General features: G+C 38.5%; 92 protein-coding genes and 1 other annotated feature (2 of these 93 running past the window's edge). Of the genes, 53 read left to right on the plus strand and 39 right to left on the minus strand.

Going from position 1 to position 115,343, the window contains the following annotated elements; genetic code table 11:
- A protein-coding gene (locus tag HV560_RS05700) for a ShlB/FhaC/HecB family hemolysin secretion/activation protein (RefSeq protein WP_176812362.1) crosses the window boundary here: on the minus strand, window positions 1-531 show its 5' end (the start). 1,227 nt of this gene lie to the left of the window's left edge; the window shows 531 of its 1,758 coding nt (coding positions 1-531); the start codon lies at window positions 529-531; its stop codon lies off the left edge, out of view.
- A gap of 243 nt (window positions 532-774) precedes the next feature.
- Here HV560_RS05700 and rep point away from each other — a divergent pair, with 243 nt between their 5' ends.
- The 4 genes from rep to HV560_RS05720 all read left to right on the plus strand — a co-directional run bounded on the left by rep (window position 775) and on the right by HV560_RS05720 (window position 5,544).
- Complete coding sequence (rep, locus tag HV560_RS05705; protein ID WP_176812363.1) at window positions 775-2,793, plus strand: DNA helicase Rep; 2,019 nt, start codon at window positions 775-777, stop codon at window positions 2,791-2,793.
- 170 nt (window positions 2,794-2,963) lie between these two features.
- Window positions 2,964-3,602 carry a nitroreductase family protein gene (locus HV560_RS05710; protein WP_176812364.1) on the plus strand — a complete coding sequence of 213 codons (639 nt, stop codon included), beginning with the start codon at window positions 2,964-2,966 and terminating at the stop codon, window positions 3,600-3,602.
- A gap of 236 nt (window positions 3,603-3,838) precedes the next feature.
- Window positions 3,839-5,209, plus strand: coding sequence for a glutathione-disulfide reductase (gene gorA / locus HV560_RS05715; protein ID WP_176812365.1), 1,371 nt, complete (start codon window positions 3,839-3,841; stop codon window positions 5,207-5,209).
- Between the two features lie 8 nt (window positions 5,210-5,217).
- Window positions 5,218-5,544 (plus strand): hypothetical protein, encoded by a 327-nt coding sequence (locus HV560_RS05720; protein WP_176812366.1) that lies wholly within the window; start codon window positions 5,218-5,220, stop codon window positions 5,542-5,544.
- 30 nt (window positions 5,545-5,574) lie between these two features.
- Here the strand turns inward: HV560_RS05720 and fdhE are convergent, their stop codons facing one another.
- The 4 genes from fdhE to fdnG all read right to left on the minus strand — a co-directional run bounded on the left by fdhE (window position 5,575) and on the right by fdnG (window position 11,198).
- Window positions 5,575-6,492, minus strand: a complete 918-nt coding sequence (fdhE, locus tag HV560_RS05725; protein ID WP_176812367.1) for a formate dehydrogenase accessory protein FdhE — start codon at window positions 6,490-6,492, stop codon at window positions 5,575-5,577.
- A gap of 65 nt (window positions 6,493-6,557) precedes the next feature.
- A complete protein-coding gene (locus HV560_RS05730) occupies window positions 6,558-7,223 on the minus strand; it encodes a formate dehydrogenase subunit gamma (RefSeq protein ID WP_176808076.1) in 666 nt (221 codons plus the stop codon).
- Window positions 7,216-8,127: a formate dehydrogenase subunit beta gene (fdxH, locus tag HV560_RS05735; protein WP_159629317.1), complete on the minus strand. Its 912-nt coding sequence runs from the start codon at window positions 8,125-8,127 to the stop codon at window positions 7,216-7,218. Before fdxH ends, HV560_RS05730 begins: the two co-directional genes overlap by 8 nt.
- Window positions 8,128-8,129: 2 nt before the next feature.
- Complete coding sequence (gene fdnG / locus HV560_RS05740; protein WP_176812368.1) at window positions 8,130-11,198, minus strand: formate dehydrogenase-N subunit alpha; 3,069 nt, start codon at window positions 11,196-11,198, stop codon at window positions 8,130-8,132.
- A 237-nt stretch (window positions 11,199-11,435) separates the two neighbouring features.
- On the opposite strand from fdnG, the gene fdhD reads away from it, so the two are divergent.
- Both fdhD and HV560_RS05750 read left to right on the plus strand, forming a co-directional pair.
- Window positions 11,436-12,248 carry a formate dehydrogenase accessory sulfurtransferase FdhD gene (fdhD, locus tag HV560_RS05745; RefSeq protein ID WP_176808078.1) on the plus strand — a complete coding sequence of 271 codons (813 nt, stop codon included), beginning with the start codon at window positions 11,436-11,438 and terminating at the stop codon, window positions 12,246-12,248.
- Between the two features lie 2 nt (window positions 12,249-12,250).
- Complete coding sequence (locus HV560_RS05750; protein ID WP_176812369.1) at window positions 12,251-13,180, plus strand: AEC family transporter; 930 nt, start codon at window positions 12,251-12,253, stop codon at window positions 13,178-13,180.
- Between the two features lie 67 nt (window positions 13,181-13,247).
- Here the strand turns inward: HV560_RS05750 and HV560_RS05755 are convergent, their stop codons facing one another.
- Entirely contained in the window at window positions 13,248-13,757 is a 510-nt protein-coding gene (locus HV560_RS05755) for a peptidylprolyl isomerase (protein ID WP_176809748.1), read from the minus strand.
- Window positions 13,758-13,912: 155 nt separating this feature from the next.
- Between HV560_RS05755 and cysS the strand changes: the two genes are divergently transcribed.
- The 5 genes from cysS (at window position 13,913) to HV560_RS05780 (ending at window position 18,972) form a co-directional block, all read left to right on the plus strand.
- On the plus strand, window positions 13,913-15,292 hold the full coding sequence (gene cysS, locus HV560_RS05760) for a cysteine--tRNA ligase (protein ID WP_176808081.1): 1,380 nt from the start codon (window positions 13,913-13,915) through the stop codon (window positions 15,290-15,292).
- A gap of 230 nt (window positions 15,293-15,522) precedes the next feature.
- The gene (metN, locus tag HV560_RS05765; protein WP_159629323.1) at window positions 15,523-16,557 is read left to right on the plus strand and encodes a methionine ABC transporter ATP-binding protein MetN; all 1,035 of its coding nucleotides are present in this window, start codon (window positions 15,523-15,525) and stop codon (window positions 16,555-16,557) included.
- Entirely contained in the window at window positions 16,547-17,224 is a 678-nt protein-coding gene (locus HV560_RS05770) for a methionine ABC transporter permease (protein WP_159629325.1), read from the plus strand. Before metN ends, HV560_RS05770 begins: the two co-directional genes overlap by 11 nt.
- A gap of 23 nt (window positions 17,225-17,247) precedes the next feature.
- A complete protein-coding gene (locus HV560_RS05775) occupies window positions 17,248-18,069 on the plus strand; it encodes a MetQ/NlpA family lipoprotein (protein ID WP_176808082.1) in 822 nt (273 codons plus the stop codon).
- Between the two features lie 78 nt (window positions 18,070-18,147).
- On the plus strand, window positions 18,148-18,972 hold the full coding sequence (locus HV560_RS05780; RefSeq protein ID WP_176809751.1) for a MetQ/NlpA family ABC transporter substrate-binding protein: 825 nt from the start codon (window positions 18,148-18,150) through the stop codon (window positions 18,970-18,972).
- A 230-nt stretch (window positions 18,973-19,202) separates the two neighbouring features.
- Here HV560_RS05780 and HV560_RS05785 read toward each other — a convergent pair whose 3' ends face one another.
- The 11 genes from HV560_RS05785 to malP form a co-directional block, all read right to left on the minus strand.
- Window positions 19,203-19,736: a lipoprotein HlpB gene (locus tag HV560_RS05785; protein WP_176809752.1), complete on the minus strand. Its 534-nt coding sequence runs from the start codon at window positions 19,734-19,736 to the stop codon at window positions 19,203-19,205.
- Window positions 19,737-19,869: 133 nt separating this feature from the next.
- On the minus strand, window positions 19,870-21,054 hold the full coding sequence (locus tag HV560_RS05790; protein WP_176812370.1) for an FAD-dependent monooxygenase: 1,185 nt from the start codon (window positions 21,052-21,054) through the stop codon (window positions 19,870-19,872).
- 89 nt (window positions 21,055-21,143) lie between these two features.
- Window positions 21,144-22,010, minus strand: coding sequence for an RNase adapter RapZ (rapZ, locus tag HV560_RS05795; protein WP_176812371.1), 867 nt, complete (start codon window positions 22,008-22,010; stop codon window positions 21,144-21,146).
- Between the two features lie 12 nt (window positions 22,011-22,022).
- The gene (locus HV560_RS05800; protein ID WP_176812372.1) at window positions 22,023-22,553 is read right to left on the minus strand and encodes a PTS sugar transporter subunit IIA; all 531 of its coding nucleotides are present in this window, start codon (window positions 22,551-22,553) and stop codon (window positions 22,023-22,025) included.
- Window positions 22,554-22,595: 42 nt separating this feature from the next.
- Window positions 22,596-23,321 (minus strand): LPS export ABC transporter ATP-binding protein, encoded by a 726-nt coding sequence (lptB, locus tag HV560_RS05805; RefSeq protein ID WP_176808087.1) that lies wholly within the window; start codon window positions 23,319-23,321, stop codon window positions 22,596-22,598.
- Between the two features lie 10 nt (window positions 23,322-23,331).
- Complete coding sequence (lptA, locus tag HV560_RS05810; protein ID WP_176812373.1) at window positions 23,332-23,838, minus strand: lipopolysaccharide transport periplasmic protein LptA; 507 nt, start codon at window positions 23,836-23,838, stop codon at window positions 23,332-23,334.
- A 24-nt stretch (window positions 23,839-23,862) separates the two neighbouring features.
- Complete coding sequence (gene lptC / locus HV560_RS05815) at window positions 23,863-24,447, minus strand: LPS export ABC transporter periplasmic protein LptC (protein ID WP_176808088.1); 585 nt, start codon at window positions 24,445-24,447, stop codon at window positions 23,863-23,865.
- A gap of 144 nt (window positions 24,448-24,591) precedes the next feature.
- Entirely contained in the window at window positions 24,592-25,395 is an 804-nt protein-coding gene (xthA, locus tag HV560_RS05820; RefSeq protein ID WP_176812374.1) for an exodeoxyribonuclease III, read from the minus strand.
- A 94-nt stretch (window positions 25,396-25,489) separates the two neighbouring features.
- Complete coding sequence (locus HV560_RS05825; protein ID WP_176809755.1) at window positions 25,490-26,866, minus strand: Na+/H+ antiporter family protein; 1,377 nt, start codon at window positions 26,864-26,866, stop codon at window positions 25,490-25,492.
- 56 nt (window positions 26,867-26,922) lie between these two features.
- Window positions 26,923-27,064: a sequence feature (His leader region), on the minus strand.
- 245 nt (window positions 27,065-27,309) lie between these two features.
- Window positions 27,310-29,388, minus strand: a complete 2,079-nt coding sequence (gene malQ / locus HV560_RS05830) for a 4-alpha-glucanotransferase (protein ID WP_176812375.1) — start codon at window positions 29,386-29,388, stop codon at window positions 27,310-27,312.
- A gap of 70 nt (window positions 29,389-29,458) precedes the next feature.
- Window positions 29,459-31,828: a maltodextrin phosphorylase gene (gene malP / locus HV560_RS05835; RefSeq protein ID WP_176809757.1), complete on the minus strand. Its 2,370-nt coding sequence runs from the start codon at window positions 31,826-31,828 to the stop codon at window positions 29,459-29,461.
- A 167-nt stretch (window positions 31,829-31,995) separates the two neighbouring features.
- Between malP and malT the strand changes: the two genes are divergently transcribed.
- A complete protein-coding gene (gene malT, locus HV560_RS05840) occupies window positions 31,996-34,722 on the plus strand; it encodes an HTH-type transcriptional regulator MalT (RefSeq protein WP_176808093.1) in 2,727 nt (908 codons plus the stop codon).
- Between the two features lie 104 nt (window positions 34,723-34,826).
- Here malT and malG read toward each other — a convergent pair whose 3' ends face one another.
- From malG to malE, 3 genes are all read right to left on the minus strand, one after another.
- Complete coding sequence (gene malG / locus HV560_RS05845) at window positions 34,827-35,717, minus strand: maltose ABC transporter permease MalG (RefSeq protein WP_176808094.1); 891 nt, start codon at window positions 35,715-35,717, stop codon at window positions 34,827-34,829.
- Window positions 35,718-35,771: 54 nt separating this feature from the next.
- The gene (gene malF, locus HV560_RS05850) at window positions 35,772-37,310 is read right to left on the minus strand and encodes a maltose ABC transporter permease MalF (RefSeq protein WP_176809759.1); all 1,539 of its coding nucleotides are present in this window, start codon (window positions 37,308-37,310) and stop codon (window positions 35,772-35,774) included.
- Between the two features lie 88 nt (window positions 37,311-37,398).
- Complete coding sequence (gene malE, locus HV560_RS05855) at window positions 37,399-38,586, minus strand: maltose/maltodextrin ABC transporter substrate-binding protein MalE (RefSeq protein WP_176808096.1); 1,188 nt, start codon at window positions 38,584-38,586, stop codon at window positions 37,399-37,401.
- Window positions 38,587-38,954: 368 nt separating this feature from the next.
- Here malE and malK point away from each other — a divergent pair, with 368 nt between their 5' ends.
- From malK to malM, 3 genes are all read left to right on the plus strand, one after another.
- Complete coding sequence (gene malK / locus HV560_RS05860) at window positions 38,955-40,073, plus strand: maltose/maltodextrin ABC transporter ATP-binding protein MalK (RefSeq protein ID WP_176808097.1); 1,119 nt, start codon at window positions 38,955-38,957, stop codon at window positions 40,071-40,073.
- 84 nt (window positions 40,074-40,157) lie between these two features.
- A complete protein-coding gene (locus HV560_RS05865) occupies window positions 40,158-41,429 on the plus strand; it encodes a maltoporin (protein WP_176808098.1) in 1,272 nt (423 codons plus the stop codon).
- Between the two features lie 82 nt (window positions 41,430-41,511).
- Window positions 41,512-42,411, plus strand: coding sequence for a maltose operon protein MalM (gene malM, locus HV560_RS05870; RefSeq protein ID WP_176812376.1), 900 nt, complete (start codon window positions 41,512-41,514; stop codon window positions 42,409-42,411).
- Between the two features lie 142 nt (window positions 42,412-42,553).
- On the opposite strand, the gene ttcA is transcribed toward malM, so the two are convergent.
- Complete coding sequence (ttcA, locus tag HV560_RS05875; RefSeq protein ID WP_176808100.1) at window positions 42,554-43,495, minus strand: tRNA 2-thiocytidine(32) synthetase TtcA; 942 nt, start codon at window positions 43,493-43,495, stop codon at window positions 42,554-42,556.
- A 59-nt stretch (window positions 43,496-43,554) separates the two neighbouring features.
- A complete protein-coding gene (gene ubiG / locus HV560_RS05880; protein ID WP_176808101.1) occupies window positions 43,555-44,280 on the minus strand; it encodes a bifunctional 2-polyprenyl-6-hydroxyphenol methylase/3-demethylubiquinol 3-O-methyltransferase UbiG in 726 nt (241 codons plus the stop codon).
- A gap of 64 nt (window positions 44,281-44,344) precedes the next feature.
- Here ubiG and HV560_RS05885 point away from each other — a divergent pair, with 64 nt between their 5' ends.
- The 10 genes from HV560_RS05885 (at window position 44,345) to ppnN (ending at window position 60,465) form a co-directional block, all read left to right on the plus strand.
- Window positions 44,345-44,725: a pyrimidine dimer DNA glycosylase/endonuclease V gene (locus HV560_RS05885; RefSeq protein WP_176808102.1), complete on the plus strand. Its 381-nt coding sequence runs from the start codon at window positions 44,345-44,347 to the stop codon at window positions 44,723-44,725.
- A gap of 90 nt (window positions 44,726-44,815) precedes the next feature.
- Window positions 44,816-47,518, plus strand: coding sequence for a DNA topoisomerase (ATP-hydrolyzing) subunit A (gyrA, locus tag HV560_RS05890; RefSeq protein ID WP_176812377.1), 2,703 nt, complete (start codon window positions 44,816-44,818; stop codon window positions 47,516-47,518).
- A gap of 112 nt (window positions 47,519-47,630) precedes the next feature.
- Window positions 47,631-49,202 (plus strand): type I restriction-modification system subunit M, encoded by a 1,572-nt coding sequence (locus tag HV560_RS05895; protein ID WP_176812378.1) that lies wholly within the window; start codon window positions 47,631-47,633, stop codon window positions 49,200-49,202.
- Window positions 49,203-49,206: 4 nt separating this feature from the next.
- Window positions 49,207-50,772: a Fic family protein gene (locus tag HV560_RS05900; RefSeq protein WP_176812379.1), complete on the plus strand. Its 1,566-nt coding sequence runs from the start codon at window positions 49,207-49,209 to the stop codon at window positions 50,770-50,772.
- Window positions 50,773-50,898: 126 nt separating this feature from the next.
- Window positions 50,899-52,101 carry a restriction endonuclease subunit S gene (locus tag HV560_RS05905; RefSeq protein ID WP_176812380.1) on the plus strand — a complete coding sequence of 401 codons (1,203 nt, stop codon included), beginning with the start codon at window positions 50,899-50,901 and terminating at the stop codon, window positions 52,099-52,101.
- A gap of 15 nt (window positions 52,102-52,116) precedes the next feature.
- Window positions 52,117-53,211, plus strand: coding sequence for an ATP-binding protein (locus tag HV560_RS05910; protein WP_176812381.1), 1,095 nt, complete (start codon window positions 52,117-52,119; stop codon window positions 53,209-53,211).
- Window positions 53,201-56,263: a type I restriction endonuclease subunit R gene (locus tag HV560_RS05915; RefSeq protein WP_176812382.1), complete on the plus strand. Its 3,063-nt coding sequence runs from the start codon at window positions 53,201-53,203 to the stop codon at window positions 56,261-56,263. The genes HV560_RS05910 and HV560_RS05915 overlap by 11 nt, the downstream gene beginning before the upstream one ends.
- Before the next feature lie 90 nt (window positions 56,264-56,353).
- The gene (locus HV560_RS05920) at window positions 56,354-58,285 is read left to right on the plus strand and encodes an ABC transporter ATP-binding protein (RefSeq protein WP_176812383.1); all 1,932 of its coding nucleotides are present in this window, start codon (window positions 56,354-56,356) and stop codon (window positions 58,283-58,285) included.
- Window positions 58,286-59,050, plus strand: coding sequence for a tRNA cyclic N6-threonylcarbamoyladenosine(37) synthase TcdA (tcdA, locus tag HV560_RS05925; protein WP_176809769.1), 765 nt, complete (start codon window positions 58,286-58,288; stop codon window positions 59,048-59,050).
- A 47-nt stretch (window positions 59,051-59,097) separates the two neighbouring features.
- Window positions 59,098-60,465: a nucleotide 5'-monophosphate nucleosidase PpnN gene (gene ppnN / locus HV560_RS05930; RefSeq protein ID WP_176812384.1), complete on the plus strand. Its 1,368-nt coding sequence runs from the start codon at window positions 59,098-59,100 to the stop codon at window positions 60,463-60,465.
- Window positions 60,466-60,620: 155 nt separating this feature from the next.
- Here the strand turns inward: ppnN and pepA are convergent, their stop codons facing one another.
- On the minus strand, window positions 60,621-62,117 hold the full coding sequence (gene pepA / locus HV560_RS05935; RefSeq protein WP_176809771.1) for a leucyl aminopeptidase: 1,497 nt from the start codon (window positions 62,115-62,117) through the stop codon (window positions 60,621-60,623).
- Window positions 62,118-62,438: 321 nt separating this feature from the next.
- Here pepA and lptF point away from each other — a divergent pair, with 321 nt between their 5' ends.
- From lptF to dnaE, 3 genes are all read left to right on the plus strand, one after another.
- Window positions 62,439-63,536, plus strand: a complete 1,098-nt coding sequence (gene lptF / locus HV560_RS05940) for an LPS export ABC transporter permease LptF (protein WP_176808113.1) — start codon at window positions 62,439-62,441, stop codon at window positions 63,534-63,536.
- Window positions 63,537-63,546: 10 nt separating this feature from the next.
- Window positions 63,547-64,644 carry an LPS export ABC transporter permease LptG gene (gene lptG / locus HV560_RS05945; RefSeq protein ID WP_176812385.1) on the plus strand — a complete coding sequence of 366 codons (1,098 nt, stop codon included), beginning with the start codon at window positions 63,547-63,549 and terminating at the stop codon, window positions 64,642-64,644.
- Window positions 64,645-64,732: 88 nt separating this feature from the next.
- On the plus strand, window positions 64,733-68,209 hold the full coding sequence (dnaE, locus tag HV560_RS05950) for a DNA polymerase III subunit alpha (RefSeq protein ID WP_176812386.1): 3,477 nt from the start codon (window positions 64,733-64,735) through the stop codon (window positions 68,207-68,209).
- A gap of 37 nt (window positions 68,210-68,246) precedes the next feature.
- On the opposite strand, the gene HV560_RS05955 is transcribed toward dnaE, so the two are convergent.
- Window positions 68,247-68,618: a cytochrome b562 gene (locus tag HV560_RS05955; RefSeq protein WP_159629393.1), complete on the minus strand. Its 372-nt coding sequence runs from the start codon at window positions 68,616-68,618 to the stop codon at window positions 68,247-68,249.
- A gap of 128 nt (window positions 68,619-68,746) precedes the next feature.
- On the opposite strand from HV560_RS05955, the gene trhP reads away from it, so the two are divergent.
- The 6 genes from trhP (at window position 68,747) to HV560_RS05985 (ending at window position 74,219) form a co-directional block, all read left to right on the plus strand.
- Window positions 68,747-70,126 (plus strand): prephenate-dependent tRNA uridine(34) hydroxylase TrhP, encoded by a 1,380-nt coding sequence (gene trhP / locus HV560_RS05960; protein ID WP_176810379.1) that lies wholly within the window; start codon window positions 68,747-68,749, stop codon window positions 70,124-70,126.
- A 118-nt stretch (window positions 70,127-70,244) separates the two neighbouring features.
- A complete protein-coding gene (gene waaA / locus HV560_RS05965; protein ID WP_176808116.1) occupies window positions 70,245-71,528 on the plus strand; it encodes a lipid IV(A) 3-deoxy-D-manno-octulosonic acid transferase in 1,284 nt (427 codons plus the stop codon).
- 9 nt (window positions 71,529-71,537) lie between these two features.
- Window positions 71,538-72,035, plus strand: coding sequence for a pantetheine-phosphate adenylyltransferase (gene coaD / locus HV560_RS05970; protein ID WP_176808117.1), 498 nt, complete (start codon window positions 71,538-71,540; stop codon window positions 72,033-72,035).
- Entirely contained in the window at window positions 72,032-72,586 is a 555-nt protein-coding gene (orn, locus tag HV560_RS05975) for an oligoribonuclease (RefSeq protein WP_176808118.1), read from the plus strand. The genes coaD and orn overlap by 4 nt, the downstream gene beginning before the upstream one ends.
- Window positions 72,586-73,068: a tRNA (adenosine(37)-N6)-threonylcarbamoyltransferase complex ATPase subunit type 1 TsaE gene (gene tsaE / locus HV560_RS05980; RefSeq protein ID WP_176809773.1), complete on the plus strand. Its 483-nt coding sequence runs from the start codon at window positions 72,586-72,588 to the stop codon at window positions 73,066-73,068. Before orn ends, tsaE begins: the two co-directional genes overlap by 1 nt.
- A 29-nt stretch (window positions 73,069-73,097) precedes the next feature.
- The gene (locus tag HV560_RS05985) at window positions 73,098-74,219 is read left to right on the plus strand and encodes an N-acetylmuramoyl-L-alanine amidase (protein ID WP_176812387.1); all 1,122 of its coding nucleotides are present in this window, start codon (window positions 73,098-73,100) and stop codon (window positions 74,217-74,219) included.
- Window positions 74,220-74,261: 42 nt separating this feature from the next.
- Here the strand turns inward: HV560_RS05985 and HV560_RS05990 are convergent, their stop codons facing one another.
- The 3 genes from HV560_RS05990 to HV560_RS06000 all read right to left on the minus strand — a co-directional run bounded on the left by HV560_RS05990 (window position 74,262) and on the right by HV560_RS06000 (window position 77,897).
- A complete protein-coding gene (locus tag HV560_RS05990; RefSeq protein ID WP_176812388.1) occupies window positions 74,262-75,485 on the minus strand; it encodes a DUF711 family protein in 1,224 nt (407 codons plus the stop codon).
- Between the two features lie 93 nt (window positions 75,486-75,578).
- Complete coding sequence (locus tag HV560_RS05995; protein WP_159629405.1) at window positions 75,579-76,991, minus strand: basic amino acid/polyamine antiporter; 1,413 nt, start codon at window positions 76,989-76,991, stop codon at window positions 75,579-75,581.
- Window positions 76,992-77,000: 9 nt separating this feature from the next.
- The gene (locus HV560_RS06000) at window positions 77,001-77,897 is read right to left on the minus strand and encodes a homocysteine S-methyltransferase family protein (protein WP_176808121.1); all 897 of its coding nucleotides are present in this window, start codon (window positions 77,895-77,897) and stop codon (window positions 77,001-77,003) included.
- A 248-nt stretch (window positions 77,898-78,145) separates the two neighbouring features.
- Between HV560_RS06000 and HV560_RS06005 the strand changes: the two genes are divergently transcribed.
- Genes HV560_RS06005 through HV560_RS06020 form a run of 4 tightly spaced genes read left to right on the plus strand, consistent with a single transcriptional unit; the run spans window position 78,146 to window position 84,469 of the window.
- A complete protein-coding gene (locus tag HV560_RS06005; RefSeq protein ID WP_176812389.1) occupies window positions 78,146-79,207 on the plus strand; it encodes an HlyD family secretion protein in 1,062 nt (353 codons plus the stop codon).
- 3 nt (window positions 79,208-79,210) lie between these two features.
- Window positions 79,211-81,946 (plus strand): ribosome-associated ATPase/putative transporter RbbA, encoded by a 2,736-nt coding sequence (rbbA, locus tag HV560_RS06010; RefSeq protein WP_420371388.1) that lies wholly within the window; start codon window positions 79,211-79,213, stop codon window positions 81,944-81,946.
- Window positions 81,947-83,071, plus strand: a complete 1,125-nt coding sequence (locus tag HV560_RS06015) for an ABC transporter permease (protein ID WP_176812391.1) — start codon at window positions 81,947-81,949, stop codon at window positions 83,069-83,071.
- Window positions 83,072-83,074: 3 nt separating this feature from the next.
- Window positions 83,075-84,469, plus strand: a complete 1,395-nt coding sequence (locus HV560_RS06020) for an efflux transporter outer membrane subunit (RefSeq protein WP_176812392.1) — start codon at window positions 83,075-83,077, stop codon at window positions 84,467-84,469.
- A 101-nt stretch (window positions 84,470-84,570) separates the two neighbouring features.
- On the opposite strand, the gene adhE is transcribed toward HV560_RS06020, so the two are convergent.
- Window positions 84,571-87,180 carry a bifunctional acetaldehyde-CoA/alcohol dehydrogenase gene (gene adhE, locus HV560_RS06025; RefSeq protein ID WP_176809781.1) on the minus strand — a complete coding sequence of 870 codons (2,610 nt, stop codon included), beginning with the start codon at window positions 87,178-87,180 and terminating at the stop codon, window positions 84,571-84,573.
- 286 nt (window positions 87,181-87,466) lie between these two features.
- Between adhE and hemC the strand changes: the two genes are divergently transcribed.
- From hemC to HV560_RS06045, 4 genes are read left to right on the plus strand one after another with little or no spacing between them, the layout of a single operon-like run.
- Window positions 87,467-88,405: a hydroxymethylbilane synthase gene (gene hemC / locus HV560_RS06030; protein WP_176808127.1), complete on the plus strand. Its 939-nt coding sequence runs from the start codon at window positions 87,467-87,469 to the stop codon at window positions 88,403-88,405.
- Between the two features lies 1 nt (window position 88,406).
- Window positions 88,407-89,171 carry a uroporphyrinogen-III synthase gene (locus HV560_RS06035; protein ID WP_159629415.1) on the plus strand — a complete coding sequence of 255 codons (765 nt, stop codon included), beginning with the start codon at window positions 88,407-88,409 and terminating at the stop codon, window positions 89,169-89,171.
- 15 nt (window positions 89,172-89,186) lie between these two features.
- Complete coding sequence (locus HV560_RS06040; protein WP_176812393.1) at window positions 89,187-90,569, plus strand: uroporphyrinogen-III C-methyltransferase; 1,383 nt, start codon at window positions 89,187-89,189, stop codon at window positions 90,567-90,569.
- A 24-nt stretch (window positions 90,570-90,593) separates the two neighbouring features.
- Window positions 90,594-91,859 (plus strand): heme biosynthesis HemY N-terminal domain-containing protein, encoded by a 1,266-nt coding sequence (locus HV560_RS06045; protein WP_176812394.1) that lies wholly within the window; start codon window positions 90,594-90,596, stop codon window positions 91,857-91,859.
- Between the two features lie 155 nt (window positions 91,860-92,014).
- On the opposite strand, the gene HV560_RS06050 is transcribed toward HV560_RS06045, so the two are convergent.
- Together HV560_RS06050 and rpsO are read right to left on the minus strand one after the other, a co-directional pair.
- Complete coding sequence (locus HV560_RS06050; protein WP_176809784.1) at window positions 92,015-92,875, minus strand: DUF808 domain-containing protein; 861 nt, start codon at window positions 92,873-92,875, stop codon at window positions 92,015-92,017.
- 76 nt (window positions 92,876-92,951) lie between these two features.
- On the minus strand, window positions 92,952-93,221 hold the full coding sequence (gene rpsO / locus HV560_RS06055) for a 30S ribosomal protein S15 (protein ID WP_159629423.1): 270 nt from the start codon (window positions 93,219-93,221) through the stop codon (window positions 92,952-92,954).
- A 181-nt stretch (window positions 93,222-93,402) separates the two neighbouring features.
- Here rpsO and HV560_RS06060 point away from each other — a divergent pair, with 181 nt between their 5' ends.
- From HV560_RS06060 to apbC, 4 genes are all read left to right on the plus strand, one after another.
- Window positions 93,403-95,274 (plus strand): SurA N-terminal domain-containing protein, encoded by a 1,872-nt coding sequence (locus HV560_RS06060; protein WP_176812395.1) that lies wholly within the window; start codon window positions 93,403-93,405, stop codon window positions 95,272-95,274.
- Window positions 95,275-95,390: 116 nt separating this feature from the next.
- Window positions 95,391-96,041, plus strand: coding sequence for a YchE family NAAT transporter (locus tag HV560_RS06065; protein ID WP_176812396.1), 651 nt, complete (start codon window positions 95,391-95,393; stop codon window positions 96,039-96,041).
- A gap of 20 nt (window positions 96,042-96,061) precedes the next feature.
- On the plus strand, window positions 96,062-97,600 hold the full coding sequence (locus tag HV560_RS06070) for a peptide ABC transporter substrate-binding protein (RefSeq protein ID WP_176812397.1): 1,539 nt from the start codon (window positions 96,062-96,064) through the stop codon (window positions 97,598-97,600).
- 12 nt (window positions 97,601-97,612) lie between these two features.
- A complete protein-coding gene (apbC, locus tag HV560_RS06075; RefSeq protein ID WP_176809787.1) occupies window positions 97,613-98,710 on the plus strand; it encodes an iron-sulfur cluster carrier protein ApbC in 1,098 nt (365 codons plus the stop codon).
- A 63-nt stretch (window positions 98,711-98,773) separates the two neighbouring features.
- Here the strand turns inward: apbC and HV560_RS06080 are convergent, their stop codons facing one another.
- On the minus strand, window positions 98,774-99,484 hold the full coding sequence (locus HV560_RS06080; protein ID WP_176812398.1) for a 3-deoxy-D-manno-octulosonic acid kinase: 711 nt from the start codon (window positions 99,482-99,484) through the stop codon (window positions 98,774-98,776).
- 99 nt (window positions 99,485-99,583) lie between these two features.
- Here HV560_RS06080 and folE point away from each other — a divergent pair, with 99 nt between their 5' ends.
- A complete protein-coding gene (folE, locus tag HV560_RS06085; RefSeq protein ID WP_176808135.1) occupies window positions 99,584-100,273 on the plus strand; it encodes a GTP cyclohydrolase I FolE in 690 nt (229 codons plus the stop codon).
- 72 nt (window positions 100,274-100,345) lie between these two features.
- On the plus strand, window positions 100,346-101,131 hold the full coding sequence (gene truA / locus HV560_RS06090) for a tRNA pseudouridine(38-40) synthase TruA (protein WP_176812399.1): 786 nt from the start codon (window positions 100,346-100,348) through the stop codon (window positions 101,129-101,131).
- 52 nt (window positions 101,132-101,183) lie between these two features.
- Here truA and HV560_RS06095 read toward each other — a convergent pair whose 3' ends face one another.
- The 3 genes from HV560_RS06095 to HV560_RS06105 form a co-directional block, all read right to left on the minus strand.
- Window positions 101,184-103,337: a heavy metal translocating P-type ATPase gene (locus HV560_RS06095; protein ID WP_176812400.1), complete on the minus strand. Its 2,154-nt coding sequence runs from the start codon at window positions 103,335-103,337 to the stop codon at window positions 101,184-101,186.
- Between the two features lie 121 nt (window positions 103,338-103,458).
- Complete coding sequence (locus tag HV560_RS06100; protein ID WP_176809002.1) at window positions 103,459-103,659, minus strand: heavy-metal-associated domain-containing protein; 201 nt, start codon at window positions 103,657-103,659, stop codon at window positions 103,459-103,461.
- The gene (locus HV560_RS06105; RefSeq protein WP_176809792.1) at window positions 103,659-104,126 is read right to left on the minus strand and encodes a DUF411 domain-containing protein; all 468 of its coding nucleotides are present in this window, start codon (window positions 104,124-104,126) and stop codon (window positions 103,659-103,661) included. Before HV560_RS06105 ends, HV560_RS06100 begins: the two co-directional genes overlap by 1 nt.
- A gap of 86 nt (window positions 104,127-104,212) precedes the next feature.
- On the opposite strand from HV560_RS06105, the gene HV560_RS06110 reads away from it, so the two are divergent.
- Window positions 104,213-104,602, plus strand: a complete 390-nt coding sequence (locus HV560_RS06110) for a Cu(I)-responsive transcriptional regulator (protein ID WP_176808139.1) — start codon at window positions 104,213-104,215, stop codon at window positions 104,600-104,602.
- A gap of 214 nt (window positions 104,603-104,816) precedes the next feature.
- Here HV560_RS06110 and HV560_RS06115 read toward each other — a convergent pair whose 3' ends face one another.
- Genes HV560_RS06115 through HV560_RS06125 form a run of 3 tightly spaced genes read right to left on the minus strand, consistent with a single transcriptional unit; the run spans window position 104,817 to window position 107,246 of the window.
- On the minus strand, window positions 104,817-105,980 hold the full coding sequence (locus tag HV560_RS06115; RefSeq protein WP_176812401.1) for an HNH endonuclease family protein: 1,164 nt from the start codon (window positions 105,978-105,980) through the stop codon (window positions 104,817-104,819).
- On the minus strand, window positions 105,977-107,119 hold the full coding sequence (locus tag HV560_RS06120; protein WP_176812402.1) for an adenine-specific methyltransferase EcoRI family protein: 1,143 nt from the start codon (window positions 107,117-107,119) through the stop codon (window positions 105,977-105,979). Before HV560_RS06120 ends, HV560_RS06115 begins: the two co-directional genes overlap by 4 nt.
- On the minus strand, window positions 107,109-107,246 hold the full coding sequence (locus HV560_RS06125) for a hypothetical protein (RefSeq protein ID WP_176812403.1): 138 nt from the start codon (window positions 107,244-107,246) through the stop codon (window positions 107,109-107,111). Before HV560_RS06125 ends, HV560_RS06120 begins: the two co-directional genes overlap by 11 nt.
- Window positions 107,247-107,412: 166 nt before the next feature.
- On the opposite strand from HV560_RS06125, the gene parE reads away from it, so the two are divergent.
- Window positions 107,413-109,326 (plus strand): DNA topoisomerase IV subunit B, encoded by a 1,914-nt coding sequence (gene parE, locus HV560_RS06130; protein WP_176809794.1) that lies wholly within the window; start codon window positions 107,413-107,415, stop codon window positions 109,324-109,326.
- Between the two features lie 70 nt (window positions 109,327-109,396).
- Here parE and plsY read toward each other — a convergent pair whose 3' ends face one another.
- Window positions 109,397-110,002: a glycerol-3-phosphate 1-O-acyltransferase PlsY gene (gene plsY / locus HV560_RS06135; RefSeq protein ID WP_176812404.1), complete on the minus strand. Its 606-nt coding sequence runs from the start codon at window positions 110,000-110,002 to the stop codon at window positions 109,397-109,399.
- Window positions 110,003-110,071: 69 nt separating this feature from the next.
- Between plsY and folB the strand changes: the two genes are divergently transcribed.
- Both folB and cdd read left to right on the plus strand, forming a co-directional pair.
- Entirely contained in the window at window positions 110,072-110,428 is a 357-nt protein-coding gene (gene folB, locus HV560_RS06140) for a dihydroneopterin aldolase (RefSeq protein WP_176808144.1), read from the plus strand.
- Window positions 110,429-110,516: 88 nt separating this feature from the next.
- The gene (gene cdd, locus HV560_RS06145) at window positions 110,517-111,416 is read left to right on the plus strand and encodes a cytidine deaminase (protein ID WP_176808145.1); all 900 of its coding nucleotides are present in this window, start codon (window positions 110,517-110,519) and stop codon (window positions 111,414-111,416) included.
- 135 nt (window positions 111,417-111,551) lie between these two features.
- On the opposite strand, the gene clpB is transcribed toward cdd, so the two are convergent.
- Window positions 111,552-114,119, minus strand: coding sequence for an ATP-dependent chaperone ClpB (gene clpB / locus HV560_RS06150; RefSeq protein ID WP_176812405.1), 2,568 nt, complete (start codon window positions 114,117-114,119; stop codon window positions 111,552-111,554).
- A gap of 272 nt (window positions 114,120-114,391) precedes the next feature.
- Between clpB and ilvD the strand changes: the two genes are divergently transcribed.
- Window positions 114,392-115,343, plus strand: the 5' portion of a protein-coding gene (gene ilvD / locus HV560_RS06155; RefSeq protein ID WP_176812406.1) for a dihydroxy-acid dehydratase. It continues 896 nt past the right edge of the window; the window shows 952 of its 1,848 coding nt (coding positions 1-952); the start codon lies at window positions 114,392-114,394; its stop codon lies beyond the right edge, outside the window.

The raw sequence follows: 115,343 nt of genomic DNA on the forward strand, positions 1-115,343 counted from the left end.
CGGAACATTCCCACTATCTACCACGATGATGTTGCGAACGTTACCTAAAATGACGGTTAAATGGAGTTTACCCCCACGCAAATCTTGTTCTTCAGTAACAACTCGTGTCGTCACATAGCCTTTCTCAATAATATTGTTTTGCACCTGCTTCATTAAAATACCCAAACCGTCACCACCAAAACAGTGTGGCAACCTTAGGTTTAAATCATTCACTGCTTTATCAAATGCCCATTGAAATTGGCTTTGTGAAGAGGTTGAGCCGTAATCGGTAAGTGAAATTTGGTGAATAAGGTAACAAGGGGATTCGTGATGAGGAAGGGATAGTGTTTGATGAGTAGACGTATCTAATCTCACCTCCACTGAGCGCTGAATTTGTTTTTGTTGGGCTTGGTGATGTTGTTGCTGGCGTAATTTTTCGGCAGCATCGAATTGGTTTAACTGAGGTAAGTTTTGAGGTTGGTTTGCAACAGAAAAAGTTGACGCTACGGAAAGCACCACTATTGTACAAAGATTTTTGTAGAACGCATCCATACAGTGAATTTTTATATTGTATTTAATTTAAATATTAATTATAAACGTCTAAGAGCACATTATCAAATAGTTACATATTGAATTAGTCAAACAAAAAGATAAGAAAATGTAGCAGAAACATAGAATTGAGTCTTTGTACAGCTGCTAAATAATGTTGCTACTTTTTACAAATTTCATAAGAAATTCGACCGCTTGTTTTCTTTTCGTTAAAATAGCCGTCAAAATTACTTTTCAATCGGTCTAATGAAACTCAATTCTCAACAACAGCAAGCGGTGGAGTACACCAGTGGCGCTTGTCTTGTGCTAGCGGGGGCTGGCTCGGGCAAAACTCGGGTGATTATTAACAAAATCGCTCATTTAATTGCACATTGTGGCTATTTGCCCAAACAGATTGCAGCAGTCACATTTACCAACAAGGCAGCTCGTGAAATGCGGGAGCGGGTGGCTCACTCCATCGGGAAGGAAAACAGCAAAGGGCTGACGATTTCGACTTTTCACACGCTCGGTTTTGATATTTTAAAGCGTGAATACAAGTTACTCGGTTTTAAATCGGGTATGACGTTGTTTGATGAACACGATCAAATCGCGTTGCTTAAACATTTATTGCCCGAAAATGTGACGGAAGATAAAGATTTACTCAAAGCGTTAATTTCTTCTATTTCAAATTGGAAAAATGATTTGCTTTCGCCTGAAATGGTCATCGCTCAAGTTCGTGATGAGCGTGGGCGGGTGTTTTCGCATTTTTATCAACGCTATCAAAATCAGTTGAAGGCTTATAATGCCTTAGATTTTGATGACTTGATTATGCTGCCAGTGTTGTTGTTTCGTCAATTCCCAGAGGCGAAAGAACGCTGGCAAAACAAAATTCGCTATTTGTTGGTCGATGAATATCAAGACACTAACACGAGCCAATATGAGTTAATTAAATTGATTGTGGGTAATGAGCCAAATTTCACCGTAGTGGGCGATGATGATCAATCTATTTATTCGTGGCGTGGGGCGAAGCCTGAAAATATGCAACGCCTGCGTGAGGATTTTGATTTAAAAGTGCTCAAACTGGAGCAAAATTACCGCTCTAGCCAACGAATTTTACATTGTGCCAATATTTTAATTGATAACAATGAGCATTTATTTAGCAAACGTCTGTTTTCTGAGTTAGGAGAGGGCGAAAAACTGAGTGTGATTGAGGCAAAAAATGAGGAGCACGAGGCGGAACGGATTGTTGGAGAGTTGATTGCTCACCGTTTTTCTCGCAAAACTAAATATAAAGATTATGCGATTTTGTATCGGGGCAATCATCAATCCCGTTTATTGGAAAAATTGTTAATGCAAAACCGCATTCCGTACAAAATTTCGGGAGGAACGTCGTTTTTTGCTCGGGCAGAAATCAAAGATATGATGGCGTATTTGCGTTTGTTGGTGAATCAAGATGACGATGCAGCATTTTTACGCATTGTGAATACACCAAAGCGTGAAATTGGGGCAGCAACGTTGGAAAAATTGGGGACGCTTGCCAATGAAAAACAGGTAAGCTTGTTTGAAGCGATTTTCGATTTTGAACTCATTCAACGTTTAACGCCGAAGCCTTACCAAGCCTTGCAAGATTTTGCAAGTTGGATTGTGGAAATTGCTGACCAAGCGAAACGCTCTTCTCCCATTGAGGCAGTAAAAGATCTGCTAGAAAAAATGCAATATGAAGCCTATTTGTATGAAATGGCAACAAACCCGAAAGTGGCGGAAATGCAGAGCCGTAATGTTCAAACTTTATTTGAATGGGTGCAGGGAATGTTAGAGGGAGATGAAATTGAAGAGCCTATGAATTTGGTGCAGGTGGTGAATCGATTAACTTTACGAGATAGGCTAGAGCGAGGCGAGGACGAGGAAGATGCCGATCAGGTGCAATTAATGACGCTCCACGCTTCTAAAGGATTAGAATTTCCATACGTTTTTTTAATCGGAATGGAGGAGGGCATTTTACCGCACCAAACCAGCCTTGATGAAGATAATATAGAAGAAGAACGTCGTTTGGCTTATGTAGGTATTACTCGAGCTCAGCAAATGCTGACCTTTTCATTTTGTAAAGAACGTCGCCAATATGGAGAAATTATCAAACCAGAGCCAAGCCGTTTTTTAATGGAATTACCGCAAGACGATTTAGTTTGGGAAAGTAATAAACCAAGACTGACAGAAGAGCAAAAAGAGGCAAAATCTTCAGCCAATATTGCGAATTTAATGGCGATGTTGAAAGCAAATAAGAAATAAGCACAAGCGGTTAAATTTTGAAAGTTTTTTGCACATTTTCATTAACATTTGACCGCTTGTATGTGAGATAATTTGACTTATCTCAATAAATCTGCGGAATACCTATGTTCAATTATTACATTGTGGATTTTGACGTTATAGACTAAAAGGGTCTATATAGGAGAAACAAGATGGAATTAAAAACGGTTATTGAGCAACGCAAAACTATTAAAGCGTTTAATCCGACAGTGAAAATTAGCCGTGAGAAGCTGCAAGAAATGTTAATGTTAGCACAGCTTGCGCCTTCTAAGGCAAATTTGCAGCCTTGGCGATTTGTGGTAGTTGATGATGAAGCACTCAAAAAAGAGCTATCTACTCAGGTTGCATTTAACGGCCCGCCGTGTGAAACCGCTTCCGTTGTCGTTGTGGTCTTGGCAGATTTACACTATGAAAAATTATTAGACGATCTTGTTGATCAGTCGATAGAAAAAGGTTGCTTGCATCAAGATTTCCGTGATCGGAAAATTGATTTTTTACTAGGGCTTCATCAACAATTAACGGAATTGGATATTCGCGATCAAGTTTTAATTGATAGCAGTTTAAGTGCGATGCAACTTATGCTAATTGCCAAAGATAAAGGATACGATACTCATGCAATCGGAGTGTTTAACCGCAGTGCAGTAGTTAATTTACTTGATATTGACAATAATCGTTATTTACCTGTAATGTTGTTAGCCATCGGGAGGGCTGCAAATCCACCATTACTAAGCTGTCGTTTGGGGTTAGAATATACAGTGTCTTGGAATAATGGGAGAGGATTTAAAAAGTAATACATATCTTACGGTGGCCAAATTTCTTTATTTTTTGCCAAAAACTGTTAGAATTTGACCGCTTTTATGACGATATTTTAGATGTAAAGTATTAAAACTTTAAATCGAATTCTTGGCAAAATGATGTTTTCTAGTCACTGGCTGACGTAATTTGATTACAAAATACATTTTGAGTGAAAGCGATTATCATAAAATTGCTTTATAATTTTAAACTTGATTGATAAGAGGAAGAGAATATGGCTAAGCATTATGATTATCTTGCGATTGGCGGTGGCAGCGGTGGCATTGCTTCTATTAACCGTGCCGCAAGTTATGGCAAGAAATGTGCAATTATTGAAGCAAAACATTTAGGCGGAACCTGTGTGAATGTGGGGTGTGTACCGAAAAAGGTGATGTTCTATGGTGCTCAGATTGCAGAAGCTATTCAGCATTATGCGCCTGATTATGGTTTTGATATTTCTGTTAATCACTTTGACTATGGCAAATTGGTAGAAAACAGACAGGCTTATATTAAGCGTATTCATACTTCTTATCATAATGTACTCAGTAAAAATAATGTGGATATATTAAATGGTTTTGCTCGTTTTACAGATGCAAAAACTGTGGAGGTCAGCTATGAAGATGGCTCGAAAGAAGTAGTCACTGCAGATCATATTTTAATTGCAACAGGCGGTCGCCCAGCTCTTCCTGATTTAGACGGTGCAGAATATGGTATTACTTCAGATGGCGTATTTGCGTTAAATACGTTACCAAAATCGGTTGCAATTGTTGGTGCTGGCTATATTGCAGTAGAATTATCTGGCGTTTTTAATAGCTTAGGCGTACAAACGCATTTGTTTGTGCGTAAAGATAGCCCAATGCGTCAGCAAGATCCATTAATTATTGAAACCTTGGTAGACGTGTTAGCTGAAGATGGCATTGAGCTTCATACTCAAGCCGTGCCGAAAAAAGTAGTGAAAAATCAAGATGGTTCCCTGACTTTAACACTAGAAGATGGGCGTGAAACAACAATTGAAACTTTAGTTTGGGCAATTGGACGAGAACCCGCTACTGATGCGATTAATTTAGATGTAGCTGGTGTTGAAACCAATGAGCGTGGTTTTATAAAAGTAGATAAATTCCAAAATACTAACGTGCCAAATATATATGCGGTTGGCGATATTATTGAAGGCGGCATTGAATTAACGCCCGTGGCAGTGGCAGCAGGCCGCCGATTATCAGAGCGTTTATTCAACAATAAACCCAATGAGCATTTAGACTATAACTTAGTGCCAACCGTCGTATTTAGTCATCCGCCAATTGGGGCGATTGGTTTAACGGAGCCTCAAGCTATTAAGCAATATGGGGAAGAGAATGTAAAAGTCTATAAATCTTCTTTTACCGCAATGTACACTGCAGTTACTCAATATCGCCAGCCTTGTCGAATGAAATTGGTATGCATCGGTAAAGAAGAAAAAATCGTTGGGTTACACGGTATTGGCTTTGGTGTTGATGAGATGATTCAAGGGTTTGCGGTTGCGATTAAGATGGGGGCAACAAAGGCTGATTTTGACAATACTATTGCAATTCACCCAACTGGTTCGGAAGAATTTGTTACAATGCGATAATTAAAAATATGAAGGTATCACTTAATTTAGTTGCTTTATGTTTGTTGACGGTTGGAGAAGCTTATGCTCAGACGCATAATAAAGTCAATATAAGTGAACCAATACAACAAGAAAATAAACCGAGATTTAAAATTTCTGAACGTAGAATACTAATACCAACTAAAGAAGAGCAGGTGAGTAGTTTTTCGATGGAGGAATTGCGTGTAGGTATTCAGCGAATTCTTGATAAAGCAGAGATACAATATTATAAATCTCAATGCCGATATGCTTTTATGTCTGACAGAGAGGTAATTGAACACCGTTGTGAAACTAAAAAAATTGCGATGCCAGACTAAAAACGGAGCCTATGCTCCGTTTTATTATGCTTATTCGCCTTGAAATAAGAATGGATTTACTCCACTTCTTGATAAGCCTTTTTGCTCCATTTCAGAATCTAAAAATAGGCTGGCTAAATCGTCAGCGACAGCTTCAACGTTAAAGTCTTTATCTTGATAAAGCACTTTTAAGTAAGAGTGGCAATCTCCGCAGCTTTCTGCTTTAACTGCCGCCTCTACGCTATTTAGGCTCCAATAATCTAATTTACCCGTTTCATCACAATTGGTGCATTTTGAACGCACAATATGCCATTCACTTTCGCATAAAGAACAGTGTAAATAACGCAACCCTTGTACTTCACCGAAATGAATAACACTGCTAACAGGTGCGGAATTGCATACAGGGCAAAAATGTTTATGACCAACCTCAGCTCTTGTATTGCGAGGTAGCTGTTGTGCTAGTTGTACCCAATATAGCGAAAGAGCCGCCCAGATAAATACAGCTTTATCTGCAGGCACCAGTTCATAATGCTCATTTAGAAGATTATCTGCTAAGTTTTCTAATTCAGAAATTGAGGCTTTTTCCAACCATTCTAATGTTGGTAGAATGGTATCGTTAGCGTAAGATTTGAATTTTTGAATAATCGCGAAGAGCAACTCTCTCCATTCGTCGCTACGTTGAAAATTTTTGCTGTTTAGCGGTTTATCGCCTTGTGTTAATTCTACACAAGCGGTTATTTTTTCAGAATGATTTGCAATGGGTCTGCTAGTGAATAATTCAAGTTGAATATCTACTAAATGGGCGGTAAATTCCATATAGTCGCTAAACGGATTTTCTTTAGCTAATTCTCGTAAACGCTTTGCACGGCGGGAATAGAGATTTTTAGGGTTAGCAAAGAGTAATTCGGGTTGTTGAAATGAATTTGCAACTTGTTGAATTTCATTTTGTTGTAAAATTTTGATACTCATAACGATCCTAAGTCATAAAATAAAAGTGCGGAATTCTCCGCACTTTGTGTGATTATTAGACAGTGTTATTTTTTAACGTGTTTGTCGATTTCCGGTAATATTTCTTCACGATACCATCTTGGGTGATGTTTTTTCGCCCAGCGAACAGTTACCCAACCTTCAACCATACCTCTGATTGAGCCTTTTACCCAGAATGCCATATAGATATGTACTAGAATGCCAGTAAATAACATAAATGCCATTGTAGAGTGAAGTAAAATCGCAATTCTAATCACAGGAATGGAAAAATATTCTGAGAAGAATTGTCTCCACATAATAATCCCTGTAATTAAGAGAGTAAACATAGCAATAATCAGCGTCCAGAATAGTAATTTCTGACCTAGATTATATTTGCCGTTATCTGCAACAGCGTGTTCGTTACCTTTTAACACCTCAACAATGCCTTTTGCCCAGCGAATATCGTTTTTCTCAGGAATATTATGATGCCAGTACATTAATGCAACAATGCTAAATGCAATAAACATAATGATCCCCGTGAAGGGGTGTACCGCACGAGCAATTTGTGGCGTGCCTAAGATCTCTGTTAGCCAGGCAAAATCAGGGAAGAAGAATGCTACACCAGTAAACATCGTCATAAAGAATGAGATCACGAGAAACCAGTGACTAACACGAGCTAACGGCTTATGACGAACGATTTTAGTATCATTCGTAACGATGTATGGCTTACTCATCTCTATCTCCTTCTCTAATATTATGGTGATGATCTTCCACATCTTCTTCAACGTTTGGACCAACGGTTACATAGTGTGCTACTTCCGCTAATGCTAAGCCACCTAATGCAACAGCTGCAACTGGTTTTAAGATGTCTTTCCATAAAGTGATGGTTGAGTCAATTTTCGGATCCTTCGGTAATCCAGAGTAAAGTTCTGGCTTGTCTGCGTGATGTAAAACATACATAACGTGTGTTCCACCGACACCTTCTGGATCATAAAGCCCTGCATTTTCATAACCACGTGCTTTAAGATCTGCAATACGTTGTTCGGCGTAGAACTTCATTTGTTCTTTGCTACCGAAGCGAATTGCGCCTGTTGGGCAAGTTTTCACACAAGCGGGCTCTTGACCTACAGTGACACGATCCACACATAATGTGCATTTGTAAACACGATTATCTTCTGGATTCATGCGTGGGATATTAAATGGACAACCCGCGATACAGTAACCACAGCCTATACATTTATCAGATTGGAAGTCCACAATACCATTAGCGTATTGAATAATTGCACCTGGAGATGGGCAAGCTTTTAAACAGCCTGGCTCAGTACAGTGCATACAACCATCTTTACGAATGAGCCACTCTAAGCGGTCATTTTCTTCAACTTCGTTGAATTTCATCACCGTCCACGCTTTTGCATTCAGATCAGCTGGATTATCATACACACCGACACAAGCAGCATTGACATCAGAGCGGATATCATTCCATTCTGAGCAACCTACCTGACAGGCTTTGCAACCAATACAGGTAGTGACATCAATTAATTTCGCCACTTCCACCTGGTGGGAACGAGCCTGCGGTGCTGGTGTTAAACCAGAAGTTGCGGAGATCTTAATAATGTTTTGAGATTGAACTACACCCATTTTTAGCCTCCAATTCTCTCAATGTTTAACAACATACACTTCGATTCTGGCGTATTAGAACTAGGATCGCCCGAGCGTACTGTTAGGTTATTAGCAAAATAACCTTTTTTCGCTCCAGTAGTTGCTGCAAATCCCCAGTGAATCGGAATACCGATCGTATGAATTGGCTTGCCGTCAGACACTAATGAGCGAATACGTTTAGTCACTACTGCAACCGCTTTAATTTCGCCACGTTTAGACCAAACACGGACTTTATCACCATTTTTAATGCCTTTTTCTTCAGCTAATTTCTCGCTGATTTCAACAAATTGCTCTGGTTGAGCAATCACGTTGAGAAGCACATTTTTCGTCCAATAGTGGAAATGTTCGGTTAAACGATAAGTGGTACCAACGTATGGGAATTCATCACTTGTACCTAAATCCTCTTTATCCGTTGGTAAAATACGAGCAACAGGGCTGTAAATTACATTAGGATGTAATGGGTTAGTGCCGATTGGTGTTTCTAATGGCTCATAATGTTCTGGGAATGGGCCATCAATCATACGCTCACGCACGAATAAACCAGATACTCCCTCTGGTTGCATAGTAAATGGCATTGTTGGAGAGTTTGGAGGTGCAGTACCGAAGTCAGCAACATCAATATAGTTCCAGTTTTTACCATTCCATTTCACTAATTGACGTTTTGGGTTCCACGGCTTACCGCTTAAATCTGCTGAAGCACGGTTATAAAGAATACGACGGTTTGCAGGCCATGAAAATGCCCAGCCTAAGGTGTTACCCAAACCAGATGGATCTGAATTATCACGATTAGCCATTTGGTTACCTCTTTGAGTCCATTGACCAGTATAGATCCAACACCCACCAGAGGTTGTACCATCATCACGCATTTGACCAAAGCTTGAAAGTAATTCGCCTTGTTTAACAAGAATATTGCCATTAGCATCTTTAACATCAGCTAAGGCATAACCGTTATTTTCTTTTGCAATTTCCTCTGCTTTCGGCTCTAACGGATTTGCGTAGTTCCAGGTCATCGCTTCGAGTGGTTCTAGCGGTGCTTTACCACCTTCTTTATGATAGAGGTGGATTAACTCCGCTCGAATTTCAGACAAGATATCAACATCTGGTTTTGCTTCGTGTGGAGCATCAGCCGCTTTCCAGTGCCACTGTAGCCAACGACCTGAGTTTGCAATAGAACCATCTTCTTCTGCGAAGCAAGTTGTTGGTAAACGGAATACTTCAGTTTGGATTTCTGCAGAATTTACATTATTGAACTCGCCGTGGTTTTTCCAGAATTCAGACGTATCGGTAATAAGCGGGTCAAAAATGACTAAATATTTCAAATTACTTAACGCTTTGATAATTTTCTGTGAGTTCGGGTAAGAGGCAACAGGGTTCATACCTTGACAGAAGTAACCATTGATTTTGCCTTCATACATTTGCTCAATGAAACGGAAGTGGTCGATGCCCCCTTTTTGTAACTTCGGCAGATAGTGGAAACCAAACTCGTTTTCAGCGGTTGCGTTATCGCCATAGAATGATTTCATCATACTGATGAAGAATTTCGGTGCATTTACCCAATAGTTGACCTGGTCTGCTCCCATTGCTTTCGGTGTAATACGTGTTAAGAATGCTTCTAATGAAACATCGGTTTCGCTAGGCAGTGGTAAGTAAGCTGGAAGCCGTGCTGGGAATAAACCTAAATCAGTAATACCTTGCACGTTTGAGTGACCACGTAATGCGTTTACGCCACCACCCGACACACCGATGTTACCGCACAATAGCTGGATCATCGCCATAGAACGGATATTTTGCGAACCAACGGTATGTTGTGTCCAACCTAACGCATAAAGGAAAGTAGCTGCTTTATCTGGAGCAGAGGTTTTCGCAATTTCTTCACAGAAAATCAAGAAATCTTTTTGTGGTGTGCCTGTAATACGCTCAACCATTTCTGGCGTATAGCGAGAAACGTGTTCACGTAGCATATTCAGTACGCAACGAGGATCTTGAAGGCTCATATCTCTTAACGGATTGCCTTCTTCATCCATTTGGTAAGTCCAAGTAGATCTATCTTTATAGGTACGCGTAGCTTCATCATAGCCAGTAAATAGACCGTCTTCGAATTTGAAGCCTTCGTGTATTAAGAAAGTTGCATTGGTATAGTGTTTAACATATTCGTGTTGAATTTTATCGTTTTTTAACAAATAGTTTATCGCACCTAGTAGGAACGTAATATCCGTACCTGAACGTAATGGCATATAGATATCAGCCACCGCAGCACTTCGGTTAAAGCGTGGATCTACCACCATTAACTTAGCACCATTTTGTTTTTTCGCTTCAATTGCCCAGCGGAAACCTACAGGGTGAGCTTCAGCGGCGTTACCGCCCATAACAATAACGAGATCAGAGTTTTTAATATCAACCCAGTGGTTGGTCATCGCACCGCGACCAAATGATGGAGCAAGACTTGCTACCGTTGGTCCGTGTCAGATACTCGCTTGGTTATCGGTAAATACCATACCGAGAGAGCGAACCCATTTTTGGGTTAATAAACCAGTTTCGTTACTACAGGCAGAACCTGCTAAGAAGCCAGCGGTTAACCAGTGATTAACTGGTGTACCTTCTATATTTTTTTCAATAAAGTTAGCATCACGGTCGTCTTTAATGTGGCGAGAAATACGTTCAATAGCCTCATGCCAAGAAATTCGTTTCCATTCGCTTGAGCCAGGCTCTCGCACCTCAGGATAATGTACACGGCGGTCACTATTTACATAGTCTAACGCGCCTGCTCCTTTAGGACATAATGCACCACGGCTAACAGGATGGTCAGGATCGCCTTCAATATGGAAAAGTTTCCCTTTACTATTCATTGCTTGTCCGCCTAAAGAATACATTAGCATTCCGCAGCCTACAGCACAGTAAGTACAGGTTTGGCGAGTTTCTTTCGCTCTTAAGAGCTTATATTCGCGAGGGGCTGCTAATGCTGCTGTTGGTGCAAAACCTAACATTGCAGCAGAAGTGCTTGCCATTCCACCTGCACAGACCTTAAAGAACTTACGTCTTGAGATCTGCATAATCACTCCAAATCATATAAATGGTAAATAAAAGTAAATGTGATCAAAAAATTGATTTAATAAATCTCTCGAAGAGGTGTATTATTTTCCTGCTAATGAAGGAAAATGAACATACTCTTTTTGGGTAAAAAATAGGCTAAACACCAAAGAAATTTGTTTTAAACCAAATTTAAGCCGCATAATGATACAACTTTTTAACAAAATAAACTACTTTTAAGCATACAAGAGATAAATATTGTGAATAAGATCACAAAAATAGAGGTTAAAAAATTATTATTCTTAACAACTGGGCTGGAAAAGCAATATTGTGAGGATAATTTGATTTCAGAAGTACCCGTTGCGCTAGTTTATAATGGGATTTCGCATACAGTTATGATGGCAACGCCTTCAGATTTAGACGACTTTGCGTTAGGTTTTTCTTTGGCAGAGGGAATTTTGAATGCCCCACAAGAGCTATATGGGCTAGATATTATTGAGCAAGAACAGGGAATAGAAATTCAGCTCGAAATTTCTACGCGTCAATTCGTAGAATTAAAAGAGAAACGCCGTTCAATGGCTGGGCGAACAGGCTGCGGAATTTGTGGTGTTGAGCAATTAGAGCAAGTCCATCAAAGTTGCAAAATTGTTAAAAAAAATAACCGCTTGCAGGGCGTTAATCCGCTAATTTTAGCATATTGTTTAGCACAACTAGAAAATGCTCAATCTTTATCAAAGGAGACGGGAGCAAGCCACGCGGCCGCCTTTTTCAGTATTGATGGAACATTGTTGGCTATTCGTGAAGATGTTGGGCGGCACGTTGCCTTAGATAAGTTGATTGGCTGGTATGCTAAAGCAGGTTTCCCTAATGGTTTTGTCTTTGTGACCAGTCGAGCGAGTTTTGAAATGGTGCAAAAATGTTTGGCAGTGGGGATTGAAATGTTATGTGCGATTTCTGCTACTACAGAAATGGCGACTAAAATGGCTCGTGATAATCAATTCACTTTATTAGCTTTTGCTCGCAAGGGGAAAGCCACAATTTATTCAGGCGCGGAGAGATTGTTTCTTAAATAGTTATGGACATAGCAATTTTATTGGCAGACAAAATTTTACAGCTTACCTTAATGGTATTGCTAGGCTATGCGATTGTAAAAACGAAACTGTTAACCTCAGAGCAAAGTTATCCTATTTCAATTATTGGGTTATATATTATTAGCCCAGCAATGCTGATAACTGCATTTCAAGTTGATTACACCTCTGAAACGCTTAACGGATTATACCTTGCGTTTTTTCTCTCAATTATCTTCAGTGCTTTGTTGATTTTCTTAGGCTGGCTACTCAAGAAAACGGCAAAATTAGATAATATTGAACAAGCTACGTCTATTTATTCCAATTCTGGCAACTTGATTATTCCGATAGTCACTTCTCTTTTAGGAAATGAATGGGTTATTTATTCTACAGCATTTATTGTGGTGCAGACCGTACTTTTTTGGTCGCATTTGCGGACATTAATATGTGGAAAGGGAACGGTGCCGTTGCGAAAAGTCATCTTCAACATCAATATTATTGCTATTGTTGTTGGGTTAATGTTATTTCTATTACATATCAAATTACCAACAACGATTGCCAGTACCTTATCCAGTTTAGGTTATATGATAGGGCCTTTATCTATGCTTGTAGCAGGAATGCTCATTGCGGCGGTTCCATTTAAAGAAATTATTACCGATAAGCGGATTTATCTAGTCACTTTCCTGCGTTTACTTTTTATTCCTTTGATTTTATTGCTTGTGATTAAATGGTGTGGCTTTGAAAATTGGGTTATCAATGGTGACATTATTGTGATGATTACTTTCCTCGCTACAATTAGCCCCTCAGCGGCAACAGTAACCCAAATGGCGGTTGTTTACGGGCAAGATGCCAAAAAAGCGAGTGCGATTTATGGCGTAACGACATTATTGTGTGTATTTACAATGCCATTTATTATCTGGCTTTATCTAATTATTTAAGTGTTAAGTGGCAAGCGGTGAGATTTTTGCAAAATTTTGTAAAAATCTCACCGCTTGTGTTACTACATTAAGCGACAGTGACTGATTCAATCACCACATCTTCAACGGGAACATCTTGGTGGAAACCTTTGTTACCTGTTTTTACGCCCTTGATTTTATCAACCACGTCCATTCCTTCAACCACTTCGCCAAAGACTGCATAACCCCATTCTTGTACTACACTCTTGCCGAACATCTCTTTTGAGCGATAATCTAAGAAAGTGTTATCTGCCACATTGATGAAAAATTGTGAGGAAGCCGAGTGCGGATCAGACGTGCGAGCCATTGCCAACGTGCCACGTTTATTGCTTAAACCGTTGTTCGCCTCATTTTGGATTGGTGCTTTGGTTGGTTTTTCGGTCATTCCAACCGTCATACCGCCGCCTTGAATCATAAAACCGTCAATCACACGGTGGAAAATTGTGCCGTTGTAGAAGCCTTCTTTGCAGTAATCTTCAAAGTTTTTTGCCGTGATGGGCGCTTTTTCAACGTTCAATTCGATTTTGATGTCACCCAAATTGGTGTGTAATGTAATCATTCGATGTTCCTTATAAATAAAAATGGAATGAAAAATAAATTTCGCTCGCTATTATTAAAAAGTTTAAACGAAATTGCAAAAAAATCTCAAAATCAGACCGCTTATTCGCTATACTTAGCCCTATTTTTACCGAATCTTTTAATCAGAGGACACTTATGCTCAAAATTTATAACACCCTAAAACGTGAAAAAGAAGAATTTAAGCCGATCAACCCGAATCAAGTGGGAATGTACGTTTGTGGTGTGACGGTTTATGATCTTTGTCATTTTGGGCACGGTCGTACTTTTGTGTCGTTTGATGTGATTGCACGCTATTTACGTTATTTGGGCTACAATTTGCGTTATATCCGCAACATTACGGATGTGGACGATAAAATCATCAAGCGTGCGTTAGAAAATAATGAAACTTGCGATGAATTGGTGGAGCGAATGATTGCTGAAATGCATAAGGATTTTGATGCGTTGAACATTCTCCGCCCAGATGTGGAACCTCGTGCAACAAAGCATATTCCTGAAATTATCGCAATGGTGGAAAAACTCATCAAAAACGGACACGCTTATGTGGCAACCGATGGCGATGTGATGTTTGATGTGGAATCTTTCCAAAAATATGGTGCGTTATCTCGCCAAAACTTAGCACAGCTACAAGCAGGGGCAAGGGTAGAAATCAAATCGGTGAAGAAAAATCCGATGGATTTCGTGCTTTGGAAAATGTCGAAACAGAACGAACCAAGCTGGGAAAGCCCGTGGGGCAATGGTCGCCCAGGCTGGCACATTGAATGTTCGGCAATGAATAGCAAAGAGCTAGGCGAACATTTCGATATTCACGGCGGCGGTTCAGACTTAATGTTCCCACATCACGAAAATGAAATTGCCCAATCTTGCTGTGCCCACGGTGGTGATTATGTAAACTATTGGCTACACACCGGAATGCTCACGATTGATAAAGAGAAAATGTCGAAATCGCTCGGCAACTTCTTCAGCATTCGCCATATGTTAGGTTTGTACGATGCGGAGTCGCTGCGTTATTTCTTCCTTACCGCACATTATCGCTCGCTACTTGATTACAGCATTGATAACTTAGATTTGGCTCGCTCCGCTCTTGAACGTTTATACACCGCTTTGCGTGGTTGTGATGTATCGGGGGAAGCGATTGGCGGCGAGCAATATGTGGACGCGTTCAAAACCGCAATGGATGATGATTTCAACACCCCAGGTGCATTAGCGGTATTATTTGAAATCGCCCGTGAGCTCAACAAAATCAAAACCGAAGATATGGTAAAGGCGAACGGTTTAGCCGTTCGTTTAAAAGAGTTGGCAGGCGTGTTAGGCTTGCTTGAGCAAGACCCAGAGGCTTTCTTAAAAGGCGATGCGAACGATGACGAAACCGCCGAAATTGAAGCCTTAATTCACCAACGTAATGAAGCCAAAGCCGCTAAAAACTGGGCGGTGGCAGATGAAGTACGTGATAAACTCAAAGCAATGAATATTGTGCTGGAAGACACCTCGAATGGCACGATTTGGCGGAAGGCTTAATTTTAAAGTGTTACAAGCGGCTGTTTTTTGCAAAAAAATGGCAAATTTCGACCGCTTGTTTGTTTAGATGAAAACCAATCATACAGAATCGTAATTTATTTCAAGTGCAAGCGCTTATTTTATGCGTTATGCTTATTCGGAATAAAAAAATTAGGTTTGTTAATTGACATAGCATTCTAGACGTCTAAAATAGGTCGAAATAGAACGATTAATCAAAATTGGATATAAAAATGATTCAGCTGAAAAATATCAGCAAGCAATTTGAGGTGAAAGGTAAAAAAATTACTGCTCTTGATAATGTGAACCTTGATGTTCCCAAAGGCACAATTTACGGTGTAATTGGGGCATCAGGTGCGGGGAAGAGCACCTTAATTCGTTGCGTAAATTTATTAGAACGTCCAACAATCGGGCAAGTGATTGTAGATGGGCAAGATTTAACCGCAATGTCGGATAAAGAGCTGATTTCCGCTCGTCGCAACATTGCGATGATTTTCCAGCATTTTAATTTGCTCTCTTCACAAACCGTGTTTGAAAATGTGGCGTTATCGTTACGTTTAAGCAATACGCCAAAAGAGCAAGTGGAAAGGAAAGTCAATGAATTATTAGAGTTGGTTGGGTTAATGGATCGTAAAGACGTTTATCCCGCTAATCTTTCAGGTGGTCAGAAGCAGCGTGTGGCGATTGCTCGTGCTTTGGCAAGCGATCCGCAGGTGTTATTGTGTGATGAGGCAACCAGTGCGTTAGACCCTGCTACCACCCAATCTATTTTGCAATTACTACGAGATATTAATAAACGCCTTGGCTTGACGATTTTATTAATCACGCACGAAATGGAAGTGGTAAAACGTATTTGCGACCGTGTGGCGGTAATTGATAAGGGGCAGTTAATTGAATCAGGTTCGGTGAGTGAGATTTTCTCGAATCCGAGAACGGCGTTGGCTCAAAAATTTATTCAATCAACGTTTCATTTTGATTTGCCACAAGAATATAGAGAGCAGCTTTTAAGTTCACCAACAGAGCATAGTCAGCCGATTATTAAATTTGAATTTACAGGGCGTTCAGTTGATGCTCCGCTGCTTTCGATAGCATCGAAAAAATTTGGTATTGATTTCAGTATTTTGATGTCGCAAATTGATTATGCAGGTGGCGTAAAATTTGGTTTTGTGATTGCAGAAGTCAGCGGTAACTCAGATTCTATTGCGGAAGCGAAGTTTTATTTAATGGATAATAATGTAAAAGTTGAGGTGTTAGGCTATGTGGGATAATTTTATGGCTGAATTAACGCCTCAAATGTGGAGCTTAGTTTGGGCTTCTACCTTTGAAACCATTTATATGGGCTTTGTAGCAACGGCATTGTCAGTAATTATTGGTTTGCCAATTGGTTTTTTAGCCTTTTTAACAGGTAGGGGTGAGATTTTAGAAAACCCAAGATTGCATCAAATTTTAGATGTGGTGATTAATATTGGGCGTTCTATTCCGTTTATTATTTTGTTGATTATTTTACTGCCATTTACTCGTTTAATTGTAGGAACAACACTTGGCACAACGGCAGCGATTGTTCCGTTAAGTGCGTCTGCAATTCCGTTTTTTGCAAGACTAACGTCTAATGCGTTATTAGAAATTCCGTCAGGTTTAACAGAGGCTGCAAAATCAATGGGGGCAACGAATTGGCAAGTAGTCACTAAATTTTATTTACCTGAATCCTTACCGATTTTAATCAATGGCATTACATTAACTTTGGTGGCATTAATTGGTTATTCGGCAATGGCGGGGGCTGTTGGTGGTGGTGGCTTAGGTAACTTAGCAATTAGTTATGGCGAACACCGTAATATGGTCTATGTGAAATGGATTGCCACGATTATTATTGTAGCAATTGTAATGATAAGCCAGAAATTAGGTGACCATTTAGCGAAACGTTACGATCATCGTTAATTTATTATAAAAGAGGATTTTTTATGAAGTTGAAAAACATATTAGGTATCGCTTTAGTTTCAGCACTGGCACTAACTGCCTGCAAAGAAGAGAAAAAAACAGAGTCAGTTGCAGCAGAGCCTGCAAAAATTAAAGTGGGCGTAATGTCTGGTCCTGAGCATACTGTTGCAGAGCGTGCTGCACAAATCGCAAAAGAAAAATACGGTTTAGAAGTAGAGTTTGTATTATTTAACGACTACGCATTACCAAACACCGCAGTAAGCAAAGGTGATTTAGATGCAAACGCAATGCAGCATAAACCCTATTTAGATAAAGACAGCCAATCAAAAGGTCTAAACAACTTAGTGATTGTAGGCAACACTTTTGTTTATCCATTAGCGGGTTACTCTAAAAAAATCAAAAATGTGTCTGAATTAGCAAATGATGCTGTGATTGCCGTACCAAACGATCCATCAAACTTAGCTCGTGCGTTAATTTTATTAGAAAAACAAGGATTAATTAAATTAAAAGATAACACTAACTTGTTCTCAACCTCGTTAGACATTATCGAAAATCCGAAAAACCTAAAAATTAAAGAAGTAGATACTTCTATTGCGGCTAAAGCGTTAGATGACGTAGATTTAGCTGTAGTAAACAATACTTACGCTGGTCAAGTTGGCTTAAATACGCAAGATCACGGTGTGTTTGTAGAAGATAAAGAATCTCCATATGTGAATATCATTGTGGCTCGTGAAGATAATAAAGATTCAACAAATGTACAAAATTTTATTAAATCTTATCAAACTGAAGAAGTGTACCAAGAAGCTCAAAAACATTTCAAAGATGGTGTAGTAAAAGGTTGGTAATCTAATTTTTATTAGTAGCGATTAGTCTAAGCTAATCGCTTTTTATATCTTTAAACCCTTACATAAGAAGGAAGCAGAATGAACTTTAAAAAACTATTAGGCGTGGCATTAGTGTCAGCATTAGCGTTAAGTGCTTGTAAAGAAGAGAAAGCCTCTACGGTAGTGAATGAACCAGCAAAACAAGCTCCATTAAAAGTGGGTGTAATGACTGGTCCTGAAGCACAAATGACAGAAGTTGCAGTGAAAATTGCAAAAGAAAAATATGGCTTAGATGTAGAATTAGTGCAATTTACTGAATATACACAGCCAAATGCAGCGTTACACGCTAAAGATTTAGATGCAAACGCATTCCAGACTGTACCATATTTAGAGCAAGAGTCGAAAGATCGTGGTTATAAGTTAGCGATTATCGGTAATACTTTAGTTTGGCCAATTGCAGCATACTCAAAGAAAATCAAAAACATTTCTGAGCTGCAAGATGGTGCAACAGTTGCAATTCCTAACAATGCAAGTAATACTGCACGTGCTTTATTATTACTTCAAGCTCACGGTTTATTGAAATTAAAAGATCCAAAAAATGTGTTTGCAACAGAAAATGATATTGTTGAAAATCCGAAAAACATTAAAATCGTACAAGCCGATACTTCACTCTTAACTCGTATGTTAGATGATGTAGAATTAGCGATAATCAACAATACTTATGCAGGCCAAGCAGGTTTAAGTCCAGATAAAGATGGTATTATTGTAGAATCTAAAGATTCTCCGTATGTAAATTTAGTCGTTAGTCGTGAAGACAATAAAGATGATCCTCGTTTACAAACTTTCGTAAAATCATTCCAAACTGAAGAAGTATTCCAAGAAGCGTTAAAATTATTTAACGGCGGTGTTGTTAAAGGTTGGTAATTTAGATATTTGAAATAAGGCGTAGTAAAACTATGCCTTATTTTTTTATCTTTTATACTATTTTGTGTTGGAGTGTTACTTTAATTCGGTATGGATTTGGTAGTAATCGCTTTGTAAGCGGTCAAAAAAATTGCAAATAATGCAAATGCCTGATTTAGAAAGCGTATTAAACTTTCTTCAGTTCATAAAAAAAGCTAGAGAACACTCTAGCTTTTGTACTTATTGCTAACTTATTTAGCTGTAAATCTTTTTTCTAGCTCTACATTTAATTTTTGCAGCTCGTTACCTGCTTCAATTAAGGTTTGGGTTTTTTGTTCTGCTGCTTGTTTTGCCGCTTCATCATTTGGATTAGAAATCACTTTTACTTGTTCGTTAATTACTTCACTTGAAAGCGTTAAAACAGATTTAGTTTTCTCTTTGAACTGTTTAAGTTGGGCATCAGAGACTTCAACTTTTTCTAAGCTCTTGATAGTATCTTCCACTTTCTTGTTAAATTCATTTAACCCTTCTTGCATTTGTTTAGGATCTTGCGTTGCTAATTTTTGTTGTAATTCAGCTTGTGCAGATTTCATCGTGTTATCTTGTTCAGCATTCCAAGCAATTAATTTTTGGTAATCTGCTTTTGCAGCTTCACTTGGTGTTGCTACTTGAGTTGTTTCAGTCGTCGATGTAGTTACTGATGCTGAATTTTGTGAAGGTTTATCACAAGCAGCTAAAAATAAAGCCACTAAGGCAGTTGCACTGATTTTAGTAAATTTGTTCATTAAAAATTCCTCAAAAAGATGAAAATAAAGCCACCAAAGGGTGGGGCTTGTTCGTTATTGTACCAACTAATAGTCAGCTAGTCTCAATATTAGTTCATAAAAGATGATCTTTATGTTATTTGAATATCATTTCTTATAGATAAATGGCTTGCTGAATTAATAATTTTTTGGCAAAAGGAAGCTGGTTAGTTATGTTTAAGCCAATCCCTCTTATTAATTTTTTCAAAGGATGATCACCATTGAATAGCTGTTTTAATCCTTCCATTGTGGCTAATAATTTAGCTGCTTGAGCTTTACGTTCCCGTTCAAATTGACGTAAGTGGTGATATTCACCTATATCTTTGCCGCTAGCGAGATGTTTTTTGATTTCATTGGCTAAAGTGCTTGCGTCTGCAAAACCTAAATTTACGCCAAGACCCGCCAAAGGGTGAATGGTATGGGCGGCATCTCCAATTAACGCAATGCGAGGCTGAGCAAAATTGCGGGCAAAGCGTGCAGTAAGCGGGTAAATTTCACGTAAACTTTGCACTTCGACTAAACCAAGTCGGTTATCGAATGCAATGCTCAGTGCTTTATTAAATGCGTGCTCGTTACAATTTTTTAACTCATCTGCTTTTGTAGGCGGTAACGCCCATACAATAGAACAAAGATTTTCATCAGCCATTGGTAAGAAAGCTAAAATACTGTCTTGTGCAAAAATTTGGCGAGCAACTTTGTTATGTTTTTCAGTCGTTTTCACATTGCAAACTAAGGCAGTATGTTGATAATCTTTGCTCGTTAATGGGATATGAGTTTGATTACGTACCCAAGAATTTGCCCCATCAGCCCCTACTACTAATTTAGTCGAAAGCATTTCCCCGTTATCGAGTGTTAGAAATGCCCCGTTTTCGCTGACCCCTAAGGTTTGAGGAGAGGCGACAATATATTCAACATTAGCTTGTTTAGAAACTTCCTGCCAGAGTGTGTGCTTAATAACAGCATTTTCGATAATAAAACCAAGTTGAGACAAGCCTAATTGCTTAATTTCTTCATCGTTATTGTTGAAATGAATATTGGCAAAGCTATCTTTTTCCCATACCGACATTTCTGTATAAGGCGATAGGCGATGAGTTGGAATTTGTTGGAAAGCACCAACGTGTTCTAATATTTTTTGGCTTGATGCATTGATTGCACTGACACGGTGGTAAATCGTATCCGAATAAAATTTAGGCGTGTTTCGCTCTATAATTTTGATCTGGCAGTTTGCGTCTTTTAAAAGTCCTGCGAGGGTAAGCCCTACCATTCCACCGCCAATAATAACAATATCTGTAGATTTCATATAATTGCGTTTTAAAATGTACAAGCGGTCAAATTTTCTTTAAAAATTGCAATTTATGGAATAAATTTAACCGCTTGTATCCTATTAATTTAATTAGAGGATTTTTTGTGATGTTTTTCCAAACTTTTATGACGAAGTTGTATATTTTTGCCCTTCGCTCGGAAGTATTTTGCCAGTTGCTCAGCAATAAAGACAGAGCGATGTTTTCCACCAGTGCAACCAATCGCAATAGTAAGATAGCTACGGTTATTTTTTTCTAACATCGGTAGCCACATTTCTAAATAATTGCGTGTTTGATAGATGAAATTATGTACATCAGTTTGGCGTTCTAAAAAATCAATCACGGGTTGTTCTAAGCCTGTCATTGGGCGGAGTTCTGGATGCCAATGTGGATTTGGCAAAAATCGAACATCAAACACATAATCGGCATCAGTAGGCAAGCCGTATTTAAAGCCAAATGATTGGAAAATAATTTTTAGCTCTTTGTCGCTAGAACCTTGCAATAAATAACGAAGATTTTCTGCTAGTTCGTGTGAAGAAAGGTTACTTGTATCAATAATATAGTTTGCATTTTGCACCAATGGAACGAGCAATTTCCGTTCCAAATCAATAGCACTTTCTAATGATAGATCATCTTGTGTGGAAAGTGGGTGAATTCGACGAGAATCGCTATAACGGCGTATGAGCGTATTACGTTCACAATCCAAGAAGATAAGCTTAGTGTTTAAAGGTGCTAACTGAGTGAGTAATTCTTCAATCGCATTAGGGGTATTCGGCAGATTGCGAATATCTAAGCTGATAACAGCAGAACGCTTTTCTTGGGTGAGGTAATCAGTTAAAGTTGGAATTAACGCTAAAGGAATATTATCAACACAGTAATAACCTACATCTTCTAATGCTCTTAATGCAACTGATTTACCCGAGCCAGAATGCCCACTTATAATGATTAACTCCATATTGCCTCAATGTTATTCTTCATTTTTTGAGTGATTATCAGCATACATTAAAATTTGCCAAATATCTTCTGCTGATTCTGCTGCTCGGAGCTGTTTTAGTAAGGGTTTATCGGTTAATTGCTTAGCAATTTGCGGTAAACAGTTTTTGTATTGTTCGCAGCTATTTTCGGGAAACATAATGGCATAGATTAAGTCAATGTCTTTATGGTCTTGAGCAACATAATCAATCGCTTCTTCCAATTGTAAAAAAACCGCAATCGGTTTATCTAAAACTAAGGTTTTACAAGCGGGTAATTTTGCGTGAGGAAGTGCAACACCTTGATTTAATCCTGTTGAGCCTAGCTTTTCACGTTTAAATAAGTTAGAAAAGCAGCTGATAGGGCATATTGTTTCAACCTGCTCTTCAGATTGCTGTGAGCATTGGGATTGATTAATATGTTGTGCCACTATTTTTCCAATCAATTCTAATGCTCGTTTTTTACTGGAAACCAGCACACCGTGACGAATATTCTCAGGGCTTAAAAATTCAGTTAATTTTGTCATAATTTTCATCTAAAGATGAAATCCCCTACAAGGAAGATTTGGTTAGAGTTTGAATTGTTCGCCTAGATAAACACGTTTTACATTAGGGTTTTCAAGTACTTCTTGTGGTGTGCCGTTAGCAATCATCTCACCACTACCAACAATATAAGCACGCTCACACACATCTAGCGTTTCACGCACGTTGTGGTCAGTAATGAGAACACCTAAACCACGCTCTTTTAAATTCACAATGATTTTTTTTATGTCAATGACTGAGATTGGATCAACGCCAGCAAAGGGTTCATCTAGCAGAATAAATTTTGGGTTTGCAGCTAATGCCCTGGCAATTTCCACACGCCGACGTTCGCCCCCTGAAAGGGATTGTCCTAAGCTATTACGAATATGTTCAATATGAAATTCTGAAATCAATTCTTCGGCACGTGCTTTTCGTTCTTTATCGTTGATGTCTTTACGCACTTGGAGTACAGACATTAAATTATCATATACACTTAAGCGACGGAAAATAGACGCCTCTTGTGGAAGATAGCCAATGCCTTGTTTTGCTCGGTCGTGCATTGGTAATACGCTGATGTCTTCATCATCAATACGGATTGTGCCACGGTCGTGGCGAACTAAGCCAACCACCATATAAAAAGTGGTTGTTTTACCTGCACCGTTCGGACCAAGCAAGCCTACAATTTCACCTGATTTTACCTTAAGACTTACGTCTTTTACGACTTGGCGTTGTTTATAACTTTTCGCTAAATGTTCTGCATAAAGCACGGACATATTACTAACCTTATTTTTTCTTATTATTTTGAAGTTCGTTTGGGATAAGCACGGTTTTCACACGTGATTTACCTTGACTTGTTGCTTTAAGTTGCTGTTTTTTCACATCATAGGTAATTTTATTGGCTTTAATAAAACTGCCTTGTTGTTTTAATTCAGCGTTACCGATTAAGGTTAAAAATTCAGCATTTAAGTCGTAATGAATGCGACTACCTTTTCCGTTTACAGACGTACCGTTATCTAATGTTTGTTGGAAAGTAACGGGGGAGCCTGTGGCATCAATGGTTTCTTTTTTACCTTCTTGGCGAGTAATTTTTACATTCGCTGCCGTTACTTTTATTGATCCTTGCGTAATGACTACGTTATCGCTAAATGTCACGATATTATTTGTCATATCTAATGATTGACTGCCTGAATCAATATTAATTGGCTGTTCGGTATCACCTTTTAACGCATAAGCCGAAAAGCTACTACTTAGTAACATTGTTACTAAAATAGATTTAAACATTAATTTCATTGTTATTCCTTATTTAAAAGCAAATTATTCTTTTGTTTCTTTAATAATAGTTGGTTCAATATAGGATTTCACCTCTTTTTGTAAAGTAGCAACTTGCTGTTTTAAATTACCTTTTAGTCCAACCCCTGTTGTTGTAAAACCCGAACCGATTGATTTGACAGCACTTTCGGTAAAAATATTCTGTGTATTTAAATCAACAGTTAAGGTATCCGTTGTAATTTGTTGTAAACGTGAAGCTGGGTCTAAAGCATCTAGTTTGATATTACCTTTTAAATTTAATATTTTTTCTTTTGTAATTTCCGCATAATCGGCACTGACTTTCCATTGTTTTTGCGTAGAATCTTTAGCAAAAAGCTCAATAAAAGGTTGAGAAAATTCAGTTCGTTCGGTGGACTCATAGCGTTTAATGTTAGACGCTTGAGCAAAATATTGCGGATTGCCTTTCAAGTCATAAACGGTGGTAGATATTTTACTACCCACATACTCTGGCTGCCCTTCTTTTTTTATGAGGTGATCAAGCCCTATATTATCTTTTTCTTTCAAACTGTAATACCAACCACCTAATATGGCAACAATAATAAGCAAAATAATGGTGAAACGTATATTCATAATCTTAAAATCGGCTAAAAATAGTGCGTGATTGTAGCATAGATTTGAATAGGGATATAGTATGCTGTAGAAAGTGCAAAAAATAGAGAAAAAATAACCGCTTGTATATATGAAAGCGGTTAAAAAAGTAAGATTTTTGGCAAATTATTTAAAGGTTGCCCAAACAGGGGAGTGGTCTGATGGTTTTTCCATTGCTCGAATGTCTAAGTCTATTCCTGTTTCTACGCAACGCTCGGCAAGTGATTTCGACGCTAAAATTAAATCAATGCGTAAGCCACGGTTATCATCAAAGCCTTTGGAACGATAATCAAACCACGAGAATTGGTTGTTTACTTCTGGATTAGCCACACGGAAAGTATCCACCAAACCATAACGGTGTAAACGATCTAACCACTCACGCTCTTCTGGTAAAAAGGAGCATTTTCCGTCGCGTAGCCAACGTTTACGATTTGGTTCTCCGATGCCAATATCTAAATCAGTTGGGCTAATGTTCATATCGCCCATAATGATAATTGGATTTTCAGGTTTGAGTTGCGTTTCTAAATAATGTTGTAAATCAGAATAGAATTTCTGCTTTGCTGGGAATTTGGTTTCGTGGCTACGATTTTCCCCTTGTGGGAAATAACCATTTAGTACGGTTAAAACACCAAAATCGGTTTCAATATCTGCCATAATCATTCGCTTTTGGGCATTTAGCTCATCAGTAGGGAAACCTTTACGTACCGCAATAGGTGCTTTTTTTGTCAGTAATGCTACGCCGTAATGCCCTTTTTGCCCGTGATGAAAAACGTGATACCCCAAATGATTAACTAAGTCGTAGGGAAAATCTTCATCGGCTACTTTGATTTCTTGTAAGCCGAGGACATCTGGTTGATGTTTTTCGATAATCGCCTCAAGTTGATGTGGACGGGCTCGTAATCCATTAATATTAAAAGAGATAAATTTCATTCTATGTAACCTGATGTGTAAAAAATAAATGAAAATAGACCGCTTGTGAGTATGACAAGCGGTCTTTTTTTAGCAAAATTTTGCGTATTATAACTTAAAGTGTCATTGCTGCAATCCAACCAAATACTAATAACGGAATATTAAAGTGAATAAAGGTTGGCACAACAGAATCCCAAATATGGTCGTGTTTTCCATCTGCATTTAAGCCAGATGTTGGGCCAAGTGTGGAGTCGGAAGCGGGAGAACCTGCATCACCAAGTGCAGCGGCAACGCCTATAATTGACATAGTTGCTAATGGCGAGAAACCAAAAGATATACAAAGTGGCACATAGATTGAGGTAATAATTGGCACAGTTGAAAATGATGAGCCAATACCCATTGTGATGAACAAGCCCACAACCAGCATTAAGAGTGCGGCTGTTTCTTTTGAGGAAATAATATCACGTAGGCTCTCAACGAGCATTGCTACACCACCTGTTGAATTGACGACGCCAGCAAAACCAGACGCTGCAATCATTACAAAGCTAATCATTGCCATTAAACGTAAGCCTGCTTGGAAAACATCATTGCTTTCTTTCAATTTAAATACACCGCCTAATGCAAAGATCACTAATCCGACTAATCCGCCAATAATTGTTGAATTTGTCGCTAATTGCACTGAACAGGTTGCGATAATCGCTAAAATGCTAATACCAATATGGAAAGGTTTTACACTAGCAACACGAGCTTGAATATCATCTGTAGTGGGTTCAAGCGTCTGTTCTACATACACGCGAGGTTTGCGATATGAGACAAAGAATGCAAAGAGTAAACCTAAAATCATACCCGATACAGGAATCAGCATAGCTTTTGTCATTTCTGCTGTTGTACTGACTAATTGGAATGGTTCACCTGCTTGGTTAATATTTTTAACTAAAATGCTTTCAATAAAGATTTGTCCAAAACCTGCTGGAATTAACATATAAGTTGCGGTTAAGCCAAATGTTAAAGCACAAGCGACTGCACGGCGGTCAATTTTTAACTTATTCATCACACTTAATAACGGTGGAATTAAGATAGGAATAAAGGCAATATGAATTGGAATTAAGTTTTGTGATGACATTGAAAAGGCAACTAATACAAATAGCACAATGTATTTAAACCACATTACAGAACGCCCTGATGGGCTATGCCCGAAAGATTTAATCACTTTATAAGCTAATAAATCAGTCACCCCTGATTTTGAAAGTGCGACAGCAAAAGCACCAAGAACTGCGTAGTTCATAGCTGTTTCTGCACCACCGCCTAAACCGCCAGTGAAACTTTTTATCGTTTTTTGCAGGGCATCAGCCAAGCCGACCCCTTCAATACCTAAGTTACCGATTAAGCCACAGGTAAGTGCAGAAATAATAAGGGCGATCACCACGTTAATTCTAAGCAGGCTTAGTATTAACAAGACGATAATCGAAATAAAAACCTCATTTGATAGCATTGTATTTATCCTCTATTTTTTTAAACATTAAAATGAAAAGTTATTTAATTAATACAAAAAATAACCCCTCGAAAGTGGACTTCCGAGGGGTTGAGATCGTAGTTTAGCTTATACACTTATCGGCTTCACTTGCTCGGAGTTTATCTTCCAAGCATACCAAAACGCCCGAAAGATTATTCAGGAAAGTGGCAGTGATGATAAACTTTAGTAAAGCGCATAATATTCTCCGAAATTTAGTGGTAGGAATATAACTTAGTCAAAAATGAAAATCAAACTGTTTTTACAAAATTATCAAGGTATTCAATAGGCATTTGAACCGCTTGTAATGTGGTGAAGAGGACAAGCGGTGATATTTTGCGATTATTTTGCAAATATAAAATTCTGTTTGGATTATAGTAAAAAAGGCAACATTAATGATGTCGCCTTAATTTTATATTTAATGGTTATTGCCCTTTACGGATAAAATTTACTTTCTTTAATAGATGTTGAATATCTGGATCTGAGAATATTTCCTCAATATTCATAGTTAAACGTCGCCGCCAGTTAGCGTATTGTGTACTGGTGCCTGGAATATTGACAGGCTCTGTCATTCCTAACCAGTCTTCGGGCTGGAAACCGAATAAACCACTACTCACATTTGCGACATAGGTTTGCAAATTGTGAATAAACTTAGTATTAATTGCACTATTGAGTTGTTGATTAATTTCAGGATCTAGCTTAACTTGATGTTGTGCTAGGCGTTGTAATATTTTTGATTTCGCATTTATACGATCTTGTTTTAAGATTGCCAGTATTTCTGCATTTGGATATACACCAAATTTTTCGCCTAATTCAAAATCGTAACCACGCCAATAGCCATTAATTGTTGGTAAATCGTGAGTACTTAGGGTAGTCATTGCTTGATAAGGATAGTTTTTTAAATCACGACTTTGTCCTTGTTCATCAAATTCAAAGTAGAAAATTTTGTAAGATAAAATTCCTGCGTTTTTAAGCTTACTCACGATTTCTTTTGGTACAGTCCCTAAGTCTTCACCAATAATAAGACATTGATGGCGTTGGCTTTCAAGAGCAAGAATCGCAATTAAATCATCTACTGGATAACGTATATACGCCCCATTGGCTGCACTATCACCTTTAGGTATCCACCATAAACGTAATAACGACATAATATGATCAAGACGTAAAGCTCCGCAATGTTTCATATTTGCTCTTACAAGATCAATGAAAGGGCGGTATGACTGCTGTTTGAGTATATGAGGATTCATTGGCGTTAATCCCCAGTTTTGTCCTTGAGGTCCTAAAACGTCAGGCGGAGCACCAATTGAAGCTTTCAAGCAATACAGTTGTTTATCATTCCAAGTTTCTGCGCCATTCGCACTGACTCCTACCGCAAGATCACGATACAGACCGATAGTCATATTTTGTTCTCGGCATATTGTGTCGCATTCAGCTAGTTGCTGATCTGCAATAAATTGTAACCAAATATAAAAGTCAATATCTGCTTTATGTTCTGCTCTAAATTGTTGTACCGCTATAGAATGGTAGTCTTGGTATTCTTTTGCCCAAAAATCCCATCCCCACTGATCATTACGTTGATTAGATAAATAGTGGTGGAGAGCATCAAAAGTTGCTTGCACCTGCAGGCTTTCCCCTCCTTTTTTTATAAATTCTAAAAAGCCCTGATGAGGACAAGCGGTTATATTTTGCTGAAATTTTGCAAAAGCAAAGCGTAGTCCTTTTAATTTTAATGGAATAATTTTTTCGTAATTGAGCCAGTCTTGGTTACGTAATTCGCATAGCTGTTTTTGTACTTCATCGGAATTGAACCAAGCTTGAGCTTCATCATTTTCCTGAAATTCAATTAATTGATTTATATTGATATAGGCAATGTTTAACCACAGTCGAGAAGATGGGCTATAAGGGCTAGCTGAGTTTGGATTAGCAGGGAAAAGAGAGTGAATCGGGTTTAAACCGATAAAATCAGCTTGATAGCCCGCAAATTTTTGAATAAATACCTTTAAATCACCAAAATCACCGATTCCCCAGTTGTGTTCTGACTTTAATGTATAAAGTTGTAGGAACGTTCCCCATAATTTTTTATGTTCAAGTAGTGGTTGAGGTTGATAACAGCGTTTAGGTGCAATAATAATTGTGCAATTAAATGTGCTATGCACCATGTTTAATTGTAAGTGATGATAGCCTAAAGGTAGATCTTTAGGCAGCGTAATACCACGAGTTTTAATTTTTCCGGCAATAACTTTTTTTGAATCTTCTAACTGTAGCTGCCAAGTTCCTGTAAGTGAGCGTTTTTTATCTACTAAGTTAAAAGGTAAAAAATAGGGTTGGTTTTGATAAAATATTTTTACTGTTGGAAGTGGCGTTGTATTTGTTTGTATATTTCCGTTAAATGTTTTTAGTAATGTTGTTTTTATCTTTTTGCAAGCATATTTTTTTACGCCTCGTTCATCGAAAAAATAGGGAATTATACCTGCACGTTCGAATTGCTTGGCAGTGATTGTCATAATATTTTCTCCCAGAATATATGAAATATAAATGAAGGCGGCTTCTTATCTTAGAAGTCGCCTGAGTTGATTATCTATTTAGCCAAATACGTTGTTGATAATCTCGAATTGAACGATCTGAACTGAAAGTGCCTAAGCGAGCGGTATTTAAAATGGCACTATTTAACCACGATTCTTGGTTTAAATACGCTATACCGATTTTTTCCTGTGTTTTACGATAACTATCAAAATCAGCAAACACTAGGAATGGATCTCTTTCAAGAAGGCTATCTAACATTAATCTGAAAGTTTCTGTATCACCATGTGATGCTTTGCCTGTGGCTAAGAAATCAATTGCATTTTTCAGTATAGGGTCTTGATTATAGTATTCCTTCGGTTGGTAACCTTTAGATAATAAATCACGTACACTTTCTACTGTGTGACCGAAGATAAATATGTTTTCTTCTCCCACTATTTCAGCGATTTCTACATTAGCACCATCTAGGGTACCTACAGTTAGTGCACCATTTAATGCAAGCTTCATATTACCTGTACCTGATGCTTCTTTTCCAGCCATAGAGATCTGTTCTGATACGTCTGTAGCAGGAATAATTTTTTCTGCTAGGCTGACTCGGTAATCAGGTAAGAATGCAACTTGTAAACGATCATTTACTTGTTTGTCGTTATTGATAATATTTGCAACGTTGTTAATTGCGTGAATAATATTTTTAGCTAAATAGTAACCTGGTGCAGCTTTACCTGAAAACAAGAATAAACGAGGTGTATAATCTTGATTTGGATTCGCTTTTAATGATTGATAAGTTGCAATTATATTTAATAAATTTAAATGCTGACGCTTATATTCGTGGAAGCGTTTAATTTGCACATCAAAAATAGCATCTGGATTTACATTTAGACCAAGTGTCTTATTTATTTCATTAGCTAAAATGATTTTATTATTATGCTTAATATTTCGATATTCTTCACGGAATCCTGCATCGTTAGTATATTTTTCTATACCATTTAGTACTTCAAGGTTGTTAGTCCAATCTTGTTTTAACGTGCGATCTAATAAATCACTTAACTGTGGGTTCGCTTGCCTAATCCATCGACGAGGAGTGATGCCATTGGTAACATTACAGAATTTTGTTGGAAATAATTGATGGTATTCAGGAAATAAGTCTGTAACCAATAAGTCTGAGTGAATTTTTGCTACACCATTGACACGGAAGCAAGTTACTACACAGAGGTTAGCCATACGCACACGATAATCAAAAAGTATAGCAAGCTTTTTCCATATTTGGGCATCTTCGCCAAATTTTGAGCTAACTTGATCATGGAAAATAGCATTAATCTTTTCTACAATTTGATAATGGCGAGGTAATAATTGTTCGAATAGGTGTTGATCCCATTGCTCTAGTGCTTCTGGTAATAAAGTATGGTTAGTGTAAGCAAATGTGTTAGAGCAAATATTCCAAGCTTGATCCCAAGTGAAGCTATATTCATCTAATAACACTCGCATTAATTCAGGAATAGCAAGAGTTGGGTGAGTATCGTTAAGCTGAATAACTTGATATTTAGCTAAATCCGCTAGCGGATAACCTTCCGTAAGGTGGCGATCTAAAATGTCTGCAATAGAACAAGCACAGTGGAAATATTGCTGCATTAGACGTAATTTTTGCCCTGCTTCGTGGTTATCGTTCGGATAAAGTACTTGAGTGAGGGCTGCCGCATTAACAATTGTTTTATCTGCAGTTAAGAATTCACCCTCATTAAAGGCATCAAAATCGAAAGACTGATCGCTATCTGCTTGCCATAACCGTAATGGTTGAATGATGTTATTTTTATATCCTACAATAGGTAAATCAAAGGCTTTGCCCTGGATAGAGAGTGTGGGTATCCATTCGTATTTATCAGCTTGAATATGTTTGATTTTTCCACCAAAACTAATATTGCGAGTTTTAGACGGATTAAAATGATGCCAAGGATAATGATCTCGGTTCCAAGTGTCTGGAGACTCTTTTTGCACACCATCTTTAAAGCTTTGCTTAAATAGGCCATATTGATAATGAAGGCCGTAACCTGTTGCATTTTGACCCAATGTTGCCATAGAGTCTAAAAAACAAGCAGCAAGGCGTCCTAATCCACCATTTCCAAGAGCAGGATCACGTTCTTGTTCTAAAACATCTACTAATTCAACCTGATATTGTTTAAGATAGTCACTAATTTGTTCATAGTAGCCTAAATTCATTAAATTATTGCCAGTTAGACGACCAATTAAAAATTCCATAGATAGGTAGTTGACATGACGAGACTCAGTTGGCTTAGTGGCAGGTTGGCTGTAAATAAGCTCAAGAGATCCTTCCGCAACAATTTGATACCATTGTTGCAAGGTAAAGTTTTTGGGATCTGTTACATCAAAATAACGACAGTATTTTTTTACAATAGACTTAAATGGCATGGGATGCTCCTAGTAAATAAAGGTTGATTGTTGTCATTATGTGAGATCTGAATAAAATCAAATCATCCTTGTAATCATCTTATGTGGTATGATTTTTAAGAAGTAGTTAGAACTCAAAAGGAGGATATATCATCCTCATTTTGTTATGTGAGAAGATTGGATTTATTATGTTAATACCATCAAAACTTGTTAGCTCTTTTAGATTACAAAATAGTATTCCCCGAAAACGCTTACTTCAAGAATTAGATAAATCATTTAGCTATCCAGTTGTATTAATTAATGCACCTGCTGGTTATGGTAAAACCACATTAGTATCTCAGTGGATTGAAGGTAAAAAGAATATTGGTTGGTATACCTTAGATGAAGGTGATAATAATCCTGAGCGTTTTGCATCTTATTTTAGTGCAGCACTGCATTCAGCGATTAATACAGAGATAGATATTAGATTGGAGGAAAACCGTAAAGCTAACTTGTTAGCTTTATTTAACCAGTTATTGATTACATCGGGAAAGTTTTCTGAGCATTTTTATCTCGTTATTGATGATTATCACGTTATTGAAAATGATGAAATCCATGAGGCATTAAAGTATTGGATTAAACACCAACCAGCTAATATGACTTTAATTCTTATTTCTCGTTCTATTCCTCCTTTAAGTATTGCAAGCTTGAGAGTTCAGGAACAGCTATTGGAAATTGATATTAATCAGCTTATGTTTGATCATCGAGAAAGTACAGAATTTTTACAAACAAGATTAGGTTCTGAGTTAAAACAGCAGGATATTATTAAATTATGTAATGAAGTTGAAGGATGGCCAACAGCATTTCAATTAATTAGCTTGTTTGCTAAGAATAAATCACAATCTTTCAATGTTCCATTACAAGATATTGCTAAACGATTATCTAAGTCGAATAATTTTCATATAAATGAATATTTAGCAGAAGAAGTATTAAATAAAGTAGATGATGATACACGTTTATTTATTTTACGTTGTTCTGTATTACATTCAATGAATGAGTCCTTAGTACAAGCAGTTACTGGTGAACAATACAGTAGAGTAAAGTTAGAGAACCTTGAAAAACAAGGAATGTTTTTACAACAAATGGCAAATAGTAAATGGCAAAATATTGATGACAATTGGTGGAAATTTCATCCTCTTTTTGCTTCTTTTCTCAATTTATGTTGTAAACACGAGCTATATGATGAATTACCTTTATTACATCGAAAAGCTGCACTGGCGTGGTTAAAATTAGGATATGTAACGGAAGCCTTATACCACGCAATGCAACTGTCGGATACGAAATTATTGCTAGATATTTTAGAAGAGCATGCTTGGGCAGTATTCCATCAAGGGGAGCTAAAACTATTAGAAGAGAGTTTGCATTGCCTCGATTACACACATTTAACAGAGCATACCAATCTTGTACTATTAAAAGCTTGGTTAGTGCAAAGCCAACATCGTCATATAGAGGTTGGTGGAATTTTGTCTGCTTTTTCTCAGGCATTAACTGAAAACAAAATCGAATTAAGTAAAACTGCAAATGCGGAATTCAATGTATTGAGAGCTCAGGTTGCGATAAATTCTGGAGATGAAAATACGGCACTCCAATTAGCATCAGAAGCATTGAATGATCTCTCTGAAAGTGCTTATTATGCGCATATCGTGGCGACTTCTATTATTGGAGAGGCTCATCATTGTCAGGGTAATCTTTCAGAAGCGTTAGGAATGTTGCAGAAAGCAGAACGAATGGCTAGACAGCATCATACTTATCACAATATTTTATGGGCGCAACTTCAACAATCAGAAATTTTACTTGCTCAAGGATTTTCACAAGCAGCTTATGAGATGCTAGATAAAGCGAGTGAATTTGTTAAAGAAAATCATTTACAAAAAGTGCCAATGTATGAATTCTTACTGCGTTCAAAGGGTAAAATTTTATGGGAATGGTATAATCTTGATAAAGCAGAATCTATGGCTACTGCTGGTATGAAAGCATTATCCAAGTTTGAAGATAAATTACAATCTTTAACATTATTGACCAAGATTTCTTTAGCAAGAGGTAATTTAGATAATACTTCTCGTTTATTAGAAGAAGTTGAGCAATTAGAACATTCTCATTCTTATCATCATGATTGGATCGCTAATGCTGATCAGGTAAGAATATTTTATTGGCAAATGACCAATGATATTTCTGCTGCGAGAAATTGGTTGATTCAAAATCCCTTCCCTGCTTCTAATAGAAATCATTTTACTCAAGTACAATGGCGTAATATCGTAAGGGCTCGGATAATACTTGAGGAGTATGCTGATGCTAAAGATATTTTGGATAATTTAATTGAAACTGCTGAAAAATTTTCTCTCGTTAGCGATTTGAATCGCGCATTAATTTTGCGTAATAGGCTTTATTTTTTACAGGGAGAGAAAGAATTAGCACAGAATGATTTAATTCAAGCACTAAAATTAACTAGACAAACTAATTTTATTAGTGCTTTCGTCATTGAGGGCGATGTAATGGCACAGCAAATTCGCCATTTATTACAATTAAATGTATTAGATGAATTAGTGTTGCATAAAGCACAGTTTATTTTACGAAATATTAATCAATTTTATCGTCATAAATTTGCTCATTTTGATGAGGCTTTTGTCAATCAGTTATTAAAAAATCCTAAAGTGCCTGAACTACTGAAAATTAGCCCGCTTACTCAACGTGAATGGCAAGTTTTAGGGCTGATTTATTCAGGTTATAGCAATGAACAGATTTCAGATGAACTACAAGTTGCCGCTACAACGATTAAAACTCATATTAGAAATCTATATCAAAAAATAGGCGTTACTAATCGTAATGAAGCGATTAGTTATACGAAAGAGCTACTAATGTTGATGGGGTACAATTAAAATATAGTGATGTTTATAAACGCTTTTCAAGAGAGACAAGCGGTCATTTTTAGACAAAATTTTGCAGACCAAAGCTGGTCTGCAAAAAGAATACCTATATTTATTTAGCCTTTTACGCCACCAGCGGTTAATCCACCGACTAACCAGCGTTGTGCGAGTAAGAAGACGAATGTAATTGGTATAGCAGATAATACCGCAGCTGCAGCAAAGTCTCCCCATAAATAGTTTTGTGGGTATAGATATTGCTGCATACCAACAGCTAACGTATAGCTGTTTACATCACGTAATAATAAAGAGGCAACGGGTACTTCAGTAATCGCTGCAATAAATGAAAGAATGAATACAACGGCTAAAATAGGCACGGAAAGTGGTAATAAAATTAGACGGAATGCCTGCCATGGTGTTGCACCATCAAGAGAGGCGGCTTCTTCTAATGAGCCATCAATTGTTTCAAAGTACCCCTTAATTGTCCAAACGTGTAATGCAATACCGCCTAGATAAGCAAAGATGACACCACCGTGAGTATTTAAACCTAAAAATGGTACATATTGTCCGAGTCTATCGAATAAAGCATATAAAGCCACTAAAGAAAGTACTGCTGGGAACATTTGAAAAATGAGCATTCCTTGTAAGATGGTTTTTTTGCCTTTGAATTTCATTCGAGCAAAAGCATAAGCACAGGTCGTAGATAAGGTAACTATACCGATAGAGGTAATAGTTGCGATTTTAATTGAGTTCCAAAGCCAACGTAATACAGGAAATGGAGGGGGAGTAACAGTGCCATCCGCGTGTGTTACATCAAAACCTAAGGCGGCTTGCCAGTGTTCCCATGAAATTTGGCTTGGTATAATATCCCCAAGGGCAAGATTGCCAGGGCGTAAAGAAATGCCAATGACCATTAATAGCGGAAAAATAATCAGGGCGATAAAAGAAATCAAAATTAAATGAGTTGCCCACACCCGATAACGTGCAGATTTAGATTGAACAATTGCCATATATACTCCTTTCAATTTATGCAAGGTTAAGGATCATAATCACTTAAGACCTTTTTATAATTCCATCTTAGTTGCTTTAATATTTAATAGTGCAAGACCACCTACTAATAAGAATATAATGGTTGCAATGGCTGCAGCTAAGCCAAAATCTTGAGTTCCACTACCTTCAAATGCAATTCGATAAGTATAACTGACTAATAAGTCAGTATAACCAGCGGGGGTCGTTGTTCCAATCATATCTGGGCGACCATTTGTTAATAATTGAATTAATACAAAGTTGTTAAAATTAAATGCGAATGAAGCAATCATTAGCGGAGTGAGGGGTTTTAACAATAATGGAAACGTAATTTTACTAAAGTTTTGCCAAGTTGATGCTCCATCCATTGCTGATGCCTCGTATAAATCCGCTGGAATAGCTTTTAATAAGCCCATACATAAAATCATCATATACGGATAACCTAACCAAGTATTAACGATAAGAATCATTACTTTGGCAAGAAACGGATCGTTAAACCACTCTGGGCTGATACCAAATAATTGATTTAAGATCATATTGATTTCACCAAAACTTTGGTTAAATAAGCCTTTAAAAATAAGAATAGAAATAAATGAAGGAACTGCATACGGTAAAATTAATAGTAACCGATATATTGCTTTACCTTTGAGTGCTTCCCATTGTACTAAACAGGCGAGTATCATACCCAGAATTACAGTAAAAACTACAGTTAATAAAGAGAATACAACTGTCCAAATAAAGATCTGCACAAACGGTTTTTGGATTCCTTCATCGGTGAAAATTTTAACGAAGTTATTGAAGCCTGATCCTACTGTATAACCAGGTTCCAGTGTCTCATTTAACCAGTTTCCGTTAGCATCAATTTCTTGAAAGAAACCTGTTTCATCATTTGCTTGATAGAGTTTACCGGTTTCATTATTTAATAGAGTTTTACTCTCTTCGTTGAATTGATAACGTGGTTTTTGTTCTGAAAATTGACGTAATGAACTCATTGTCAACTCATTATTGTTCGGCAGAATGATTGTCATTGACTGAAGTGCAGAACGATTTTGTGTAATTGTTTTGAGTGGAGCAGTATTTCCAACTGGGGCTAATTGTTCTGTTACCGCAATGCGATTGCCTGTAGTTAATACAATACTCTCTGAAACAAAAACTTGTTCTGTAGATGGATTAGTTAATGAGATTTTATATTTGTTATTTGGTTGGGAATAAAGAGAAAAATTGTATTTCTCTCCAGAAAAATAGTGTTGTTCCGTGAGTACAGAAACTGCACGCTCAAAGGCTAATTGATTAGAGCCACTATAGTTAGTAAAAGCAATTGCAATGGTAGCAACTAGAGGGAATAAGATAAAAATGACCATTCCCGTAATACCTGGATAAACATAACGCCAAGCATAAGTATTTCTACTACTGAAAATGTAAACGCCAGAGGTAAGAAGGATAAGAGTTAAAATAGCAAAAAGATATTCACCTTGTGAGTACATTAATACAACAAGATAGAAGTCAAGCAATAATACTAATCCTGCTGATAAATATTTTAGCCAATTAGTTGATTTAGATTGGGATTGAGCGAGCATAAGAACACCTCGAAATTTTTACTGCACTTAGGGGTGAATATGAAAATAGAGTGGGTAGTTAAAACCCACTCCAAATTTTGAAAGATTATTATTGTTTTTGAATACGAGAATGCGCATCATCTAACGCTTCTTTTACAGATTGACGACCTGTTACAGCATTATTGATTGCAGCTTTTTCAGCATACCAGAAAGCAGACATCTGTGGAATATTTGGCATAATTTCACCATTTTTCGCATTTTCCATGGTTGCTGTGATACGAGGATCTGCTGCTAGTTTTTCTTGATAAGATTTTAATGCAACAGCACCTAAAGGCTTATCTTTATTTACAGTATCTAAACCATCATCTGTAAGTAGATAATTTTCTAAGAACTCCTTAGCTAAGTCTTTATTAGGGCTAGAGCTATTTATTCCCGCACTTAATACCCCTACAAATGGTTTAGAGGCTTGACCATTTAATGTTGGCAACACTGCTACGCCGTATTTAATACCACTTTTATTAATGTTGCCCCAAGACCAAGGACCATTAATAGTTAATGCTGTTTGACCTTTATTGAATGAGGCTTCAGCAACCGCGTAATCCATATCTGCACTAATATGTTTGTTTTTGACCATGTCAACAACAAATTGTAGTGCTTTTACTGCTCCTTCATTATTTACACCAACATCCTTCACGTCATATTTACCATTAGCAAATTTAAACGCATAGGCTCCATTTGAAGCCGCAACTGGCCAAGTGAAGTATGGTTCTGATAAATTCCACATAATCGCATTTTTGCCATCTTTTTTGAGTTTTTTATCTAACTCAATAATTTCTTCCCAAGATTTTGGAGCCTCTTTTACTAAGTCTTTATTATAAATTAACGAAATAGCCTCAATTGCAACTGGATAGCCAATGATTTTTCCATTATAGGTTTCGGCATCCCAAGAAAAATCAACAAACTTGTCTTTGAATTCTTTGCTTACATTAACTTCAGCTAATAAGCCTGATTGTGCATATCCACCAAAGCGGTCGTGTGCCCAAAACATAATATCAGGACCATCGCCAGTTGAAGCCACTTGTGCAAACTTTTCTTCCATTTTATCTGGATGTTCCACTAAGACGGAAACACCAGTATCCTTTTCAAATTTTTTACCAACTTCAGCTAGCCCATTATAACCTTTATCACCATTAATCCAGATGACGAGCTTGCCTTCAGTCATTTTGGCCATAACAGTGCCAGAAAGAACTAAGCTTGCAAGTGTAGCTAAAGTAAATTTGATACATTTGTTTTTCATAAAAAACTCCTTGTGATTAAATGATAGAAATAGATATTTACTATCTACCTCTTAGGTTATAGCAAATTATCAACTATTCATTCTATTTGAGATCATCCCTAATTCTACGCCCCTTTGTCTAAAAGTATGAATTAAGCAACACTTTTTCTAATTTTGTGATCGAATTCACAAAAAGAAGGTAAAAAAATGAGATATTGATCACAAAATTTATAAGAATTTTTAAAATAGGAACCTTAGGAATAAAGTAAATAGCATGATGTGTCTAATCCTAAAAAAAATTGTTCTAGGATGATTTCTTCTTTAGGTAAAAACGTGACTATTCTGCTAAATTCAAACCACAAACAAAAAACAATATAAGAGGTTTAATTATGGCAAGTGTATTATTACGCAAGGTGGGCAAATCTTACGGTGATATTCATATTTCTAAAGATATTAATTTAGAAATTAATGAAGGAGAATTTGTTGTTTTTGTTGGTCCGTCAGGGTGCGGAAAATCGACTTTATTGCGTATGATTGCAGGCCTTGAAGATATTACGACTGGCCAACTCTATATTGGCGATAAATTAATGAATGATATAGAGCCTTCGAAGAGAGGAATTGGTATGGTTTTCCAATCTTATGCACTTTATCCTCATTTAGATGTTGCAGAGAATATGTCATTTGGCTTGAAATTAGCTGGCATAAATAAAGTAGAGCGTGATCAGCGTGTAAAGCAAGTTGCAGAAATTTTACAACTTGCTCATTTACTAGATAGAAAACCTAAAGCGCTTTCAGGTGGGCAGCGTCAACGTGTAGCTATTGGTAGAACGTTAGTGTCACAACCAGAAGTCTTTTTATTAGATGAACCTCTTTCTAATCTTGATGCAGCTTTGCGTGTACAAATGCGAGTTGAGATCTCTAAATTACATAAAAAGTTAAATCGTACAATGATTTATGTAACTCATGATCAGGTAGAGGCTATGACTTTAGCGGATAAAATTGTGGTATTAAATGCAGGTGGTATTGCTCAGGTTGGCAAACCATTAGAACTTTATCATTATCCTGCTAATCGCTTTGTTGCTGGTTTTATTGGGTCACCTAAAATGAATTTCTTACCCGTGAAGGTAATAGATGTAGAAGCTGAAAGAGTAAAAATTGAGCTGCCCGATGCAAATCATCACAACTTTTGGATACCCGTTTCTGGTGAGGGGGTAAATACTGGAGATAATTTATCTTTAGGTATTCGCCCAGAACATTTATTGCCATCCGAGCAAGCTCAAGTAACCTTACACGGTATTGTGCAAGTAGTAGAATTGCTCGGTAATGAAACTCAAGTCCACCTTGAAATACCAGAAATTAAACAGCCAACCTTGATTTATCGTCAAAATGATGTGCTATTAGTTAATGAAGGCGATGAAATGAATATTGGCATCGTTCCAGAGCGTTGTCATTTGTTTAAAGAAGATGGAACAGCTTGCAAACGTTTATTTGTAGAAAAAGGAATATAAAAGATTTTATTTACTGATTTTAAGGGGTATCTCCTCAAGTAATCATTAACCTAAGTTAGACTACATATTAAGAGAGGTTCTATTATGAAAAAAGCAGTTCTAGTAGTTGCAATTAGCAGTGCAATGTTTGTCGCTAGTGCATCAGCGGTTGATTTCCACGGATATGCACGTTCAGGTATCGGTTGGACATCGGGGGGGGGGGAGCAATCCGCATTCACGGTAAATGGTGGTGGTTCAAAATACCGTTTAGGTAACGAATCTGATACCTATGCAGAATTGAAATTAGGCCAAGAATTATTTAAAAGTGGTGAGAAATCTATCTACTTTGATACAAACCTTGCTTATGGCGGTACGCTTCACAACAACGACTGGACAGAAACCAGCCCGGCATTACGTGAATTAAACGTACAATTCAAAAACTTTGCGGATAGCTTACCGGGTGCAACCTTATGGGCTGGTAAACGTTTTTACCAACGCCACGATGTTCATATGAACGACTTCTACTATTGGGATATTTCAGGTCCGGGTGCTGGGGTTGAAAATGTTGATTTAGGCTTCGGAAAACTCTCTTTAGCGGTAACTCGTGATACAGAGAAAGACGGTGCATTCTCTTATTACTATGACTATGCTAAAAAAGCGTATGTAAATAACCGCGATGCGAAAAAAGAAGTATATAACGATATTTTTGATGTTCGCTTAGCAGGTATTGAACTTTGGAAAGACGGCTCATTAGAGTTAGGCTTTGATTATGGCAATGCTCATACTAAAGATGGTACTAAACTCAATAATGAAAAAGCGACCAAAAACGGTTATATGGTAACAGCGGAATACACTCAAGGTAACTTCTTTGGTGGTTTCAATAAATTTACTGCACAATATGCAACCGACTCTATGACTTCTTGGAATAATGGGCACGCACAGGGTTCGAAAGCAGATAATAAAGGTAATATGCTTCGTTTAATCAACCAAGGGGTAGTACAAGCGAGTGATAAAGTTGAAGTAATGTATGCCTTAATCTACGAAAAAACAAAACTAGATAATAAAAAAGGTAAAACTTGGTACTCTGCAGGTATCCGTCCAATGTACAAATGGAACGATACAATGAGTACATTATTAGAAGTTGGTTATGATCGCATTAAAGATCAAGCAACAGGCAAGAAAAATGACTTGGTAAAATACACCGTTGCACAACAATGGCAGGCTGGTAATAGCATTTGGGCTCGTCCAGCAATCCGTGTATTTGGTACTTATGCACATTGGAATGACAAATTTAAAACTAAAGATCGTACTGATGCTGGCTACAAAGCCAAAGACGGCGAGTTTATCACAGGCGTTCAATTTGAAGCTTGGTGGTAATCATTAAAGATATGGTGGGTGGGGAATTGACCTACCCACTCTTCCATCACTTTATCATTTTTCACAATTTTTAGAGGTTAATATGAAAAAAACGCTTCTTTCAACAGCAATTTTATTTGCTAATTTATTTGTTGTTTCGCCAAGTATGGCAAATAGCACAGCAGTTAAGCCTATTCATATTAATTCGTCTGAGTTAGCTCAAATTCAATGGCAAGATATACCATTTTCACAGACGGTAAAAACAAATTTAACAGCAAGCAAAAAGCAAGCATTTACGGCTTCTTTTGCTGGTATTGCAAGTCCAGTTGCAGCTTATCGTATTCCAGCGAATCAAGGAACATTAGAGATTGAAATTGAAAGTCCTGTAATGGATCGAAATGTTTTTGTACCAACAGCGGTTGTATTAGATAGTAATTTTAATGTGGCGGCAACGTATTCATCTTCTGAATTTAAGTTATTGGAGGAACGTGGCTTAAAGGGTAATCGCTTAGGTGCAAAGCTCAATTTAACGCCAGCAAGCAATCAAGAATACATTTATCTGCTTATCTATACGACACAACAAGATTTAGACAAAACAACGATGATGCCACATCCTGCAAAAGTATATGCTAAGGCGACAGGAAAGCAACCACCAGCGATTAGTGATATTGAAGTTGCTCATAGTTTGAATGGTCAAATTCACATTAATGTATTAGGTTCAAATGGCACTAAATTTATCGGTTTACCAACAGATATTTTTAGTTTAAATTCCAATAAAGTGGCAACACCAGTAGGTCAAAGCAGACAGAACTCAGTAAAAGAGAATTCAAATGCAATAAACGCAGCAGTAGATAAAGATACGGAAGCCTATTTTAATCAGGCGGTAATGAAAGCGATTAAAGCGAAAGATATTAACAGAGCGATGAATTTAGTTAATGAGGCGGAAAAATTAGGTCTCACCTCGCCACGCCAAATTTTCCTAAAAAATGTAAGTTCAAATTAATTCACTCATTGTTTTTTTCATAGACATTTCCTTGTCATCGAATAGATGGTTCTTCTCCATCAACACCCTATCAGGATAATCTGATAGGGTGCTTTTTTAGGGAAAATTTGCAAAGTTTCCTGAAAATTTGACCGCTTGAAGCTTAGTTTACTGCTTTAAATTGAATCACGCCAGCATCGGTAAAATTATTGTCATCATCTTCATCTAAGAAAGTTTTCGGTTCGATTTTGATGTTATCAAAAGCTGTGTCGCCTTCCACACCTTCGATTATTTGACCGTGTTTAATCCCTTTGAAATCGAATAAATTCGGATCGCATAAGTGTGATGGCACAATATCTTGTAAGGCACTAAACATTGTTTCTAAACGCCCAGGATATTGGCGATCCCAGGTGTTTAACATCTCTTTTACTACTTGGCGTTGTAGGTTAGGTTGAGAGCCGCACAAGTTACACGGAATAATTGGAAACTGCTTTGCTTCTGCATATTTAATAATATCTTTCTCTTTACAATAAGCCAGTGGGCGAATCACAATTTGCTTTCCATCATCAGAAATTAGTTTTGGCGGCATACTTTTCATTTTGCCTCCGTAGAACATATTTAAGAAAAGGGTTGCTAGCATATCATCACGATGGTGTCCTAGTGCGATTTTAGTTGCACCCAATTCAGTTGCGGTACGGTATAAAATGCCACGGCGTAGTCGAGAGCAGAGCGAGCAAGTGGTTTTGCCTTCAGGAATTTTTTCTTTTACGATACCGTAAGTGTTCTCTTCTACGATCTTATATTCCACCCCAATGCTTTGTAAGTAGCGAGGCAGTATTTCTTCAGGAAAGCCTGGCTGTTTTTGGTCTAAATTAACCGCCACTATGCTGAAATTCACTGGGGCACTTTGTTGAAGGTTAAGCAAAATATCAAGTAGCGTGTAGCTGTCTTTTCCGCCTGAAAGGCAAACCATCACACGATCGCCCTCTTCAATCATACCAAAATCAGCAATGGCATTACCCACGTTGCGGCGTAAGCGCTTTTGCAACTTATTGAAATTATAAGTGATTTTTTTCTCAGCTTTTTGTTGAATATCGTCTGTCATAATGTTTTTAATAGCCTGATAAAGCAGCGTATAGTAAAGATTTCGCTACATTTTGCAAGTTAATTGTTGAGTTTAAGGGTAGCAATATAGTTGCAACTGACATCATCATTCATCCAAAATTTTTCGGTTAATGGATTGAAATGATAACCTTTGATTTCTTGACAACTTAAATCTGCTTGATCGCACCACGTTAAGAGTTCCGCAGGTTTGATAAATTTCTCAAATTCGTGGGTGCCTTTTGGTAACATTTTTAGTACATATTCTGCCCCAATAATCACCAACATATAGGCTTTGAAGGTACGGTTGATAGTGGATAAAAATAATACACCATCAGGTTTAAGTAAGGATTTACAGCTTTGAATAACCGACAGTGGATCAGGAACGTGTTCGAGCATTTCCATACAGGTGATGACATCGAATTTCTCCGTTGGATTTAACGAAGAACAAGCGGTCGTTTTTTGCAAAAAATCTTCAATTGTAGTTTGTTGATAATCGATTGCTAAATCACTTTGTTTGGCGTGCTGTTTCGCTATTTCAAGCGGTTGTGAGGTCATATCAATGCCAGTGACAATTGCCCCTTGTTTTGCCATCGCTTCACTTAAAATGCCACCACCGCAACCAACGTCTAATACTTTTTTGCCGAATAAACCGTTCGATTTTTCTAAAATATAGGACAAACGTAGTGGATTGAGCAGGTGAATAGGCTTGAAACTGCCGTTCGGATCCCACCAAGTTTGTGCCATTTTTTCAAATTTTGTAATTTCGTGTTGATCGACATTTTCCATAAGTTGGTTCCTGTGGTAAATTTAGGCGTTACTATAACCTATTTAATTTGAAAGGAAAATCAGAATGACTAGAATTAACCTTGTTCCGCCTGCGGAATTGTGTGATCAACATCTGCTTGCCGAACATCGAGAACTTACCCGAATTCCGAATGCCGTGGCAAAAGGGAAATTCAGCCTGAAAGGACAGCCCGCTGATTATAAATTAGGAGAAGGACACGTGCGTTTTTTCTTTAATAAGCTCACTTTTTTGAAAAAACGCTACGATGCTCTGCACGAAGAGTGTTTAGCAAGAGGCTTTAAGATGCAGTATTTCTGGGCGGAAGAGCTACCGCAAGATCCGAGTTTGTGGCTAGATTATGAACCTACAGAAACAGCGCTCTTTGCTAACCGAGAACGGATTGAGTTGAGAATGCCAGCAAAACCGCGTTTTACTGAAAGAAAATAACCGCTTGCACGCCTTTTTATGCTATAATCTCGCCAATTTTTTGCCTTGTTTACGTAAGGCTCTTTTACTACTAAAAATTAGGAAATTTCAATGAGCGAATTAGCCAAAGATATTATTCCCGTAAGTATTGAGGACGAGTTAAAAACTTCTTACCTTGATTATGCGATGTCGGTAATTGTTGGGCGTGCATTGCCTGACGTGAGAGACGGCTTAAAGCCTGTTCACCGCCGAGTGCTTTTCTCAATGGATCAAAACAGCAACACTTATAATAAACCGCACGTGAAATCAGCCCGTGTAGTAGGTGATGTGATTGGTAAATACCATCCACACGGTGACTCTGCGGTGTACGACACGATTGTGCGAATGGCTCAGCCGTTCTCATTGCGTTATATGTTGGTAGATGGTCAAGGTAACTTCGGTTCTATCGATGGTGATGCACCAGCGGCAATGCGTTATACCGAAGTGCGTATGCAGAAAATTACCCAGGAATTGCTCACCGATTTAGACAAGGAAACGGTGGATTTCTCGCCAAACTATGACGGTAAAGAGATGATTCCTGATGTGTTGCCAACTAAAATTCCAGCCTTGTTAGTAAATGGTTCTTCGGGCATTGCAGTGGGTATGGCAACCAATATTCCGCCCCATAATTTAGGCGAAGTGTTAGACGGCTGCTTAGCGTATATTGAAAATGAAGAGATCAGCATTGAAGAGCTAATGCGTTATATTCCTGGTCCAGATTTTCCAACAGGGGCGATTATTAATGGTCGTAAAGGGATTGAAGACGCTTACCGCACAGGACGAGGCAAAGTTTATGTACGGGCAAAAGCAAGTGTAGAAAGCACAGACAAAGGACGTGAGCAAATTGTTGTTACCGAGTTGCCTTATCAAGTAAACAAAGCAAAATTAATTGAAAAAATTGCAGAGCTGGTAAAAGAGAAGAAAATTGAAGGCATCAGCAAAATTGACGATTATTCAGACAAAAAAGGGATCTCGATTGTTATTGAAGTAAAACGTGATGCAGTGGGCGAAGTGGTGTTAAATCACTTATATTCACTGACTCAAATGCAAGTTACTTTCGGTATCAATATGGTCGCGTTAGACAACGGTCAGCCGAAAGTGTTGAACCTCCGCCAAATCATTGAAGCCTTTGTGAAACACCGCCGTGAAGTAGTAACACGCCGTACTATTTTTGAATTACGCAAAGCCCGTGAGCGTGCTCATATTTTAGAAGGCTTGGCGATTGCATTAGCGAATATTGACCCTGTCATAGAGCTTATCCGTGCTTCAAAAACGGCTGAAGAAGCGCGAGAAGGTTTACTTGCTCGTCCTTGGGCATTAGGCAACGTAGCCCCAATGTTGGAAGCTGCTGGTGTAGGGGCTTCTCGCCCAGAAGATTTGCCTGAAAACTTAGGCGTGCGCGATGGCGAATATTACTTATCTGAAGCTCAAGCTCGTGCGATTTTAGAGTTACGTTTACACCGCTTAACTGGTTTAGAACACGAAAAAATTGTTGAAGAGTATAAAGAACTCTTAACTGTCATTGGCGAATTAATTCATATTTTAACTAGCCCAGAACGCTTAATGGAAGTGATCCGTGAAGAGTTAGAATTAGTGAAAGCCACTTTCAATGATGAACGCCGTACAGAAATTACTGCCGCCTCTGGTGACATCAACATTGAAGATTTAATCGCCCAAGAAGATGTGGTGGTCACGCTTTCACACGCAGGTTATGTAAAATATCAACCGCTTTCAGACTACGAGGCCCAACGCCGTGGCGGTAAAGGAAAGTCGGCAACAAAGATGAAAGAAGATGATTTCATCGAAAAATTATTGGTGGCAAACACCCACGACACCATTCTCTGCTTCTCAAGCCGTGGTCGTTTATATCAATTAAAAGTGTATCAACTACCTCAAGCTAGCCGTGGGGCGAGAGGCACGCCGATTGTGAATATTCTGCCCTTGGTGAAAGAAGAAAATGAACGTATTACCGCAATCCTTCCAATTCCAAACGGCGAATTTAGTGCGGATAAATTTATCTTTATGGCAACTGCAAGTGGCGTGGTGAAAAAAGTTTCGCTTGATGCGTTCAGCAATGTTCGATCAAGCGGTCTCATTGCATTAAAACTTCGCGAAGGTGATGAATTAATTGGCGTGGACATCACAGACGGCGAGAGCGAAATTATGCTATTCTCAGCACAAGGTCGAGTGGTTCGTTTTGCAGAAAAAGCCGTCCGTGCAATGGGGCGTACCGCAACAGGGGTGAGAGGTATTAAACTTTCCACCACTGAAATTTCAGCAGAAGAGATTGAAGAAGCCGAAATTATTGAGATGGAAAACGAAGACGCGGAAGATACCTCAAGCGTTAGCCTTGATACCGATCGCGTGGTTTCACTTGTGATTCCTCATACCTCAGGTGACATTCTTACTGTAACGCAAAATGGCTATGGAAAACGCACCATAATCAGTGAATATCCAGTGAAATCTCGCGCAACCAAAGGAGTGGTTTCAATTAAGGTAAACGAACGCAACGGCAAAGTAGTCGCCGCTGTTCAAGTTGAGGAAGCTGACCAAATTATGCTGATTACTGATGCTGGCACGCTCGTTCGCACAAGGGCTGCAGAAGTTAGCCTCGTTGGACGAAATACCCAAGGCGTTCGCATTATTCGAACTGCAGAAGATGAACACGTTGTCGGTCTAGAGCGAGTGTGTGAGCCTGAAGAAGATGACAGTATTAGCGAATTTGATAACGCAGACACTAATGCAGAGAATGTAGAAACTTCAACAGAAGAATAATCTTAAACTATACAAGCGGTCGTTTTTTCAGAGAATTTTGCAAACAAGCAATATGCAAAAATTTGGGGAAATTCGACCGCTTTAATATATGAGTCATATTAGGAATACAAAAATGGCAGCTATTCAACAAAGAGCAGAACTCCATCGCCAAATTTGGCAAATTGCAAACGAAGTTCGTGGAGCCGTAGATGGTTGGGATTTTAAACAATATGTATTAGGCACACTGTTTTACCGCTTCATCAGTGAAAATTTTGCCGCCTATATTGAGCAAGGTGATGAAAATATTGATTACTCAGCCTATTCCGATGAAGAAATTGATGCGGCAGGCATTAAAGAAGATGCCATCAAGACCAAAGGTTATTTTATTTATCCCAGCCAATTATTTAAAAACATCGCTAAAAATGCCCATTTAAATAAAAATTTAAACATTGAACTTGCCGATATTTTTACGGATATTGAAAGTTCTGCAGTGGGCTTTGATTCGGAATACGATATTAAAGGTTTATTTGCCGATTTTGATACCAAAAGTAACCGCTTGGGGAATACGGTTGAAGATAAAAATAAACGACTTGCAGCGGTATTAAAAGGCGTTGAAACGTTAAATTTCGGGGAATTTGCGGATAATCAGATCGATCTTTTTGGTGATGCCTATGAGTTTTTGATTTCCAATTATGCTTCCAATGCAGGAAAGTCTGGTGGCGAATTTTTTACGCCGCAAAATGTGTCTAAACTGATTTCACAACTAGCTTTACACGGTCAAAGTGCGGTCAATAAAATTTATGATCCAGCTTGTGGTTCAGGCTCGTTATTATTACAAGCGAAAAAACAATTTGATGCTCACGTGATTGAAGAAGGATTCTTTGGACAAGAAATCAATCACACCACTTACAATCTCGCTCGAATGAATATGTTTTTGCATAATATCAATTATGACAAATTCCATATTGAGTTGGGCGATACGCTAATCAATCCAAAATTAAAAGATGATAAGCCCTTTGATGCGATTGTATCCAACCCACCTTATTCAATTAAATGGATTGGCTCAGATGACCCAACCTTAATTAACGACGAGCGTTTCGCTCCGGCTGGTATTCTTGCTCCGAAATCCAAAGCCGATTTTGCCTTTATTCTGCACGCCTTAAATTATCTTTCTGCCAAAGGGCGAGCAGCGATTATCACTTTCCCTGGTATTTTCTATCGCAGCGGTGCGGAGCAAAAAATTCGTCAATATTTAGTGGAACAGAATGTGGTGGAAACTGTGATCGCCCTACCACCCAATCTATTCTTTGGCACGAGTATTGCAACAAATATTTTAGTGCTTTCCAAACATAAAACCGACACTAAAACCCAATTTATTGACGCAAGCGGTCTGTTTAAAAAAGAAACTAACAACAATGTACTGACTGATGAGCATATCGCTGAAATCTTGAAACTCTTTGCGGATAAAGTTGATGTTGAGCATCTCGCAAAATCTGTCGAAAACAGTCAAATTGCGGATAATGAGTACAACCTTGCAGTAAGTTCTTATGTGGAGCAAAAAGATACCCGAGAAGTGATTAACATCACTGAACTCAACGAAGAAATTTGCAAAACAGTGGCAAAAATTGACCGCTTGCGTGCGGATATTGATGCGATTGTAGCGGAGATTGAAGCGGAGATTGAAGCGGAGATTGAAGCGGAGTAAGTAAATGAACGACAAACTTCCTGTAAATATTCAAGAGCTTATCAGTAAACGCATCATTGAAGATGAGCGAATTGAATTTAAAGCTAATTGGAATCCTGAAGCGGTTTTACACACGATTTGTGCCTTTGCGAATGATTTCCATAATTTAGGTGGTGGTTATTTAATTGTTGGCCTTGAAGAAAAAGACGGGATACCAGTACTGCCGCCTGTTGGTTTGTTGCCTGAACAGGTAGATGCTATTCGTAAAGAGTTATTACAGCTGGAAAAAAATCATATTGTTCCAGCTTTTCATACACTCACGGCGACTTATGAAATTCAAGGGAAGCTGATTTTAGTGCTATGGGCAGTTGGTGGTGAAATGCGTCCCTATCGTGCGAAAAAATCCTTATCGCAGAAAAATAGCGAAAATTGGGCATATTATATTCGCCAACACTCCAATACCATTGAAGTGAAGGGGGAGATTGAACAAGAGCTATTGTCACTGGCAAATAAAGTTCCCTTTGATGATAGATTATGTTTATCCGCAACCTTAGATGACCTAGAACCTCATTTAATGCGTGAGTTCTTGGCGGAAATCAAAAGCGATTTAGCCGTGAATGCGAAATTCTTTTCAGTAGAAGAGCTTGCCAAACGAATGAATATTGTAGGCGGAAGTTCAGAAGCCCTATTTCCGAAAAATGTTGGTTTGCTCTTTTTTAATAGCCAACCTGAAAAATTTTTTCCTGAAACACAAATTGATGTTGTCTATTTTCCTAAAGGAGCAGGTGGTGGAGAAATTGAAGAAAAAACCTTCAAAGGCACAATCGGGCGAATTACTCAAGATGCCTTGCAATATATCAAAAACCGTTATTTGCAGGAAAAAATAGTCAAAGTGCCTTATCAGGCAGAATCAATTCGCTTTTGGAACTACCCGTTTCTTGCCCTAGAAGAAGCCTTGGTTAATGCGGTTTATCATCGTTCGTATGAAATTCGTGAGCCGATCGAAGTGAGAATTAGCCCAAATGAAATTGTGATTTTAAGTTTCCCGGGGCCTGATCGCTCAATTAAATTAACCGATTTACAAACCGGCAAAGCAGTAAGTCGCCGTTATCGTAACCGCAGAATAGGTGAGTTTTTAAAAGATTTAGAATTAACAGAGGGACGTTCTACCGGAATCCCTACCATTCTAAGAGCAATGGCTGAAAACGGTTCGCCGGCTCCGCAGTTTGATACAGATGAAGAGCGTAGCTACTTTGCTATCAGCTTGCCAGTTCACCATTCAATGCTATCAGAAGATCAAGATAGCGACCTAGATAGCGACCTAGATAGCGACCTAGATGATGACTTGGATTTAACAGAATCGGTAGCTAAATTATTAACTGTTTTAACACAAGAAGAGAATATATCAGCACTTTTAAGATTATTAAAAATTCAGCATCGACCGTCTTTGAGAAAATATTATCTTACACCGGCAATGGAATTAAATTTAATTGAAATGACTATACCCGAAAAACCAACCAGTCGGTATCAGAAATATCGTTTAACCTCAAAGGGAAAAAGTTACCAAAAAAGGTTAAAAACAAAATCATAGTTGGTAGGATGGGCTTTAGCCCATCAAAAACATTGAGTGTATAGTGATAGTATATGATGATGGGCTAAAGCCCATCCTACATAACAACGATGAACAAGCGGTATAAAATCAAGGAAAATTTGCAAAATGAGTAATCGCATTATTGAGAAATTATTAAATGGCGCTGAGGTGGAATGGAAGCCGTTGGGGGAGGTTTGTGTTCGTACAAAAGGCACAAAAATTACCGCAGGACAAATGAAAGAATTAAATAAAGAAAATGCACCAATTAAAATTTTTGCAGGAGGTAAAACAGTTGCTTTTGTGAATTTTGATGATATTCCTGAAAAAGATATAAATACTGAGCCTTCTATTATTGTTAAATCTCGTGGAATTATTGAATTTGAATACTATGACAAACCATTCTCTCATAAAAATGAGATGTGGTCTTATTATTCAAAAGATACAAATATCAATATAAAATTTTTTTATTATTTTCTTAAACAAAGCGAACCACACTTTCAAAGTATTGGTTCAAAAATGCAAATGCCACAAATTGCAACGCCTGATACTGACAAGTTTTTAGTTCCAATTCCTAAACCAGAAATCCAAGAAAAAATTGTAAAAACACTTGACAAATTCACTGAGCTGGAAGCTACGCTGGAAGCTGAATTAGCTCTGCGTAAAAAACAATATCAGTATTACCGAGAAACTCTATTGACATTCCCTCAAGATTTAGATAGGGGGGGGTATAACGACATCACCAAAGCCTTATACCACAGTGGTAACGTGGTGTTTAAGACTTTGGGGGAGGTTGCAGAGTATTCTCAAACTCGTATTAAATTTGATTGTTTGAATGAAGAAAACTATGTAGGTGTAGATAATTTATTACAAAATAGAATGGGAAAAATCAATTCAAATTATGTACCAACAAGTGGTAATTTAACTGAATATAAAGAAAATAATATTTTAATTGGAAATATTCGCCCTTATTTAAAGAAAATTTGGCAAGCAAATAATTGTGGTGGAACAAATGGTGATGTATTAGTTATTCGTATAACAGATAGCCATGTAAATCCAAAATATTTATATCAAGTTTTAGCTGATGATAAATTCTTTTCTTACAATATGCAGCACGCTAAAGGTGCAAAAATGCCTCGTGGGAATAAGTCAGCAATTCTACAATATCAAATTCCAATTCCACCGATTGAAGAACAAAATCATATTGTAGAAATTTTAGATAAATTTGACCGCTTGACCAATTTCATTAGCGAAGGATTACCGAAGGAAATTGAGTTAAGACGGAAACAATATGAGTATTATCGAGAACAGTTGTTGGATTTTCCGAAATAATGAGGTAGTAAGATTATGAGTAAAGATTTGACTGAAATTGCAACAATGCTAAGGGATAAACAGCAGAATGTTCAACTAATTTATGCATTCAATGGCACAGGTAAAACAAGACTTTCAAGAGCATTCAAAGAGTTAGTTTCACCTAAGAATAATATAGAACTGGCAAGAAATGACATTCTTTACTATAACGCATTTACTGAAGATCTGTTTTATTGGGATAATGATCTAAATGAAGATAGTCAGCCTAAGTTAAAAATTCAGCCAAATACTTTCACCAACTGGGTATTAAAAGAGCAGGCTCAAGATCAAAATATTATTACTCACTTTCAACGCTATACCAATGATAAATTAACACCAAAATTTAACGAAGACTTTAATGAAGTTACCTTTTCTTTTACTCGAGGTAATGATGATATAGAAGAAAATATTAAAATTTCAAAAGGAGAAGAAAGTAATTTTGTATGGAGTGTTTTTTACTCGCTACTTAAATCAGTGATCGAAGAGTTGAAAATGGACGAGAGTGATCGTTCCACTCAAGATTTTAATAAGTTGCAGTATATTTTTATAGATGATCCAGTTAGCTCATTAGATGAAAATCATCTAATACAATTAGCAATTGATTTAGCAGATTTAACTAAGTCTATAAGAGGTTTAAAGTTTGTTATCTCTACACATAACACCTTATTTTATAATGTTTTATATAATGAGCTGGGTTTGAAAAATGGTTATTTTCTTAAAAAATATGATGATGGTAGTTTTGAGCTAGATGGGAAAAAAGGAGATTCCAATAAAGCATTTTCTTATCATTTGTTTTTAAAGAAAACTATTGAAGAAGCCATTAAAAATGGAGAGATTCAAAAGTATCACTTTACTTTGTTACGGAATCTTTATGAAAAAACTGCTAATTTTTTGGGTTATGCAAAATGGTCTGAATTATTGCCCGATGAGAAAGAGTTATATACTAGACAAATTAACCGATTTAGCCATTCAACATTAACCGACGATGAAGTGGCAGAGCCAACAGAAGCCGAAAAGAATATTGTAGTCTATTTATTAAATCATTTAATTAATAATTATAGCTATTGGAAGGATGTAAATAATGAATCTTGAAACCACCCCCATCACCGAAACCAACCATTTCATCGTTTTAGATAAATATGAAAAAATCGAGCAACCGAATTCTTATCAAACCGAATCAGATTTAGAACGAGAATTGATTACCGATTTGCGAAATCAAGGCTATGAATATCGTCCTGATTTAAACTCGCAACAGGCTTTATTAGACAATGTTCGTGAGCAGTTGGAACGCTTGAATAATGTGCGTTTTTTAGATTCGGAATGGAAACGTTTTGTTGATGAATATCTCGATAAAGCCTCAGAGAGCATTATCGAGAAAACCCGAAAAATTCATCAGGATCATATCTATGACTTTGTGTTTGATAATGGGCGTATTCAAAATATCTATTTGTTAGATAAAAAAGAAATTGCCCATAATAAAGTGCAGGTTATTAATCAATTTGAGCAAAAAGGTTCTCATCTTAATCGCTATGATGTCACTATTTTGGTCAATGGCTTACCATTGGTGCAAATTGAATTGAAAAAGCGTGGGGTGGCAATTCGTGAAGCCTTTAACCAAATTTATCGTTATAGCAAAGAGAGTTTTAATACTGAAAATTCGTTATTTAAATTTTTACAAATTTTTGTGATTTCAAACGGTACGGATACTCGCTATTTTGCCAATACAACTAAGCGGGACAAAAACAGTTTTGATTTTACGATGAATTGGGCGAAATCGGATAATACTTTGATTAAGGATTTAAAAGATTTTACCGCTACGTTTTTACAGAAAAATACTTTACTTAATGTGTTGATTCATTATTCGGTATTTGATGTGAATAATACGCTTTTAATGATGCGTCCTTATCAAATTGCCGCAACAGAGCGGATTTTATGGAAAATTCAAAATACGCATTTCACTAAAAATTGGGGAAATTTAGAAAGCGGCGGTTATATTTGGCACACCACAGGTTCAGGAAAAACATTAACCAGTTTTAAAGCAGCACGCCTTGCCACAGCATTAGATTTTATTGATAAAGTCTTTTTTGTGGTAGATAGAAAAGATTTAGACTATCAAACAATGAAAGAATACCAACGTTTTTCGCCTGATAGTGTGAATGGTTCAGAAAGTACAGCAGGCTTAAAACGTAATTTAGAAAAAAAAGATAATAAAATTATTGTTACCACTATTCAAAAATTGAATAACCTGATGAAATCAGAAGATAACTTAGAGATTTATAAACAGCCTGTGGTATTTATTTTTGATGAATGTCACCGTTCGCAATTTGGAGAAGCACAAAAGAATTTAAAGAAAAAATTTAAAAAATTCTGTCAATTTGGATTTACTGGTACGCCAATTTTTGCTGATAACGCATTGGGTGCGGAAACCACAGCGACAGTTTTTGGTTCGCAGCTACATTCTTATGTGATTGCCGATGCCATTCGTGATGAAAAAGTGCTGAAATTTAAGGTAGATTACAATAATGTTCGTCCTAAATTCAAAGAGATTGAATGTGAAAAAAATCAAGAAAAATTGACCGCACTTGAAAATAAACAGGCGTTATTACACCCAGAACGTATTAAGGAAATTACGCAATATATTTTGACTCATTTCAAGCAAAAAACACACCGTTTAAATTCATCAGGAAAAGGGTTTAATGCAATGTTTGCCGTAAGTTCGGTTGAAGCAGCAAAACTGTATTACGAGCAGTTTAAATTGCAACAACAAGCGGTCGAAAATCCGTTGAAAATTGCAACCATTTTTTCTTTTGCAGCTAATGAAGAACAAAATGCGATTGGTGAAATTGCTGATGAAACTTTTGAACCTACCGCAATGAATAGTTCGGCAAAAGAATTTTTGAGTTTGGCAATTGATGATTACAATCTTTTATTTAAAACAAATTACGGCGTAGAGAGTAAAGAATTTCAAAACTATTACCGTGATTTAGCAATGCGGGTTAAAAATCAGGAAATCGATTTATTGATTGTGGTTGGAATGTTTTTAACAGGTTTTGATGCCCCAACGTTAAACACTTTATTTGTCGATAAAAATTTGCGTTATCACGGTTTAATGCAAGCCTTTTCCCGTACAAATCGGATTTATGATGCAACTAAGGCATTTGGTAATATCGTGACTTTCCGTGATTTAGAGCAGGATACCATTGATGCCATTACCTTATTTGGTAATAAAAATACGCGTAATGTGGTATTAGAACGCAGCTTTAAAGAATATATGGAAGGTTATCAAGATGCTCAGGGAAATTATCATCGAGGTTATAAAGAAGTAGTTAAAGCGTTGCAAACGAAATTCCCTGATCCTGCTCAACTCGAAACTGAGGATGATAAAAAAGCATTTACCCAATTATTTGGTGAATATCTGCGTTTGGAAAATGTGTTGCATAATTACGATGAATTTCACGAGTTAAAAAATACTGAACAGAATGACAATAGCGTAAAAGAGCCTGATGGCACATATATTGTTGGAAATAATGTGATTTTGCCAGAGAGAAAATTACAAGATTATCGTTCAACCTATAATGATATTCGGGAATGGCAGAGAAAACAAAATCAAAATGGTAATGCTGGAAAATCTCAAATTGATTGGAGCGATGTGGTTTTTGAAATTGATTTATTAAAATCCCAAGAGATCAACTTAGATTATATTCTAGAATTGGTCTTTGAGCATAATAAGAAACTCAACAATAAACCAGCATTGATTGAAGAAATTCGCCGGACTATTCGTTCGAGTTTGGATAACCGAGCCAAAGAAGGACTGGTTGTTGATTTTATCCATCAAACTGATTTAGATAAAATTCCGGATAAACCAACTATCATTGAGGAGTTTTTCCTATTTGCTCAGCAAGAGCAAAAAAGAGAGGCGGAGAACTTAATTGAGAGCGAAAATTTAAATATAGATGCAGCAAAACGGTATATAATGACCTCTCTTAAACGAGAATACGCTAGCGAAAATGGTACAGATTTAAATGATCTTCTACCTAAAATGAGCCCGCTAAACCCACAATATAAGACTAAAAAGCAAACGGTTTTTCAGAAAATCGTGGCATTTGTGGAGAAGTTTAAAGGGGTTGGTGGATTTTTATCTTAAGTATAAGGATGGGTGATGTCCCATCCTTCTTTTATAATCGAACAATTTAAAGTTTTTTAAAATTTGTAAAATCATTCTGATGTAAAAACTATGGCACTACTTAATTTATCCAACGCCTATCTAGGTTTTGGCGATCATCCTTTATTAGATCACACCGAATTACACATTGAACCAAACGAGCGAGTGTGTTTGGTAGGAAGAAACGGGGCAGGCAAATCGACTTTAATGAAAGTGCTTGCTGGTGAAGTGCAACTTGATGACGGCAAGTTGATTTTTGAAAAAGATATTGTGGTGACTCGTTTGGAGCAAGATCCACCTCGTCATATTCAAGAAACGGTGTTTGATTATGTGGCGGAGGGAATTGCTCATTTAAGCGAATTATTAAAGCAATATCACTACATTTCGCAACAAATGCTGACAGATTATAGCGATGATTTATTAGCGAAATTGTCTGCAGTACAGGCTCAACTTGAACATAGCAACGGCTGGCAGTTTGAAAATCGGATTCAAGATACCTTGAAATTGTTGGAGCTTGATCCAGAAAAACGTTTGTGTGAACTCTCGGGCGGCTGGGTTCGTCGTGCGGCGCTTGCTCGGGCGTTAGTGGCAGATCCCGATATTTTGTTGCTTGATGAGCCGACCAACCACTTAGATGTGGAGGCAATTACTTGGCTGGAGAATTTGTTGCTGGATTTCAAAGGTTCGATCATCTTTATTTCTCACGACCGTTCATTTATCCGCAAAATGGCGACTCGCATTGTGGATTTGGATCGTGGCAAGCTGGTTTCTTATCCAAGCAATTACGATAAATATTTGGAAGAGAAAGCCGAAGATCTGCGTGTGGAAGCGTTACAAAATGAACTGTTTGATAAAAAACTGGCTCAAGAAGAAGTGTGGATTCGCCAAGGGATTAAGGCTCGCCGTACTCGTAATGAAGGGCGTGTGCGTGCCTTAAAAGCGTTGCGAGAAGAACGTCGCAGCCGACGAGAAGTACAAGGCACAGCAAAAATTCAGCTTGATCAAACCGCACGTAGCGGCAAAATTGTATTTGAGCTGGAAAATGCCAGCTATGAAATTGAGGGCAAAACGCTGCTCAAAAACTTCACCGCCACTATTCAGCGTGGTGACAAAATTGCTTTAGTGGGGCCGAACGGCTGTGGAAAAACCACTTTCATCAAATTATTGTTGGGTGAGCTACAACCCACTTCAGGCTCAATCCGTTGTGGTACAAAATTAGAAGTGGCTTATTTCGATCAATATCGTGCGGAATTAGATTTAGAAAAAACAGTGATGGATAACGTGGCAGATGGAAAACAAGATGTGGAAGTAAACGGCGTAAAACGCCACGTTTTAGGCTATTTACAAGATTTCTTGTTTCCACCAAAACGGGCGATGACGCCTGTTAAAGCCTTATCAGGTGGTGAGCGAAACCGTTTATTACTGGCGAAATTGTTGTTGAAACCGAATAACCTGCTAATTCTGGACGAACCAACCAATGATTTGGACGTAGAAACCCTTGAATTATTGGAAGAGATGTTGGCGGACTACCAAGGCACTTTGCTGATTGTGAGCCACGATCGTCAATTTATTGATAATACGGTGGAAGAGTGTTATTTCTTTGAAGGCGATGGCGTACTGAACAAATATATTGGCGGCTATTTTGATGCGAAACAGCAGCAGGAAAATTACCACACAACATTGGCTTCAAATTCGCAAAAAATTGAGAAAAAACAACCGCTTGTAGAAGAGCAATCAAAGCAAGAAAAGCCAAAAGCGGAAGCGAAAAAGGTTAAACTCTCTTACAAAGATCAGCGAGAGTTAGACGAGTTGCCTGCAAAAATGGAAGCCTTAGAAGCGGAAATCGAGGCTTTGCAGCACGAGGTAAACAGTTCTGATTTCTTCTCAAAAGATCAGGTTTACACCAACGAGAAATTGCAACAGCTAGCGGATGCCGAAGCCGCATTAGAACAAGCGTTTGAGCGTTGGGAAGAGTTGGAAAATATCAAAAACGGAAATCTATAAATGGCTGAAAGATTAGACAACTACGAACAACGCTTTGGCGGCATTGGGCGGCTTTACACGCCCGAAGGGCTGGAAAAGCTCCGTCGATCACATATTTGCGTGATTGGTATTGGCGGTGTTGGCTCTTGGGCGGTGGAGGCGTTGGCTCGTTCAGGCATTGGTAAGATTACTATGATCGATATGGATGATATTTGTGTAACGAATATTAATCGTCAAATTCACGCAATGAGTGGCACGGTGGCTCAACTTAAAACTGAGGCGATGAAAGAGCGGATTGAGCGAATTAACCCTGAATGTGCGGTGGAGATTATTGATGATTTCATCACGCAAGAGAATATTCCTGATTACCTCAATCGTGGTTATGATTATGTGATTGATGCGATTGATTCGGTGAAAACGAAAGCAGCACTGATTGCTTATTGCAAGCGTCATAAAATCAAGTTGATTACTACGGGCGGAGCTGGTGGGCAGACCGATCCAACTCAAATTCAAATTGCTGATTTGAGCAAAACCATTCAAGATCCGCTTGCCTCAAAAGTGCGTTCATTATTGCGTAAGGAATACCATTTCAGCCAAAATCCCAAACGCAAGTTTGGCATAGATTGTGTATTTTCTACCCAGCCGTTAATTTTCCCGAAAATGGGTGAGGGATGTGAAGTTTCTGCCACGATGAATTGTGCCAACGGTTTTGGGGCGGTGACGATGGTTACCGCAACATTTGGTTTTTTTGCGGTAAGTCGTGTGATTGCGAAGTTGCTGAAATAATCTAAGCGGTCATTTTTATTTAATTTTTTGCAAATACAGGAGATATTATGACAATACACAGAGTAAACCCCAAAGGGAGTATGGAGCAGCTTTCTCATTTAGAAATGCGATTATTGGCTAAAAATACGCAAGGGAATTTATATCAGTTGTATCGTAATTGCTCATTAGCGGTGCTAAGTTCAGGGGCTCATACCGATGATAGCCGTGCTTTATTGAGCCAACATCCTGATTTTGAAATGAGATTACTCACCCGTGAAAAAGGTGTGTCGCTTGAGCTGCATAATCCGCCTGAAACTGCTTTTGTAGATGGTAAGATGATTTTAAATATTCAATACCATTTGTTTGCGGTGTTAAGAGATATTGTTTTTGTAAATGCGTTGAAAAATGCGATTCCACCGCTTGAGAATGCGTCGCTAGAAACCTTAACCACTAATACGGTTTTTTCAATTTTGCGTAATGCAAAAGCGATTGAGATGAACACCGACCCCAATTTAGTGGTTTGTTGGGGTGGGCATTCTATCAATGACATTGAATACCAATATTGCCGAGCAGTAGGACAAGAGTTTGGTTTGCGTGAGCTAAATATCGTAACGGGTTGTGGTGCAGGTGTAATGGAAGCGCCAATGAAAGGGGTCACTATCGGACACGCGAATCAGCGTTACAAAAATGGACGCTTTATAGGCATTACAGAGCCTTCAATTATTGCGTCTGAGCCGCCGAATCCAATTGTCAATGAACTGGTGATTATGCCTGATATTGAAAAACGCTTAGAAGCTTTTGTTCGTTTGGGGCACGCCATCGTGGTATTTCCAGGTGGACCAGGTACATTGGAAGAGTTACTTTATATTATTGGCATTAAATTAAATCCAGCCAATAATGCACAAAAATTACCGCTGATTTTAACCGCCCCCAAAGCGTCTGCTGATTATTTTTATGCGATTGATAAATTTATTGGCGATACGTTAGGGGAAGAGGCTCGTCGCTTATATGAAATTATTATTGACGACCCCGCTCTAGTTGCTCGTAAAGTGAAGCAATCAATGGTAGAGGTAAAAAATCGCCGTTATGAAAGTGGAGATGCTTATAATTTCAACTGGTCATTAAAAATTGAAGAAGATTTTATTACGCCATTTATTCCAACCCACGAAAGTATGGCAAATCTGAATTTAAGTTTAGATCAACCCAAAGAGCAGTTGGCAGCCAATTTAAGACGAGCATTTTCGGGTATTGTTGCGGGGAATATTAAAGCTGAAACATCAGATCTAATTGAACAATATGGTGTATTTAAATTACACGGCGATCGTAAATTAATGGAAGAAATTGACCGCTTGCTACAGCGTTTTGTTGTTCAGCATAGAATGAAAATTCCAACTGGGCAACCTTACCAGCCTTGCTATGAGATTGTGAAGGATTGATTTGAGGCATCAATCCTTTATCGCTATAATTACGCCTAAATATTAATCACTATACTGGCTCTTTACGGATCCGTTAGCAGAGCCAGTGCTTAAATGAAAGCATTTGGGTGGTTTTTGCAACTTGCAAAATTTTACGGAAATTTAACCGCTTGTCATTAGCTTTCTGCTTTGTTAATTAAGAATTGGGTTAAAAGATTAACAGGACGACCAGTAGCCCCTTTTGCCGCACCCGATTTCCACGCTGTGCCAGCAATATCTAAATGTGCCCAAGTGTATTTTTTAGTGAAGTTTGACAAGAACTGACCTGCGGTAATTGCTCCACCTAAGCGTCCGCCGATATTGGCAAGATCGGCAAAGTTAGATTTAAGTTGCTCTTGATATTCTTCGCCTAGCGGTAAACGCCACGCTTTGTCGTCCGCTTGTTCTGATGCGGTTAATAATTCGTTGGCTAAACTGTTAGATGGTGACATTAATCCGCTATTGTGATTACCTAATGCAATCATACAAGCCCCTGTGAGGGTGGCAATATCAATGACCAGTTCTGGGTTAAAACGTTCGACATAAGTGAGCGTATCACATAATACCAAACGCCCTTCAGCATCGGTATTTAGCACCTCAACAGTTAAGCCAGACATTGTGGTAAGAATATCCCCAGGTCGGTAAGATTTGCCATCAACTGCATTTTCACAGCCGGCTAAAACACCGATAATATTAAGCGGTAACTTCATTTCAGCAACGGCTTTCATTGTGCCGTAAACGCTGGCTGCACCGCACATATCGTATTTCATTTCATCCATTGCTTCTGCAGGTTTAATGGATAAGCCACCAGAGTCAAAGGTTAAGCCTTTACCTACTAGCACAATCGGTTTAGCATCGGGGTTTGGATTGCCTTTATATTCAATCACAGAGAGAAAAGCCTGATTTTCAGAACCACGAGAGACAGCTAAATAAGCATTCATTCCAAGTTCTGCCATTTGTTTTTCATCAATAATAGTGGTAGAAATGGGCTCATAATGTTCAGCTAATTTTTGTGCGAGTTGTGATAAATACTTAGGATTACACACATTCGGTGGACAATTTGCTACATTTTTGGCACAACTTACCCCGAATGCGATGGCTTTTCCGTGTTCTAACGCACGTTCAGCCTCCGTTAAATCTTTACGATTTGCGACATTAAACACCACACGGCGTAGCTCACGACGCACTTCAGGTTTAATGCTTTTGAAATCAGTATAAGCATATTGATGCTCTTGAATAGCTTCAATAGCAAAACGAACATTCCAATACGCCGACCTACCTTTAACATGCAATTCAGTTAAAAAGCAGATCATTTCCATTGAGCCTGTATTGTTAATGGTCTGTACTGTTTTTTGGATAATCTGTTTGTACTGGCGTTCAGTGAGTTCGCGTTCTTTCCCACAGCCTACAAGTAATACGCGATCGGCTGCCACATTTGGTACGTTATGTAATAACAAGGTTTGCCCTGCTTTGCCTTCTAAATCGCCTCGCCTAATTAACGAGCTAATATAGCCGTTACTTAATTTGTCTAATTGATTCCCCGCGGAACAAAGCCTACGAGGTTCATAAACCCCTACAACTAAACAAGCCGTTCTTTGCTTTTCAACGCTACCGTTTTTAACGCTAAATTCCATTATTGCTCCCTAATTATATCGTTTGTGTTGAGTCGAGTATTTCAATCATAAATGAAAATAGAAATAAGTGCTTAGTATAATAAAATTTTCAAGAATTTACGTCTTATATTGAAATATCAACCAACTTCTTGGTTATATGGATAATTTTACTGGTTTTTCTTTTAGCTTCTTTACTTTATACTAGCAGAGATTTTTTATCTAAAAAGTATGATTACTCTCTTTTGAGAGTAAATTTGCATTTGTAAAAAAAGCATAAAAACACACCGCTTGTATTTATGATAAGCGAGCGATGAAGATTTTAAAATAATAGAGAAAAACATTGTGATTTTAAGCCGATATTTAACCAAAGAGATATTTAAAAGCCAAGTAGCAATATTGTTTATCCTCTTGTTGATTTTTTTCTGTCAGCAATTGGTGCGTGTGCTAAGCTCTGCAGTCAGTGGTAAAGTGCCTGCAGATTTAATTGTTAGCCTATTAGGTTTAGGTATGCCGACAATGGCACAGTTAATGTTACCGTTGTCACTTTTTATTGCACTACTATTAACGCTTGGACGTTTTTATGCAGAAAGTGAAATTACGGTAATGCGAGCTTGTGGTGTTGGGTCTGGGTTATTAGTGAAAGTGGCGATGTTACTCTCTGTTTTTACAACGGTATTGGCGGCATATAACGTATTTTGGCTCACTCCTTGGGCAATTAATAAACAAAGTGAATTATTGGCAGAAGCGAAAGCAAACCCTCGTTTTGCGGCACTTTCGGCTGGGCAATTTATATCTGCGGGAGGCTATGTCCTTTTTATTGATAAGATTGAAAATAATAGTTTAAAAGATATTTATGTTTTTCAGCCCGAACAAAAAAAGAGCAACAAACCTTCCGTAGCAGTGGCAGAATCAGGGACTTTGCAGGGGTTGCCAAACGGCGATCAGGTGTTATCACTGACGGAAAGTAAACGTTTTGAGGGCACACCACAAAGCCCTGATTTTCGCATTTCTCATTTTGAAACTTATTCAGCTTATTTAGGTTATCAAGATGTGGAGTCAGACGAGAAATTAGTGCAACGTGCCGATATAAAAAAATTAATTGAAACAAATACGCCAGAGGCAAAAGCGGAATTCCATTGGCGTTTAGCGTTAATTTTTGCCGTGCCGTTAATGGCATTACTGGCCGTTCCGATGAGCAGCGTCAATCCACGCCAAGGACGCTTTGCAAAACTGTTGCCAGCATTGTTGCTTTACTTGATTTATTTCTTGTTGCAAAGCTTGCTGAAATCATCTGGCTCTTCAGGCAAACTCAATGCTGAAATATTAATGCCACTGGTTTCTATCGCCTTTTTAATTTTAGGTATTATGCTAAATATGTGGAACGGTAAATTTATGTCGAAATTACGCTATCACGGTTTGCCGCTGAAAATTAACCAATAAGGCGGTGTATATGCAATTTTTCACAATGAATATTTTAGAACGATATATCGGAAAAACCATTTTATGGGCGATTTTTTTAACCTTATTTATGTTGATAGGGTTAGGGGCGATCATTAAGTTTGTAGAAGAGTTTCGTTATGTCGGTCGTGGCTCTTACGATGGCTTAAAAGCAGCGTATTACACGATTTTAACGATTCCAAAAGATGTTGAAACATTTTTCCCGATTGCGGCGTTATTAGGCTCACTTTTAGGTTTGGGTAATCTTGCCAATCGTAGTGAGCTAGTGGTAATGCAGGCGTCGGGCTTTTCTCGCTTTAAGATTGGCTTAGCTGTGATGAAAACAGCCTTACCACTTGTTATTTTTACGATGATTATTGGTGAATGGGGTGTGCCACAAACTGAGCAATTTGCTCGTAATATGCGTTCTATTGCCCAAAGTGGTGGATCAATGCTTGCGACGAAAGATGGTTTTTGGGCAAAAGATGGAAACTCATTTATCTATATCAACCGAATAAATAATGAAAAAAGTCTGAGTAATGTGTTAATTTATGAATTTGGTGAAGGCGAAAATAAACGTGAATTACAATCGATGTTAAAAGCCGAAGAAGCCAAATATAACGATGAAAAAGGCTGGGTGCTTTCTAACATTGAAAAATCGGAAATAGGCGAAAACCAGATCCAACAAGGCAAACAGCCCGAGCAGGTTTGGCAAACCAGCCTCACGCCGAGTAAATTAGGTATCGTTTCGCTAAAACCAGAATCGCTTTCTATTTCAGGATTGGCAGATTATGTCGGCTTCCTAAAAGATACGGGGCAAGATTCAAAACGCTTTGAAATTACCTTTTGGCGTAAAGTATTCCAACCGATCTCAATGGCTGTGATGATGTTACTTGCGATTTCGTTTATCTTCGGGCCACTACGCAGCAGCACGATGGGGGCTAAAATCGTGATTGGTATTGTTGCGGGCTTTATGTTTTATGTGGCGAACATTGTATTTGGAAATTTAAGCCTAATTGCTACTTGGCTACCTGTGCCAGTTGGGGCATTAATTCCAAGTTTACTCTGTTTAGTTGTGGTTTGGTGGCTGTTAAGTAAAAAACGTGATTAATGTTTACAAGCGGTCGTTTTTACAAAAAAAGTGGTAAAAACGACCGCTTGTAAATCCTGTTGAAAAATTCTAATTCTACCCTAATGCTATGTCTGATTGTCGTTTCGTTCATTTAAAAGTACACAGTGATTTCTCTATGATTAATGGTTTAGCGAAGGTTAAATCATTAGTTAAAACCGCTGTCGCCAACAATATGGTGGCAATGGGCTTAACCGATTTTACAAATTTTTGCGGCTTAGTAAAATTTTATGGCGAAGCATTAGGCTCGGGCATTAAACCAATTATTGGGGCTGATATTTATGTTAAATCAGAGTCAGGTGGTGATGGCTATGTTGAGCTTACCTTATTAGCCAAAAATAACAAAGGCTATCACAATATCACTCAAATCATTTCTAAAGCTTATCAGCAAGGCTATTTTGAATATCCGATGGTCAAATATGAATGGCTTGCTGAATTCAATGAAGGTATCATTATTCTCTCGGGCGGGAGAATGGGCGATGTGGGCAAAGCCTTACTTAAAGAAAACGTGCAAGAAGCTACGGAAAAACTTGCCTTTTATCAACAATATTACCCCAATCATTTTTACTTGTCTGTTTGCCGTACGGGGCGAGCGGACGAAGAACGCTACATCACACAAGCGGTTAAATTTGCACGAAAAAATGCAATTCCATTAGTTGCGGTCAATGATGTTGTTTTCCTCAAAGAAGATGACTTTGATGCTCATGAAATTCGTGTTGCAATTCATGATAGTTACACTTTAGACGATCCAAAACGTCCGAAAAAATATTCACCTAAGCAATATTTCCGTTCAGAAGAGGAAATGTGCAAGCTCTTTGCTGATTTACCTAGTGCGTTAGCAAATACGGTAGAAATTGCTAAGCGTTGTTCAGTGACTGTGCGTTTAGGGGAATATTTCCTGCCAAGTTTTCCAACGGGTGAGCTTTCTACCGAAGATTTTTTAGTGAAAAAATCAAAAGAGGGGTTGGAGGAGCGTTTAGCATTTTTATTCCCTGATTCCTCAGAGCGAGCTAACAAGCGGTCAGTTTATGACGAAAGATTGCAAGTTGAATTAGATGTTATCAATCAAATGGGATTTCCTGGTTATTTCTTGATCGTAATGGAGTTTATTCAATGGTCGAAAGATAATGGCATTCCTGTTGGTCCTGGGCGTGGTTCGGGAGCAGGGTCGTTAGTTGCTTATGCGTTAAAAATTACGGATCTCGATCCATTAGCATTTGACTTGCTTTTCGAGCGTTTTTTAAACCCTGAACGTGTTTCAATGCCTGATTTTGACGTGGATTTCTGTATGGATGGGCGAGACAGAGTTATTGAACACGTGGCGGAAACCTATGGGCGGCAAGCAGTATCACAAATTATTACCTTCGGTACAATGGCAGCGAAAGCGGTAATTCGAGATGTAGGACGTGTGCTTGGGCATCCTTATAGTTTCGTGGATCGGATTTCTAAACTGATCCCTCCTGATCCAGGTATGACCTTAGAAAAGGCGTTTGCTGCGGAACCAAAATTGCCAGAGCTATATGAAACCGATGAGGAAGTGAAAGACCTTATCGATATGGCGCGTAAGCTCGAAGGTTTAACGCGTAATGCAGGTAAACACGCAGGTGGAGTGGTCATTGCCCCAACGTCTATTACTGATTTTTCACCACTTTATTGCGATAGCGAAGGATTACACCCTGTTACCCATTTTGATAAAAATGACGTGGAATATGCTGGGCTGGTGAAGTTTGATTTTTTAGGGCTACGTACGCTGACTATCATCAAATGGGCGTTGGAAATGATAAATGAGCGGTTATCTCGTGAGGGTAAAGAGCCGATTCGAATTGAAATGATTCCGCTTGATGATAAGAAATCCTTTGATTTATTGCTCGCCGCGAAAACAACGGCGGTATTCCAGCTTGAATCAAGGGGTATGAAAGACTTGATCTCACGCTTAAAACCCGACTGTTTTGAAGATATTATCGCGCTAGTCGCATTGTTCCGACCAGGTCCGCTTGAATCAGGTATGGTGCAGAACTTTATCGACCGTAAACATGGTAAAGAAGAGGTTTCTTACCCAGATCCACAATATCAGCACGAATGCTTAAAACCAATTTTAGAGCCGACATACGGTGTTATTGTTTACCAAGAGCAAGTAATGCAGATTGCCCAAGAGTTGGCTGGTTATACACTGGGTGGCGCGGACTTACTTCGCCGTGCAATGGGAAAGAAAAAGCCCGAAGAGATGGCGGCTCAACGTGAAGTGTTTGAAAAAGGGGCAGAATCAAAAGGGATTGATGGAAAACTTGCAGGGCAAATTTTTGACTTAGTAGAAAAGTTTGCAGGCTATGGTTTTAATAAATCGCACTCAGCAGCGTATGCCTTGGTTTCTTACCAAACGCTTTGGTTAAAAGCCCATTATCCAGCCGAATTTATGGCCGCTGTGATGACTTCAGAATTGGATAATACCGATAAAATCGTTGGCTTTTACGATGAATGTATAAATATGGGGCTAACCGTTGTACCACCTGATGTAAATAGCGGAAAGCACCGCTTTAGCGTAAATGAAAAAGGTGAAATTGTGTATGGGCTTGGTGCAATTAAAGGCGTTGGAGAAGGTCCGATTGAGGCGATTTTAGCTGCTCGTAACAAAGACGGCAAATTCAAAGATTTGTTTGATTTAACTGCTCGTGTCGATCTGAAAAAAATTAACCGTCGAACTTTTGAAAGCCTGATTATGTCAGGTGCTTTTGATAAACTTGGTCCACATCGTGCGGCGTTAATGAAAAATTTAGAAGATGCGCTTAAAGCGTCCGATCAGCACGCGAAAATGGAAGAGTTAGGGCAGAGCGATATGTTTGGTGTGCTGACTGAAACACCCGAAGAAGTACAAAATGCCTATGCAAATACGCCAAAATGGTCTGAACAGACTATTTTAGATGGCGAACGTGCAACATTAGGGCTCTATTTAAGTGGGCATCCAATTAGCAGATTTTTGAAAGAGTTATCGCACTATGCCCCTAGTCGGTTAAACGAGTTACAACCGACTTTCAGAGGGCAAATGGTCACGGTTTCTGGTATGGTAATGGCATCACGGGTAGCAGTAACAAAGCGTGGTAGCCGTATTGGTATCGCAACGATTGAAGACCGTTCGGGTAAGCTCGATATTACGCTTTTCTCTGAAGCATTGGAAAATTTTGGGCATTTAATGCAACAAGATCAAATTATTGTCGCCACAGGTTCTGTGCAGTTTGATGATTTTAGTGGTGGTCTAAAAATGTCGGCAAGGGAAGTGCTTTCTCTTGATGACGCTCGCAGCAGATTTGCAAAAAGTTTGGCACTTGCTATTAGTAAAGAGCAGCTTTCTGCCAATTTTCTCAAAAAAATGACCGCTATCATAGCGCCTCACAAGGAAGGCACGTTACCACTGCATTTCTATTACCAAAGTCCAGAGGGGCGTGCGTTGCTGAAAGGGGGCGTAGAGTGGCGAATAACGCCTAATGAGCAGATGTTTTCGGAACTAAAAGATTTACTGGGTGAAAATGCGGTGGAATTAGAATTTGAATAAATGAAAGGGTAAGTTTTAACTTACCCTTTATTTTCAATTATTTATATTTTTTGTGATATTCACGTTTGAGTATTTCAAGCTCTGAAATCATCATTTTAGCCTCTTGTAAATCGCCTGATTGGGCTTTTTCGTCCGCTTTTTTTACCACCTCAATCAATTTCTGCATTCCAGCTTGGTAATCTTCAGTTGCTTTTTTATCGCCCTCTACACTGTCAGGCAACATCGATTTGGTTTTCTCGGTAATCTCGATAAAATCTTTTGCGATTGCCTGAAAATCGTCTGCGCTCTTTGCTCTCATCAATTTGCTGGTATTCATATTGAGCTGCATCATTTCCATTTTGATGCTTTGAGCGTTGCCTAAGGTTGAAAATGCGAACACAGTTGTTGCTAAAAAGAGTTTAAGTTTCATTGTTTCCCCACATAAAAAGAGAGATTGTAATGGATTAACTTGCCAATATGCAAGATTTCTTAGAAAATAGACCGCTTACACTTTCCTCTGGGAAAGTCCTGACTTGTTATCAGAAAAAAGAGAATGATATGACCTTAAAATATGCCAAACCTGAATTGCTTTCGCCTGCAGGATCGTTGAAAAATATGCGTTATGCGTTTGCCTATGGTGCAGATGCCATTTACGCAGGGCAGCCACGCTATAGCTTGCGTGTGCGTAATAATGAATTTAATCACGATAATTTAAAAATTGCGATTGATGAAGCCCATTCATTAGGTAAAAAATTCTATGTGGTCGTCAATATTGCACCTCATAATTCCAAATTAAAAACCTTTATTAAAGATCTAAAAGTGGTTGTGGATATGAAACCTGATGCCCTGATTATGTCGGATCCTGGTTTAATTATGCTTGTGCGTGAAAATTTTCCTGAAATGGATATTCATCTTTCAGTACAAGCAAATGCGGTAAACTGGGCAACAGTAAAATTTTGGTATCAAATGGGATTAACTCGTGTGATTTTATCGCGTGAATTATCATTAGAAGAAATTGAAGAAATTCGCCAACAAGTACCAGAGATGGAATTAGAGATTTTTGTTCACGGTGCGTTATGTATGGCTTATTCAGGTCGTTGCTTACTTTCAGGCTACATTAATAAGCGTGATCCAAACCAAGGCACTTGCACCAATGCTTGCCGTTGGGAATACAAAATGGAAGAGGGTAAAGTCGATGAAGTCGGTCAAATTGTACCGAAATACGAGTCTGAAATTGAGATCAAAAATGTCACCCCAACCTTAGGTAGCGGCGAGGCAACGGATAAAGTTTTCCTTTATACCGAATCGCAGCGTCCTGATGAGCAAATGACTGCCTTTGAAGATGAACACGGTACTTATTTTATGAACTCAAAAGATTTGCGTGCGGTACAACACGTGGAACGTTTAACCCAAATGGGCGTGCATTCGCTTAAAATTGAAGGGCGTACCAAATCATTCTATTATTGTGCAAGAACCGCTCAAGTTTATCGCAAAGCGATTGATGATGCCGCAGCGGGTAAGCCATTTGACGAGTCGTTATTAGATACGCTTGAGAGCCTTGCACATCGTGGCTATACTGAAGGTTTCTTACGTCGCCACACGCACGATGAATATCAAAATTATGAATATGGTTATTCGATTTCCGAACGCCAACAATTTGTGGGGGAGTTTACTGGCAAACGCAATCAGCAAGGTATGGCAGAAGTGGCGGTTAAAAATAAATTCTTAGTCGGCGATTCGGTGGAAATGATGACGCCAAAAGGCAATATTGTATTTAAAATCGAACGTATGCTTAATCGTAAAAATGAAAATGTAGATGCGGCACTGGGTGACGGGCATTTTGTCTTTTTAGATGTGCCACAAGATGTTGATCTGGATTTTGCCTTATTAATGCGTAACTTAGTAAATGCCAATACTCGCAATCCGCATCAAGCATAATTTCGTTTAAAATAATGTAAACCACGAAATCCAAGCTATTTCGTGGTTTATGTTTAGGTATAATAAGGCAAGATTTGCAAAAAATCAGAAAAAAAAAGACCGCTTGTAAGGAAAATAAATGCTGCGTTTACTCTATATTTGTTTAAGTTATTTATTGCAGCCAATTGTACTCTTTTTAATGTGGTACAAAGGGGGGAAACAACCTGCCTATCGTAAGCGTTTATGGGAGCGTTATGGTATATATGAAGAGGCTGAAAAGCCAAAAGCAAAAGGTGTTGTGATTCATGCCGCTTCTGTGGGCGAAGTGATTGCGGCAACCCCGCTTATTAAAGCGATTGGAAAGCAATATCCTGAACTCCCACTTATTATTACAACGGTAACACCAACAGGCTCGGATCGAGTAATAGCCGCATTTGGTGATTCGGTCTCACATTTTTATTTACCTTACGATCTACCTGATGCCGTAGAGCGTTTTTTAGATTTTGTCGATCCGAAATTAATTATTGTGATTGAAACAGAGCTCTGGCCAAATTTAATCCGCAAAGCGAATAGGCGACATATTCCGTTTGTGATTGCTAATGCCAGACTATCACCTCGTTCAGCGAAACGTTATGGCTGGATTAGAGAGAGTATGAAGGATATGCTAAATCAAATTTCTCTTATTATGGCACAAGATGAAGTGAGTAAAGATCGCTATTTGGCATTAGGCTATAATCCTGCCAAAATGGTAAATACGGGCAACCTTAAATTTGATTTGGAAATCACAGCACAGCTGCGTGATCTTATCGTTGATACAAAAGAACAACTAAATTTACAAAATAGAGCGATTTGGATCGCAGCTAGTACGCATGAAGGTGAAGAAACACTTATTTTAGAAGCACATAAATTGCTCTTGCAACGCTCTCCTCACTTGTTATTAGTTCTAGTTCCGAGACATCCAGAACGTTTTGATCGTGTTGAGTTATTGATTGAAAAATCAGGGTTGAGCTATGTCAAACGCACGAATAATCAATCAGTAAGTCAAGACACCAAAGTCTTACTAGGTGATACCATTGGTGAAATGATGATACTCTATGGGCTTGCGGACATAGCTTTTGTGGGAGGGAGCTTAGTAAAGCACGGAGGGCATAATCCGCTTGAGCCAATAGTTTTTAAGATTCCTGTCATTTCAGGTTTATTCACCTATAATTTCCCCGAGATTTTTGAAAAGTTACGAGATGTTGAAGGGGTCATTGAAATAGAAAGTTCAGCAGAAATGCTAGCTGAAAAGGTGCAATTTTTACTAGAAAAACCAAGTCTTGGTCAAGAAATTGCACAGTCAGGTTTTAGTGTATTGCAAGAAAATCAAGGCGCGTTGAAACGCCATTTAGATTTGCTTGCTCCCTATATAGGTACAGAGTAGAGAAATAAAATGAGTTATACCGTTATTTATGCAGGAACCTTTGATCCAATTACGAATGGACATTTAGATATTATTTACAAGGCATCAAGGCTATTTAGTAACGTGATCGTTTCAGTGGCTAAAAACCCAAGTAAACAGCCACTCCTTAGCCTTGAAGAACGAGTTGAATTGGTAAAACAAAGTTGTGCAGAGCTTGATAATATTGAAGTGATTGGTTTTAGTGGCTTACTGGCTGATTTTGCTAAACAGCATAATGCAAAAGCTCTCATTCGAGGTATTCGTGGAGCTGATGACATCGACTATGAAATCCAACTGGCTCAATTAAATCATAAATTATCAGGCGATTTAGAAACCATTTTCTTCCCGCCTTCGGTAGAATGGCGTTATCTTTCATCCACAATGGTGAGAGAGATTTATCGTCACAAGGGTGATATTAGCCAATTTGTACCACAAGCGGTCAAAAATGCACTAGACTTTACGAAAAGTAGCGGAGAGGAAATAAAATGACTCAAAAGGAACCCAATTTAATTTGGATCGACCTGGAAATGACGGGTTTAGATCCTGAAAAAGAACGCATTATTGAAATTGCAACTATAGTGACCGACAAAGATCTGAATATTCTAGCGGAAGGCCCTGTTTTGGCAATTCATCAATCTGATGAATTGTTAGGAAAAATGAGTGATTGGTGTATGAAAACTCATTCAGAAAATGGGTTAATTGAGCGTGTAAAAGCGAGCAAACTTACTGAACGTGCGGCAGAATTACAAACCCTTGATTTCTTAAAACGCTGGGTACCGAAAGGAGCTTCGCCCATTTGCGGTAATAGTATTGCACAAGATAAACGTTTCCTTTATAAATATATGCCTGATCTGGCGGATTATTTTCACTATCGCCATTTAGATGTGAGTACGTTAAAAGAATTGGCAAAACGCTGGAAGCCAGAGATGTTAGAAAAATTCAGTAAAGGCAATACGCACTTGGCGTTAGATGATATTCGTGAGTCTATTAACGAATTGAAATTTTATCGGAAACATTTTATTAACGTAGATGAAAAATAATGGCAGCTTTACTCTCTTTTTACTGTGGAAATGAAACCAAATTACTTGAATTTGGTCAATCGTTTGCATTAGTGCTCAAAAAATATTTATTGCAAGATAGCAATCACTCTCTTGTTATTTATCTGAATGGCGACTTAGGTGCAGGTAAAACAACTTTAACTCGTAGTATTGTTAAAGCATTTGGGCATCAAGGTAATGTCAAAAGTCCAACTTATACGTTAGTTGAAGAGTATCATCTTTCCCCTTTTAATGTTTACCATTTTGACTTATATCGCTTAGCTGCCCCTGAAGAACTAGAATTTATGGGAATGCGTGATTATTTCAAACCACAAACATTGTGTTTGCTTGAATGGGCAAGTAAAGGTGAGGGAATGATTCCAGAGGCTGATTTTGTCATTCAAATTGATTATATGGATGAAGGGCGACAAATTACGGTTATTCCACAAAATCAATCTGTAGCAAAATCTTTTAGTAAATTTTAATCAAAAATAGACCGCTTGTAGGGAAGGTGATGAATAAAGTTATCAAATATATTGCTTTTAGTGCGTTGAGTTTATTAAGTTTTTCGAGTGTTGCCAAAACTATCGTAGCAATTGATGCTGGGCACGGCGGAAAAGACCCAGGGGCAATTGGGAAAAACTTAGGTATTTTAGAAAAAAATGTGACACTCGCTATCTCTAAAGAGCTAAAAGTTTTATTAGATGCTGACCCGAAATTTAAGGCGGTGATGACGCGTAATGGTGATTATTTTATTCAATTACCACAGCGTACCGAAATTGCACGGAAACATCGTGCTGATTTATTGGTTTCTATTCATGCAGATTCCTCTCCAAGAGGAGATGCCTTAAAAGGTGCTTCTGTTTGGGTGCTTTCTAATAGCCGTGCTAGTGATGAAATGGGAAAATGGTTAGAAGATCACGAAAAACAATCGGAATTACTGGGAGGGGCAGGTTCAGTGCTTGCCAGCAATAAAGAGCGTTATTTAAACCAAACAGTATTGGATTTGCAATTTTCGCATTCCCAACGTACAGGCTATGAGTTAGGTAAAACCATTTTAGACAAAATGGCAGGTCTCACCTCACTTGTTAAATCCTCTCCACAACACGCAAGTTTGAGTGTATTGCGTTCACCAGATATCCCATCAGTATTGATCGAAACAGGGTTTCTATCGAATTCAACGGAAGAGGCAAAACTGGCAAGTGAGAATTATCGTCGCCAGTTAGCGAAAGCGATTTATCAGGGGTTGGTAGCTTATCGTTATAAAAATGATTCAGACTCATTGAGCGTAAGTAAAAAAGCATATAAAAACGATAAAAAAGCGGCAACGAAAAAACAAGAGAGATCGACTAAAGTCAAGAAAGAGAAGAAAGCTTCCTTAAAAGAAACCAAGAAAGAGTCGCAGATCAAAGAGAGAACGTCTAAAAATCAGGAAAAACAGGTAAAAAATAAGGAAGACCACTCTTCTTACAAGAAAGGTGTTAAAGTATCGAATAATGGCTATCACATTGTCCAAAAAGACGAAACGGTTTACTCCATTGCCAGAGCATACGGCACAACTCCACAAAAAATTAGTGAGCTGAATAACTTAAAAAATTATCAGATTACGGTGGGGAAAAAGTTAAAAGTGAAGTAAATTGAAAGGCTGATGAATTTAATTCATCAGCCTTTTTGACTATTAAGGTACTGCCAAAATTTTGCAGTTACATAGATCATCACTTTCAAACTCGGTTATGTCTCCCGCCTTTCTATTTGGAATGGGGAATAAACGCACAGTTAGCGGTTTATTGAGCCTAAATGCCATTGTTCCTGTATCTCGCATTAATGCGGCAATTTGTTCAATACTTGCATCGCTCGGAATAGGAACTGTGTCTAAACCTATCCCACATACTGCACTGTAAGTAAGCAATGCCCTAATATCAAATTGTGATTTTTGCGTGCCTTCAGCAAGCCCTAAGTCTTCTGTAACAGCAAGCATTAAGCCAGAAAAACCCACAAGCGGTACATTTTTAACGGATTTAAACACTTTGGTGAGCAGTGATGAAGCCTCAACGGTGCCAGCTGCTCCAAAATAAGGGACACCCATTAATTCATACACTTCTGTCATTGAAGCACAATTTTTTGACGGAGCCGCAGAGCTATCAATACCTGCAAATTTAAATGTTAGTGAATCTTGTACAGATTTGACCGCCGTTAATACTTCATCAACGTGATATTGAAGTGCCTCTGCCATCACGTCATAGCATTGGCGATAGAAATCATTATGCTCAGTTTTATGTAGCCCTTTTAATACTGCCACTAATAAATCAGGTGTTTCCAAGCCAATGACGAAGCTATTTGGCAACTCGCTAGAGTGATAACTCGCAGGGAAATAAGGAATAAACGGCTTGCAATTAAAATTAACGGTAAAATTAAAGTTACCTTCGCCTCTAGGTGTAATGTCAGCAATTTGCTTCACAATTTGAGCAGATTGTAAAATTTTATCATTATCTAAAATGCCAAATTCATCGGGTTCAACATTGACACAAGCGTTAGATAAATCGCCATAATTTAGAATAAGTTCAGGCAAAAGTGCTAACTCTTGAGCCGTTTTGGCTTCTCCAATCGCAAAACGGATTCGCAATCCGCTGTCGTTTAATTCGCTCAATAAATTTTTCAGATAGGCTAAATCTTGTTTCGCTGTGTCAATATTGGTTAAATCTAAATATTCGCCAAAACTGTTAGTTACGATGCGAATAGATTGCAGTGAATAGCCTTGATTTTGGATAGCTGGCACAAGTAAATCAAATTCCGTTTTGGCAGATTTTAGAGCTATTTCCCATTGTGATTTATCTTTGGTAAGGCTGAGAAATAAGGTAATGGTTCGCACTTGGCAGAGTGCTTTATTTTGGTAGATTTGCATAGGATTTTCCTTTTTATATGTTGCGTTTTCGCAGAGAATAGCAAAAAAATAACCGCTTACACAAGCGGTTATTTTTTATCAGGAATTTGCAAATTAGCCTGTTGCTAATAGCGTTGGTAATTCAATCACAGCGTATCCAAAAATTACAAGTAAGATGCTTAAAATCATCTTTTCTGGGTTTGAAAGCGTTAATCTACCGTTGAATTTATAGTTAGAATAGAGATACAACAAAATACCTGGCACATAAAGCACAACCGAGAGCAGTAAATATTCTAATCCAGCAGCATAAACAATCCATAAGCCATAAATTGATGCCATAAAACCTGTGAGTTTAATGTACCAAGCTGCATTGGTTTGAATAGCTAATTTGAATAAATATGCTCCGATTAAAAAATACGGAATTAAAATCATTGAAGTAGAAATTAACAATAGCGTGTTATAGCTTTGTTCAAAGACAAAAACCAGCACAAGGCAGAATTGTACAACAAAACCCGTAAACCAAAGGGAATTAATGGGTGTACCGTTTTCATTTAATTTATCTAAAATTTTAGGGAATGCTCCGTTTTTTGAACCACGATAAGGCACTTCAGCAGAGTACATCGTCCAGCTGATATAAGAGGCAAGTACGGAAACAATTAAACAAGCGGTAATGATCACTTTGCCAGTTGGTCCCATCATTGCATCAAGTAACGGACCCATTGATGGATTTGTCATATTCGCAATGGTTTCTCGCGGTAGAATACCGAGTGAAAGAATGGTAATTGCTACATAAAGTGCGAGTGCAATTAAAATTCCTAGTACGGTGGCTAAGCCTACATCAGAACGCTTTTTGGCGTGAGCAGAAAGTACAGAAGCACCTTCAACACCTGTAAATACCCATAATGTAATGAGCATCGTACTTTTAACTTGATCACTTACACTTTTATTCAAAGCGGTTGCTTTTACATCGGAGTTGAATAAATCCACATCAAAATACCAAACGCCTAGCCCGATAAATAGAATAAGCGGTGCAACTTTTACAAAGGTAGCAATCAGATTAACAAACGCAGCTTCTTTAATCCCTCCGGCAATTAAAGCGTGAACCAGCCAGACAATAATCGATGAGCCAATAAAAGCTGCAAGCGTATTACCTTGCCCGAAAATGACTGTGCTTTCGCTATCAGTAAATACTCCTAATCCTTCAAACGCTACAGTCAAGTAGCCCACAATGCCGATAGTGGCACATAGCCAATAGCCCCAAGCTGACATAAAGCCCATCAACTCACCAAATCCCTCTCGTGCATAGGTGTAAATACCGCCGTCGAGATCAGGGCGAAGTCGGGAAATGAAGAAAAATGATAAGCCTAAAAAGACAATACCCACGCCCGTAATTAGCCAACCAATCGTAATTGCTTCAGCCCCAGCCACTTCCGCCATATTTTGAGGCAAGCTGAAAATGCCTGAGCCAATCATTGAGCTTAACACGAGGGCGGTAAGCGAGAGTAATCCTATTTTTTTATTTGACATAAGGTTTCCTTACTTTAAATTTTTTGCAAGTGTTTCAATATATTCCACACCAATACCACAGCAACCACCAATAATAGTTGCCCCTTGTTCAGTCCATTTTTTTGCCCAAGCTAAGTAAGCATCGGGATCTAAATCTTTACGCACTTCATCTAAACCATCATTTGCGGTTGCATCTTTGGGCTGTGGAGCAAAGGCATTCGCATAAGCCCCGATGCGAATATGATTGGCTTTTAGTTCTGCTAAGGTTTTTTGTGTCACCGCCAACGCCTTGCTTATCACCTCAGGTTGACAACAATTAAATAAAATGGCTTGCACATCTAATGCTACCATTTTTTCTATTGCTTGTTTTACATTTTCGCCTGATCGAAGTTGTGGTTCTGGGGTTGGTTCGTCATCGATAAGAGTAAAAGAGACCCAAAGTGGGCGATTGTCTTTGGGTAATAATGCCTTGATTGAAATGGGTTCAATAATCGCACTTTGGGTTTCGCATAACCAAATATCCACATAAGGTGAAAGACCATCAATTAATGGTTGAGCAATTTCAGTAAAACGCTCGGCTTTAATTAGATCGGCTCGGTAAGAACCAAACATTGGCGGTAGAGATCCTGCAATTTGAGTTGCAAAATTTCCTGAATTTTTGACCGCTTGTTTTGCAAGACGGCCAGCTAAATCCGCCAAACTTTTGCCATCAGCGGCAAAACGTTTTTCGCCGATATGAAAAGGTACAACGGCGTAGCTATTGGTGGTAATAATTTCTGCCCCATTGGCAATGAAATCCTCGTGAACGGCTTGTACAAAGTGCGAGCCTTCATAGAGTGCAGCTGCTGACCATTCTGGCTGATGGAAAGGTGCGTTACGACGCATTAATTCACGGCTCATTCCACCGTCTAATATCGTGATTGACATAAAATTTCCTCATTGAAAGGTAAGACCATAAAAAATAAATTCGAGCAGTTTACAGGTTTTTTGGCATAAGTGCTTATAACTAAATAGTATAAATTAGATTTTTGGTGAAATTTTTATAGCTGGCTTGATTCAAGATAAATTAAGAAAGCACGTTTTGCCAGATGGTTTATGTTGTTATCGGATCGATTGGGTTATAGAATGCTATTGGTTTACAGTTCAGACCAGTTGATAGGTTTTAAGGATAAAAGATGAAGAAATTTTTAATTGCTACTTTAATTGTAGTGGTGGCAGGTGGCGCTTATTTATGGCACTACATACAGAGCGAGCGTACCGAATTATCGGGTGTTGCGTCGGTAAATGGGCGGTTAGAATTAGAACGCTTAGATGTTGCTACGCTTTATGCAGGAAAAGTGGAAGAAATTTTGGTTAAAGAGGGGCAAAATGTTGAGAAAAACCAACCGCTTGTACGATTCTCTTCTACCCAATCAGAAAGCCAAGTCATTTCTGCAGAAGCGCAAATTTCTGCTGCAAAAGCACAAGTAGAAAGTGCGAGAGCCCAAAAATTACGGGCAGAAGAAGCCGTTGCCCGTGCTTTAGCAGAAATGAGTGCTCAACAGCAACAAGCCTCAGTGGCCAAATTAGAATTGGATAATGCGAAAAAATTACGCCGTGAGAATTTAGTGTCTGCCAGTGAATTAGAACGTCGTCAGGCAAGTTATAAAGCAGCGTTAGCAGCGGTTGAAACGGCAAAAGCTGCCAAAGCAGAAGCACAAGCTGCGGTTAATCAGGCTCAGGCAGTCATTTCTCAAGCAGAAGCAAATGTGAATCAGGCAGAGGCTGCGGCTAACCAAGCCTCTTCACAAAATGATGATATGTTAATTAAAGCCCCGATTGCAGGTAGAGTAGAGTATCGTATTGTTGATGTCGGTAATGTAGTGGGTATGGGGGCAAAAGTGGTGAGTTTGCTCGATACTAAAGAGGTTTACCTAAATGTATTTTTACCCGCTTATCAATCAAATAATGTCAACATAGGCGAAGAAGCTCGTATTAAAATTGATGGTGTAGATTACGTTTTTCCTGCTCAAATTAGCTATGTTGCAAGTGAAGCTCAATTTACGCCAAAATCTGTAGAGACAGCGGAAGAACGCACAAAATTAATGTTTAAAGTGAAGTTACAGATTCCAGCGGAAATTGCTCAGCAATATGTTGGCTTTTTCAAAGGCGGTATGACAGCAATGGGCTATGTGAAATATGATAAAAGCGTAGATTGGCCTGAAACATTATCTGTAAAACTGCCAGAGAGCCGATAAATGATGACTGAGCTTGCGGTTAAAATAAGCAATTTTCGCCATACTTATAAAAATACCGTGGCGGTTGATAATGTTTCGCTTGAAATTCCTAAAGGCAGAACAGTTGGTCTTATTGGCCCTGATGGTGTAGGGAAATCTACGCTACTCTCTCTCATTGCAGGGGTAAAAATTCTTCAGCAAGGCGAAGTTTCGGTCTTTGGTTTAGATGTATCAAATGCGAAAGATAGGGAGATTTTAACCCATAAAGTGGCGTTTATGCCGCAAGGGCTAGGCAAAAATCTTTATCTCACACTGTCTATTTATGAAAATATTGATTTTCACGCTCGAATGTTTGGCTTATCTCCAAGCCAGCGAAAAGCACGAATTCATCGTCTGTTAAAAGCAACAGGTCTTTTGCCATTTGCAGATAGGGCAGCTGGCAAACTTTCGGGAGGAATGAAGCAAAAGCTTAGTCTTTGTTGTGCTTTAGTGCATAGCCCCGAGCTGCTCATTTTAGATGAACCGACAACAGGGGTTGATCCGCTTTCACGTCGGCAATTTTGGGCGTTGGTTGAAGAGTTACGTGCCGAAACGCCTGATATGACGGTGATTATCGCCACCGCCTACATCGATGAAGCAGAAGGCTTTGAATATGTGATTGCGATGGACGATGGCAAGTTAATTGTTGATAAACCTACTCAAACCGTCATTGCTGAAACAAATAGCCAAAATTTAGAACAAGCCTATATTAAATTATTACCGCCTGAAAAACGAGGTGCGGTCGATGGCTTGGTTATTCCATCTTTTGAACCACTAAAAGATGAGCCGCCTGTTATTGTAGCCGAAGGCTTAACTAAGAAATTCGGCGATTTTGTTTCGGTAGATAATGTGAGCTTCGTGATTCCTAAAGGCGAAATTTTTGGCTTTTTAGGCTCTAATGGCTGCGGTAAATCCACGACAATGAAAATGCTAACAGGCTTACTTGAACCAACAGAAGGTATGGCACTATTGCTTGGTCAGCCGATTGATGCGAGTAATATCGACACCCGAAAGCGAGTAGGCTATATGTCACAAGCTTTTTCACTTTATGAAGAGCTGACTGTGCGAGAAAATCTGGAGTTACACGCTAAACTTTACCAAATTCCGCGTAGTGAATGGTCGCATTATGTGAATAATGTGATGAATCAATTTGATCTTGCTCATTTAGCCGAAGAAAAGCCGTTATCTTTGCCACTTGGTATTCGCCAACGCTTACAACTTGCCGCAGCGTGTTTGCATCAGCCTGAAGTGCTGATCTTAGATGAACCAACTTCTGGGGTTGATCCCGCCGCTCGTGATATGTTTTGGGAGTATTTAATTAAACTTTCCAGAGAAGATCGCATTACGATTTTTGTGACAACCCACTTTATGAATGAGGCGGCTCGTTGCGATCGTATTTCCTTTATGCACAGAGGAAAAGTGCTTGGGGTTGGCACGCCTGAAGAATTAAGAATAGGAAAAAATGCGAAAACGCTTGAAGAAGCCTTTATTGTTTATTTAGAAGAACAAGCCGATGAGGTCACTGCACCGAAACAAATAGTTGATACAAACGAGCAAGAAAATGACTCATTACAAGCGGTCAAAAATCAGAAATTTTTTGCAAATGGGTTGAGTGTCGTTTGGACTTTTGCGATGCGTGAAGGTAAAGAACTGTTAAGAGATAATATACGCTTATTATTTGCTTTACTTGGTCCGTTAGTGATGTTATTGGCTATGGGATCAAGCATTTCTTTTGATATAAGACCGTTAAATTTTACCGTGCTTGATCACGATAATAGCTCGGAGAGCCGTAAATTGATTGAAGCCTTTTCTGGCTCGCCTTATTTTATTCGTCAAGACAATATTTATTCGATAGATGATATAAACCTTAGTTTACAAACAGGAAAAGCAAAATTAGTGTTAGAAATCCCATCTGATTTTGGACGTGATTTATTAGCCCAAAGAATGCCTGAAGTTGGTTTGTTTATTGATGGGGCATATCCAAGTACGGCAGAAAATTTACGAGGTTCGGCACAAGGGGTTATCGGGCAATATATGCAGGAAATGTTAAGAGAAAATGGCATTAGTGCAAACATTCCCTCTGCAACAGAACCTAGAATGATCTATAACCAAGATTTCAAAAGCGTTTTTGCTATGACACCTGGTATTATTATGCTTGCGATGATGCTTGTCCCTCCAATGATGACCGCACTGAGTGTGGTAAGGGAAAAAGAGATGGGAACAATTATGAATCTTTATGGCTCACCCGCTTCTCAGTTCCAGTTTTTATTGGGCAAACAACTTCCTTATATTGCACTTTCGTTTATCAGCTATTTAATTATGGTACTGGCAGCTATTTTTGTATTTGGTGTGCCGATTAAAGGTTCAGTAACTGCTATGTTTTTAGGGGTGATATTAGCAATTTGTGCTTCCACTGGCTTTGGCTTGTTAGTTTCTAGCTTTGTGAAATCGCAAGTAGCTGCAATTTTTGCTGCGGCAATTATTTCGATTGTGCCAACCATTAACTTCTCGGGAATGATGTATCCAGTTTCTCGCTTAGATGAAAATGTGCAACTGGTTTCAATGATTTTCCCTGGGGCGTGGTTTCAGCAAATCAGCTTAGGCGGATTTACTAAAGGGCTTGGATTTACGGATTTTATTCAACCCTATTTGGCGTTGGCGATTATCTATGCCGTTTATCTTGCGCTAGCAACTTTTGCGTTGAAAAAACAGGAGAAATAAATGAACCGTTGGTTTAAAAATGTTGGTTTCCTCGCATTTAAAGAGTTGAAAAGTTTATTTAGTGATAAGGTTTTGGTTTTACTCATTATCTATATGTTTTCATTTGCCATTATTACGATTGCTAAACAGGGAATGACCGATGTTAAAAATGGATCAGTTGGCATTATTAATTATGATCATTCGGCACTATCTTACCGCTTGAAAGATGCGTTAATTCCCCCTTATTTTAAAACAGTGGAAGATATTGAGCCTAAAGCAGTTGATCGTGCAATGGATGTAGGTCAATATACCTTTATTGTAGAAATTCCCCCCAATTATCAACGAGACACCCTAGCTGGAAAAGAGCCCAAAGTGCAATTATTAGTTGATGCAACAGCAATGACACAAGCAAATATAGGGGCTTATTACATCAGTCAAATTTTTAACCAAGAAATTCAACGTTTTGTTGGCTCTAGAGCGTTGCCTATTCCATTTAATACTGCAATCAATGTGCTATATAATCCTAATTATGATACTGCTTGGTTTATGGGAGCAGGGCAAATTGTGGGTAACCTTACATTATTAACTTTGCTACTTTCAGGCTCTGCAGTAATTCGGGAAAGAGAACGTGGCACAATAGAACATTTATTGGTTATGCCCGTTCGTTCAAGTGAAATTGCTGTATCAAAAATTCTTGCTAATGGTGTAATACTGTTAATTGTTACTTTACTCTCACTGAAATTTATTGTTTCAGGCTTTCTCGGTGCGCCAATAAGTAATCAACAAATCGCTATTTTTATTTTAGGGGTAGCCATTTTTCTGTTTTCTATTGCTTCATTAGGGATTTTATTGGCGGTATTTGCACCGACAATGCCACAATTTGGTTTGCTTTGTATTCCAATCTATTTAGTGATGTATATGCTTTCAGGAGCAAATTCCCCGCTTGAAAATATGCCACAGCTAGCACAACAATTAACGCAGTTCTCGCCGACAACCATTCTTGGCAGTTATGCTCAAGATGTGTTATTTCGCAATGCAAGCTTAGATTTGGTCTGGCTACACTTAGTAAAAATGGCATTAATTGGAGCGGTTTTCTTAAGCATCGCACTAATGCAATTTAAATCTATGTTATCTAAACAAGGATAAAAAATGAACATTTATAACTTATCGACAATTGCAATTTTTACTGCTTTTTTGACCGCTTGTAGCAGTATTAAGGTCGATACCCAATCTTCTGTTGAAATACCAGTTGAGTTTGATAAAACGCAAGCAGCTAAAGGGTCGAATGAAATTCAGCAATGGTGGAGAAACTGGAACGATCCACAATTAACCGCCTTAATTGAAAAAGGATTAGCGAACAGTCTTGATATTAAATTAGCTCAAGCCCGATTAGCAGAAGCTCGAGCTAATAGTGAATATACTGAAGCTGATAAGGGCATCAATGTTGGGGCAAGTGGCTCTGTTGGTGGTGGAATGATGGATATGAATACAGGGCTGTTTGATCCCAAACGAGCTGGGATGACAACGGCACAAGGCGGTATTTCTGCTTCTTGGGAGCCTGATTTTTTCGGCAAAAAACGTAGTGATGCTGATGCGGCAAAAGCTGGAATGTTAGGACGCCAAGAGCAAGTTTATGGTACTCAACTTTTAGTTTCTAGCAGCATTGCAGAAAATTATTTCAAAATTTATGCGATCGACCAGCAACAAGAGATCCTTCGCAAAAATGTGGCTATGTTAGAAGAATTACATCGTTATATTCAAGGGCGTTTTAATGCGGGCCAGGCAACGGCGTATGACATCAGTGAAATTAAAGCTCAAATTATCGCCTTTCAGGCTCAGCAATCAACTTTGCAATCACAATCTGATGCTCTCCAACGTAATATTGCGGTATTAGTTGGCGCTGTGCCGCAAGGCTTTCACATCGTGAAAAGTGGCAACCCGTTAGCGAAAATTCCTGATAGCCCAAGCGGACAAATGCCAAGCTCCGTCATTGCACGCCGCCCTGATATAAGAGCGAATGCCCGCCAGGTGGAGGCGATGTCGGCTAAGTTAGCCAGTGCGAAGGCAGATCTTTACCCTCGCTTTGATATTCAGTTTTTAGGGCAAGGCGGCTACATTAAAATCAATAATGATTTATCGCCAATTTCCGCTTTAGCTAATTTAGTCAGCCTCGGTATAAAATTGCCCATTTTTACTAATGGCAGAATTCAAGCAAATATTAATGCCTCAGATGCTCGCTTGCAAGCAGCGATGATTGAGTATGATAATAGCCTCTTGAAAGCACTTGGCGAGGTAGATTCTGCTTATCAGCAGCAATCAAGTCTAACTAATCAAAGCCGATTACTACAAAATGTAGTACGACAAGCACAAAAACAGGCAAGTGATGCCCAAAGTTTGTTTAAATATGGTGAGAAAACATTAGATGTGGCTATTAGAGCCAGAATGGCTGTGCTAAGTTATCAACAGCAACTGATGCAATCTCAGCTTTCACAAGCCTTGAATTTAATTAATCTGTATAAAGCACTCGGTGGTGGGTGGAGATAGCTTACAAGCGGTTAGATTTTTTGTGATTTTTGCAAAAAAGCAAACAAAAATGACCGCTTGTAAGGCGGTCATTTTTATTAGATAAACGATTATTTCTTTCCCTATTCTTTGCCGTAGTAGGCTTTCGTCATAATTGCTTCCATATCTTCAATCATTGCTAAACGAGGGTTTGCTGGCGTGCATTGATCTTCAAATGCGTGTAGAGCAAGCTCTCGGCGAGCATTTAGGAATGCTTGTTCATCAACGCCTTGCTCACGTAATGACATTTTTACCCCACAACGCATAGCTAAATTATGCACCGCTTTAGCGTAGGATTCCACCCCTTGTTCGGGTGTTTCAGCGGGTAAACCAAGCATTCTTGCAATATCTTGGAAACGAATATCTGCCACATAGTGAGTATATTTTGGCCAAGTTGCCACTTTGGTTGGGCGAGTGCCGTTATAGCGAATAACGTGTGGAAGTAAAATAGCATTGGTTCTGCCGTGAATGGTGTGGAATTTGCCTCCGATTTTGTGTGCCATAGAGTGACAAATACCTAAGAATGCGTTAGCAAATGCCATACCCGCCATAGTTGAAGCATTGTGCATTTTTTCACGTGCAGCTTCGTCAAACTCTTTCACCGATTTCTCTAAGTTTTCAAATACTAATTTGATCGCTTGTAACGCCAAGCCGTCCGTATAGTCGTTGGCTAAAATCGACGTGTAGGCTTCGGTTGCGTGAGTTAATACGTCTAAACCCGTATCTGCTGCCACGTGAGACGGCACGGACATTACCAATGCTGGATCAACAATCGCAATAGTAGGTGTGAGAGAATAATCTGCGAGTGGATATTTAATATCGCCATCGGTAATTACTGCAAATGGAGTGACTTCGGAGCCAGTGCCTGAAGTGGTTGGAATACCGACAAATTTCGCTTTTCTGCCTAATTGTGGGAATTTGAACGCACGTTTGCGAATATCCATAAATTTTTGCACTAAATCACGGAAATCCACATCAGGTTGCTCATAGAATAGCCACATGATTTTGGCTGCGTCCATTGGTGAACCACCGCCTAATGCAATAATCGTATCTGGCTGGAAGCTACGCATTAATTCCGTGCCACGTTGTACGGTTTGCAAGCTTGGGTTTGGTTCAACATCGGTGAAAAGCTGGATCATTACTTGATTACGGCGTTGGCGTAGTTGTTCTGTAATTCTATCAACAAAGCCTAGATCTACCATTGAACGGTCGGTCACGATCATCACTTTATGCACATCGTGCATTGATTTTAAATATTGAATTGAATCACGCTCAAAGTAGATTTTTGATGGCACTTTAAACCATTGCATATTATTTCTCCGTCTGCCCACACGTTTGATATTGATTAAGTTCACTGCACTTACGTTGTTGCCTACGGAGTTTTTGCCGTAAGAGCCACAACCTAAGGTGAGCGATGGGAGGAAAGAGTTATACACATCACCGATACCGCCGAAAGTAGATGGTGAATTCCAAATTACACGAATCGCTTTCACACGTTCACCGAATATTTTCGCTAGCTCTTTGTTTTCAGTATGGATGGCGGCACTATGCCCTAAACCGTGGAAATTTACCATTGCCTCAGAAAGCGCCAGACCGTGTTCAGTGGAGTTAGATTTGAGCAAGGCTAATACGGGTGAAAGCTTTTCTCGTGTGAGCGGTTCACCCTCGCCGACAAAAGCACATTCCGCTAATAAAATGTTAGTTTTTTCTGGCACTTTAAAACCAGCTTGTTCAGCAATCCAAGCGGCAGGTTTACCTACTACCGCAGAATTCAGTTTTGCACCCGCACAGTTTTCATCTTTCGCTTTATCTATACCGAAAATATATTTTTCAAGTAAGGCTTTCTCTTTTTTATTTACCAAGTAAACGCCGTAAGATTGCATTTCTTTCACAAAATCGGCGTAAATTTCTTTATCTACAATCGCCGCTTGTTCAGATGCACAGATCATACCGTTGTCGAAAGATTTAGACATCACAATATCATATACAGCTTGTTTTACTTTAGCTGTTTTCTCTACATAAGCTGGAACATTGCCAGCACCAACACCTAATGCGGGTTTTCCGCAAGAGTAAGCAGCTTCTACCATTGCGTTACCGCCTGTAGCTAATATAGTTGTAATACCTGAATGTTTCATTAAGGCTGAAGTACCTTCCATTGAAGGTTGTGTAATCCATTGCACACAATGTTCTGGTGCACCTGCAGCAACCGCGGCATCACGCACAATTTGAGCGGCGTGGGCAGAGCATTGTTGAGCTGATGGGTGGAAAGCGAAAATGATAGGGTTACGAGTTTTAAGAGCGATTAATGCTTTGAAAATGGTCGTAGAAGTAGGATTGGTTGTTGGCGTGATTCCACAAATGACACCGACTGGATCAGCAATTTCAGTAATACCCGTCACATCATCTTCGTTAATTACACCAGCTGTTTTTAAATGTCGCATATTATTGACAACATACTCACAAGCGAACAGGTTTTTAGTGGCTTTGTCTTCAAATACACCTCGCCCAGTTTCTTCATAAGCGTGCATTGCTAAAATACCATGCTTATCTAGTGCTGCAACAGAGGCTTTGGCTACAATAAAATCAATTTGTTCTTGATTAAGTTTTCTAAACTCATCAAGGGATTGTAAGCCTTTCTCGACAAGTGAATTGACTTCTGCTTGGGCATCAAATGCTTGGGTGCTTTTAATCATAGTTTATTTCCTCATAAGATTTTAAATTTTTTAACTGATGAAATTATTACCCAAAAGAGTTATTTTGTCGTTAAAAATCAGCAAGGTTTTATCATTGATTTGATCTATGTCAATATTTTTTAAGTTATATATATGCTATAAAAAGCAAGAAATACGATATAAGTATTTGGGTAGAAAAAAGCTGTTTTGGGGTTAAATATAACCAGAAATCAGCGATTATTTTTGGCAGTTCAAGTAAAAAGTGGTAGGATGAACCATTTATTATGGTGTTTTAATTTTAGAATTAATGAAAGATATTTTACGCATTGCAACACGTCAAAGCCCTTTGGCTTTATGGCAGGCTAATTTTGTAAAAAATGAATTGGAAAAACATTTTTCACAATTATCGGTTGAATTGGTGCCGATAACAACCAAAGGTGATGTGATTTTAGACACTCCACTGGCAAAAATTGGTGGAAAAGGCTTATTTGTTAAAGAGTTGGAATTAGCGTTGTTGCAAAATAGAGCCGATATAGCTGTGCATTCAATGAAAGATGTGCCAATGAGCTTTCCTGAAGGATTGGGGTTGGCGGTAATTTGTGAGCGTGAAGATCCTCGAGATGCGTTTATTTCCAATAAATACCCGAGTTTAGATGATTTACCCCAAGGTGCGGTGGTTGGCACATCGAGTTTACGTCGCCAGTGCCAGTTAATGGCGAAATACCCTAATTTAGACGTCAAATCATTGCGTGGTAATGTGGGAACTCGTTTAAGTAAATTAGATAATGGTGAGTACGATGCGATTATTTTAGCCTCTGCGGGTTTAATTCGTTTAGGGTTACAAGAGCGAATTCGTAGCTACATTTCTGTTGAGCAATCTCTACCCGCTGTAGGGCAAGGTGCTGTAGGAATTGAAACTAGAATTGACGATGAGCGAGTGCTAAGTTATGTTGCAAAATTAAATCATAATTTAACCGCTTGTTGTGTGATGGCTGAGCGTGCAATGAATAACCGATTACAAGGTGGCTGCCAAGTGCCAATTGGAGGTTTTGCAACATTATCAGGTGATGAAATTACGCTGAACGCTTTAGTCGGTGCGTTAGATGGTTCACAAATTATTCGGGCTTCTGCTAAGGGACATAAAGACGATGCTGAGCAATTAGGCATTGCCGTTGCAGATCAGTTACTTGCAGAAGGTGCAGATAAAATTTTAGCGGAAGTTTATAGCCATAATCCCATCAAATAAAATGAATGTACTTGTCACACGCCCAGATAGCCGAGGGCAGGAATTAGTCGATATGCTAAATGAACGACAAATTTTTGCCGTGCATCAGCCATTATTCACCATTGAGGCGGGTAGAGAATTACCTATGTTGCCTTCTGTGTTATCTCGTCTTAAATCGGGCGATTATGTTTTTGTCGTCTCGCCGAATGCAGTCGATTATGCGGTTAAAACATTAATAGATACGGGGTTTCACTTTCGTTCAGATTTGAAATATTTTGCAGTAGGGCAACGAACGTCGAAATATTTTACAGAAAAAGCTGAACAAGCGGTTATTTATCCGCTAGAATCAGAAAATAGTGAAGGTGTTTTGGCTCTGCCAGATATGCAAAATCTAACCGATAAAACCATTTTGATTTTAAGAGGAAATGCGGGGCGTGAGCTATTGGCTGAAACCGCAATCCTACGAGGGGCAACAATTCAATATTTGGAATGTTATCGTAGAGAATCGGTTGCTGTCGATATTCCTGAAAAAATCAGCGTATGTAAGCGTTTAGGCATAGATACTATTGTGATAACCAGTAGCGAAATTTTAAAAAGCCTTTATGAGCAAACAAATGAAAATTGTCGAGAGTGGCTATTTGAGTGTAATCTTGTAGTTGTAAGCCAACGTATTGGCAAAATTGCTATGCAAATGGGCTGGCAAGCAGAGAAAATTTTTGTATCAGATAAAGCTGATAATGTAACATTGATGAATACATTATTATTTAAAGTTGACAAATATAACTAACTAAGGTGGGCGAGTATGTCAAAATCGAGGAAGGTACCTGAAAAAGTAGAACGTATAACGGCAGAAGTTGTAGCGGAAAACCAACAAGCGGTCAATTCTGAGCAATCTTTTGCAAAAAATGAGATTGAGGAAGGTATTTTGAACGAATCTATTACTGAAAAATCGACAATTGAAAAAACTATGTTTGAAGAAAAAAAAGAGCCGAGTAAAAAGAAAATAAGCACGGAAGAACAAGCTATTGTTCAACAGAAATCAGGTGGCAAAGGGTTAGCATTATTAGCTTTATTAGTGGCACTTGCGGTCGGTGGTGCGGGTCATTTTATGGCAAATAAAAAATTTGGTGAAGTTGAAGCTCAAATGCAAGCTTTATCAGATAAGGTTAACCTGCAAGCATTGGCTAAACCTTCAGTTGAACTACCAAATTTTGAGAATGAAAAAGCAGAAATTGCTGAGCTTTCAATGAATTACCAAAAAGCATTAGATCGTATTAAAGAGCTTGAAAATGCACAAAGCGATTATGCCCAACTAGTTAATGGCTTGCAGTTACAAGTGGAAAAATTAAATAAGGCTTCAAGTTCAGATAAGAGTTTTTGGTTATTATCTGAAGCTGAGTTCTTATTAAATAATGCTGTTCGTAAAGTGGTATTAGATAACGATATCGAAACTGCTAAAAATCTGCTCTTAGAGGCCGACCAAGTTCTGGCTCAAGTTTCAGATGCAACGAATATTCGTGAAGCAATTAAAGCAGATTTAAATACTTTAACCAATATTAACAATATTGACCAAAACGCATTAATGCAGCGTGTGGCTAATTTGACTAATCGATTAGATGACTTACCAATTTTAGAAAGTGAGCAATCACAGGCAGCTGTCGCAGAAGGTGAAGTTACAGATTCAATTGCAGATTGGCAGAAAAATTTAGAGAGAAGTGCAACTTCCTTCTTAGATCATTTTATTCGTGTATCATCTAAGCGTAATGTTGCTGATGAGAAAGCCTTTGTTGCACCTAATCAAGAAATTTACTTACGTGAAAATATCCGTTTACGTTTACAAATTGCGATTTTAGCAATTCCTCGTCAGCAAAGTGAGTTCTATAAAAAATCATTGCAAACAGTGGGAGTTTGGGTAAGAAGTTATTTCGATACTTCAAATGATAATGTGCAAAATTTCTTAAAAGAGATTGATGATTTAGCTGAACAGACTATCTATGTTGATGTTCCAGATTCTCTACAAAGCTTGAAAGTATTATCTCAGCAAATTAATAAAGCTCCCCAACAAATTGATAAAGTAGAAATTAAAGCTGAGAAAGAGTTGGAGCAGGCAGAGCCTGTAAAACCAGTAGAAACAGAACCAGCTAAATCAGAGGAAGCTGAACAGCCTACTCCTTTGGCACAATAATCAGTAAAAGGAGAACAAATAATTATGTTTAGAACGCTCTTTTTAATGCTTTTATTATTGGCAGGCTTAATTGCAGGACCTTATATTTCAGGTAATCAAGGGTATGTCAGAATTGAAACGGCGGCTACAGTAATTGAAATGAGCATTGTGATGCTTGTGGTCTTTTTTGTAGTAGCAATGGCAGTCGTTTATCTACTTGAATGGATTTTCATTAAAATTTGTCGTATGAGTAGCGGAGCTTATAATTGGTTCTCAACCCGTAAGCATAAAAAAGCTAAACAAGAAACGCTTGAAGGCTTAATGCGTATGAGTGAGGGTAATTATTCGAAAGCTGAAAAGCTCTTTAGCAAAAATGCGAAATATGCAGATGAGCCTGTGCTGAATCTTATTAAAGCTGCGGAAGCGGCTCAGCAAAACGGTGATGATTTAGCAGCTAATAAATACTTAATTAAAGCAACCGAAATTGCAGGAACAAATAATTTAGCCGTTGAATTAGCTCGAACTAGAATTTTATTACAGCAAGGGAAGTTACCTGCTGCTCGCACAGCAATTGACAGCTTATTAGAATTAGCTCCACATAATGATGAAGTATTACGTTTAGCGATTCAAATTTACAAAGAGTTGAACGCTTATGTAGCATTAGATCGTTTACTATCGGATATTGGTCAGCGTAATTTCTTAACTGCGACAGAATATGCAGATTTAGAGCATTTTGTTGATGATGGATTACAAAATGAACGTTTACAAGAAGATGGTCAAGAAGGTCTACTCATCTGGTGGGAGAATCAGCCAAATCGTCGCCGTAAATCAGTTTATAGTCGTGTTGGTGTGATTAAGCGTTTAATTGATAGCGATGATCATCAATCTGCAGAGCAGATTGCTTTAGAAACCTTGAAAAAATTTGAAGACGAGCAACTACAGGGATTATTCACTCAATTAACACGCCTACAAGTTGCTTCTGATAGCAAGTTTGTTAAAGTATTGACTAAGCGTGCTAATAAAGCAAATGTAAAATATGCCGATGATTATGCTAGAGTATTAGGTTATATCTATACTCGAAATAATGAGTATGAAAAAGCAAAATTACAATTTGAATTATTATTAGCTCACGATGAATGCCTGCCTGATGACCGTATTATGGCACTGTATGTTGCAGAGCAAACAAATGACTATATACTTGCCAATCGTATTCGTGAGGAGAATCTCAAACAAGTAAATATGGAGGCTCTACCTAAAACGAATGAAGTATTTGCATTACCTGAAAATATAGATAATGTAAAATCAATATAATTTAAAATAGCAGGGTTTTCCTGCTATTTTTATTATACTTAGACAATAAAATCTCAGATTTAAGTAATTGACTTATATTTTGCCAGTATGATTTAAAAGTAAAAGCCTTGATTTTCAAAATCAAGGCTTTTACTTTGTTTTATATGCTTTTAATGTTAATGTGCTTTTTTAGAAAATAATTTTATTAGAGGCAAAATAATTATATAAGCAATAACTCCAACAACAATTCCAACAACTAAATCAATTAAGAAAGAAAAATCAGGGTGAATATTTAATGTTTCAATAAAATGGTGGAGCATTGAAGAGTTATGGGTAAAAATGCCACCCCCTACTAAAAACATTGCGATAGTGCCAATTATAGAAAGTCCTTTCATAAACCACGGCATAGTAAATAATAAGCCTTTTCCGACCGCTTGTGAGAATGTATTTTTCTTCTGGATTAGCCATAGGCCAATATCATCTAATTTAACGATTAATGCTACTAAACCATAAACAAAAGCGGTAATACCAATACCAATCGCTGAAAGTGATAAAATTTTGGTTAAGGTAGAAGCATTTTGTAATACTCCTAACGCAATAATAATAATTTCAGCGGATAAGATGAAATCAGTACGAATTGCACCTCTAATTTTATCTTTTTCTGACAGTTCTTTTTTATTATTGTCTTCCTCTTTATGGAATAAGTGATGAAATAATTTTTCTACACCTTCAAAGCATAAATAAGCTCCGCCAATCATTAATAACGGAATAATTAATTGTGGGAGGAAGAATGATAAAAGCAATGCAACGGGAATTAAGATCACTTTATTGATAAATGACCCTTTGGCAACTGCCCAAACAATCGGTAATTCACGCTCTGGCAGTACGTTTTTCCCACTTACTTGATTAGCGTTTAAAGCAAGATCATCGCCAATTACGCCAGCCGTTTTCTTTGCGGCCATTTTAGTCATAATAGCCACATCATCAAGTACGGCAGCAATATCATCTAATAAAGTAAATAATGAGGCAAATGCCATATTTTTTCCTTAAATAAAATTCCTAGAGTAGAAAAGCCGAGCTTTTCAGCTCGGCTCTCATTTCTAATATTTGAAATTAGCGACGTAAACCTAGACGTGCGATAGTTTCTGAATATTTAGCAAGATCTGTACGTTTTAAGTAGTCTAATAATTTACGACGACGTGACACCATACGTAATAAACCGCGACGACCGTGGTGATCTTTTTTATGCTTAGCAAAGTGTGTTTGTAAATGGTTGATTTGTGCAGTGAGTAATGCAATTTGAACTTCTGATGAACCAGTGTCTTTTGTATCACGACCAAATTCCGCAACGATTTTTGCTTTTGCTTCTACGCTTAGAGACATGTTAATTTCCTTTTTATTAAGGGTTGATAATACATCAATAGCCGATCTCTAACTCAGCTACGACAGGAAGTGTGGATTTTAAAGAGAAAGCGGTCAAATTTCAATAAAAATTTGCAATTTATTTCTCATCTGAGAACGGGTATAATCAACGGCAATTTTTTAAGTGGTTAGGAATTTTTAAATGATTGAATCAATGCACGAACGGACAAAAGGCCCCGTATTTAAAATTATTTTTTCATTAATTGCGATTTCATTTGTTATTGGTGGAGTGGGGACAAGTTTGATTTCTACCGATAATACTGTCGCTAAGGTTAATGGCGAAGAAATTAGCCAACAGCTATTTAATAATGAGGTTAATCGTCAGCAAAATGTGTTGAATTCAGAGATGGGTAGCCGTTTCTGGGATTTAATGGATAACCCTGAATATGCGAAGCAATTTAATCAATCGGTACTTAATCGCTTGATTGATGAAGAGTTGTTACGCCAATATGCAAAAGAACTGAAATTAGATATTAGTGCAGAACAAATCAAGTCTGAAATTGTTAATAGTCAAATGTTTCAGCAAGAGGGTAAATTCAGCAATGAATTATATCAACAAACCTTACGTCAAAACAATTTAAGTCCTGATACTTATGCGGCTATTGTTCACGAGGGTATGTTGCAATCACAAATCCAAGAAGGGATCGTAAACACTGATTTTACTGTGCCATCACAGCAAGAAACGTTGGCAAAATTATTGTTACAACAGCGTGAGGTGCGTTTAGCTGAATTCTCAATTGCAAAAGAAATGGAAAATCAGACCGCTTCACAACAAGAGTTACAAGCTTACTACGATGCTAATAAAGAAAAATTATTAGCACCAGAGAAATTAACGGTTGAATATGTCACTTTTTCTCCAAAAGATGTTGAAAGTAACATCCATATTACAGATGAACAAATCCAAACTTATTATGATCGCAATAAAGGTGACTATTTAACTAAGGGCGAAGTGCATTTAGCTCATATTCAAGTTGCAACAGAGACCGAAGCTCAAGCAGTTGAGCAAGAGCTAAAAAATGGTGCAGATTTTGCAGCCGTTGCGAAAGCAAAATCGGTAGATATGTTGTCAGCTAATCACGGTGGGGATTTAGGTTGGACTCAAGCAGGAACTTTCCCTAAAGCATTTGAAAATGCGGTAGAAAATTTAGAAGCAGGGCAAGTCAGTCGCGTTGTTAAAGTTGATAACGCTTATCACATTATTAAAGTATTAGCGCGTAAGCCTGAGCAAGTAATTGGATTAGCCCAAGTTAAAGATAAAATTACTCAACTCATTCGCCAGGATTTAGTATTAACGGAATATTCAACTATTGTGCGTGAAATGGCAAATCGAGCCTTTGAAAATAATAGTTCACTTGAAGAGGTGGCAAAAGCAGGTAATGTGAAAGTGCAAAAAACTGAGCAATTTACTCGTGCAAATGTGCCAACTGCATTACAACACGAGAAGGCATTAAAAGCATTATTTGAAGGTGAACTACGCCAAAATAAACAAAATTCTGATGCGTTAGATATTGGAAGCGAAACAAATCTACAGACGTTATTTGTACGTGTGAGTGAGTACGAAGCAGAACGTCAGCAGACATTAGAAGAAGCGAAGTTAGCTGTTGAAAATACTGTGAAAGCAGAAAAAGCAGAGAAAGCGTTGTTAGCTAAGGCGGAAGAAAATGTGAAAGCGCTCAATGAAGGTAAGTCCGCTAATGTGAAATTCAATGCACCGCAAACGTTAGTTTATATGCAGTCAGCGGGAGAAGATCCAGTATTAGCTCCAATCGCATTTGCAATGAAAAAACAGCAAGATAAGGTGGCTTACCAAATTGCTCGTAACCAAAAAGGTGATGTTGTGATTATTGCTTTAGATAAAATTGTGGCAGGTAATGCTGAACAATTTAAGGCTTTTACTCCACAATTTACTCAGGCTAATCAGCTTATAGTGCGTAATGAGCTACTAAAAGCCCTTCGAGAGAAAGCCTCTGTAGAAATAAATGATGAGTTTCTCGAACAAAATTCATCACACTAAATACGACGTTAACTAAAAAGCACTCAGCTTTAAACAAAAGGCTGAGTGCTGTAGGTTTTATCTACTAAGATTAACCGATCTAATCATTTAGAATATCATTGTTTGAGGAAGTTTTTGTGGATATTGTCATTAATTTCGCCATCTACCTCCAATTCTTCATCGGGTTGTTTGCTATCGTCAATCCTTTTGGATCTTTACCTATTTTTTTCAGTATGACCGCCCACCAATATGAAGGCGAGCGAAATCGTACAAGCCTCATTACGGCTATGTCTATCGGTGTGATTTTATTAGTTAGTCTTTACTTCGGGAATCTGATTTTAAATGCCTTTAGTATTTCATTAAGCTCTTTTAGAGTCGCAGGTGGAATTTTAATTGTCAGTATTGCAATGACTATGATTAGCGGTAAATTAGGTGAACATAAGCAAAATAAAGAAGAGAAAAACGAAGATATTACCGAGTATGAAAATATTGGCGTTGTGCCACTCGCTATGCCGATTATGGCAGGTCCAGGGGCAATCGGGTCAACGATTGTATGGGGAACTCGTTACCATACTTGGGAAGATTATGTTGGTTTTAGCGTTGCTATCATTATTTTTGCCTTAATTTGTTATGTTTTATTCCGTTATTCAGCCCCTTTAGTGAAAAAATTAGGAAGAACGGGGTCAAATGTGGTGACTCGTATTATGGGCTTAATTCTAATGGCTCTGGGGATTGAAATTATTGTAGCGGGTATCACTACTTTATTCCCTGTGCTTTTTGTTAAATAGCTCATTGCTGTGGGGGGAGTATGTTGAAATTTTTACAAGCGATTAAAATTGCAAAAAAATGTGCAAAAATGACCGCTTGTGTTTTGCTGATTGTCTCTTGTGATAAATTAAATAATGCTAAATCAATTTCTCAGCCACAAGTTGACACTCAACCAAGCAGCACAGAACTAAAACGAGCTATTTATTCTCCAGTATTTCAGCTCGATCCACATAAAATAAAGATGTCAGCTGATGCCGCCCCTTTGAGAGACTTACTGGTAGGGTTGATGGCATATAATACAAAAGGCGAAGTTGTGCCAGCGATTGCACAAAGTTGGTTTACCGAAGATGGAAAATCGTGGTTATTTATTTTAGATGGCAAAGCAACTTGGTCAAACGGTAAAGCGGTGACAGCACAAGACTTTGCTCAGAGCTGGCAACGTTTGATTGATCCTAAAAATCATTCTTTACTCGCAAAATATCTCATTTATATGGGCATAGAAAATGCTAAAGCGATTATAGATCAGCAAAAGCCAATTTTAGCATTAGGGATAAAAGCATTAAATGCTCATACGCTAGAAATTCGTCTTGACCGACCAAATCATCAGTTGCCTCAAATGTTGGCTCACGTAGCGTTATTACCAACTTATCAAGGGCAAGAGCCCCATTCTGATCATTTTGTAAGTAATGCGGCGTATCAAATTAAGCAAATATCGGATAACAAATTAATTTTGAAAGCACGATCTGAAGATGTTCCATTTCAGCATGTAGTCTATGATTTAATGACCACTATGCAACAGGATTCGCTGTTTGATATTGTGGAAAATCCTCTGCTAAGCCAGAAGATTAATATTGTAAAGTTTCCACGCTTATGTTCACATTATTATGAATTTAATTTTAACGATCCTCAATTAAGTAAAAAAGAGGTTCGTGAAGCGTTACGAGCAATGGTTTCTTCAGCTAATATTGGGCAAGTATATGGCATTTTAAGCCAGTCGGTTATTCCACATCATTTAGTGAAAGAGAGAGAAAAACCGTGGCGGTCTATTATTGTCGAGCAGCTTTTAATGAAAGCTGGGGTGAGTTTGAAAAATCCTGTAAAAATGACATTACTGTATGATGATAGCCAGATGAATAGCGATATTGCGAATCAGATTACTCGCACATTATCTCAATCAGACTTATTTCATATTACGCCTAAAATGGTGGATTGGCAGACTGCTAATCAATTAAGAGAGAAGAAAGATTATCAGCTAATACGTTCTGGATGGTGTGCAGATTACCCTGATCCGCTCATTTTTTTGCAAAAATTTCATTCAGCCAGCCCAGATAATCACTCGAATTATAAAAACGAAGTGGTTGATGAAAAATTAAATCGGTTACAAGCAGAAAATTTAAACCAAGAGCAACGTGCTTTACTGATTCAAGAGATTAATGATCAGCTTTATAGTGATGTTGCTGTGTTACCGCTATTTCAGTATGAACACCGTGTAGGCGTTGTTTCCTCCCTTTGGGGTATTGATTTAAATAACGATAGCGAAGTAATTTATAGTAAGGATTTAAGGCGTATTTTAGAATAAAAGGATGAATAGATGAATCAACTTAATGAACAGCAACTTATTGAAATTAAAAATATTTTACAACAATTTACTCACCCCACGTTGCAAAAAGACCTTATCGCAATGAATGCGTTTAAAAAAGCAGAATTAGGTAATGAGGTTTTACGCATTGAAATGACGATGCCATTTGCGTGGAACACTGCTTTTGCGGTATTAAAAGCAGAAACCGAAGAAAAGCTAAAAGAATTAACCCGTGCAAGGGGGGTAAAATGGGTATTAAATTACCAAATTGCGACCTTAAAGCGTGCGAATAAGCACCCAGCAGTGAATGGGGTAAAAAATATTATTGCAGTTACCTCAGGAAAAGGTGGGGTGGGAAAATCAACTACTTCGGTAAATTTAGCCCTGGCTCTGCAGGTACAAGGGGCAAGAGTAGGTATTTTAGATGCGGATATTTATGGCCCGTCTATTCCACATATGCTGGGGGCAAAAGAGCAACGCCCAACATCGCCAGATAATAAACATATCACGCCAATTACCGTTTATGGCTTACAATCTAACTCAATTGGTTATTTGATGGAAGAAGATAACGCCACCATTTGGCGTGGTCCGATGGCAAGCAGTGCGTTAAACCAATTATTAAATGAAACCTGGTGGAATGAATTGGATTATTTAGTGATTGATATGCCACCAGGTACGGGCGATATTCAGCTCACACTTTCCCAACAAATCCCCGTAACAGGTGCGGTGGTAGTGACGACACCTCAAGATATTGCATTGTTAGATGCGATAAAAGGCATTTCAATGTTTGAAAAAGTCTCTGTGCCAGTATTGGGGGTGATTGAAAATATGTCAATGCACATTTGCTCAAATTGTGGACACTCTGAGGCGATTTTCGGCACAGGTGGGGCGGATAAAATCGCACAAAAATACAGCACGCAAGTACTCGCACAACTGCCACTACATATTCGCTTACGTGAAGATTTAGACAGCGGTGTGCCAACGGTTGTTGCAGCACCAGAACACGAAATCAGCCAAGCCTATTTAGCATTGGCTGAAAAAGTAGCGGCTGAGCTTTACTGGCAAGGCAGTGTCATTCCGTCTGAAATTATGATCCGTGAAGTGAAGTAATTTTGCAAAAATAAATGGAAAATATACCGCTTGCAGCGGTCACGATCTGCAGGCGCTATATGTTTATCGGGCGGAGTATCCTTTCAAAACCGCTTGCCAATTTTCCTCATTAAACAGAATATTCAACCGAGTTTGTTCTTTTTTGAACGAACGCAACAGCCTATCTAAATTGCTCTGTTTCCAACTTTCGCCTTGTTCAATACGGCATTTATCGAAATCGATCAACCAAAATTTTTCCTCATTTTCTCTCAAAATATTATGGATATTCAGATCAGAATGATGAACTTGATGATTGTGCAAACGGCGAATTAATTTTCCGATCTGTTCATATTGCTGATTTGAAAGCACTTGAGATTGCAAAATCTTGCTTAAATCTTGTGTATTTTCTAACTTTTCCAACATAATATCAGCACGATAGCAACACAAGCTATTTTCTACTTTAATTGCGACTGGGCGAGGTACGGGCAACTTCCAGGCTAACATCTGTTGTAGTAAGAAAAATTCTTTATAGGCTCGCGTATGTTCAAAGCGGGCGTAAAAATAGCGGTCTTTTATCAGTTTTCCAAACATCCCCCCTCGATAATAGTGACGTAACACCACATTAATGCCAAGTTCTGGCGTTGTATTTAAAAACCACGTTGTGCCACGCCCTTTTGAATAGCCTAACAAGCGGTCGGAACGTTCAATATTTTTGCAATTTAGTAAAGATTGTACACATTCTGCCTGTTCTTCAGGAATCACATCGGCATTAAAAAGATATTGGATATTTCGCATAGTTTTAGGAATATTTATCGCTGAAATAGCTCATTTTAGAACTATTTTTTTTGATGTCAATTTGTTAGAATCTTCCGCTTACATTTGAGAGGTAAACCAATGACAACGATCTCGCCCGAATTAAATGGTGTAGAAAATCAACTTTCTCCCGAAGCTCAAAAAGTTCGCCAAGCCTTATTGATAAAAGGCATTGAAACGCCAACCGTCGCCCATAAAAAAGATAAAGATAGTCGTCGTGCAGAAATTCAACAGCATATGCACGCAGTGTTAGAACTGCTTGGCTTAGATTTAACAGATGATAGCTTAGAGGAAACCCCTCATCGCCTTGCCAAAATGTATGTAGATGAGATTTTTAGCGGTCTTGATTATGCCACTTTTCCGAAAATCACGAATATTGAAAACCGAATGAACGTCAGTGAGATGGTATTAGTTGATGATATTACGCTGACTTCAACCTGTGAGCATCATTTTGTCACCATTGATGGCAAAGTTGCCGTGGCGTATTACCCGAAAAAATGGGTGATTGGGCTTTCTAAAATCAACCGTGTGGTGCAATTTTTCGCTCAACGTCCGCAAGTGCAAGAGCGTTTTACCGAGCAAATTTTAACCGCATTTCAAACTATTTTAGAAACAGATGATGTGGCAGTTTATGTGAAAGCCACGCACTTTTGTGTGAAATGTCGTGGGGTAAAAGATACCAATAGCTATACTGTTACTTCGGCATTTGGCGGTGTGTTCTTAGAAGATAGAGAAACGCGTAAAGAGTTTTTAGGTTTATTAAATAAATAATTTAATATCGCAAGCGGTAAGATTTTCGCAAAATTTTGCAAAAATTCTACCGCTTGTTTATTGGGCTGAGTAATGAAAATCGCATTAGGCATTGAATATGACGGCAGCCGCTATTTTGGCTGGCAACGACAAGAAACCGTAGAGAGTGTGCAACAAAAGCTAGAACAAGCTTTATCGGTTGTGGCAAATTCGCCTGTGGACGTGTTTTGTGCTGGCAGAACCGATGCTGGCGTACACGGCACAGGGCAGGTAGTGCATTTTGAGACGGATGCTAATCGACCGCTGCAAAGTTGGTGTTTTGGTACAAACGCTCATTTGCCCGATGATATTGCAGTGAAATGGGCGGTAGACGTGAGCGATGATTTTCACGCTCGCTTTAGTGCGACCGCCCGCCGTTATCGTTACATTATTTTTAACAACAAATTACGTTCCGCTATTCTGCCAAAAGGCGTTACCCACTTTCATTTTCCGCTAGATGAAACCAAAATGCACCAAGCAGGGCAGTATTTATTAGGCGAGAATGATTTCTCTTCTTTCCGTGCGGCAAAATGCCAATCAAACACGCCGTGGCGGAATATCCACCATTTAAATGTTTTCCGCCAAGGCAATTATGTGATTGTCGATATTCAAGCGAATGCTTTTGTGCATCATATGGTCAGAAATATTGTTGGTACGCTTCTTGAAATCGGGCAGGGCAGGCAGCCTGTGGAATGGGCAAAATGGGTGCTAGAGCAACGAGATCGTGAAAAAGCAGCGCCAACTGCGAAAGCAGAAGGTTTATATTTAGTGGAAGTGCATTACCCAGAGCATTTTGGTATTCCGAAAACGGCATTAGGCCCCCTGTTTTTGGCAGATTAATTAAAACAAGCGGTTGAATTTGTCAATTATTTTGCAAATCCAACCGCTTGAATTATTTCAACAATCTTTGGCTATTCAGCACTACCGTAATAGAGGATAATGTCATCGCAATCGCAGCAATCATCGGGTTGAGTAGCCAACCAGTAAACGGATAAAGTACTCCTGCAGCGACAGGAATCGCAACGATATTGTAGAAAAAAGCACCAATCAAGCTCTGTTTCATATTTTGTAGCACACGTTTTGAGAAAGGGACGATTTGGATCACTGGCTCTAATCCGCTTTTCATTAGGGAAAGATCGGCGGTTTCCACCGCAATATCCGAGCCGTTGTGCATCGCAATACCAACATTCGCTTGGGCGATAGCTGGCGCATCGTTAATGCCATCGCCAATCATTACGACCTTTTTTCCTTCAGCCTGCAACTGACGAATTTTTTCGGCTTTTTGCTCTGGTAATACTTCAGCAATCACGCCATTTAAGCTCAACTCTTTAGCAAAATAGTCAGCCGTTTCTTGGCTATCGCCTGTCAGCATCAAGCATTGATAACCTTCAGCTTGGAACTGTTGGATTGTAGATTTTGCTTCAGGACGAAGTTGATCTTGCACCGAAATGCTACCAACGACCTCATCATTAACTGCAACATAAATAAGTGTGGCAGTACAAGCGGTGGTTTTTTCCCAAAAATTTACAAATAAGGCATTGCCGATTTTAATGTTATCTTCTCCCACTTTGCCTTGAATGCCTAATCCTTTTTCCACTTGAATTTCACTTACCTCGCAAGCGGTCTGATTTTTCGCATATTTTACAATCGCTTTCGCAATAGGGTGAGAGGTGTGTTGCTCTAAACTTTTGGCAAGAGCAATCAAATGATTTTTATCAAAATCATTGAATGTAATGACTTTCGTAACCTCCATTTGCCCTGTGGTAAGCGTGCCAGTTTTATCGAAAACTAAAGTATCAATTTCGCTCCCTGCTTGTAAGGCTTGAATATTTCTGACCAATACGCCAAATTCTGCCGCACGAGCTACACCCGCAATGGTGGAAAGCGGAATAGCTAATCCCAACGCACAAGGGCAAGCAATGATTAATATGGTGGTAAAAATAGAAAGTACAAAGGTGAAATCTTGCCCAACAAGAAGCCAAATCAAGGAGGCAAGTAAAGCGATAGAAACCACTACAGGCACAAACACAGCAGCGACTTTATCGACAAATTGAGCCAGTGGCGGCTTGCTACTTTGTGCGTGGCGAACGGCATTGATGACACGGGCGAGAGCGGTTTGAGAGCCGACTTGTTCGGCAATGTAAATGCCTGAACCATCTTGCACCAGCGTACCGGCTCGGATTTTATCGCCTATTTTTTTCTCAATCGGTAATGCTTCGCCTGTAAGCATTGATTCATCAACCCAAATTGAGCCGCTTGCTAAAATACCATCAACCGCTAGACGATCACCTGTTAAAGCTTGCACTCGCATTGCAGGCTTAATGCCTTTCGCTGGAATAGTTTTTGCAATATTTTCTTCAAAAATGACTGCTTGTTTCGGGGCGAGATCGAGTAATTTTTCCAATGCAAGGGAAGAGCGTTGTTTGGTTTTAAGTTCAAGATATTTCCCTAAATTGATAAAGCCGATAATCATCACACTCGCCTCAAAATAGATGTGAGCATTCGGTTGAGGAAACAGCATAAGCCAAAATGAATAAAGCCAAGCTATGCCAGTGCTGATGGCGACTAACACGTCCATATTCGCAGAGCGGTTTTTGAGTGCGCTATAAGCTCCGACAAAAAAATCCCTGCCTGAAAAATACATCGTAGCCAAACTGATTACCGCCCAGCCAAACCAAAGGAGGCGGTTATTTTCATCAATGATCATTCCTTTGTATAAGCCGAAAGCGATTAAACCAAATCCCACCAAAAGAGCCGTAATAAATTGGGCTAATTTAAGTTTTAATATACGTTGAGTTTGGGCTTGCTGCTTTTCTCTGCGGGCATCTTCGCTTTCTAAAATTTCTGCTCCAAAGCCGATTTTGGTCACAGCAGCGACTAATGCTTGGGGGGCGGCATTGCCTTGCACAAAAGCAGTATGATCGGCAAGATTAACCGAGGCGAATTCTACATTCTCCACTTTCAGCAAGATTTTTTCCACACGGCGAACGCAAGCCGCACAGTGCATACCATCAATTAAAAGTTGTTGTTCGTTTGAGTTTGTCATTTGTATGTAATGAATGTAGGGACACACTGCGTGCGTCCTAAAAAATGTAAAATTTTAGTGAAAATTGACCGCTTGTAGATAGATTTTGGGCGTATGCAATACGCCATACATACAGGTATAATTACGCTAATTTTGCTTCAAAACCAATATCTTCAACCGCAGCGATTAAGGTTTCAGCATTCGCAGATCCCTCTAGCACCGCCATTTGGTTTTCTAAGGTGACGCTAACTTGGCTCACACCTTCTACTTCGTTTAACGCTTTTTCGACACTTTTCACACAATTTCCGCAGTGCAAGCCATCAAGTTGTAATTTGATTGTCATCATTTTCTCCTATTATCATTATGCGTGTTAAAAATGCTAGTTGAACCGTCTTTTTTCAATAGTAAAACATCATATTTTTCTTTTACACCACGGTGTTTGGGCTGATCCATTCCTGGCGAACCAATTGGCATTTCAGGCACAATCAGCCCAGCCGCATCAGCTGGTTTTTCTTTTAATAAACGTTGGATATCTTCGGCAGGCACGTGTCCTTCAATAAGATAGCCATCTACCATTGCGGTATGGCAGGCTTGTAATTGGGGCTGTAAATTGAGCTTATTATGTATAATTTGGTTACCAGTATCGTTGGCTCTCACCTCAAAACCATTTTCTTTTAAATGGTCGATCCAAAAATTACAACAGCCACAGGTTGGGCTTTTCCACACTTCTACCGTAGATTGTGCATAAGCCAATGAAAATAAGGCTGTGGTTGCCCACAGACTGGCTGTTTTAAATAGTGTTGATTTCATCTCAAGCTCCTTATATCAAAACGTGACAAATTGAAGATTTATCTATATGCTAAACCCTAACCTTAGGTTAAAGTCAAGAGGGAAAAATGAATATCAGCCAAGCCGCCGAAAAAACAGGATTATCCACCAAACAAATTCGAGACTATGAAAAAGGCGGGCTGCTTCCTGCTCCAAGTCGTACACAATCGGGGTATCGTTTTTATAATGAAGCGGATTTAGATCGATTGTTTTTTATTGGTAATGCAAGAAAAGTGGGCTTCTCTCTTGCTCAAATTACCGCATTATTGAAATTAAATGACAATCCAAATCGCACCAGCCGAGAGGTAAAACAACTGACCGATCAACATATTGCGGAGCTGGAACAAAAAATCAATGACTTAAACGAAATGCTTAAATTACTCAGAAGCTGGAGTCGTACTTGTTGTGGCAACAACAGCCCTGAGTGTTCGATTTTAAATGGATTGAGAGATCATTGAGCTAAAAATGCAGTAAAATAGAATGACTTTAGTCTATAGGTAAAATTTATGACAAATAATCAAAAACGAACCTTATTTGCTTCACAATAAGGTGGACTCAATGATGACGTTTCTAAAAAATTGGCGGAGAGTGGAAGCTATAAATAGCTATACGAGCGGTCATATTTCACTAAATATTGCAAATTTTCGTGGAAACTAACCGCTTGTAAAATTATCATTTGTTTCCTTTTGCTCGATTATGGCTGATACACAACATTTCGCAGTTTTCTGCTCCAGTTAACCCTCCTTTACTCCAGGCACTAACGTGGTCGGCTTCCATCTCTTTTAATGTCCAAATTTTGGTTTTATTGTTATTATCGCTCACAGCACACAATGGGCAGTTAGAGTGATTGGCTACTTTGGCTTTTTCGGTTTGCTTGCTATAGGTATCTTTTTTTGTTTTGTCGTCAAAAATCCGAATATCTAGCAAACGTTTATCTGTCATTCCGCCCAATACATGTTCCCAAATACCTTTATGGTTTTTCACACAAGGGTCATCATACAAGCGGTCAATTTCAGCATTAATTTTGCTTAAATCATAAGCTTGCTTGCCATAATTTTCATAAAGTCTGCCCCATTCTAAACCACACATCTCTTTTTTAGCATCAAAGAATGTGGTATTTACCCAATCAATCACGGTAGTAAAGTAAGTTTTCAATTCAGCGATATTCTCATCAAAACGATGGCGACTCATATAATCACTGATATTTCCCTTGCTTACCCAATTTAACGCACAAGCCAAAAAATCTTGGCGAATAACTGAACCTTTCACAAATGCCGACCATTTTTGCACATTGGCATTTTGAGAATTGCTAAATTCTGCTTTAGCAAGGGTGACAAATGAGCCTGAATAAACAGCATTTAATAATTCTTGCTCATTGAGTGGTACGCCTGCGATATTAATGGTTTTAAACCACTCTTTAATTTCGCTTTCAGTGCCTTTGCATTCATAAATTAATAACGTGGTATTTAAAATGAATTGGCGTTTATCTTCAGGTAAACTGGAAAAATAACAAGGGATATTATTTTCATCTAAAACGGCAAATTTATTCGTAACAAATCGCCCAATACTGGTAATGCGTTGCTGACCGTCCAATACTTCAAATTTATCATCATCTGTTTGATTAAAATAAATCAAACCAAGTGGATAGCCTTTCAAAATAGAGTGAATAACCGCCACATCTTTTTTACCGTCCGCATAAATATAATTGCGTTGGTATTCGGGTTGAATGGTTAATTTACCGTTTAAACCAAATAAGCCTTTGCCTTCAAGTTCGTTATATTGAAAACCTTCGCATAACTTAGCAATTGTAATCTGAGTGTTTAATCTGGTTTTCATTGATTTTCTCCTTTTTTATGACGAATTAAAAGCCGTGAGTACATTCGTTGATTATTCAAATAACCTCTATCCAATTTTCCGTTCCAATTTGATTTTTTCAATTCTGGAAAACAGCCATCTTTTAATTGGAAATCGGATGCAACAATCTCAAACTGCTCTGGGCAATACTTATCCAAGAACGAGATCGGCACGCCCATAACTCCGTCAAAATCACTCGGTATTGCTTTGGTTTCAGGTACTTCAATTGCATTGTAATTATCGTATTGTTGATAGGCATTTTTACCGTCTAGTTTTTTATTGAATTTGAGATTATCCGTCATTGTCATTAATTGTAATGGTTGATGACGGCGACCGTGTTCTATATTGGTGAACCAGTGAATGCTTGCTACTCGAGTAACAAATAATCCTTTCGGAACAGCTATGCCTAATTTTTCAAATCTATCTAACTCTAGATATTCGCTATCACTTTCATACGGACTAAAAAAATGTGCACAACTTCTAGTAAATCCTTTCCCTAACCAAATTTTGTCATCTTTAATCAATGGGAAAACTTCTTTATAAGTAATCGCATTCATATTGCCAATAATCGCAAATTTCTTATCCGCTTCCATAATCCACGTAATAAATTCACGAAATAGAGAAAATGGCGGATTAGTAATAATGATATCGGCTTCATCTCGTAGGGCTTTAATTTCATCAGAGCGAAAATCGCCATCGCTTTTTAAATATTTCCACGCTAAATCGTGGTGATCGATTTTGCCGTCATTGTTTAGATCTTTGTCAAGCGTAAAAATCTTGCCTTTAAGTGGTGAAATTAGGGCATTAAATTGTGAATCTTCACTTTCAAATAAGCTTGGTTGGTAGGGGATATTGAGAGGTTTGCTACTATGAGCAAAGCTGGTACTGATTAATTTTTTTAAACCAAGTCTGGCAAAATTTTGTGCAAAATAAAGTGTAAAATTACTCCATTCAGGATCATCACAAGGCAACAAGATGGTTTTGCCACGAAATACATCAGGATCAAAATCAAGATAAGCATTCATCTCTTTCTCAATGTCGTGATATTGTGTGTAAAACTCGTCATTTTGGGCTTTTTTAGCGTTAGAAAGATTGCTATTTTTAGCATTATTATTCGACATTCCAACCTCCCAAGTTAAAAAAAGAGTTGGCAGGTTGGAATAAAGAGGTTAAATTATTTTGATTTGATTTGATTTGATTTGATTTGATTTGATTTGATTTGATTTGATTTGATTTGATTTGATTCATTTTTTATTCCTTAGTGAATAATTAGCGTTTTATTAATTATAAATTTTTTCATCAGAGAATCAATATCTTGGCGACAAGCGGTCTAATTTTCCTAAAACTTTGCAAAACAGGCTAAATTTTCTTAAAATTCAGCCTTATTTTATTTTGTAGCCTAAGAGAAAGAATAATGTCAGAAAAACGCTATGGGGCGGATGAAATTACCGTTCTAAAAGATCTTGAACCCGTGCAGCTTCGCCCAGGTATGTACACGGATACTGCACGCCCGAATCATTTGGGGCAGGAGGTAATTGATAACAGTGTGGACGAGGCGTTGTCAGGCTATGCTGATAAAATTGATGTGATTTTACACGCTGATAATTCGCTTGAGGTGATTGATAACGGGCGAGGAATGCCCGTAGATATTCACTCTACCGAAAAAATTTCGGGTGTTGAGCTGATTCTCACTAAATTGCACGCAGGTGGTAAATTTTCTAATAAAAACTATACGTTCTCTGGCGGTTTGCACGGGGTGGGGATTTCGGTGGTGAACGCCCTTTCCGAGCGTGTGGAAATTCAAATTAAGCGTGGCGGTGAGGTATATTCCATTGCGTTTGCCAATGGCGTGAAAGTGGAAGAGCTGACAGTGATAGGCACTTGCCCGAAAAAGCAGACCGGGACGACTGTTCGTTTTTATCCAAACCCGAAATATTTTGATAGCCCACGTTTTTCCGTGAGCCGTCTTCGCCATTTGTTGCGTGCCAAAGCGGTACTTTGCCCGAAGCTCACCATTAACTTCATTGATAAAATCAATAACACCGAAGAAACTTGGTACTACGAAGACGGTTTATCCGATTATTTAACCGAAGCCTTAAATGGCTATGAAACCGTGCCAAATCCACCATTTATTGGTGATGTAACCGCTGAAACGGAAGCAGTAAGTTGGGCTTTAACTTGGCTACCTGAAGGTGGTGAGTTAGTGGCGGAAAGTTATGTAAACCTTATTCCAACGGCACAAGGTGGCACACACGTTAATGGTTTGCGTAACGGCTTGCTTAAAGCAATGGTGGAGTTCTGCGAAATCCACAACCTATTGCCGAAAGGCGTGAAACTGACCGCGGATGATGTTTGGAACCGTTGTGCTTATGTGCTTTCACTCAAAATTCAAGAGCCACAATTTGCAGGGCAGACGAAAGAGCGTTTATCTTCTCGCCAAGCCTCAAGCTATGTGGATAACACTTTAAAAGATGCGTTTAGTTTATGGTTAAATCAAAATGTGCAAACCGGTAAATTGATCGCAGAAATGGCGATTAGTTCCGCCCAGAGCCGTTTGCGAGCAGCAAAAAAAGTGGTGCGTAAAAAATTAGTTAGCGGACCAGCTCTTCCTGGTAAATTAGCGGATTGTACCGCTCAAGATTTAAGCCGTACCGAACTTTTTTTGGTGGAGGGGGATTCTGCCGGTGGTTCAGCCAAGCAAGCACGTGATAAAGAGTATCAAGCTATTTTGCCACTGCGAGGTAAAATTTTAAATACTTGGGAAGTGTCATCCGATCAAGTGTTAGCTTCGCAAGAGGTTCACGATATTGCAATTGCATTAGGAATTGATCCAGATAGCGATAATTTAGAGGAATTACGTTACGGCAAAGTCTGTATTCTTGCGGATGCAGATTCAGACGGCTTACACATCGCAACACTGTTGTGTGCCTTGTTCCTTCGCCACTTCCCGAAATTGGTGAAAAATGGGCACGTTTATGTAGCAATGCCACCACTTTATCGTATTGATATTGGCAAAGATGAAGTGCATTATGCCTTGGATGAAAGTGAAAAAGAGGCAATTCTTGCCCGACTTACCAAGAAAAAAGGCAAGCCGAATGTGCAACGTTTTAAAGGGTTGGGTGAGATGAATCCAAGCCAGCTACGTGAAACCACGATGGATCCAAGCACACGCCGTTTAGTGCGATTAATTTTTGATGAAGCGGTTGATGTGGAGGACGGTGAAGTCAGCACCTTTGAGATTATGGATATGTTACTTGGCAAAAAACGAGCGGAAGATCGTAAGCAATGGCTGCAAAATCGAGGCGATGAAGCGGATCTTGCGGTGTAACAAGCGGTTGAATTTTCATCATAATTTGCAAATAGGCATAGTGTTTTTTGCACTATGCCTATTTTATGTTTTACGCATTCTTTTTCTTGAGCTTATCCCACATTTTATCTTCTTGCCCACGCCACAATCGTTGAATATTATCGTGATGACGATAAACCAATAAACAGCAGACTAAGGCAACAGGGAAAGTAAATTGTGGCTCAAACCACCAAATATAAAATGGCACGATTAAGGCAGTCAGTACCGCACTTAACGAGGAGTAGCCAGAGATGAGAAAAACCAAAAGCCAAGTACCAATCGCTCCACCTACTACTACAAAACTTAATGCAGAAATCGCACCTAAGGCGGTGGCAACGCCCTTTCCACCTTTAAATTGAAAGAAAATGGGAAAAATATGCCCAAGACAAACAGCTAATGCGATAAACCCAAGAGCTGAAGGCGATAAGTTAAAAGACACGCCAATTGCTACGGGCAATGTGCCTTTTAAAATATCAAAAAGCAATACGCCCAAAGCGGCACTTTTTCCGCCGATTCGTAACACATTAGTTGCCCCAGCGTTGTGTGAGCCAACTTCTCTTGGATCAGCTAAACCTGCAAGTTTACAGAAAATCACAGCACTTGAAATTGAGCCTAGCAAATAGGCAATCAATATCAATAAATAGGGAATTAGAATCATAAATTTTCCTGATTAAATTTATCTTGTGCTATATTTTACAGAAATTCAAAAAATATAATAGGACGAAAAATGAGTGATAAAGTTTTTATTCGAGAGTTAATTGCTTTTGCTTCTATTGGTGCTTACGATTGGGAGCATACCATCAAACAGCGTTTAGTGTTTAATATTGATATGGCGTGGGATTTTTCTAAAGCAGCTGCAGCCGATGATGTGCAATATTGTTTAAATTATGCAGAAGTGTCTGAAAAAGTGCTACATTTTGTGGAATCTCAATCTTTCAAGTTAGTTGAAACCGTGGCACATCAAGTAGCAGCATTATTGCAAAAAGAGTATCAACTTTCTTGGATTCGGATTGAATTGCACAAACCTAAGGCAGTAGCACAAGCCAGTAGTGTTGGCGTGATTGTAGAACGGGGTCATCAATAAGACTCAATAAAGCATTTTATTTAATTTTTATATACCAATTTATAGCTGAGTTGATTTACACTCTATAGATCAAAAGAAAGGAGCTAGTATGTTTCGTACAGACATTTTAGAGCGTTTTGAACAGTTGATGTCAGAAAAAAATTGTGAAATCACAAACGCTATTATTGAGCAATTAATCAGACAAGATTTTCACGGGCAGCTATCTTATGGTGTTGTTGATGAGCTCTGTGAAAAATTTAAACGTTCTCGAATTGAATTAGCCTTGTTTTGCATTTTGATTGCAGCTTGCTATGCTGTGACACCCGTCTCTCATTTTAATGTAGGGGCAGTTGCTGTTGGTAAACGAGGCGATTTCTATTTTGGTGCAAATCAAGAATTTTCGGGAGAGTGTATGCAACAATCTGTTCATGCAGAGCAGAGTGCAATTTCTCACGCCTGGCTTGCTGGCGAAACTTTGATTACAGATGTGGTGGTAAATTACACCCCTTGTGGACATTGCCGCCAATTTATGAATGAACTGAACGGAGCCGCTAATCTAAAAGTGCATTTACCGCATAGCCAAGACAATTTATTGCAAAGCTATCTACCAGATAGTTTTGGGCCGAAGAATTTAGGCATTGAAAAAGTATTATTTGATGATCAACCACAACAATTTGACGTGACAGGCGATAAACTACAACAAGCCGCGATTGTCGCAGCTAACACATCTTACGCCCCTTATAGCAAATCCTTTAGCGGTATTGCACTACAGGTAGGTGAACGGATTATTTGTGGAAAATATGCTGAAAATGCAGCCTTTAATCCAACCTTTTTACCACTTCAAAGTGCATTAAATTACCGTCTCTTTTTAGGGCTTGCTGATGTGCCTGTAGAGCGAATTGTACTTGCAGAAGCAAAAGGCTCATTAAGTAGCTTTGCTATGACACAAGCATTAGCAACATCGCTATTTGGTGTAGATATTGAATATATTTCATTACAAGCGGTATGATTTTAATAATTTTTTCTTGATTCAATAGCAGAACTTGCAATTCAAATAGCAATAAAAAGCCCTTCATTAATGTGAATATTAACGAAGGGCAACATTTGCTAATTTTTAGGGAAAAATGACCGCTTGTTTTCCCTTCTATTGTACGGCAACAATACGCCCATTTTGATAATCCACGGTGACAGGTTTATTTGGTAATAATTTACCGCTTAGAATCTGTTGTGCGAGCGGATTTTCAAGTTCTTGTTGAACCGCACGTTTAAGTGGTCTTGCTCCAAATAATGGATCAAACCCTGCATTTCCGATATGATCTAACGCTTTATCAGTCACGATTAGGTTATAACCACGCTCTGCCAAGCGAGTAATTAAGCGTTGTAGCTGAATTTTTGCAATTGAACGAATATGATCTTGTTCTAACGAGTGGAACATTACCGTTTCATCAATGCGGTTGATAAATTCAGGACGGAAGTGGTGCCCTACAATCTCCATTACCATCGCTTTTACCGCATCATAGCCTTTGTCCGCATTTTCTTGAATAAGATGTGACCCTAAATTTGAAGTCATAATCACAACCGTATTACGGAAATCGACGGTTCTGCCTTGGCCATCTGTTAAGCGTCCATCATCGAGTACTTGCAAGAGAATGTTGAACACATCAGGGTGTGCTTTTTCCACTTCATCAAGTAATACGACAGAATATGGACGACGGCGAATGGCTTCAGTTAAATAGCCGCCTTCTTCATATCCTACATAGCCTGGAGGTGCCCCCACTAAGCGAGATACACTGTGTTTTTCCATAAACTCAGACATATCAATACGTACCATTGCATCTGGGTCATCAAACAAAAAGTTAGCTAATGTTTTGCTCAATTCCGTTTTCCCCACACCAGTTGGGCCTAAGAATAAGAACGAACCAATCGGTTTATTTGGATCTGAAAGCCCTGCACGGTTACGGCGAATCGCATTGGAAACCGCTTCGACTGCTTCATTTTGACCGATCACACGAGCGTGTAGTACTTCCTCCATTCTAAGCAGTTTTTCTTTCTCGCCTTCCATCATTTTAGACACAGGAATGCCCGTTGCTTTTGAAAGCACTTCAGCAATTTCTTCTTCAGTGACTTTAGTACGAAGTAGCTGCATTTCTGCATTTTTTTCACCATTTTCGACCGCTTGTAGCTGTTTTTCTAAGTTGGGAATCACACCATATTGCAATTCAGACATTTTCTCGAAATTATTTTCACGGCGAGCTTGATCCATTGCAATGCGAGCATTTTCCAACTCTTCTTTAATATGTTGCGTACCAAGCAGAGCTGATTTTTCTGCTTTCCAAATTTCTTCTAGCTCGGAATATTCACGCTCTTTGACCGCTATCTCTTCGTCTAATTTGGCTAAACGCTGGCGACTGGCTTCATCTTCCTCTTTTTGTAATGCTTGGCGTTCTAATTTTAGCTGAATAATACGGCGTTCTAGTTTATCCAAAGGCTCAGGTTTAGAATCGATCTCCATACGCAAACTTGAAGCAGCTTCATCGATCAAGTCAATTGCTTTATCGGGTAATTGACGATCAGAAACATAACGATGCGAAAGCGTTGCAGCTGCCACGATAGCTGGATCGGTAATTTGAACGTGGTGATGGATTTCATAACGCTCTTTTAATCCACGCAAAATCGCAATCGTATCTTCCACTGTTGGCTCATCAACCAATACTTTTTGGAAGCGACGCTCAAGGGCCGCATCTTTTTCAATGTATTGACGGTACTCATCAAGCGTTGTTGCGCCAACGCAATGTAGCTCGCCACGAGCAAGGCTTGGTTTGAGTAAGTTTCCCGCATCCATTGCACCGTCAGTTTTACCTGCACCCACCATTGTGTGAATTTCATCAATAAAGAGAATAACTTGTCCTTCTTCTTTGGCAAGTTCGTTTAACACTGCTTTTAAACGCTCTTCAAATTCACCACGATATTTTGCACCAGCAATTAATGCACCCATATCAAGAGAAAGCACTCGCTTATTTTTCAGCCCCTCAGGTACTTCGCCATTTACTATGCGTTGGGCTAAACCTTCTACAATGGCGGTTTTACCTACTCCTGGCTCGCCAATAAGTACAGGGTTGTTTTTGGTACGGCGTTGCAACACTTGAACTGCTCGACGGATCTCTTCATCACGCCCGATGACAGGATCTAATTTGCCTGCTTTTGCACGTTCGGTTAAATCGATCGTATATTTTTTCAATGCTTGGCGGGTTTCTTCCGCATTTTGATTATTCACGTTTTCTCCTCCTCGAATTTGGCTGATTGCTTGTGTGAGTTTTTCTTTGCTTAAGCCAAATTTTTTCCATAATTTGCCTAAATCACCGTTATCTTCAAGTGATGCGAGAACAAACAATTCAGATGAAATAAAACTATCACCAAATTGTTGTGCCAGCTTATCAGATTGATTTAATAGTCTAACTAACTGTTGGGAAGCTTGAGTGTTACCCCCTTGAACTTGCGGTAAGCGGTCTAAAATGTCTTGTAATTCACGAGTTAAGGTCTGAACATTTATATTTAGTGTAGTAAATAGTGGTGCAATAGAGCCACCTTCTTGTTTTAGTAAAGCATACAGTAAATGAGCAGGCTCAATATAAGGATTATCTTTTCCTACCGCGAGTGATTGAGATTCTGCTAACGCTTCTTGTAGTTTAGTTGTCATTTTTTCAAAATTCATATTTACTCCAAATCTGTTTTTATTATTTATGATAATTAAGCTATTGGGCTGGCTTAATGTTTTACGAAAATATAAATGGTGTTTGTCAAGCCCTTTTCAAGTGAAAATGTGAAAAAGATCACAAAATTAAGAATTAATGCAAAGATTACCCTGAATTTTGCAATATTTTTGCGAAACGTTACCGCTTGTAAAAAGATTACCGCTTACTTAAAAATTCAAGTAGAATGAATCCATTTACTTAAAAACACAACAGAAAAAATTTGGAGAAGATTATGCCTATTTTACGTTCTGCGACTTCAACGCAAGGTCGCAATATGGCAGGTGCTCGAGCTTTGTGGCGAGCAACAGGAATGAAAGAGGGAGACTTCGGTAAGCCTATTATTGCCGTAGTGAATTCTTTTACTCAGTTCGTTCCTGGCCACGTTCATTTAAAAGATATGGGGCAGTTGGTTGCCGCTGAAATTGAAAAGGCAGGTGCGGTCGCGAAAGAATTTAATACAATTGCGGTGGACGACGGTATTGCAATGGGGCACGGCGGTATGCTTTATTCATTGCCAAGCCGTGATTTGATTGCAGACAGTGTGGAATATATGGTAAATGCTCACTGTGCTGATGCGATGGTATGTATTTCTAATTGTGACAAAATTACCCCAGGAATGTTAATGGCGGCAATGCGTTTGAATATTCCTACCATTTTTGTTTCAGGTGGTCCAATGGAGGCGGGTAAAACGAAGCTTTCTAACCAATTAATCCGTTTGGATTTAGTTGATGCGATGATTGAAAGTGCAGATCCGAGCGTATCGGATGAGCGTATTGATTCCATTGAAAAAAGTGCTTGTCCAACCTGCGGTTCTTGCTCGGGAATGTTCACTGCAAACTCAATGAATTGCTTAACTGAAGCATTAGGTTTGAGCTTACCTGGAAATGGTTCAATGCTTGCTACCCACGCAGATCGTAAAGCGTTATTCCTAAAAGCAGGGCGTGAAATTGTGGCACTTTGTCGTAAATATTACCAAGAAGATGATTACAGCGTATTGCCTCGCTCTATTGCAAGTTTTGAAGCTTTTGAAAATGCAATGAGCTTAGATATTGCAATGGGTGGCTCAAGTAATACCGTGCTTCACTTATTGGCAACGGCACAAGAAGCCGGGGTAGATTTCAAAATGGAAGATATTGATCGCTTATCTCGTATTGTTCCCTGCTTGAGTAAAATTGCACCAAATA

This window comes from Mannheimia pernigra (assembly GCF_013377995.1).
GTDB classification, from domain to species: Bacteria; Pseudomonadota; Gammaproteobacteria; order Enterobacterales; family Pasteurellaceae; genus Mannheimia; species Mannheimia pernigra.

What these genes read in the sequence shown, in the direction of transcription:
- rep (WP_176812363.1), top strand. Translation starts at nt 775, where the DNA reads ATGAAACTCAATTCTCAACAACAGCAAGCGGTGGAGTACACCAGTGGC.
- HV560_RS05710 (WP_176812364.1), top strand. Translation starts at nt 2,964, where the DNA reads ATGGAATTAAAAACGGTTATTGAGCAACGCAAAACTATTAAAGCGTTT.
- gorA (WP_176812365.1), top strand. Translation starts at nt 3,839, where the DNA reads ATGGCTAAGCATTATGATTATCTTGCGATTGGCGGTGGCAGCGGTGGC.
- HV560_RS05720 (WP_176812366.1), top strand. Translation starts at nt 5,218, where the DNA reads ATGAAGGTATCACTTAATTTAGTTGCTTTATGTTTGTTGACGGTTGGA.
- fdhE (WP_176812367.1), bottom strand. Translation starts at nt 6,492, where the DNA reads ATGAGTATCAAAATTTTACAACAAAATGAAATTCAACAAGTTGCAAAT.
- HV560_RS05730 (WP_176808076.1), bottom strand. Translation starts at nt 7,223, where the DNA reads ATGAGTAAGCCATACATCGTTACGAATGATACTAAAATCGTTCGTCAT.
- fdxH (WP_159629317.1), bottom strand. Translation starts at nt 8,127, where the DNA reads ATGGGTGTAGTTCAATCTCAAAACATTATTAAGATCTCCGCAACTTCT.
- HV560_RS05750 (WP_176812369.1), top strand. Translation starts at nt 12,251, where the DNA reads ATGGACATAGCAATTTTATTGGCAGACAAAATTTTACAGCTTACCTTA.
- HV560_RS05755 (WP_176809748.1), bottom strand. Translation starts at nt 13,757, where the DNA reads ATGATTACATTACACACCAATTTGGGTGACATCAAAATCGAATTGAAC.
- cysS (WP_176808081.1), top strand. Translation starts at nt 13,913, where the DNA reads ATGCTCAAAATTTATAACACCCTAAAACGTGAAAAAGAAGAATTTAAG.
- metN (WP_159629323.1), top strand. Translation starts at nt 15,523, where the DNA reads ATGATTCAGCTGAAAAATATCAGCAAGCAATTTGAGGTGAAAGGTAAA.
- HV560_RS05770 (WP_159629325.1), top strand. Translation starts at nt 16,547, where the DNA reads ATGTGGGATAATTTTATGGCTGAATTAACGCCTCAAATGTGGAGCTTA.
- HV560_RS05775 (WP_176808082.1), top strand. Translation starts at nt 17,248, where the DNA reads ATGAAGTTGAAAAACATATTAGGTATCGCTTTAGTTTCAGCACTGGCA.
- HV560_RS05780 (WP_176809751.1), top strand. Translation starts at nt 18,148, where the DNA reads ATGAACTTTAAAAAACTATTAGGCGTGGCATTAGTGTCAGCATTAGCG.
- HV560_RS05785 (WP_176809752.1), bottom strand. Translation starts at nt 19,736, where the DNA reads ATGAACAAATTTACTAAAATCAGTGCAACTGCCTTAGTGGCTTTATTT.
- HV560_RS05790 (WP_176812370.1), bottom strand. Translation starts at nt 21,054, where the DNA reads ATGAAATCTACAGATATTGTTATTATTGGCGGTGGAATGGTAGGGCTT.
- rapZ (WP_176812371.1), bottom strand. Translation starts at nt 22,010, where the DNA reads ATGGAGTTAATCATTATAAGTGGGCATTCTGGCTCGGGTAAATCAGTT.
- HV560_RS05800 (WP_176812372.1), bottom strand. Translation starts at nt 22,553, where the DNA reads ATGACAAAATTAACTGAATTTTTAAGCCCTGAGAATATTCGTCACGGT.
- lptB (WP_176808087.1), bottom strand. Translation starts at nt 23,321, where the DNA reads ATGTCCGTGCTTTATGCAGAACATTTAGCGAAAAGTTATAAACAACGC.
- lptA (WP_176812373.1), bottom strand. Translation starts at nt 23,838, where the DNA reads ATGAAATTAATGTTTAAATCTATTTTAGTAACAATGTTACTAAGTAGT.
- lptC (WP_176808088.1), bottom strand. Translation starts at nt 24,447, where the DNA reads ATGAATATACGTTTCACCATTATTTTGCTTATTATTGTTGCCATATTA.
- xthA (WP_176812374.1), bottom strand. Translation starts at nt 25,395, where the DNA reads ATGAAATTTATCTCTTTTAATATTAATGGATTACGAGCCCGTCCACAT.
- HV560_RS05825 (WP_176809755.1), bottom strand. Translation starts at nt 26,866, where the DNA reads ATGCTATCAAATGAGGTTTTTATTTCGATTATCGTCTTGTTAATACTA.
- malQ (WP_176812375.1), bottom strand. Translation starts at nt 29,388, where the DNA reads ATGACAATCACTGCCAAGCAATTCGAACGTGCAGGTATAATTCCCTAT.
- malP (WP_176809757.1), bottom strand. Translation starts at nt 31,828, where the DNA reads ATGCCATTTAAGTCTATTGTAAAAAAATACTGTCGTTATTTTGATGTA.
- malT (WP_176808093.1), top strand. Translation starts at nt 31,996, where the DNA reads ATGTTAATACCATCAAAACTTGTTAGCTCTTTTAGATTACAAAATAGT.
- malG (WP_176808094.1), bottom strand. Translation starts at nt 35,717, where the DNA reads ATGGCAATTGTTCAATCTAAATCTGCACGTTATCGGGTGTGGGCAACT.
- malF (WP_176809759.1), bottom strand. Translation starts at nt 37,310, where the DNA reads ATGCTCGCTCAATCCCAATCTAAATCAACTAATTGGCTAAAATATTTA.
- malE (WP_176808096.1), bottom strand. Translation starts at nt 38,586, where the DNA reads ATGAAAAACAAATGTATCAAATTTACTTTAGCTACACTTGCAAGCTTA.
- malK (WP_176808097.1), top strand. Translation starts at nt 38,955, where the DNA reads ATGGCAAGTGTATTATTACGCAAGGTGGGCAAATCTTACGGTGATATT.
- HV560_RS05865 (WP_176808098.1), top strand. Translation starts at nt 40,158, where the DNA reads ATGAAAAAAGCAGTTCTAGTAGTTGCAATTAGCAGTGCAATGTTTGTC.
- malM (WP_176812376.1), top strand. Translation starts at nt 41,512, where the DNA reads ATGAAAAAAACGCTTCTTTCAACAGCAATTTTATTTGCTAATTTATTT.
- ttcA (WP_176808100.1), bottom strand. Translation starts at nt 43,495, where the DNA reads ATGACAGACGATATTCAACAAAAAGCTGAGAAAAAAATCACTTATAAT.
- ubiG (WP_176808101.1), bottom strand. Translation starts at nt 44,280, where the DNA reads ATGGAAAATGTCGATCAACACGAAATTACAAAATTTGAAAAAATGGCA.
- HV560_RS05885 (WP_176808102.1), top strand. Translation starts at nt 44,345, where the DNA reads ATGACTAGAATTAACCTTGTTCCGCCTGCGGAATTGTGTGATCAACAT.
- gyrA (WP_176812377.1), top strand. Translation starts at nt 44,816, where the DNA reads ATGAGCGAATTAGCCAAAGATATTATTCCCGTAAGTATTGAGGACGAG.
- HV560_RS05895 (WP_176812378.1), top strand. Translation starts at nt 47,631, where the DNA reads ATGGCAGCTATTCAACAAAGAGCAGAACTCCATCGCCAAATTTGGCAA.
- HV560_RS05900 (WP_176812379.1), top strand. Translation starts at nt 49,207, where the DNA reads ATGAACGACAAACTTCCTGTAAATATTCAAGAGCTTATCAGTAAACGC.
- HV560_RS05905 (WP_176812380.1), top strand. Translation starts at nt 50,899, where the DNA reads ATGAGTAATCGCATTATTGAGAAATTATTAAATGGCGCTGAGGTGGAA.
- HV560_RS05910 (WP_176812381.1), top strand. Translation starts at nt 52,117, where the DNA reads ATGAGTAAAGATTTGACTGAAATTGCAACAATGCTAAGGGATAAACAG.
- HV560_RS05915 (WP_176812382.1), top strand. Translation starts at nt 53,201, where the DNA reads ATGAATCTTGAAACCACCCCCATCACCGAAACCAACCATTTCATCGTT.
- HV560_RS05920 (WP_176812383.1), top strand. Translation starts at nt 56,354, where the DNA reads ATGGCACTACTTAATTTATCCAACGCCTATCTAGGTTTTGGCGATCAT.
- tcdA (WP_176809769.1), top strand. Translation starts at nt 58,286, where the DNA reads ATGGCTGAAAGATTAGACAACTACGAACAACGCTTTGGCGGCATTGGG.
- ppnN (WP_176812384.1), top strand. Translation starts at nt 59,098, where the DNA reads ATGACAATACACAGAGTAAACCCCAAAGGGAGTATGGAGCAGCTTTCT.
- pepA (WP_176809771.1), bottom strand. Translation starts at nt 62,117, where the DNA reads ATGGAATTTAGCGTTAAAAACGGTAGCGTTGAAAAGCAAAGAACGGCT.
- lptG (WP_176812385.1), top strand. Translation starts at nt 63,547, where the DNA reads ATGCAATTTTTCACAATGAATATTTTAGAACGATATATCGGAAAAACC.
- dnaE (WP_176812386.1), top strand. Translation starts at nt 64,733, where the DNA reads ATGTCTGATTGTCGTTTCGTTCATTTAAAAGTACACAGTGATTTCTCT.
- HV560_RS05955 (WP_159629393.1), bottom strand. Translation starts at nt 68,618, where the DNA reads ATGAAACTTAAACTCTTTTTAGCAACAACTGTGTTCGCATTTTCAACC.
- trhP (WP_176810379.1), top strand. Translation starts at nt 68,747, where the DNA reads ATGACCTTAAAATATGCCAAACCTGAATTGCTTTCGCCTGCAGGATCG.
- waaA (WP_176808116.1), top strand. Translation starts at nt 70,245, where the DNA reads ATGCTGCGTTTACTCTATATTTGTTTAAGTTATTTATTGCAGCCAATT.
- coaD (WP_176808117.1), top strand. Translation starts at nt 71,538, where the DNA reads ATGAGTTATACCGTTATTTATGCAGGAACCTTTGATCCAATTACGAAT.
- orn (WP_176808118.1), top strand. Translation starts at nt 72,032, where the DNA reads ATGACTCAAAAGGAACCCAATTTAATTTGGATCGACCTGGAAATGACG.
- tsaE (WP_176809773.1), top strand. Translation starts at nt 72,586, where the DNA reads ATGGCAGCTTTACTCTCTTTTTACTGTGGAAATGAAACCAAATTACTT.
- HV560_RS05985 (WP_176812387.1), top strand. Translation starts at nt 73,098, where the DNA reads ATGAATAAAGTTATCAAATATATTGCTTTTAGTGCGTTGAGTTTATTA.
- HV560_RS05990 (WP_176812388.1), bottom strand. Translation starts at nt 75,485, where the DNA reads ATGCAAATCTACCAAAATAAAGCACTCTGCCAAGTGCGAACCATTACC.
- HV560_RS05995 (WP_159629405.1), bottom strand. Translation starts at nt 76,991, where the DNA reads ATGTCAAATAAAAAAATAGGATTACTCTCGCTTACCGCCCTCGTGTTA.
- HV560_RS06000 (WP_176808121.1), bottom strand. Translation starts at nt 77,897, where the DNA reads ATGTCAATCACGATATTAGACGGTGGAATGAGCCGTGAATTAATGCGT.
- HV560_RS06005 (WP_176812389.1), top strand. Translation starts at nt 78,146, where the DNA reads ATGAAGAAATTTTTAATTGCTACTTTAATTGTAGTGGTGGCAGGTGGC.
- rbbA (WP_420371388.1), top strand. Translation starts at nt 79,211, where the DNA reads ATGACTGAGCTTGCGGTTAAAATAAGCAATTTTCGCCATACTTATAAA.
- HV560_RS06015 (WP_176812391.1), top strand. Translation starts at nt 81,947, where the DNA reads ATGAACCGTTGGTTTAAAAATGTTGGTTTCCTCGCATTTAAAGAGTTG.
- HV560_RS06020 (WP_176812392.1), top strand. Translation starts at nt 83,075, where the DNA reads ATGAACATTTATAACTTATCGACAATTGCAATTTTTACTGCTTTTTTG.
- adhE (WP_176809781.1), bottom strand. Translation starts at nt 87,180, where the DNA reads ATGATTAAAAGCACCCAAGCATTTGATGCCCAAGCAGAAGTCAATTCA.
- hemC (WP_176808127.1), top strand. Translation starts at nt 87,467, where the DNA reads ATGAAAGATATTTTACGCATTGCAACACGTCAAAGCCCTTTGGCTTTA.
- HV560_RS06035 (WP_159629415.1), top strand. Translation starts at nt 88,407, where the DNA reads ATGAATGTACTTGTCACACGCCCAGATAGCCGAGGGCAGGAATTAGTC.
- HV560_RS06040 (WP_176812393.1), top strand. Translation starts at nt 89,187, where the DNA reads ATGTCAAAATCGAGGAAGGTACCTGAAAAAGTAGAACGTATAACGGCA.
- HV560_RS06045 (WP_176812394.1), top strand. Translation starts at nt 90,594, where the DNA reads ATGTTTAGAACGCTCTTTTTAATGCTTTTATTATTGGCAGGCTTAATT.
- HV560_RS06050 (WP_176809784.1), bottom strand. Translation starts at nt 92,875, where the DNA reads ATGGCATTTGCCTCATTATTTACTTTATTAGATGATATTGCTGCCGTA.
- rpsO (WP_159629423.1), bottom strand. Translation starts at nt 93,221, where the DNA reads ATGTCTCTAAGCGTAGAAGCAAAAGCAAAAATCGTTGCGGAATTTGGT.
- HV560_RS06060 (WP_176812395.1), top strand. Translation starts at nt 93,403, where the DNA reads ATGATTGAATCAATGCACGAACGGACAAAAGGCCCCGTATTTAAAATT.
- HV560_RS06070 (WP_176812397.1), top strand. Translation starts at nt 96,062, where the DNA reads ATGTTGAAATTTTTACAAGCGATTAAAATTGCAAAAAAATGTGCAAAA.
- apbC (WP_176809787.1), top strand. Translation starts at nt 97,613, where the DNA reads ATGAATCAACTTAATGAACAGCAACTTATTGAAATTAAAAATATTTTA.
- HV560_RS06080 (WP_176812398.1), bottom strand. Translation starts at nt 99,484, where the DNA reads ATGCGAAATATCCAATATCTTTTTAATGCCGATGTGATTCCTGAAGAA.
- folE (WP_176808135.1), top strand. Translation starts at nt 99,584, where the DNA reads ATGACAACGATCTCGCCCGAATTAAATGGTGTAGAAAATCAACTTTCT.
- truA (WP_176812399.1), top strand. Translation starts at nt 100,346, where the DNA reads ATGAAAATCGCATTAGGCATTGAATATGACGGCAGCCGCTATTTTGGC.
- HV560_RS06095 (WP_176812400.1), bottom strand. Translation starts at nt 103,337, where the DNA reads ATGACAAACTCAAACGAACAACAACTTTTAATTGATGGTATGCACTGT.
- HV560_RS06100 (WP_176809002.1), bottom strand. Translation starts at nt 103,659, where the DNA reads ATGACAATCAAATTACAACTTGATGGCTTGCACTGCGGAAATTGTGTG.
- HV560_RS06105 (WP_176809792.1), bottom strand. Translation starts at nt 104,126, where the DNA reads ATGAAATCAACACTATTTAAAACAGCCAGTCTGTGGGCAACCACAGCC.
- HV560_RS06110 (WP_176808139.1), top strand. Translation starts at nt 104,213, where the DNA reads ATGAATATCAGCCAAGCCGCCGAAAAAACAGGATTATCCACCAAACAA.
- HV560_RS06115 (WP_176812401.1), bottom strand. Translation starts at nt 105,980, where the DNA reads ATGAAAACCAGATTAAACACTCAGATTACAATTGCTAAGTTATGCGAA.
- HV560_RS06120 (WP_176812402.1), bottom strand. Translation starts at nt 107,119, where the DNA reads ATGTCGAATAATAATGCTAAAAATAGCAATCTTTCTAACGCTAAAAAA.
- HV560_RS06125 (WP_176812403.1), bottom strand. Translation starts at nt 107,246, where the DNA reads ATGAATCAAATCAAATCAAATCAAATCAAATCAAATCAAATCAAATCA.
- parE (WP_176809794.1), top strand. Translation starts at nt 107,413, where the DNA reads ATGTCAGAAAAACGCTATGGGGCGGATGAAATTACCGTTCTAAAAGAT.
- plsY (WP_176812404.1), bottom strand. Translation starts at nt 110,002, where the DNA reads ATGATTCTAATTCCCTATTTATTGATATTGATTGCCTATTTGCTAGGC.
- folB (WP_176808144.1), top strand. Translation starts at nt 110,072, where the DNA reads ATGAGTGATAAAGTTTTTATTCGAGAGTTAATTGCTTTTGCTTCTATT.
- cdd (WP_176808145.1), top strand. Translation starts at nt 110,517, where the DNA reads ATGTTTCGTACAGACATTTTAGAGCGTTTTGAACAGTTGATGTCAGAA.
- clpB (WP_176812405.1), bottom strand. Translation starts at nt 114,119, where the DNA reads ATGAATTTTGAAAAAATGACAACTAAACTACAAGAAGCGTTAGCAGAA.